The organism is Acinetobacter sp. BMW17, assembly GCF_001592855.1.
GTDB lineage: Bacteria > Pseudomonadota > Gammaproteobacteria > Pseudomonadales > Moraxellaceae > Acinetobacter > Acinetobacter johnsonii.
Genome location: NZ_LSOD01000040.1, coordinates 97,231 through 209,405 on the forward strand (window position 1 = coordinate 97,231; position 112,175 = coordinate 209,405).

Here is a 112,175-nt window from a genome sequence, read left to right on the forward strand (position 1 = left end):
TTCACAGAGTTAGGCCGACCTCACACCCAAGTTGCCACTTAAATTTGAGTAGATATGGGAAATCTTAATTTTTAAATCTTTGTGCAACAAAGCCACGTTGAACTAATATTTCAGTGGCATCAATCACAACAACTTCCCAATCCACTTCATCTCGATTAGGAAGTTGTTTTGGCAAGTTGAATTTTCCAGAACGGATTAAGGTATCTTCAATAACACGTGTGATACGAATTGCACTCGTTTCAGATACACCGTAACTCATACCAAGATGGAAAAATGTTCGATATTCTCTCCAATATTCTATACATAAGAGCAAACGATCTTCCAACGGTAATTTATGCGGTCGTCCTTTACCAATATGACCAGGTAAATGCTTATTTAGCTCGGCCAACATCAGGTTAAATGTAGCCCAACTAACACCGGTAAGCCTACGAAACTTAACGTCTGATAATTTTTGAATATCTTTGAATTTCATCCAAGGATTATCCCTTGAATTAAATAATTTTGCTGATTACTTTAAGATCAAATAAATTGTACGTTTTTTGATTTATGACGGAAGTCTATTGATCCGCATTCTTTAGATTGTTATCACGTGCATATTGATAGCCGTAATACTCTTCTGTGCCTTCCGTGAAGCCCCCAAGCTTGTCTGGTCTCATTTGATACTGGAAAAATATGAATGCAGCAATACCAATGACTGCGAGTATTCCATTGACGATCCTAAATTGTTTTGAAATCATTTTTTATTCTTGGTTGGGTTATTATTTGTGCGATGATCATAAAGAATAAACAGGGATAAGTCTATGTGCGCAAACTTTGAAGCAATCAGAAAGAATCGTGCATTTTTGTTAGACCTCCCTGAGCCTGATCAATTAGAGTTCCCTGAAGACATTTTTCCTAACTATCCTTCACCTTTGATCTTTTCCAATAACGGCAAAATTGAATGGCGATCTGTTAATTTTGGAATGATTCCCAAGTGGGCAAAGGAAAAGAGTTTCGGCAAGTACACATACAATGCCAGGACTGAAACGGTTGCTGAGAAACCAAGTTTTAGGGAGGCTTGGCATAAGTCTCAATTTGGCCTAATCCCTGTCGAGACCATCTTTGAACCCAAATACATTGATGGGAAATCTCACTGGTATGGCATTGCGCGTGAGGATGGTATGCCTTTTACCGTAGCGGCCATATACGAGAATGCCGTCATCGATGGAGAGCAGATCCGATCGATGAGTATGCTCACCATCAATGCCGATAATCATCCCTTCATGAAGCAATTTCATAAGCCTGAAGATGAGAAGCGCTCGATCATCGTTATCCCTGATGAATACCGCGAAGAATGGATGAATTGTAGTTTTAAAGAGGCTCATGAGTTCTTCTTTGAAATGCAGGATGAGTACATCACTTTTCCTAAATCCCGCTTATCTGAAAATGGTGCTCAACCTAATTTAATTTGAAGGTGCATTGATTATCCACAGCTTTTAAATTTGAATTTATTTTGACCGAAATCTACAATCTTGAAATCTGTTACAGAAATCAAGTTTGGCTATGAATGATATCAATAACCATGGTGGCGTGAGACCCGGTGCAGGGCGAAAACGCTCAGAATTGACCACGCTCATCCGTGTGCCAAACTCTTCTGTTTTAGAAATCAAAGCCTTTCTCAAGAAGGCTAAAGCTGATCCTGAAATCGATCATATACGCCAAGTTGATCCAGTCACACATATGGCTATTCCATTGGCCACTGAGCGCGTGCAAGCGGGTTTCCCTTCCCCTGCCCAAGATCACGTCGATAAGACCTTAGATCTTAATGAGCACCTGATAAAGAATCCCGCCGCTACGTTCATCGTGCGTGTTAATTCACTGTCACTCATCAATATTGGTATAGATATTGGAGATGAGTTAATTGTCGATCGTAGTCTTGAAGCAAAGCATTGGGATATCGTGATTGCACTGGTCGACAATGAGTTCACCGTAAAGCGTCTCATGTGTGAAGATGCTGGGGTATGTTGGCTAAAAGCTGAAAACCCTGATTATGACGACATTCATTTTAGTGAAGGACAAGAGTTCATTATTTGGGGTGTTGTCACCCGTGTTCTGAAGAGCTTCAGATGAGAAGCGAAAACAAGATCTATGCCTTAATTGACGTGAACAATTGCTACGTCAGTTGTGAGCGCGTGTTCAACCCAAAGTTGAATAATAGACCAGTCATTGTGCTTTCAAACAATGATGGTTGTGCAGTTGCTCGTTCACAGGAAGCTAAAGATCTTGGTATCAAAATGGGTGTGCCCCTATTCCAAATCAAAGACATTGTTGAGAAGCACAATGTAGAAGTGCTTTCGAGCAACTACAAAGTCTATGCTGAAATGTCCAAGCGCTTTCACAGCATCCTTGCCGACTATGTTGCACCAGGTGAGCATGAGATCTATTCGATCGATGAATGCTTTTTAGATCTCACCGCATATGAGCATAAATTCGATTTAACGGAATACGCTCAAGACATGCGCGAACGTATAGCTAAGTGGATCGGCTTGCCTGTATCGGTCGGAATTGGTCGAAGTAAGACTGAAGCGAAAATTGCTAACCATATGGCCAAGAAAGCCAAACGCTTTTCGGGTGTCTGCAATTTGGTATCAATGGACCCAAAACACAAGGATTACTTTTTTAGTTTGATCGATGTATCTGAGGTTTGGGGAGTTGGTCGACAGCACAGTAAGAAACTGCATGCCATGGGTGTGCACACCGTTCAGGATCTCACCCGAACTGAGCCGCGCAATATGAAAAGCCTCTTTTCCATTGTTATGGCCAAGACGGTTGCTGAGTTGCAAGGTATTTCCTGCATTGAGATTGAACATGCCCCACCCGCTAAAAAACAAATCATCTCATCGAGGTCGTTTGGCCAACGTGTAACGGATAAAGAATCTTTGTCTGAGGCAATGAGTGATTACCTGCAGTCAGCAGTTAAACGTCTACGAGAAGACAAAAGCTTATGTGGTTGTGTGATCGCTTTTGCTGAGTCCAATCCATTTGATAAGAATAAACCATTTTATAAGAAATCAATCAGTGTGGGCTTTGCTGAGCCTACCGACTCTGCCGCTGTTATGAATAAAGCAGTGATGAAGCAAATGGATGAACTGTTTCAAGAAGGTGTTGAGTTTAAAAGGTGTGGTGTGATTTTAACGTGTATTGAGAACAAGGCGGCCTACATTCCTGACTTGCTCACTGATGTTGAATCGATAGAGCGAAATGAGAAGCTGCAGCTTGCAATGGAAGGTGTTAAGGAAAGGTTTGGAGACAAGAAACTTGCGATCGGCCCATGCAAATTACCGAATCGTGGCTGGTCGATGAGTCGCGGAAGTTTGACGAGGGATTATTTTAGTTGGGATGGTATGTTGACTGTGGGTAGCGATGTCTTATAGTTAATCAATGCTAAATAATGAAATAATTAGTTTGATTGAATTATATGCGTGGAACGTGAAGAATCACGAAAATTACGTCCTAACCTACTAAGCACTAGAACGTACGTGACTAAAACTCTGATAATTATATGAAATCTTCAAGAGTTTCGTATAAGCTCTATTATGTTAAATGGGAGTTTTTAATTTTATTAATCCTTTTTATTAAGTTATAAACATAACGAAACTTATGATTTGAAATAGATAAAATATGAAGCACTATCAGGATACTCAGACAGGCCAAATATACGCATTTGAGGAGGATTTTAATCCATTTTTCTCAGATAATCGTAATATTCCTAAAACACTAACAGACGTAATTAAAAATAAACCAACTGAAACTTCTGTTTGGTATGGAGGAGATTGGATTGAAAAATCAGATGCTCTTTTTGATTATGTCGAACCGACTTCTAGTGTGCCGTCATTTAATCCTGCTTGGATGGTTCATTTAAGACCATATTCAGCAATAGTTAGCGATAGAAAAAAACAAATAAGTTTCTCACTGGAACAAATTAATGAAAATTCTTATGCTGGAATGCAATTATCAGAAGTAGTAGGAATACTTCCTTTAAAAATTAATCAAAGATTGGATGCATTGGTAAGCTACGATGGGGCAATAGCAATTCCCCAGTGCAGTGCTTTCCCAACAAGATCTGAAGGAATTGCCAAATTAAATGAAATCCTATGTTCTTTATTATTAGGTGGAATACATGCTGAAGTTTTACATTCGCATGAGTTAGTGATTGGTTCCCTACATAAAAAAACTAATTTGTTCGCTTGTACACCATCGCTTCATACGCGATTAAGAGAAAATTGGGCATCTATAACTGAACTACTTGAACCACTGATGTATCCGAGAGTGTTGAGTGTTGATAATTTAAAAAAAGCTTTCTCTGAAGGTCAGGAAATTATCAGGTCAATTCCTCACTTTTCGCCTTTTTTTCTCATAAATGGTTATACATCCTTAACTAATCAAAATAATAGTGATGCTCTTAATAATTTATGGATTGTTGTCGAACAACTTACAGAGATTTTATGGATAAATCAGTATTCTAGAAATAGTAGTAGTTATTCACCCAAAGTGAAAAAACGGCATGATCAACTCCAATTAAAGATAGATAATAATATAATTAGCGCAAAACATGAGCTTTTAAAACTATCTAAAATTATAAAAAACGAAATTTATCATAAACTTAATCGAGTTAGAAAAGCACGTAACGACTTAGCACATAGAGGCGTTTCACCAAAGCGTGAAGTGATATTTGAATTATGGGATGTATTGTTAGATCTTTTTGAAATTGCCACATCTCGTAGAAATATAGGTATGCGAGTATTAAGGGTAGGACAAGAAATTAATTGGGGAATCCCTCGGAGTACTAATTTTGATGAGTGGCAAGAATTAGCCATTTTAATGAAATAGCACTCATTAATTAAGGATAGAGTTTAGAATAAAAAATAAGTTGATCTGAAATTAACATAATAGAGCTTATACGAAAAAGCCCTCACTTAGAGGGCTTTCTCAATTCACACACTGAACACATACAGTGACATGCACCTTTGTTGAAATCGAATGCGCTGTGCACCCTGAAAGTAGGATGCACAGCTTGTTATTTTATTCTGGCCATACCTCGCTTAATCGCTCGACATCAATTGCGTGTCCATCTGCTTTTTCTGCCATGCTTTGATATTCTGCTGTGCAAGCTTCGAGTAACTCACTGTTGGTAATTGTGTACTCAATAATGGTTTGACGGGGAGCTGAGGACAGACGTTTGTTTGCTTCACTGAGTTGCTTTGACAACCCGCTAGCAGCCAAGTCAGCACTACGAGCGGCAGCATTCGCATCTTGTATTTTTTTAATCGCATTCTGTTCTACCTCAATATATTTATCCGACCAAGCCTTTTCAGTAATAGCCTTCTGTTCTTTGGCCTTTGTTATTGCTTCTTGATAAGGCTTCACGGCCTTATCTACTTCTTGCTGTACCTTAGTTTTACAATCAGCCTTTGCCGTGTTTAGATCACCAGCCAGTGAGTTGGATTGCCATGTCTGAAACACTGCATAAATCAGAAGTACAATGATTAAAGTCCAGCGCTTGTTGTTCCAAATCAGTAAAAGAAATGGCATCAGAATTCCTCCACGTCAGGAAGATCAACTGTTTGTCCAGCCAAACTATGATGACAATCAGACAAGAATTGAATTTTTCCATCCGTGACAAAAGAATGACATTGGTTAGGGTGGCCTTGATTCACCATTAAGCTTGGCCTAAATGTTGGTTTCTCTAAATCGCCATTAAAATCCCAGCGAATTTTATGTTTTGGATCAACATGAAATGGATGCAAAGTTTTACATCCAGGGCATTCAATAAAATAAATACCGTTAGACTCGAGCAACACTTTGCTGACTTTTTTAAATTCACTCATCTACTGCGCTCCTATGCATTTCGAGTGACGCTCAACTTGACGAGTCCAAACGCCATAACAGTTATTGGATCGTACAGAGCAATCACGTTTGGCCACGTACTTCCACTTCAACAATGAATCACAAGCCTGCTTGTACTTCCCGGCTTTTAAATTTCGAAGCATGGAGGATTGATTCCAATTGGCTTGACCAAAGTTATAGGTAAAATCGAGATATACGTCGTACTCGACTTGAGACAACTTCACGCTCTGGAGAGACTTACGGAATGGAATTTCATCTTTGGCCACATGTACCTTAGCCCACTCTTTTGCTGTTTTTCGTGTGATGGGTGGATCGGTCATTTTGATCACTTGGCCACTCGGTTTTACCGTTGAACCGATACCCTGAGTCACAACACCACCAGTATCTTTATAAGGCTTTGCTGAATAGCCTTCGTGTATTTCTAAACCCGTAAAAAAAGCAGCTGAAGCTGCTAATCCCATTGCCCAGTATTTCGTTTTATTCGACATTGCATTCACCCTTCGCTTTACTCAGCGCAATCTGATGTAGTTGTTCGGCACGTTTGTTTTCTTGACGCTTGTAGTACCAGTTAATCAAGAAGCTCATAAAGCTCACTAATAGGCCTGCTATCGCCACCAGCAAACCAATGGCTGTGATTGGATCTAAGCCCAATAACTTCCCCGACAAGCCAGCAATTGATCCCCCTACTGCTGTTTTGGTTGAAATTGATGTAACTGCAGCACTCGCTTCAGCAATTGCTTGCCCTGTTGTTTCAGACATTTCGCCCCCTAATTTTTGGCAATAAAAAAGCACCCAATTGGGTGCCATACACTTTTTTAAAAACTTAAACTTCTATTTGAATCACTTCACCTACTGGTGCGAGTCGTTTGATCTCACCATTAGATACAAATACGGATGCTCCTAAGTTGTAGCGTGTTGAACTGGTGACTAGATTCAGGCCTGATCCACCCACAACCAGTACTTTGTAGTTGGGATGATCCACACTGGTAATCGTTCCTACAAACTCTGCAGCTGTAGGCAGTAAATCAATTAAACGCTGTAATGCATTACTCACGATTCACACGCTCCACTTTCACAGTTTGATTGACCACTGCATGACTGAACGAGACGCTGACACTATCTACAATCCCCCACCATTCTGCATTAAAGGCCAGTACTTCTCCTGGCACACACTCACCTACCTCAGGCGAGATCGGCATACTGTAGGTATGAGTTTCGACCATTCCTGCTTTGGCAAGTTTGGCTTTACCATATGCCCCCATGCTGACATGGTTAAATAAGGGGTTATTTTCTGGCTGTAGTAAGGTGTCCGCACTGGTTCCAGTGCGTTTCACTTGAGCGACCTGTGCTTTACGGTCATTGGTCAGTGTAATGCCGTTGTAATCAGGATAGATCTGATAATCAGTCGATTGACTCACCACCGCAGACTCAGGCAGCATGCAATCATACTCAGCGATCGACAACACATCCCAGAAGGTCTTTTTATACAGCGGTTTAATGGTCAGTGTATTGCTGCCCTTTTCGCTATAAATAAATCCACCGCCACTTTCAACCACCATCTTAATGGCATCTATTGGCGCTAAATTGGAATAGCTCAAACATTCACGCTCAACAATCCAGCCTAAGGCATCAATTAACTGCCAATTCAGTACCGTATCGCTAAACACGCGATCTAGCTCTGCCTGACATAACTGGACGGAGGTTCGATCATTCTCTTGTAAGAATGAACGTAAAGGCGCAGTCGGTGCAGCAAGCAGCGCGGTTTGACTGCGACCAATTAAGGTATAGGTCTCTTGAGCAAACTTACGAGAACGTCGTCGGTTTTCCAGCAACATTTGATGTTCGGTACCATTCACTGTAATTTTTAAAATTACAGGTTGACCATTGATTGGTTCCAGTTTGCCAATCTGGGATGCCGGTACGGTCAAACTATAAGACCAACACCAGCAGCTGCGATCAGTACTGTAATTCCCATCATAAACTTCAATCTCTTCGCCATTGTCGAGGCGCGTCACAGATAAACTATTCAATATGTACCACCAATTGCGATTTGGTATGCCAGGTATGCAATCATCTGCACCGAAGTTGAGTTCAACATTGTGTGCATCTACTTCATGGCATAGGCATATGAAATTAAGATCACCTGTACCCTCATATTCAGGAATCTCTGGCTCTGGCCATGGTTCAATCGGATGCCTGCGATAATGAATGGATTTGGCTTTATCCCAAGGAATCTCATTCTGGGTGACTAGCTCCAGTCCTTTGTCCCAATCAAAGCTAAAACGCTTTTCAAAGACGTGTGCGACTTGATGTGAAAACGAGATATTGCGGCGTTTGCGGATCATCTCTTGATGTATAAATTCACGGTTCAATCGAAGCTTGATCGACTCATCAAAATACAAATCACGTGCAATCCGAATCTTCAGATTTTCTTGCCAGCGCACACATAAATTTCGGCTAAGCTTCACACCCTGATCAAATGCAGCATGGATGGATTCAGATAAAGTCTGGCCACGCTCAAAGGCAACCTTGTTGCCATGACTGATCACTAAACCTTGATCAAAAAAAAGAGCCTCATTTGAGACTCTTAAAATTGGTTTAGCCCACGGTATAACGTTTGCCCTTAGGCTTGCTATGGCTTTTTTATAGCGTACACCCAAACCACAGCTCACACCCACAACATGATGAATATCAAATGTAGAATCAACATCAAACTTCCATGTTGTATCCAGCACTGTATCAATAGTGCACAGGTTTTCAGCAAAAAATGCTTCAACTTCAAAGCTAAAACTGGTGTCTAAAGTGGTATCAATCCACCCAATAACATCAGTGTTTTCAGCAAATACAGCCACCACATCAAACTGCAACACCGTATCTAAAACAGTATCAATGACTGCGGTATTAGTATTGCCATCTGCATAAACAGCAGTAATATCAAATGTAAATGAGGTATCAACTGATGTGTCAACAGCAGCGCTAACATCATCACCAAAATTAAGATTGGTCGAGCCATCGGCCAGATGCTCAAAATTCAGAATGATGTCATGACTGTCGATGTTATCGGGCTTAAGGTTTAAGTTGAGATTATGAGCATCAACGGTGCCAAGTTTTCGCTTAAAATCCACATGAGCACCCTTTGAAATTAAGGTCTAAGCTTAATTGATGTCACTGATAGCGTGCCACCAAGCACAAGATTGGTACTTGCTAAACTAATGTCTGTCCCAACCACAAGATCTGCCGCCACTTCACCAGCACCGTTAAAAATACGTGCCCATGTTGCTGTGCCTGTTTTAATGACTGATCCTGTGTCGGTTGGATGCAGCTCAACATAAGTTGGCGTGGTTTCTTTAATACACGGCTCAGGAAATACCAATGTCACCAAAGCATTGTTTGAATCGACTGCAACGGCGGGGCTAGCAGGCTGTACACCTTCATAAAAAGTAACGGTAGCACTTTGGCTACCGTTATCCATGAAATTTGCAAAGGCTTGAATCATGGCAAACCGAGCATTGACTGAAGTTTTACTCATTTCGGCACCACATTATCTTGAATAACAGCATTGAATTCACCATTTCGATCTATTGCCATGACTAGGTACTCAGTGCGTTTAAGATATTTGAAGACGTAAGTACCATCACTATTGGAAAATGTTCGAAATACCAAGCGCCCAGTTCTTTTTTCAACCAATCGAACATCACATCCACCCAGAATCCCTCCTTTTATAAGGGTCTTTCCAATGATTTGATGTCCACCAGAAAACTCCGACAACATACTGGTTGTCCCAATTGCTTTCTTAAAAATCATTGATCAACCCCTAAGTCAAAAACAACCTCTCCAAAAGAAGAGCTAACCATTAATTTTTTAGCGAGTAGCAGTTTATGACCATTCGATATAGTCTGAAAATCACTAAATGGCTTGTCTCTCAAAACCCATAGTAGGTTAGGTGGATAACCTAAAAATCTAGTATTACCCCCCTCCAACCCTAAAAACACAGGGGGTATTAATGGAAGATTATTGGCATCCCCTGTATTTAGAACATAATTTGATGCGCCAGAATACATTACAGCGGAGCTTGATCTCGTTACCTTAATGCAGGTTAAAAAGCATCTGTCCTCATTTGATTTCCCTGTTGTTTTATAAAGCAGAATGGTTGGGGTGGAATCATATTCAAGCTGATAAGCAAGATTATTAAAATCATAAAGTCTGTAAGCCACTGATGCTTGTAAATAATATAAGTTAGCAGCCAAAAACCATTGGTCCTCATCAGTGTTCAGTGTTTTTTCAATAACACCGCAGCCATATATTAAATACTGATCATTTAATAAGTTGACTGTATTCAACACATAGAAAAAATCGCCATTGCCTATAATGAACCACACTCTTGCGCCATTGACTGGGGGAGATGAGCCTGCTTGTGTTTGAGTTGATCCAGAAGCACTACGAATACTGTTTAATACTGCATAGTTCCACTTTGCCCAACCATTGTAGGCAGCACTCCCACTTCCACTTCCAGTCCAATTCTTGGCTGGGTTGCTAGAATCAAATGGTGTTTGAAAACCAGACATGTCATCAATCCCCGTCATTTCTTCGACGAGTCCTACTTTTGCGTACTTTTCATACGTAGGAGTCCATGCTGGGTCTAATTCATCAACCACACGTAAAAAGGGTCTTGAGGATAATTGGGTGTTTTTAGATCGGTATGCTGCTTTTCCACCACCCGCTTCATTTACACGGCTAAACGGCTTTTCCCAACCCAATGGGGGTAATGATGCTGAGACTGTACCTGTAGCTGTTGTTACGCTGGGCGCGGTTGTCAATTGAAAGGTCACGCTCGTTGCATTTGGCACCGTCAAGATACGATGCTCGCCATTGTATTCAGCTTGATTCGCACCAGTGATTTTAAGTACTTGGCATTGTATTAAGTTGTGAGCATTACTAAATACTGCTGTCACTGTGGTGCCAACTGCAGTCAGTGTAGAAACCAGCCCTAGACTTATCCCATTCACCAAGCATGCATCCAAAATACCAATCATTGAACCATAGGCATTTTGTAGTTGTGGCGCGTTGTTATTGCTATGTACGAAAAACTTAATATCTGTACTTGCGACCATTATGATTACCCATAAAAAAAGACCGCCAAAGCGGTCATATTTGAATTAAAAGTTAAGCAGCTATACTTTAAATAACGCGGTCAATGTCACCGCGCAGCATAATTTGGAATGAGTCAGACAACACTGTAGGTTCCGACTGCTTCACCGTGCGAATTACCCAGATTGGATGATTGGCTGCAATGGTGTTAAAACGCAGTACGTTGCCAGATGCCCACCCATTACCCCAACCCTCCTTTTTGATGATGAAGTAAGGCGCATTGGTCACTGGATTGATTGGTTCGCAGCCTTCAGTCGTGACCCCTGTTCCAATCTGGCCAGAAGTTTCACCAATGATTCGAAATGCAGTTGTACTTGTAAAGACAATCGCCCAACGTTCTTGAATGTTGCCCTTATTGGTGACGGCAATCGGATACAGGATGTCGTTGTAATTGGCTGAAATGGCTGCACCAACTGCTTCATCTTTCCACAAATTGTCCCACGTCGACTGTACAAACTTACGGGTATAACGCGCCTGCATATCACCGATGACCAATGCAGAACCGACGATGGTATGAGCAGGATCATAGTTGTGGGTCAGTGGCTTAGTGAAAGTCACTTGGCCATTAATTTTGACATCACGCACTAAACCCATATCTTGATAGCGATACTTGGCTGTCAGTGGTCCTGTCAGATTACCCAAGGCAAAATCACCGTTTAAAGTCACTTTGCCGTAGTCATAGTCCACTGTGTACAAATCAAATGGAATTTTAATGCCGTCGGCATCTTCAAGTTCACACCAGGAGATCCGTGCATCATTCAATGGATAGGTTTGGCCAGCAATATAATCAGGTAATTCCTGCGACTTACTCGCACTCACTATCCCAATCTCACCTGATCGGAAAATCGGGACTCGACCATCAATCGGCAAACGTACTGCAGACAAGCCCAATAACTCTGCATCAATCGGGATATAGCTATAACCGACTGCACTGTATTTGATAGTTTCAGGCAAGACCATAATGGGCTTATGAATCCACTGCTTGCCATCCTTGCTATATTCCAGCTCAGCTACATACCAATCCTGCGCCATAATTTCAGCACGGTTGGCAGAAGTCACTTCAATCTTTTGCCGAAAAACAAACTGGCCATAGCCTTGGTCAAAGTTAAAGAAACCATCGCACTCTGCTGTATCAATGATACCTGAGCCATCAGGCGTGATATTCAATACCCCGCCTTCCACCTTAGTGGCGGACAAGGTCAAAGACTGAGCCCGGATAGGGATCATCGGTGCACGATACGACACTTGGTTAGTTTTTACACTTTCAAGCTGAGTCACCAAGGTTTCTAACGTTGGATTGTTCGCCCCACCTACATCCCATGCAGATAGCTCTACCGCACCATTTCCATAGTGGATCTGACCCGCTACCGTTCCTGCGCCTGTGGTCACCGATGGATTCCGATAAAGTGATCCGAGTTTATCGACATAGGTTGAATCAGCCAGTGTAAGGCGAACCGAACCTGCAAGAATCTGCTCAGCAAAGCCTTCGGTTAAATCCGTTTTTAGCATAGAACCAATGAGGGTATCCGACCATGATTGAGCTGCTGAACTATCACGATACGAGACACTCACTGTCACAGCAGTCGCTACTTCATTCAGGTTTAAAGTGTGCGTTTCGCTGGTGTTTTGATATTTGATCGTCATACCCAGCATACCTGCCGCAATGGCCTCCTGCGAAGTATTGTGCGTGCCGTAGTAAGGACGCATAATCTTCTCACGCTCGATCGCTTCAAGTGTAGTACTTGGGGTGATACTCATTGTGCGCGACGCATAGTTGATCGTGCCCTGTTGCTGACCTGCACCATTGATTAAACGTCCTGTAGAGGCATCAATCGGCATATCACGCAGCTCAACCTCACCCATGTGGCTCATATACTTGACGGGTACACGTACTTTCACAGACTTAGGGATCAACGCAGCAGATCCATTGTCCAATTCAATTGAGATCGTACCGCTGCTGGGTACTGCAGTCACTTGAACTGAAGACTTAGACCCTTTCTGACCTGAGATATTAAACGTAGTACCGCCATTGGGTAATAAGGTTGGCATCAACTTGGCCACACCATCCGCATAATCAATGGTCCCTGTGGCATCCCCTGTGAATTGTCCCTGACCATTATCGGTTGCTGACTTGGCCACACCATTCAAAAGCCAGCCGACCGTTAAGCTTCCTGCCACAATCGAGTCATTCACTGGAATCTCGACATAGGCTTTATTAATCGTTAATCCTGAACGCTCCTGAGCCGTGATCATGTTGCTCCATGTCAGCAGGATTGCACTACCTACGTCCGCAAGCTCACCTGTTGTAAGTGACATGGTACCCGTATCGTAATCAATACTGCCTGAACCAAAGGATGAATCTAAACCACGTAATTGACCTGCACCATTGTCTCGAAGCGTGTAGACCTGATTCTGAACCAAGTACGACACTTGCAAACTACCTGGTGATGGCAGCGGGACCAAGTTGCGGATCCAGTTAAAACTGATGTTCTCCTGATTCACATAAATCAGATCAGACTCAACAGGGGCTGTCACCGCGGCTGCAGGTATAAAGTTAATCGTTAGATTGGCAGTACCTGTCCCTGCGCTTGCGTTCCAAGCCAGAGAGCCATTTTGATAGTTGATGCTACCGATTGAAGCACCAGCGGCATTCTTAAGTTCTCCACCCACGTCGGTAATTACTGAGCCAAACAAAGTGAACTCTACCGATTTCGGCATGATGGATGAGCCGAGATATAGGCTCGACACAGTGTTGATCGTAACATTGTTAAAAGTCTTGCTCAGCACACCATCTTTAGCTTTCACCAAAGCTACAGAATCACCTGCGGCATTGATATTCACCATCGGGGTTTCAGTCTGCGCTGAAGGCACCAACTGCGTATAGACATCCTCTGCAACCACAGAATAATCACCGACTTGTGCAGCTTCTTTGAGATTGGCGCTGGAGTAATACTTACCTGTATCCGCCACAATGGTGTCTCGAATGATGGTGGTGCTCTTTTCACCGCTATACCATTGCTTCGCAGATAGCCCCACAAAATCAGCTTTTAATGCATCACTGAGGCCATAAGTGGCAATCTTATATTCCACCTGTTTGCCATCGACCATCACATAAGCAGTTCTTGTCGACACCTCAGTGATCCGTAGGAATTGCTCAACCTCTAAAGTTTTACCTTCATTTGAGATCAATACAATCGACTTCCCAATCGATGACTCTGCTTCCTGAGGAAACATGGCCACTTGTAGAGACTTCATTCCTTTCCAATGGGTATCTAAAGGTGTGCCAGCAATCTGTGCACCTTTGGCATTATAGTTTTCAATGCGGTTCTGCGCTTCTTTACGTTCATCCGTCCAACTGTCAGTACTGAATAACACGGCGGACACACTTGGATCTTGCGCATTCTGAGAGATAAATACTGTCGCACCCATCAGGGCATCGGTATCAGCAGTATCCACCGCAGCATAGATCTTTTGGATAGAGGTACGGCCCGTAGTGCGATCCATCTCAGAAATATCATTAAACAGGTTATTACTTTGACCGTCGACAATTTCACGGCCTGAGTATTTACCCCCACCATCTTCAGCATCTGTTCGAATGCGTTCTGACTCAAGGAGCTTTAAATTATTGGTTTCAATTGGCATCGCTTACCTCAATGAATCGCATGGTGACGTTAAAATAAGTATCAAATGATGTTGCTGGGGTGCCTTTGACTGTAGAGCTTTCCAGTGCACCGTCTTTATGATTCCAAATCACATTGAACTCACGCTGGTCATGTGGCCATTCAAACTGAAGCGTAAATTGCTCCTGCAGGTTTTGCCATAAACGAAGCGTGTTCAGATCGCTCAGCTTGATCCAGCCTTTCGATTTATTAGCAGGCTGTAATGTGATTGGCCGACCTGCTTGTTTGCGTCCCTCTTGGATAATCAAGGCACCACTAATGGCATACTCCTGGTTCTGCTCGATCTCGGACCAGTTTTCATCAGACCAAAAAAAACCATCCTCAAGTTGAATGGTTTCTCCTGTGGTTTTACGAATTAACTTCATTACATACTCCGTTTAAGCATTTCAAATTCACGAAGCATCTCTTCAACGCTATCAACGGCTTCAGGCGTACCTTGTAGTTCTGCAGCTTTACCACCTGATTGCAATTCGAGCACTTTCTTTTCAGTTGGTTGCATGTTTTCAATTCCTTGTATATCAAACGAAGTCGCAATAAGTGGGGCATCCGGCACGGCTGAGATTTTCTGAGTTGAATCTCCACCATTCGACAGTAATGAAGCATTACCACCACCTGAACCACGCGCTTGTGATTTGGCATTCAGCTCATCCGTACGCGCTTTCATCTTGGCCTTGAAATCATCCCAATGGTCATTGGTAGCCTTTTGTTCAGCACTGATCTCAGGTTGCTCTCGTGCCGTAGATTGGCTCACTTGACTCACAGTACGTTGAGTCTCAATTGCTGCTTGCTGGATCTCACCCAGTTTAGTAACCGTGGCTTTGCCTGTGGCATCCATTTGGACCTCAAGCCCTAAATAAGCGGCCTTGGCATTCACAGCAGCAATAACTTGGGCATCGCCCGAGGCATAAGCTAAACGAATGGTTTCCTCATATGCTTGTTGCAGACCATCTTGAGTAGCCACACCACTTTTTAAAATGGTAGTGAAGTCATTCAAGGCGAGATCTGCAGCAAGTTTAAGTTGCTCTTTGGTTTTAATCCCTAACCGCTCAAAGGCAGCCTCTACGGGTGTCAGACTATCGGGAATTTCTTGCACGGCGCGTTTTACAGCCTGCATTCCCATCTCAACCTGTGATGTTGATAATTTTCCCTGCTCACCAAACGATTGAAGCTTGGCTTTAGCAGCCTCTATCTCAACTTCAGACTTTGCTGATGCTAACCATTTCTCCCACCCCATATACAGTGCATTAGCAGCTTGCTCACCTTTTAAGCCCAGCTCATCAAGGCCATTAGCGTAATTGGTCAAGTGAATTTGGTTAGCAGCAAATTTTTCAGAAACACGATTGAGGGCAATATCAAGATCAACACCCAAAGCCTCGGCGCCTTTACGTGCTTGTACGAGTGCTTTACCAGTGTTATTCGCACCATCAGTGGCTTGATTGAACGCTTGTACTGAAACTTTTCCAGCTTGATCCATGGTGACCATATAGCCTTTCGCTATTAGATCAGCCTGCATCATGCCATCCATGACACCTTTATTCGCAGCAATAGCAGCTTCAGCATAAGCCGTAACAGCCTTTAATTTTTCATCCTCGGTGATTTTCTTGCCATTCAACTCGGACTGCTGATTAGCAAGCATTTGGTCCAAGGTTGCTTCAGATTGAGCCAGACTTTCTGCATTTTTCTGATCTTGGGTTTTACCGATCTCATCAAGAGCTTGCACGCCTTTGGATTTAAACTCTAAGGCACCATCTGAAGCTTTCTTGTAATACTCCTGAGCTTTGGTTGCCATTGCATCCATATCAGCAATGGCTTGCTGCTTAACATCACCCCATGTGAATTTTGACTTTAAATTTGCCCATGCGGCAGCCACATCATAAATCACGCCTGTGAATAAGTTAGCAACAATTGCAATAGCGCTAAATCCATCACTTACAAAACTCAATGCTACATTGAGTACCTGTAGAAATTTAGTAAATCCATTGGTTTTATCTGTCGCTTCATCTATACCACTATTAAACTGAAAGACACTCCCAAGAATTAAATCAAGTTGATCTATTGTTGCCTCTATGCCATTACCCAAAGTTGTTACTGCATTTTTGAGTGTTTCATATGCGCTAATAAGTGCTGTTTTTAACGCCTCAATTGTGGCTGGATCAACTTTTTTAAGTTGATACCCAACCCAAATAAAGCCTTTCCCAATATCATTTAATAAGGCTTCTACAACATTCATGTTGGATGCAATAGTAACCAGCCAATCAGCAACGGTTGCACTCGCACCATTAGACTGATCCATTTTACCAATCAGAATCTCCCAACTGGTTGAGATACGCTGTAATGCATTCCCGATAGTTGTTGGGAATTGATCAAAGGTTTGTTGAACTGCATCCTTTTGACTCAAAAGGGCCTTATAGACACGCTCTGCGCCAAGCTCCCCATTGTCAGCCATATTCTTAAGTTCACCAGTGGTGACACCCAAGCCCTTGGCTAACGCTTCTGCAACCCCAAAACCATTTTCCATCATGGAATTGTATTCTTCACCTCGAAGCGTGCCTTGCTGCATGCTTTGGATGAACTGCTGCGTAAATGCCTCGCTAGCTTGTGCAGATACACCACTGATTTGAATTGCTTGATTGATGGTCTTGGTTAAATCAAGGGAACTCTGCTGGGTCATTCCCAAGTCTTTGCCAACAGCGTTCAATCTCGTGAATAAGTCACCTGTTGCACTCAAGCTTGAGTTTGTCATCAAAGCAACTTGGTGCACGCCAGCCATTGCAGACTTAAAATCACCACCTTCCTTAGTCGCAATATTGATTCTTGCAGAGAGGTTGGTATAAGCGTCCGCTACTTGGCTTAACTCTTGAACTCCAAGCCCAACACCTAGTGCTGCCATAGCACTAGCTAGTGCATTTGCAGCAAACTTTGCACTGTTTAATCCACTTTGTGCTGCTTGTGCCGCGGTTTCTGTACTATTTAAACTTGAATTTGCCTTACCCACTTCAGTGTGAAAATCAATAAATGCGCTTTCAGCTTGTTGAACTTCATTTTCGAGTTGGTCTACTTGTTTCTGTGCAATCTCAATATCTGCAGGAGTGGCTTTTGTTTTTGAAAAGGCCTCAAGTCTAATCTTTGCTTTTTCTAAATCTGATTTTAAGAATGCCAAAGCTTTTACAGACTTATTACCAAAATCAGTAAAATTACTTGCTGCACTTTTAGCGTTATCTCCAGCATCACGAATAATCTGGGTTGCACCGCTTAAAGATTTGGTTAGGCCATCTGCCAATTCTTTACTTTTCTCTGGAACAATATTCCCAAGAGCAAGAGCAGCAGCAGCACTGGACTGCTTCAATTGATCTGCCTCAGTTTTAATCGATTCAAAAACCTTTTTAGTAACGCTTTCTGACTGCTTGGCAGCAGCAATAAGCCCCTTGCTATCACCATCCATGATGAGTTTAAAAGTTAAGTTTTTTCCAGACATGCAGACCTCGTATTACAGGCGTAAAAAAACCACCTCACGGTGGTTAAAATTTTATATAAAATAAGCCCCTATGTGCTTTATCTTTTTTCAACAATCTCATTTGAAACATCGAAGACATTACCATTTTGACAGCGTACAAATGAAATTATCTTTGATGGATAATTTGATTTTTCAGAATAAGCAGAATAAATAACCCTATCACAATCACTTCTTTCTGCCACTTTGTATGCTGACTCCATGTCATGCTGAAATAGTTTCTTGAATCCATCATCTCCAACAATTTCATAAAGTTTAGGAAAGCCTTCTTTTGTGTATTCACTATAGGCATGCAAATCAATTTTATCAGCAGGGCTAATTGTCTTTTGCTTGGTAATTTGAGCCTTGTCTTCAGTTAAAGATTGGTTAGTTTCCATATGATCTTGGCTACCAACCAATCCAAACTTAATCAAAATTATTAATAAAATGACGAAAGCAATTGCAAGCTTATGTGATCTTTTCATCAGCAACCTCACTTTCCGCTACGAATCGTAGTTACTTTGCCATCTTCAATTACAACAGTAAAAGTTTTGCTGCCATCTACATAGCTTAGTTCGCGTACTGAAACGTCTTTACCACCCACGTTTTTAACGTAGTCATAATGCGATGTTGGCTGGCCTGCAGCTGCAACCACTTCACCATAGCTTTGACCTTTGCGAACTTGTTTACCGTTAATGCTTGCCCCTGCTAAATTCGCATTTGCTAATGTAAAAACAGACATCAAAGCAGCTGTAATTATTAATTTTTTCATGAATTTACCCCTCGTTATAATTGGATAAATCATAACCTGCTAAAATTCACAGCACAATGTGAAAGTTACTGTTCTTTCTCAAGACTCTTGATGAATTCATTGAACTTCTTATTGATTGCGTTCTGCGCCCGAGTTGCAATCGCTAAATTACGCATCTTCATACGCTCAGCTTTTTGAGCCGCTTTAAGATAGTGTCGGAATGAACCGTAGCTCATTTGCATGATGCTTTCATGTGAGTGGCCATTGGATACGAGAAGCTGAAATACATCAAACCAACTACTCTTTTTACGCGGATCTACATCATCCCGGTGTTTAGGTTTCGGCTCGGAAAAAAATGCGTCATTCACTTTAATGACAGTATCCAATAACAAGACATTGAGTGAGCCCTCTTTCTTAAATAGATCGATGACCTGTTCAATGCTGTGTTGCAAACAATGGGCTATCAATTGCGTCGACTCAAATGAATGAGCATCAAAGATCATTTGTGTGGTTCCATCTGGATGATTATTCAAAAAGTCTTTGATGACCTGCGCTGCACCTGACCACTCATCAAAGTTATGCATCTGCAGCTGGTGCACCGATAGCTCACCAACTTTGACAGGTCGATTTGAAGCCATAAAAAAATCATTCATGATGAAATCTCAAAAAGTACAGGCACAAAAAAAGATGCCTATTGCATCCTGCTTAAGTGCCTGTAGTAGGTTTATACAGCTTTTGGGATTTGGGTGTAATAACCGTATAAGCCAAGAGCACCATCTTTATCTTTGGTCAGATCACCCAAGGCATCACCACTGATTTCGTAAGAACCAAACTCTTCATGAATTAGGCCAAAGCTCGAATCGGGCGATTTAATTGTACGGTGCAGAGCTAAGAACACTTTGTCTTTGCTGATCTTATCAATGCCTTCAAAGAACAATGCATATTCTTTGCCAAAGTCAGATGCGATCGTAGTATGTGTCACGGCGCCAGTGGTATAGCCAATCACAACTTTTGGCAAATCATCAAGAAACTCGATCGTGCCGTAAATTGCATCTAGCTTATATTTCGTTGATTCAATAGGAACTGGTGTTGATGCTCCATCAGTCACTGTTGGTAGAGTTAGATTAAAACCATCTAGTTTGATCTTCTGACCTTTAGTGACTGCACCTAAATCGTGGTCAGCTATGGTTTTGGTCGTAACTTCGACATTTTTACCCGACAGGATATATGCCAGGTTATCTGCATCAACTTGCTCAAGTGTGCCACTGAACGAAACCGCAGTGGTGTTGTATAGCACCAAATCGGTCGTATCATCACCTGACATTGACTCGGTATGTTCGATCTTGTCAGCAGTGATTTCGAGCGTAAAGTCTGGGATGTTTCCCAGCTCTCGCATAGCACCTACAACACCTTCAACAATTGGAGCAAGGGAGAACTTACCACGCAATGAAATGTACTTCTTAGCCATTCGCCGGCACCTCTTTAGTTTTTGGTTTAACTTCTGCTTTTACCTCAGGCTTGATTGCTTCAATCACGCCATCCTCTAAAAGCTGTTTAATTTTTTCTTGTGGTAGATCACCCACAATTTGACCTTTCACCCATGGACCAATCGGCTTTAAGGCTTTGTATTGCGTTTTCATAAGATTCCTTAATCAGGTTCGGTTTGAATGAATAGCTCGGACTCTAAAACCACAGTTGAGTAAACACAGCTTTTAGAAATGTCTTCCTCTGTATTCATATAAATCAGTGGTTCTGCACTAGATTCAGGTTCCCAGCCACTCAATTTCTTGATGATCTTAATAGTTAGATCACCAGCCATATCGAATGCTTTAGAACCATCCGTCACCTGTGATGCGGCATGCTTACAACAAGCCGTCACTTCCCAAACCACTTTCAGCTTGAGTGCATCACCTTTGCTCACCACTCCTGCACTTTTGGTACGGCGGAAATTCACTTGAATGTTGGGTGTGGTTTGGGACAGTTCAGTCGTCATACCTAGATTTTTAGGGGTATAGATTTTCTTTACACCCCACTCATCCATGAATTGCTCGAGGCGCGCTACGATCTCATCTCGTACCGCATATAGATTTTCATCACTCATCTAGAACAACATCCTCAACAATGGTTAATAGATCCTGCTCGTCATCTACAGTTAAACCCAACCAAGCACGTGCAGGCATTTTCACGGTATAAGCACCAACGCTTACGTCTTGAGAAAAGTTAGATCGTGTTTGGCGAACAAAACGATTACCGACAACACCAGTCTTTTGGTTCTGCCTGAAGTAAACCGTGCTTTGACGAGCCTCATGTTTAATTTCACCGCCAAAGTGATGGATGGCTCCATACTCAACGTCCGTACCAACCTCAAAACCATTGCTGATTGTATTGTTGGTAATAGAGTTCATTAGACGCGATGTATCGCGAAGCGTGGTACCGCCTTGGCGCATCACCCTGACGGATAATGGCCACTTGCCGTATAAGCCCTCACCACGAGACCAGCGATCGCGGATATTCTCCACCAAGGTGGCACCCATGCGCTCGTAAAGCCTTAACTGACGCTTTTCAACATCTACATACAAACTTAAGGCTTTAGAGATCGCTGAGTCACCATCGGCACGGATTTCAATTAATGTGCCTGGCATGCATCACCTCACTTAATGCTCGGCATTTTTCCAAGGACATCATCACCAAAGACACCACCAGTGTAAGTCGTGCCTATTGGCGCTGTAGATGGTTTGTTTTTAGGTTGGTCATCCACGATCTGGTTGGTTTCCACATTCTGAATTTGCAAATGTGCTTTATTAGTTGCAACGAGCTTTAAAAAGCTAACCGCATCTTCATAACGCTTACGCACTTCTTCAGTGGGTTGCTGGAAATAAAGACGATAGCGTGCAATGTCACACGCCATTCGCTCTAAATTACTGGGCACATTTGGCAGAGGTAAAGGATAGCGACCACCGATGTACCCATTAATTTCTTCTGATGCGTCTTGTAAGGCATCCTGAACAGCAGTTGATGCACTTGCATGCATCAACTTCAATTCATCAATCTCACCACCAAACCGCGCAACTAGATTTGCTTCAGTCGCGTACATGGGTCACCTTACTTATCTGTAGTAGCTTTCTTGGCTTCGGTGGTTGCTTTCTTTAAAGCAGCTTCAGTTGTGGCTAAAGCCTTTTCAAGTTCAGCAACTTTCGTTTCAAGCCCATCTTTTTCCTGATCAGACTTCGCTTTGTCTTCAGTCATGAGCTTGATAGTTCCTGCTTGTTCAGCATTTTCCTTTTCAAGTTCAGCTAAACGTTCAGCAGTACCATCAGCCTTAGGTTGTTCTGGAGCTTTTTCTTCTTCAATAGCTCCAGATGCTAAAAGGGCCTGAAGTTGTTTGTCTTCAAGCCCTTTAACTTCTTGCCCTGGTCGGAAGTGACCGAGGGACTGTTTTGCAATGTACTTTGGCATGCTTTATTCCTTATACAAATCCACGACCACCAACAAGACCGTTCTTGTTGTTAGGGACTGCGAGCGGTGATGATTCAGCTAGCATTTGAATGCTAGATGGGTTCTTTTCCTGCCATTGGCTTAGGTAAAATTCTAAAGCTTGGCCAAACGCTTCTACGTTCTGCAATGCACAATGTGCAATCCAACCATTCGCATCTGAGATTAAGCCAAAGAAGTCTTCAGGAATGAATCGCTCTGATTGACCACCACCAATGCTGTGCTTAACGTCATACGTCCAGAATTCAATATTATCAACAGTGCCACGGAACTGAGGTTTATCAATCTGATCAAATGTTGGTGTGAGTGGTACGTTAATACCAGCATACGGTGCAATAAACTTTTCTTTAAACTCTGGGTCTTTAATCAAGGTGTTGTACACCTTCGATGTCGTCAGAGCCATACTTGGGGATGTGCCTGAATGCTCCACAGACAAATCAATCATAGATTGAATATCTTTGACTGGTGTAGCACCAGCTTGCCCCCACTTGATTAATGGAGCGAAATTACAAGCAGCGTTGCGCTCGTAATCTACTTCATACATTGGAAAGTCTGCAGAAGCGAAAGTTGTCTTGCCATAAAGCAAAACATCACGCGCAATCAGCAATTTACGGTTTTCAATAGACTGACGCAGATATACAGCCTTTTGTGCTTGGTCAATCAAAAGAAGATCAGCGTCACTTAAACGATTTGAACCAGTTGCAATGACACCGAATTTTCGCAATTGACTAATCAAAGCAGTGTTTTGTACTTCACTCGGCATAACCGTCATCATTGGCTTTAAGTATGCAGGTTTAACGAAGTTCACTTTGCCTGATTCCCCAACTTTAATCTGTCGACCTGCAGCCGTCGGGGTCACAAATGGTGCTAATGGAGTAGCTGTATTTAATTCACCAACTGGCACTTCTTGTTTCGTGTACGAAACACGTTGTGGGAAGAAGCGATCCATTAGCCATGTATCAACTTTTTGGGTTGTATCAGTAAGAAGTACCAACTGTGGTACATCCAACAATTCCACAGGTGCATTTTGAAATGTAAATGTCTGACTCATGAATTAATTCCCTGATACTTTACGAAGTTCGATTTTGTTGACCAATGCCTGTGCACGCACAGCATCGTACTGACCAACTGTTAATGGGGTACCGTTTACAGTCACTACAGCAATATCAAATGCACCTTGCACATAGATCGGCATTTCTAGACCATTCGCTGCATGGTAGGTTGCTTGCTCTACAGTCATATCTGTATTTGCAATCGCATTCCAATCACCTACCGATCCTTCAGTGACTGTAGGGTGATCCGCTAAGTTATTTGTTCCAATCTTGAGCAGATCACCGCGCTTATAGGCTGTGGCCGTTTTTACTTTTGCATTTTCTGTGCGAACACCATCCCCAACTACAAGTTGTGTTGTGGTGATTGTTTGAGTAATTGTGCTCATTAATTTTTTGCTCCCTGTTGAGCTGCAGCAAATTGGTTAAATGCCTGATCAAGTGCTGAACCTTGATTACCGCCTTGCCCTTGCCCACCTTGACCACCTGTTGCTTGGTGAGTGAACAAATGCTGAAAGTGTGATGGAATATGTTGCTGCTGCTGACCAGCTGCTGGCTGAGTACCTGCTGAGAATTGACGAAGTTGTTTAGCTGAGAATGCAAATGCAGAGTCATCTAATGCCTTCATCTCGGTAATATCTTCCGGACTAAATTCTTTGCCCAGATCTTTACCTAAAGCAGTAATTTCAGCTTCACGCTTGGCTGCAGCAAACTGCTTGTTTTGGGCTTCAAGCTCAGAGTTTTTAGTCTCAAGCTCTTGGATACGGGCTTGCGCCTTTTCTAATTCGGTCACGTCTGTGTCCTCTGTAGGTTGATTTGCTGTGCCGGGTTTTGCTGAGAAAGCATTTACCGACGTTGTTCGATCCGCACCTGTCGAGCAGATCGTAAATTCACGGATACGGTTATTTCGGAATACCGCGACTGGTCCAGTGAAGGTCTGTCCATTTACAACCACATTCACCCCTTGCCCTACTTCTTCAACAGAACCAGGATCAATGAACATGGACATCTGAAACGGATAACCATCATCTGCGTCATCCACGACTTCACGTGCTTTCGCATTGCGGAGAAAGTCACCAGTCACAGTGATGTTTTGATTGATACCTACTTCTTTCACCACACCAACTCGGCTTGTACTGAAGTGCTCTTCTAGTAAAGGTGTGGGGGTTGGAATCTCAATTCCTTCAAGATCGAAAACAACACCATTTCGACCCCAAAACCAGTGACCATCAACACGACCACCACCGTAAGCCGTGCCTTTAAAGGTTCGCTTCTTATCCCCCTCAACCTGAGGAACAATGTCCACCGCGGATAGTGAGAATAGGTACTTGCCCTGCTCTTCATTAAGTTCAGGCATTTTTCATGCTCCATTAAAAAACCGCCCTTTAGGCGGCTTCAGTTAATTTTTAATCATGGTTTCTTAGGTGGTCGCGATAGAACGCAACACATGGCACGTACTAGATTATTCACTCTTGACGGGCTACCAATCACAACCACTCTTTTCTCGCAGCCACACGGCGAATAACCATTACCATTTCGACCATCCAAACCACGTCGACACGATTCACATTTTTCAGTCATTAATTCACCAATGCTTTAAGTGTGTAAATCATCTTGCCATTCAGTGCCTCAATCGAAACCACTTCAAATGACAAACCCATTGGCATCAATACGCCATGACCAGCATTCAATTCGTTTAGATCAATGCCTAAGCCTTTCGCATTCTCAATCTGCAACACCACATCGGAAGCATTTTCAGCTAACAGTAATGGCGAATTAAATTGAATCGTTTGCCCAACTTCATAAGCGACTACATGCTGCAAGGTCACACCGCCTGTCACGATTGAAGCAGAATTACTCGCCACGGCGCTTAATGCTTGCATGTCCTGTCTGAGCCACTGCTTTAAAACATCGTCCGCTTTCGAGCTTACAGACGCATTTAGGTAGTTCGTGATTGCAGCATCATTGCCCTGCACATAATCCACGAAAGTCTTGATTGCACTTGGTCTAATGGATGGATCTAAAGGAATAACCGTATTGGCCACCGTGTTGAATAGATCTCTCGATTTATCATCCATCGGGGCTAAAAGACTAGTCAGCTTTTTAGATGCAGTCCATTCGGCCTTAATTGCTTCTTTCTGCTCCAGTAGATATTCCTTATCCAGTAATGATTTTGAAATCTTCTGATCCACCAAAGCTTCAAACTCTCCAAATTGCAAAGGATGTGAGCTCCAATCCAAAGCTTCGGCAACTTCGGGCAACTTGTCATCTGGTGTGATGCCGTATTTAAGCGCCTGTTTCTCAGTTAATGCTATACACGTGCATCTACAGCGAAATCCAGTGGGAGGATAATGCGTTAGCCAAAATGGGTGATCAATCGGCAATACAATTCGATTCAATGCCAGATGTGCAGGACGCACACGTGAGTCATTGATAGCTGAATACATTAGATACTGACGTTTCTCTTTATTCCGTTGCTGTTGCTGCCAACGTCCATGGCCATATGCACTTTGGATATTGGTACGGAATACATTGTCTAGGTAATGCTTGGGTAAAACGATTTCAGATTCAGCTACAAGCTTCTGAAAATCATTAAAGGTGCCACCCGATGCTAAGGTTTTGTTAAGTGACTTAATCACTGACTCAGCTTGTTCAAGACTCGACAGAAAGCTAACCGTAGTCGCCATCTGCCGTGTCTTAAGATCCATTGAGTAAAACTCATCAGGCAACACCACTTTCTTACTATGCGCATAATGCAGCGCTTCAAGAAATGTGACTGGTTGCATAGATTACCTTCCATTATTGGCCGTCACATACCCCAATACATCTCCTGCATACAAAGCCTGGTCTAAATTCGCTTTGAACTGAGCCTTGGAAGCCATTGGGATGAGTTGCATTAAGTTGCTGGCTAGATCTTGTGGATCCGTCGAATCAGCCACCAATTGTTTAATCTGATCTTGATTCAATAGCTCAAGATCACCCTGCCCATCTGTCAGTTCATCTACTTCTTGCTGCTCAGGTGATTGTTTTTGAACTGATGCCTTAAAGCTGAATGCTTGATGAGGTAATGCAGAGAATTTGGTGTTAGGGACTGCATCACCAGTATTCATCTTGAAATGCTCAGCCTTAATGCCGTATGTCTCAATCACATACTGATCATTAAACTCAACACCTAATGTTTTAAGCTTAATATCACGATCAACAACAGCAACCTTAAGATCCTGTTCACCACCCAAGACAATTGTGTGCTTTTCAAAGTTGTTCAGCAGGCAGAGTGCGTCTATGAGCTCTTGAATCGTAGGCGTGATCATGCGTAGGTCTGAATTACGCTTATCTAAGCGAACATCGTTATGCACTTCACCCAAAGCTCGACTTCCAACACCATCAGTCCCACTTGTGAGCGTTTGACCTAAGACTACCTTTTGAATACGGCGGGTTAATACATTGTCAAAAGCTTCAAATGCTGTGCTGCCACCATTGGAAGAGCTTCCACCAATAGTTTCTACAGAATCCTCTGCGCCAATAGACATAACTGATTGAGCATGTGCATTGAGCAAAGCCGATGTCATGGCATCAATATCATCCTGTTTACGATCTTTACCACCCACTTTCCCCAATAAGATTGGCGTACCAAAACGTTCTAAGAACTTGACCCAAAACTTTGTTGTATTGGTACGGAAGAACCATAGCCAATAAAGCTTCGACAGTAATGGATCACCATAAGGCTGTTTGAATGTAGGTTTACGGCGTGTCAAAAAGAACTTGAGTGGGTATTTGGCATTCACATCAACTTCGGTAGCATTTTGTCGGTAGATTAGGCGTCCATCATTCTTAGGTTCAAACCATTCTAGAGGCTTAACTACAATCTCATTTAAGGTAAATTTACTGTCACTGGTAAGCGCATAGTTAGCCTCCATAACCGAATAACCGTAAGGGCAAGCTTCCCATGCACCTGAGACGATCTCAGCATGCCAACGAGTGAATAAATCCTTTAGAAAAACCGTTTGCTCCCCATGATCTTCAACAAATCGCCACGGCGCATTGAGAACTGCATCAAGGCGTGTCTCCATGGCCTGTGCAATCTCATCATCTACCATAAGGACTGATAATCGTTGCCGGGTTAGCCCAGCCTGACGAAGTACTTCGTCAATATCAGCTTTGCGACCCAAAGTGAATGCAAGGTTCTCAACAGCAACCTCTGTCATTAAGCCAGCTGATTTAGGCTTTGTTTTCTTACTCTCTGACTTCTTTGCCATCTTAAAAACCTTTTAGAAACTTCGTGAACCTCCCCCTCCTGGTCTTAATCGTGCAGGCGGCTTGATATCACTAAAACAGATCATGACGCTATCAGCCCGGTTAGGTGACAAGGCACCATCGGGTTGCTTATTTACAAGGATTTTGCCAGCACCGTTTTTACTGTAGGTCGGCTGTGATAACTCACGCTTAAGTTGCTCTAGTTCGCGCTTATCCAAATCTTCAGTCGATAGCGAGATAAGTGCATCAGGATCGTATTGCATGCCTTGTAGTGCTCTGTACGTGTTCTGGAAGCGCATGCGCAAACTCCACCACATTTGAGCTTTTAGGTTTGCGAAGAAATCGATATTCTTCCGAGCCTCTACCATCTCAAGCTCTGGGTTATGAACTGCGCCCGAGCCCCTGAACGGATCCGCTTGGATCTCATCAATTCCTTTAGCACTGTTCTGCTCGTTAATGACTCGGGCATCACCGCGAACACCAGCTCCCAAACCATCTGCATCGTAAAAGAACAAATTCAACTTTTGCTCTAAACAAATATCGATCGCCTTCTGGGTTGTTCCAAAGATGTCATCACCGATGCCTGACCACGTATCCAAGTACTGCAGAACAATGCCGTGACGTGAGGCAAAGGAGTTTTTATCCTTACCCTCATCTGCCACATCAAGTGCACCATTACGCTCACCTGATGGCTGAATCTCGAGTTTTATATGCGAATCTATAGCAGCCTCAACCCATGCTGATGGAATCAATACACCTTCAACTGAGGCGGCGTAATCAATATCAACCTCTTGAGCTAAGACAATGTCGTCAAGCGTCGCAATTTGCTTTTCATACCACGGATGAATCTGCTTCCCATGGAGTGAGACAGTCCAGTTTTTATCTGGGTTGTCCCGCCACGCCATCGTAAACACGGCGTAACGTCCGCTGAATCGATCTTGATGAAACTTGTCCCCGATACCGTTTGGAGTTGATCCCTTAATATGAACGTTGGTGTTCTGCGATATAGCTGCATCTACAGCTTCTTGACGCTCTACGAATGCCCATTCATCAAGAAAGTACATTGTGGTACGTCCACCACGGCCAATGTTGTCTCCAGCCTCGCCCGTAACCGTTGCGCCATTATCAGGATTGATAATACGCATATAGTTGTCGTGGACCTTTTCGACGAAACTTTTCGGCTTCATCCAATCAGGTAGCTTTGAGAACATATCTCGGAACTTATGAAGCAGCGTTTTAGGATCGCCCTTCTTATCAACTAGATCCTCTTTGCGACTACCTACACCACCAGCGAAACCCTCGACAAATAACCATCTATGCAGGTAAAAACCCAGCACAACATAGCTCATACCTTCATCACGACTCTTCTCAATTAAGCCATGGGTTTGAGTGCTTTCACGTTCAAGTAACCAGTCGACCAATTCAACTTGACCAGGACGAAGTACAAACGGAATATTTGCCGGTAATCCAAAAGGCATCCCCCTTGGATCGTAGGTCCACACCCAATGGTTGAACCAATGTGCTGGATCATTCTTGCACTTGTAGATCTCAGCCTGAATGCTGAGTTCGCTTTGTTCTATTACTGCTCGGTAATAATAGCGTCTGGTCATCTCAGCAATGACTTCAGGCAAACGTGTGTTAATCGTCCACTCTTTAATGAGGGGCGCTATTTCTTCAATTGCGTAACTCATAATTTGCCATTAATTGCTAAGCGAGATAGCTCTTGTGCTGACATCCCAGCAAGCTGCTCAGGGGTATACATAGCGGGTTGTGTCTGTTCATTCTCAGTTTTTATTGGTCCACCATCAGCTCCAGTTATTTCTTTACGATTGGTATAGAGCCCACCCACTTCTTTTGCAGCTTGCTCTAATAGATCAGGAACAATCACGGCGTTATCTTTGTAGCGATCATGATCGATAAAGTTTTGAAGTCGTCTTAAACGATAAGCAATATTTGCAATTGGAATTGAATTAACGTTCTTATTCATATCCTCTCGGATTCGATAAAATTCCTTTTTGAATTCTTCGCTTAAATCCTGCCCTGTCTTTTTGGTTGGGTCGTATGCTTCACACTGTTGTTTCGTTACTACAATGCCAAATTCTTCTTGGACGCCCTTAGCGGTTTCAGTGGGTGTCTCATAGGTTGCTAATGACCGAACTATATAGAGTTTCACCCGTTTATTAAGTCTTGCCATTTATCTAAATCCGTCCAAGTACGTCCAAGTAAAATGGCAAAAAAATTTAAGCCAATTTTAGAAGACAGGTACCACAAGCATGTGCAATTTTAGCTTTTCCAATTGTTGGTCCATCGTTAGCAAGGTCTACCATCTTCTGCACATCTTCTGATGCACCATAGCGTTGAACCACACCATGAAACTCTTCAACATCATGCGGTCTTAAATAATATTTGTATTCACCTGTTGAGGGACTAATTAGGTAATTCCCATCTTCATCCCGCTTAGCACCCAAGTGATACAACTCGTGCTCAATCAATGCGCAAAATTCTGTATCACTTGCCTGTGAGGCGAACTTTGCATCAATGGTAATAATGAAGTCAGGCACACAGCCAAACCAATCAATCATTTGTTTTTCTTGTCGTAACTTTCGCCAGCCACCCGCCATTGGTGCGAACTTCTCGGTTTGGCCCAATACAACTCTGTCAGCTTTGATGAATGCAGAAGATGCCCATAGAACTTTAAATAAGGTACTAGACCACGGCGATATATGTGCATGATCCGAGTTATAAAGCTTTCCATCACTGGAAATAAAGGTATCGATAATCCACTCTTCAAGCTCTTTTGCAGGCTCAAAATCAACATTATCCAATGGATCAATATTTAGAAGTCGTTCTGGTGGTTGCGGTCTTTTCATAAATTGTGCCCATTAAAAAACCACCCGAAGGTGGTTTGCATAGATTTGATTTTTTATTTCTCGATATTCATGAATAACACATTACTTGAATTTGGTTTATCTTTGCCATCATTATTTTGTGATGTTTCTTGAGGTTTATTAAAATAACTTATAATTCCTGCTACCACTACAACTGTCAAAAATGAAATTACTGAAGCTCTATAGAAGCTTTTTGGACTGCCAACTATTACTTTTTCTTCCCTGTAATTATTTAAGGCGCTGATCCAAGTTGTTAGTGTACGAATTAAGGTTAACAAACATATCATTAAGAAAGAAACAACAAAAACTAAATATGCTAACTTACTATTCCCCTCAAGCAACTTAACTGCCGAACCAATAATATTAATGCCGCCAAATACTGTGATAATAATTGTCGCAAAAATACCAAGAATAGTCACATAGTTAACCATCATGTTTTCAGAGGATTTTTTTGCTTCTTGGATTTGTATGCGAGCATCCCCGGCTAGTTTCAATGCATCACTAGAAACATCTTCAGCTTTTTTGGCCGCTTTTCTTGCATGCACTAATGTTTCTTTAGCACTCCCAGATAAATTTGCAGCTCTAGTTGCCTTTTCTTCAGCTTCATTTGCAGCATTTAAAGCTGCACTAGCCGTCTGCAATGCATCGTTAGCCGCAAGAGATGCATTGCGAGCGGTACTCAACACATCGCTAGCAACTTTTTGAATATAGTATTTTTGAGTTACCGCAAGTAGGATATTGCGTCTAAATTTTCTAAAACACTTTGCAAAAGCTTCGTCAGGAAAATCTTGTAATTTAAGCTCTAGTGCATCCATAACTAGGTTTAAATCATCAATTCTGATTTCTGTTTTATAATTATAAATAAATTGAGTAATATCATGATATGGAGTTGGATGCCCCTCTATGCACTTGTAAAAATGCAAAACCCCTAAAAAAACCTTTAGAAGATCATCAAGATGAGCTCCATCTGCTGGATCCTCAATACAACTTTTTAGAAATCGCCTAAGGAGCTCATCTCCAGTAATCATCAAATTTACAACTCTCGGATTTTTGAAAAGAAACCAATCAACTCTTCATCTGAATAAACTAAACCACGCTCACCTTTAAGAATTTGTGATTCGTATTTCTTCCATGGTTCCTCTCTGTGAGTTTGCTCTACCAAATCAAAAGGGTTTTCATCAATCAACTCAGCAACCTTCTGTCGAATCGTATTTTGAACATCAGAGCATATTTCAACAGAGTCTTGCGTGAAGGGAATTTCCTCGTAATGAAAACCATTTTCATTAAAATCAAATACAAAACTAGGAGTTGGATCTGCAATATGATTAGTTCCGTATGTTTTAAAATTATGATAGACGGAGGCAACCACAGGGCCGAATTTCCATTTTTCAATTGGCGTATCGAAAAGTTTTACTTGGTGCTTTAAAAGACACTCTACATATACATAATAAAGTATTTTTTGTAACTTAATAGGCGTCAGGCTACCTTTTCTATTTGGTAGATCTTTTACATAAGTGATTATTAAATTAGCAAAATCAACTGCAGTATTTTTTTTATTTTCCATACTTCACCTCACTTATCAAAATTTAAATTCAACAAAACTTGTAGCGTTAAAAACGCCAGTGAGCTTAACATTGTCGAAATTCTGTGACGGCTTTCATATTTATCTCAAATTCAATAATTTACATTCTTTCAAAGACAGCAAAAGGTAAGAAATATCTTACCTTTACTCAGCTTATTTAATACCATATAACGCTGATATGCAATACCGTGGAACGTTTTTTTGTTTCACAATAGTTTTGTTTATTTATTTTTTATACATTAGTCAAAAATAGATAAACCCCGCCAATAATGCATATTGAGCGGGGTTCTATGTGCCGTAATACGTTCGGCAAAAGCCACCGAAGTGGCAGGGTCAATCAATCTCTTTCAAGCAATCACGGCACACCTTGATTTCTTCATCATCAATCGTGTAGTCGATCTCAGTCGCACCGTGTAGGCCGAATAAGCACATTAATAATTGGAGCATGCGGATCTCCTTTTGATCTCATAAGCAAAGCAAACCACCGGATGCCTCAGCGCAATATTTCCGGTAATGCGCTATCTATGACAGGTTTGCTTTCTTTTGAAATCTGGCACGCCATGTAGGATTCGAACCCACAACCATTGGTATAGAAAACCCATGCTCTTTCCAATTGAGCTAATGGCGCTTAAAAAAGGATGTGGTGATCTACCACACCCTTGCCTTAGATTACGATATTGACCAGCTCGGCAACTGATCTACCGCTACTCGACACAATAAACTTCTCAAAGTTAGCTATTGATCCGCTTTGCGTCTTTCATCTTGATTAGTCGGGGTGTCACCCACAATTTATGGCTCTAAGGCTAACTCAATATGTGACGAAATCACATTGGATTCAAACCAATTTATACGGCTGGTTTCAGCATCCCACCGTTTGCGCTTTTAGCTGAGCAAATGAATGCATAGCGTCACAAATCCGAATTACCTAATGGCTGACGTTATTTCATAAGATCACCAGTGAGTCAGGTTTATAGAATCTCAGGCATTAAAAAAGCCCAGTCATTAGACCGAGCCTTGAAGTTGGTAAATATCTGGGTGGCGGCATTAAAATTTAAACCACTACGATTAAAGTCAAGCCGCCATAACAAAAGCCCTACATCTCTGTAAGGCTTTTCCCCTTGGTCATTTGCGCTGATACAAGGAACCGTTGTTTTTATTTACAACAAAATAATTAAATCATTAATCGAATAAAAAATGAAGCAAAAAAAACCTGCAACTTGGGGAAGGTGCAGGTGGAAACTGATATTAACTATTCATGGAGAAGCTAATACTGAGCATTCTAGTCAGCTTTATGTGAATTGTCATGTAAGAATTTGTAATTAAAAAAATACCCAGCCTAGAGGAGCCGGGTATATAAACTTGTTTGGTCTCGGATAAACCGTAATACGACCAGTATAGTGAAACTATAGCCTAGTCTTCGCAAAAACGAAATACCTATGCCTTTAATTCTTTGTAAGTATTTTTCTTATACAACTCTATTGATTTTGATGCTTCATTAATTGCTGACTCGATCGCCATGACCATTAGCTTTTCGTATTGCTTCCATGTCATCCGATAATTATCAACATTCATTTGCATGGTATTAATCCCCGCATAATACAAACGTCCTTGAGCAGTGAAGTTATTCTCAAGCTGGGGATCTAAAGAGAAATCTATAACCATGCGTGCAATTAAGTAAGCCAAATGATTCATGGTGATTTGCTCAGGCTCCCGTTTCTTATCAGCCACGGCGTTTTGAAGCATGATATTTACTAGGTGCATACGCACATATTCATAATCACTTTCGCACTTCCCATCAAAGACAATTAATGAAGTAACCGACTTCGCTAACTGCGTATCCATTGTAGCAATGGCACCTAAACGATCTTCGTAATTCAAAGGCTTCTCCCCAGTGCCATGAGCTTGTGGCTCAAAGTTTGGCGACTTTGCAGTAATGCCATGAGTCAACCATTCAAATTGTTCAAATTTATCTGCCATAACTGCATTCATCCCAATCCCCTCAAATCAAACTCAAATCAAAAATTGTCATAGTTCCCCAGTGAACCGCACCTGTATCAATCCAATAACAGTTGTCGCGCTTGCATGGCTTTTGGGTGACCGTGTGACCCATGATGACCGCATCAACTCCTGATACATGGGTGTACTGCTTTTTCTCCTCATCTAGTCGGTCACGCCCCCATATCGCCAAATCGACAGGACTTCTGCCGTCTATTTTTTTTAAAAAGGGATTGGTGAGAACTTGCTTAAATTCATCCCAGTTATTTTGTTCAATATGCCCATGAACAAATCCATATTTCTTGCCTCGATGTGTAACCTCCAAAGCAATAGGTAAAGCAGAAAATGTTTTAGCAATTTGAAATTGATCTTCAACACTCAGCTCGTAAAACCACTCTCCTCCATTGGAAATATGGCAACGCTTAGAAGGAACATCACATCGCCCCCAAATACACAAATCCTCATGATTACCGCGCACCGATGTAAACCACGGCTTAGACAATAGCTCGATGCATTCAACATTCTGGGTACCTCGATCCACTAAATCCCCAACAGCAACAAGCAAGTCATTTTCAAAATCAAAACTGATTTCTTTTAAGCGACTCATAAGCAAGTTGTAGCAGCCATGAATATCACCAACCGCATAAAGCTTGCCTGTTATCTCTTTGTCCCAAACCTTAACCATTGCCATTTCATCAACCTATTAATTTTAAAATTTGCTCAATCGCTTTGCCGCTTTTCACTTGTTCGGTGCTAAACCGTATTACCTGATAACCAATCATTGTTGCTGCGTTGTATTTTTCTAAATCTCCTAAATACCCCTTACCCCGTGTATGTCTGCCATTACTCCAGATCCCTCCTTCCACTTCGACCAATATCTTTTTGCCCTTCAAATGGAAATCAGCTTTCCATTTGCGTGTAGGGTGAAACTTAAACTCCTGCTCAAATTCAATCTTTAAAACTCTCAGTGCAGTGGCCAATATCACCTCACCCTCACTCTGCACCTTTTCACCTTTAACTTTTGGGCGCTTAGATCCTCTTTTGGCCTTATTCGCACCGATCATCTTTTTGTATTCAGCAATGGAGTAGCTGCTACTCACTGGCACCTCGGAGGGCTTTATCCAAGTCATATGCCCACAGAGCTGTAGCATTAGTGGCAGCTGCCATTTTTGATGTAATCTTAAATGCTGAATCAATCCGCTTTTGCAACTCATCAATTCTGGCTTGTTGTTCCACCTGAACCTCCCACGACCATTTCCCAACTTCTTCGAATTCGCTCATACACCACCCGCAACATTTACTTTTTTGAACGCCATATGTAATGAGTAATATCGAACGCCTCGCTCATCCGCTGCCGTTACATTCGTTTCTTTAGACCGTTTACCAATACTTATTAAAATGACTTTCAAATCACCTTGAGGATTCCAATTAGCTAGTTTTTTTGCTTCAGCCTCGTCATAAGGAACAACCAAATCACCAACTTTTAATTTCATCCCTTCACCTCAAACAACTGTTTGGCTTTCGCGGTAGGCCGATATCCGCATGGCGTATTTTTATCGCTGTACAAATATCCATAATCTTCAAGTTGAGCAAAATAACGTTGTGCTGAGCGAATACATACACCCGTTTGCTCACTCACTTCCTTTGACCAAATTCGCCCATTTGTTTTAAGTGCTAGTCCAATGATTTGAGCAAAGCAATCAAAGGCGTGTACAAACTTCAGCTTTTTGCGAATAGGTTTGATCATGCTGTAGCTCCTATAAGCGAGCCTGTAAACCCTACTTGCTTGAGGTATGGTTCCCATTTCTTCGCCTGTGCTGGATTCATGAGTTTAATTTTGATTCGTGATGCCAATTGTTCGTAAGAGTCACCCGGAGCGCTGTGCTTACTTGCGAACTCAGGAAGATGAGCAAGTTTCTGAGCAAACGCTGCAATTTGTTTTTCAGTGAGTTGCTTTGGTTCACGTTTGGTATTCGTAGAGCCACTGGCTGTAGATCCATCCACCACGGTTTTTGCAGCAGCTTGTTTTTCATATTTGAAATACGCACGGATCAACCAATCAGCAAACAGGTAGGTCAAGAATTGTGGATTGTGATTTTTGCCTTCGTTGAAATTTTCAAATGCTGAAAGTTCTCGAGTGAACCAAGTTGCCTCAGTGATTTTCTCAACAGGAATTGAATCATTTGCCAAAGCAATTTCATCTTTCAAAGTTTTTAAAACAAACCAGCTCTCTTTTTTATTTTGATAGTGTTTTTTGATAGTGTTAGTTTGTGGGTTAAAATTCTTTACCACTTGCGGTAAAAATTCTTTACCACCTGTGGTTAAAATATTTGACCACTTGTTGTTTAAGGTGGTTAAAAATATTGACCACATTGGGAATTTATCCACAGCATCAAGGTGGTTAAAATTTTTAACCAGTACAGATTTCTGATTGCCCAAATTTAAGTAAAATTCGACTGCATTTTGTGCTGTATTTTCTCCATATCCGAAGTGGTAAAAATTTTTAACCACCTCTTTTTTGAACAAAATTAAAGTCTTCACCAGTACTTTTTTAGATGGAAATTTAATGATATTGCCGATGTCATAGTTATCGACTGGCGAAAATACATTTCCATATTTGGATTGATGGTGCTTCTTGATCAGCCCAACTTCTTCAAGCTCAGTTAAGCACTTAATGACTGTAGGACGACTTTTCCTAGATAGGCTTTCCAGTTGGCGTAAAGAAAGCGCATCGCTCTCCTTCGTCCAGCCACGTGTTTTACGAATGATCAGGAGATAGATCTTCACAGATGCATCGCTGATCTTATTCATTGCTTCATCCACAAACGCATTAGCGACCATGAATGAGTTTGGTATAAATTTATTACTCACTCTTCACCCGCCTTAATGAAACGTCCAAACATAAAAATCTGACCTGCTCGATGCAGGCTTGAAATGATTTCACCTGCATACCAAGCAGAAACACGATGTTCATTGATCAGCATTTCCATAAACTCGTCTCGCGTTACGGCAGCATTCTTTTCATCACCGTTTACTTTTCGTAGATTTGCCCTACGGATCTCCAGCAATCCATCTAATGTGCGGAGTGCTGGCTCGTACCATGATTGAAGCTCCATCACCTGTTTATGCTCAGGCTTCTTTTGAATGGCCTTGTTGGTAATCATGGAACCTCCGCTAAGGATTGTTCAGCTAGAGTGAGACGGCGTTTTGCATTGAGCTCAATAGTTGAAGCACTACGAACAAGCTTTTTGTTTAGGGTTAAAATGCCAATACCGATATACACATCCACGGTGTTTTCATAGACTTCCACAACGTTATAAATTTCATCGAAGTTACCTATGACTTCATTAAGTACAACTGCATCCCCATTTAAAAGATCTATATTGTCTTCAATGACTTGTTGTGCTAAATTAATGTTATTCATTAAGATTTACCCTCTGAATTGAATATTTGAAAAGCCTGATCCCCAAGATCAGGCTTTTTCTTTTTGTGCATTTGCTGTGTACTTCTGCATTTGCTTAAGTGCTGCCTGATCCACGGCGGTAATCAACTCGATCAAGCCTTGGGTAATTTGGTGGATCTCTTCGTATTCCGCTGGTGTAATTACCCCATCCTCGTAAGCTTCATACACAACTCGGTTTGCTTTTCCGCTCTTAATGTTGTGCTGCATCATTGCTTCAAAGATCGATAGCTCATGATGTTTGCTTGAGTCACAATCCACTGGTACTAATGCGTATCCCATCTGATGCGCCCACACCTTTAAAATTTCAGGGTTCTGCGTATACATCATTATGGTTTCAAGCTTCTTCAAACTCGGTAAGTGATTTGGCATCCCTACGTTGCCGTAGTTGCAAATCGTGTTATGTGAGTCACCAGTGACCTGAGCAATTTCCTTAGGTGAAATCCCCTGCGTCTGGTTAATCATTTTAAAAATTGCCGTTTGAGCTTCACGGCTTAGTGTTATTTCTTGCATTTGTGAAATCCTTTATTTGTTTCACGTTTCTTTCAAGGTTTGACAAAGTGATAATTGGTTATATTGCCAATTGCTTGAAATCATTAAGAGATGGACATAACTCAACCGCTTTGAATTTTCCATCTGTCGCCGCCTGGGCTCTCATCGCAACGATCTCAGACATTCTTTTTGAGCCTCGCACCCAGCCAGACACTGCTGGTTGTTTGACCCCAAGGGCTTTTGCTGTATTTTCCTGCCCACCAAAATGGGTTACGAGCAACTGGAAAATATTATTTGTGGTGTTACTCATAGTTATATCCTCACTAGATATAACCAATATTATAACTATAGTTATTTTTAGTCAATAACTATAACTATTTGAACTCATATAACCAAGGTTATATATTTGTTATTAAGATTTTGAGGTTCTGAAAGATGGAATTAAAAGACAGGCTTAAGCAGTCAAGAAAGCGTGCGGGGAAAACCCAAGCAGAAGTAGCGGAAGCTGTGAAAATGTCTCAGCCTGCATATCAAGCCTTGGAATCTGGTCGAAATCTGAAATCATCTTTCCTTCCACTGATTGCTAATTTTTTAAATGTTGACCCTCTATGGTTAACAACTGGTAGTGAATCAACTCCAGAAAAAAGCAATGCCGATATATCTGCGATGGAGGTTAGTATCTATCAATCTGGCGATCCCGTTCCAGATGGATACGTAGCTATTGATTATTATGATGATGTATTTGTGAGTGCCGGCAATGGCTACTTAAATTTAGAAAAGCCAAGCAACAATAAGATGCTTTTCCCTGTTGATCTAATTAAAGAGTGTAATGTTCAACCATCCGCAACCAAAGTGATTCATGTTCGCGGGGAAAGCATGTTTCCTAAATTAAAAGATGGGCAAGCCATATCAATTGATATGTCCGCCAGAACCATCTATGACGGTGAAATTTATGCTTTTCAGGTTGGGGATGATACAAAAATTAAATACTTGTTTAATTGGAGTGATGAAGGTAAGGGTGGCTTTAAGGCTGTCTCAGCAAACCCTGATAAAAATCAATTTCCTGACGAATACTACTCCCCTAGCAAAATAGAATCAGAAGGTATAACTATATTAGGGCAGTACTGGTGGAAACAAGTTGTAAAGCGAGTTAGACGCTAGGGCTAGGCTAGTGTAAGACCGCTTTCCCAGGCAATGATAATTCTAAAAGAGGAAAGCATAATGATAGCAACACTTAATAAATCCAAAACTGCGCTAACAATTAATCGTCAAGAATTCAAATTGGCATTAGAAAAAATTGGTGCAGGAATTGATAAACAAATAGCCTCGCTCAAAAAAGCCAAACAAAGCTACGACCCTGCGGAAATAGCAAGTGAGGTTATTGGTGAAGTAAATATCTTTGAAGCGATTATTGAGGGCTTTAATGAGGAAGAAGGCACTAACCTGAAGCTGGCCGACATAACCAATATTGAAGTGGCACAGGGGTGGATAGATGACTTTTTAGGAAAATATTCTAAACCCCAAGCATGACTTGAAATTAATAAGATGAACAAATTTGACTACATAAAACTAGGCTTACTCTTTGTTGTAGTTACCATTTGTTGGGTTTCTATGATTTTTTAAACTGCGAACCCGATGCAGTTTTTTAAAATACAAAGCAGAATTGAATTTTTTTATAAAATTAACGATATTGGAAAAATATGATTGCATAAATACAAAACGTAACTAAAATGTAGTTACAGCCATTGTGCTGATAGGGAAATGGGTTAGTATGAGTAAACAACGAAAGCTTGAAGATAGGTTACGTACAAAACCCAAAGATTTTCATTGGAATGAACTTGTTTCCTTGCTTTCTGGAAAAGGTTTTTCATGTGATGAATCCACAAGTGGGTCCGGTACAAAATTCATTCACAGCAAATCCAAAATTGTGATTGATATACATAAGCCACACCCCAATAAAATCCTTAAGATGTACCAAGTTAAAGCTTTGATTGAAAAGCTTGATGAATTGGATATTTGGGATTCAGTAAACAGTGAAAGTGGTGAGGTTTGACTATGGAAACTATGAAATATAAAGACTTTGATGGCTCTATAGAGACGAGCTACGAAGATCGGATAATGTTCGGAAAAATATTATTCATTAATGATTTAATTATGTATGAAGGTAATTCTATAGATGAATTAGAGCAAAGTTTTCATGAGGCAGTTGATAGCTATTTGGAGTTTTGTGAAAAAAACGAAAAAAGCCCAGACAAGCCTATGAATGGGGTTTTTAACGTTCGCACCTCACCTGATCTCCACAAGAAACTTTCTCTTAAAGCATTGCAGATGGGTTGTTCATTGAATGCTTGTGTTAACAAAGCTCTTGAGAATTTCACCGACAATCCACACGATTTAGGTAAATCAATTGATGAGGTGTCTCAGACGCTTGTCTCTATAAATTCTCAGATGAATAGCCTTGTCACAGTTGATCATTTCAATAGTTATAATTCATATAATGATAATAATGGCTATCAAGTGACTACTTCAATAGTAAATACAAAATTAAGGATTGTTTCATGAATGAAGAATCGCAGCCTTCTATCGAGATGCCAACAAGTATTAGTGTTGAAGATATTGTTAAGTTGCTTATTAAGCAATTTGATATAAATGAAGGTCATTATATTTTAAATTTTGAAATGGAAATGGCAGCAGGACAAATGCCTTTACCCTCGAATCATGACATAGGTAAGCCTAGCCTTCATTTTGCTTTTACAAGTTTTAGCTTGCAAAGTGTCCCTAAAGACGTGCCAAATGCCGTAGATGCAAGTGAAGTTAACCCTAAAGTTTCTCAGGATTAATAAGTATGGCTTTTAATTCATATTTAATTGGTTATGATCTTAATAAAAGTGGGCAAGATTACTCTCTACTTATTGAGAAAATAAAAGAAATTGCCAATGGATATTGGCATCACCTAGACTCTACTTGGATTATAAAACATCCAGGTACAGCAACAGATATTCGGGATGTACTTGCTCCATTTATAGATTCAAATGATGAGCTCCTCGTTGTTAAATTAGCCAGAGAAGCTGCATGGAAGGGATTCAACGCACGTGGTTCTGAATGGATTAAGACTAACCTTTAGGTAGGCAACAGCAATTAATACCTTTGAAGTAATCTTCTTGGTCTTTAATAGCTTTATCAATTCACTCCTGATTTACGTCTACGTAAACATCTTCTAAAAGAGTGACACAGCTTTGATATAATTTAAGCTGTGTGCCGGCTGGAATAATTCCACTTTCTATTTTTCAACATTTTTAATCATAACAAACTGCATTTAACCTACCCCAGCGGTGGGTTTTCTTTTTAAAAATCCATATTTCCCCTGATATTATGAAGTTGAGGCTCTGCACCAACATTGTTCTCAATCATTCATAAATATCGGAGAAAATATGAAACCTGAAATTATAGAAGCCCTAGCGTTAGAGCTTACTAAATCAAAACTTGCCAATAAGGACACTACTGCATCTGACTGGGTTAAAACCTATGAAGCTTCACTCTCCGAAGTTAAGGGTGAGTGCGACAAAAGTAGAACCCGATTAAAGCCAGCTACAGCTGGGCGACTCTCGTCTAGTAACTAGCCTTAGCAATTACAAGACAACCATTCTTTTGCGAGAAATCCAGAAGAATGGTGTTTAACTCTTCTACAAATTCAATAGGACATTCAATTGTCGCTGTAACTATACAATCCTTATAAATAAGTGCCTGTGCTGCATCTGTCTGCACCCTCGCATCTTCTGGCTTCACACCATTCAATATTAGTTTTTCAATAAATTGCTTACGCCATTCAAATATTTCATCCGAAAGACTCATTTTCATCACCTTTTTGATGTTGGGTTTTCTTTTGTCTATTAAAACATAAAAATTCTTACAACTATAATTTTATATAACTTTAGATATATTTTATTTGCTTTTCTATTGACTATAAAAATAACTATAGTTATATTTATCCCACAGACATTAAAAAAGCACTCAAGACTTCGAACCCTTTGAGTGCTTTTACAGAAACTGCGAGATCAATTATGAACAAAACCTTATCCCCTTTCAATAGCATCAAGATATCTCTTGGTGTAGCTGCTGTAACAATAGGCGTGCTTAGCTGTGGGTTTAAGAGCTCACCGCAAGCTGCTCAACCTATCGTTGCCAACGTAGCACCTTCTGAATATCAACTCCTTGCATTACGTATGACTGGTGGTAACCACGGCGAAGCTGTTATTCGTTTGGATGGTTTCCGCGTTACTGCACGTTTTGAAGTTGAAGCATTTGAAGACAGCTACGGCGTACCAGGTAGTGAATTCACTGCAGTAGACGTAACCAGCCTTGATGAAGTGACCGTTTCAGATGCCCTGGGCAATCCATACAACGACTTCACAAACCACATCGACCATCAGAACTTCAATGCTCTTATTAAGGGTTATATCGAAAAACATCGTTTAGTGGAGGCAGGCTAATGACTACTTCTACTCAAAAGTTTTCTGAGTTCATCAGCCAAGATGAAGAAGGCAACATCCGTATGCGTCTCGGCCATTCAACCTACTTTGAAAAAGGCCGCCATATCTATGTGGTCAATAAGGATGGTACCGAACAGTTAATCACGCTTGAGGTTCATGCAGCCAAACCTTGGATCCGTGAAAACTTTGAACGTGAACGAGCTTTCCAACAAAGAAAAACTATGGCTATTCGCCTTCAAAAGTCACTTACACGTTCTTATCCAAAATCATTTAAACGAGCTAAAGGCTCACTGTTCTGGGCATAAGGGGAAATACTCATGGCTATACCTATTATTCCAGCAGACCAAGCATTAAACGTAAGTGCGATTATTACTTACATTTATGCAGATCCGGGGCTTGGTAAAACGTCTTTAGGATTCACCGCAGATAAAGCCATTTCATTTGACTTTGACCGTGGTGCACACCGTACTGGTGAACTTCGTCGCGGAGCTGTTGTTCCAGTTCAGCAGTGGTCAGATATTGAAAACATTACTGAACAAGACTTAGCACCTTTCAATACGGTTGTTATTGATACCGTGGGCGCAATGCTTGAATCCATCAAGACACATTTGCTCAAAACTGCGAATAACCGTCAGCAAGATGGTGCACTCAAGTTAAAAGCCCAAGGCTTAGCAAACATGAAATTTAAGCAGTACATCAATACGCTTTTAAGCTTTGGTAAGGATGTCGTCTTTATTGCCCATGCCTCAGAAGACCAAAGCGGTGATCAAATCATCTACCGTCCTGAGCTTGGTGGTAAGAACCGAAATGAACTTTACCGTATTGCAGACATCATGGGTTATTTGACCACTGTAACTACTGGTGAAGGTAAAAATGCGAGAGTCATTAACTTCAAGCCATCCCCAACACACCATGCGAAAAATTCAGGTGCTTTAGGTGGTGAGACTGGTGAGGTTTGGGTACCTGATCTTAAGTTACACCCTACTTTTCTTGCAGACTTAATTGCAGATGCGAAGGCTCATATCAACACGCTTACCCCTGCTCAAATTGCATTAAATAAAGCACTTGAGGATTTGGATAACTGGAAACAAAGCTGCGAAGAAGCAGTTTATGCAAGCGACTTAAATCACCTGACCGAGACCCTAAAGCTAGACAAAGAACACACTTATTATCAAAACATGCGTCAAGCGATGCTTGCTCGAGCGAAAGTACTCGGCTGCACATTCGATATACCGCGCGATACATGGATAGAACCTCCTGAATTTAATGGGATCTCAGAAGCTCTACGGGATGAATTACAGGAATTTATAGACCAGTGTGGATTAGATGTGAAAACAGCTTGTGAGCACTTGGGTATAGATTCTCTTATGGAAATTGATTCAACCCAAATCCAGAAAGTTATGAAAGAACTTGAACAGTTGGCTAAATCAGGAATCAGTCAATGAGCGTATTAATCCTAGACACGGAAACACACGACCTAAATGGTTACCCAATTGAAATTGCTTATGCACCTTGCTCTTTTGAGCAAGGGATGTTGGTGGTTAATCAAGAGCAAGTTTTTGATGAGTACTTTTCGTGCCCTGAGCCTATCGCTTTGGGTGCTTTAGCAACGCACCACATTCTTGAAACTGATATTGCTGAAAAGCCAAGCTTTGACACATTCAAAATGCCTCAAGGTGTTCAATACCTGATTGGCCACAATATTGATTATGACATTAAGGCTGTTCAGAAATGCCAGCCAGACTTCACGGTCAAAGGAATTTGCACATTGGCTTTATGTCGCATGGTATGGCCTGACTTGCCACACACATTAGGCGCTATGTACTACCACGTTATGGATGATTTGGAGCTTGCACGAAAACACCTTCGACATGCCCACAACGCTAAAGCAGACATCTATTTCACTGGTGTAATTCTAAAAACATTAGTAGAGCAGCTGGGCATTAAAGACATGAACTCTCTGTACATCATGTCAGAAACTGCCCGTATACCGAAGTACATAACTTTTGGAAAGCATAAAGGTACTGCCATCCAAGACATTGATCCAAGTTATGTGTCTTGGTTGCTACGTCAAGATGACTTAGATCCTTACCTACGTAAAGCAATTGAGGTGGCGTGATGGAAATTCGCAATACGTGAAAACGAAATTAAATAAAGGTTTAGAGCAATTATTTGCGCAATTTAAACAATTAATCAGGATTTTGCGCAGATGTTTGCTCAGGAGAGTGTGATGGGAATTCAAGAAGTGCGAACGCACCACATCCCTGCTTCAAATGGTGTTGATCAAATTGATGTGTTTATTACTTGGTATGGCAATCAGGCATTCCAAGTAACTATTCGCTGCTGGGATTGCGCTTGGACTGGTTACCGTGGCAGTTGTGGCCATGATGCAATCGAAGATTATTTTATTGATTGCTGGTATGAGCGTGAAATTCAAGAACACTTAGTTCAAGTCTTCACAGCCAATTCAAGACATACAACTCAACGTGAAGAAAAATGGCTTTTCAAAATCATTCGGAATGTTTGTCAACATTTCAAAAGTTTAAAGGTGGCGTGATGGATATTCAAAAAGAGTTTACGGATTTTGCTGTAAATAGTGGCTGGTGTGTTGATGGTGAGTCAACTCAAAACGGATTCCTTTTTTATAACGCTCAGACAAATGATCGTTGGATCGGTTGGCAAGCAGCCCAAATCCCAGTCGCACCTGAAAGTTTTGAACAGGCATACAGCGAAATATTTTCCCCTATCGTCAAACGACCATATCCTCGTTTAGAAAATGGCGATTACAAGTACATCGAAATCGATCAAGGTTGGAAATTATGGCAAGCAGCTACAGCCCAAGCTGCTCCTGAACAAACTCTTACATCCGATTGCATGATCAATAAATTGTGGTTTATGAAAGGAACACCTGTAGCCAATCTGATCAAGCATGCTGAGGAAGTCTATAAGGCTGAGGTAATTGCCCAAAACTCAAAAATTAAATTCGGCACAGATGACAACGAAGTTTGGTGGGCACACGACGTTCCATACTATGGTGAAGTTCAAATGAACTGGATCAAAGAGGATCAGGAGTGGGACATTTTCTTTAATGAGTGCTGGCAAGGACCTTTCGATTCAAAACAAGAATGCATTAAGCATTTAGAAGAATGCATTGCTGAACAACGAGCTGAAGCACAGGAGCCAGCCAATGACTAACCTCCAACACATCGCCCAAGAACTTGCCGAAGAATTTGCACCACTTGTTATAGGTCAATCAGGCACAACCAAAACATTCACGGCGGAGCAAGCCTCTGCCCTTTATCACATCCTTGTAAGTTTTGGATATAAGGATGAATGCAAGGGCTTGGACACCAAATTACCCTTTGAGTTAATTGATATTAAGAAGGAGGTATTATGAATAAGTTTGAAGGAATGACTATTAAAGAGGCGCTTTGTTCACGCCCAGTACTAAAAACTCCTGACTTAGAGGAAATATTTGGTAGGTCATCACGAACTCTAAACCGTTGGCAGAATGGCGAGCTTTATGAAAACCCAATGCCTAAGCCGTTTTCTGAATGCAGAGGCGCAGGAAATAACTATGATTCAGGCAAACTACTGGGTTGGTATGAATCGTGGCCACTACAAAAAAAAGCGCTAGTTATCTAGCGCTTCATTCTTCCAAATTGATTCCAGTCTATCCATCCACTTCTCGTAGGCTTCTTTCTGCTCAGATAGATAATCATGCTTATCGTATGTACCCCATATCTTTGGAAGAGCATGCCCCAACATGATCTCACATACGTGAGGCTGTGCAATCGTTGACATATTGGTACGCATAGTTCTGCGAAGATCATGTACAGACCAGTGCTCCAGATCAACACCTTTATGCCTCTTAAGCCATTGGAAAATGTTGTTTGGCATTGTGAGATGGGATGTCTCACCTAGCGGCCTTGAAGTCCCATCAATTGTAAACAAGTACTCAGAACCTTGGCTGAATTCCATTGCTTCAAGCAAGTAAGGTTTAATGTTTTCCGTAATTGGTCTTAAAATCGGCTTTTTACTTTTCTTCCCTGTTTTGTGATTTTCAGGAGGAACAGTCCATATCATCTCTTTTAAATCAAAATGAGATTTTTTAGCAAGCTTAAGCTCACCCACGCGGCAGCCGTAGATAATCAAGAGTGTGAGAAACAGCTTATTTTTATAAGTCATCTTGGTTCGCTTTAGGGCATACCAAGTTAAATAGATTTCCTTGTCACTCAGCGCTCGTTCTTTTACACCTTTTTCAATACGCAGGTCATGCTTGGCTGAAACATTCATTAGGTGATTGGCTGAGATTAAGCCGCGCTTCTGCCCCCACTTGAGGCACTGATTTGCATTAATCAAAAGACGAGCAGAAATTGAAGGTGATTTCTTTGCTACATCCTCCAGTAATGAAAGCCACTGATATGCGCTTATATCATCACTATTCTGTTTGCCAATATTTGGAAGCACGTATATCTCAAAAGAGCGCTTTATCTCATTATGACTAGATTTATTGGGTACACAGAATTTCTCATACCATTCATAAAACAAAGTCTCTAGTGTGTATGCATCTCTAATGCTCACCTTCTCTTTCAATCTTACCTGTTTGGGATCAAGCCCTTTTTCAAGTTCTGCTCTAAGACGATCTGATTCTACGCGTGCATTTTTCAATGTTAAATTTGGATATGAGCCAAGATCTAGTCGATGCTGCTTGCCGTTATACCTGTAGCGTAGCTGAAAGACGATTTTACCTTTCGGAGTAATACGAACACTCATAGCATCGCGATCGGCGAACTCTTCTATTTTTTCTCTGTCTTTACCAAGTTGAGCTTTTAGCCAAGCCTCTGAAATCGCCATATATCACCATGTACACACTAGATCCGCCAAACTTGTGCCATATTGCTAAATATGTACACGGTTGTGTACATATTTAGGTTGGCTCGTAGTTTCTATTAGTGTTTCATTGTGTCTTATAGTGACGCATAAAAAAAGCCTAATTAAAGGCTTTTATTGTGTTTCATGGCTTAATGCGTCTAGTTGTGTCTTATAGCTTCTTAATGTCAGTCATAAATGTGAGCAATAATACTGAAATTACGGATATTTTTAATATCAACAGATTTTTTAGCTTGCGCCATGGGCTACCTTGAACAAAATGAAGCGTTATGCAGACAAATTTCGATGCACAACAAAAGCCGAATAGAAATTGCGAAGGATTATAACAGATGGTTTTTTTAAAGTATCCATATTAATACGCTTCCTTTTCACAACTCTGACGCTTTTTTACGTGTTTTCGCTTTTCACTGGGCTTTTTGAATAATCCATTGAAAAATCTAGGGCATTCACATCTTTTGCAAGCGGTTGGTAAGCTTGAGTAAAACTGGGTGACATACGTTTCGCACGTCCTGTTTCAATCTCTACGCAAGCCCACTTGGTTTGAGCAACAAATAAAATGCTATTGTCTTTGGGTCTATAAAACACATATTGGCGTGATGAATATAATGCGTTTATATCGTCAAACCATGTGCGTAAGATTATTTCATCCTCTTTAAATGCAGCTTTTCGGTACTGCACATGATGCTCAACCGCGACCATGGCATGTTTTAACTCGATATATTCTTTTAAGCCTAAACCCAATGCATCAATATGTGCTGTTGCGACATCCTGCATCCAATGCATATAAACCACATTATTCACATGGCCTAACTGGTCGATATGTTCTGCTTGTACCTGAAGTCTTAAGTCAAAAATACTACTCATAAACACTCTATTTAATCTAAATATCCTTATGAAGATGGCAGTGTACGCAAATAACAGACATCATCAAATTGCAAAAAATAAAAAACCACTCCGAAGAGTGGCTTTTTTTCGCTTATTGGATGCGCATCCCTAAAATGGCCGGTGTGCCTTGTCGGATGATTCCAACGCGGGCAACCTGACCTTTTTTCAACTCAGATGCCGCTTGGACAAAATCATTCGTGTCTTTTACGACTTTATTATTAATGTGAGTGACCACATCACCAGCCGCCATGCCTGACTGTGCTGCTGCGCCACCACGTTTCACTTCTTGAATTAACACACCACCTTTCACATTGAGCTGTGACAATTCAGCAGGTGCTAAATTTCGGATAGCAATACCTAACACAGGCCCTTTACTTTGTGTGACTGTATCTGATTTTGGAGGTGTATCATCAGGTGCTGTGGTTAATGTTGCCGATATATTACGCTTTTTATCATCACGCAGTACTTCAAGCTGTACCGTTTGATTTGGCATAGTACGATTTAAATAGTTCAATAACTCAGAGGTCCGTGAAATCGGCGTTCCATTGAATTTTAAAATAATATCGCCTGCTTTTAGCCCAGCTTTCTGTGCAGGTGAATTTGGCTGAACATTGGTAATCAATGAACCTTCAGGTTTTGGCAAATTATAAGACTCTGCCAAATTGCGGTCTAGATCTTGTAGATTGAAGCCTAAATAAGAGCGCGTAACTTTACCTGTTTTCTTAAGTTGGTCAGCAATATCCATTGCGACATCAATTGGAATCGAGAAAGACAGCCCCATATAGCCACCCGTACCACTGAAGATACGCGAGTTCACCCCAACCACTTCACCCTGCTGATTGAATAGCGGGCCACCTGAATTTCCTGGGTTGAGAGCCACATCGGTTTGAATAAAGGGTACTGATGTCTCCCCCATCATATTACGCATTTTCGCACTCACGATTCCCGCTGAAGCCGAGTAATCGAAACCAAACGGTGAACCGATCGCAAGCACAGGTTCGCCTACACGTAGTTGATCAACATTGCCTGCACGGAGTGATGGAAAATTTGTACCATTTACTTTAAGCAAGGCCACATCAGTTCGTTCATCACTCCCCACCACGGTCGCATCCAGTTCACGACGGTCATTAAACATAATCGTGACTTTAGATGCATCTTCTACGACGTGGTGGTTTGTCAGTAAATACCCATCTTTACTAATAAAAAATGCGCTGCCATAAGCCGTTTTTTCTTGCGGCACTTGCTGCTGCGGAATAATGACTTGATTACCAAAAAAACGCTTCAAAATCTCAGGTATTTGCTGCTGCAGTAACTCTTCTTGAGTCATCTTTTTAACCACATTTACACTAACTACAGCAGGGCTGACTTGCTCAACTAAGTTTGAGAAATCAACAGGTGCTGCTTGTGTTTGCACCGCAACCATTGTGCATGCAACAGCAAAAAAACCAGTTTGTATCGAGCGACTTTTCATATCAAGTATTGACCTATATGTTTGTTATCAATTTATGTATTAGCGTTTTTAGCATAATCTTTGTCTATCTTGGGTAATAATATGTTCTATTATGTTTGTATAAACAAGAGCTTAAAATTTGCTTAAAAAATACGTTCTTTATTTATATTTTCCATCAATTGTAGAGATTTTACCCTTGCCTTTTCGTGAAAAAAGCGCTGTCATTAGCGAACTTTTTCCAAATTAGCTGATGGACATGTCTAATTTAAACACAACACATCATTTTGATGTGATTATTGTGGGAAGTGGCGGTGCAGGCCTGAGCTTAGCCTTATCGTTGCCTCAACATTTCAATATTGCTGTTCTTGCAAAATCAAATCTGACCGATGCCAGTACCTTCTATGCGCAAGGTGGCGTTGCCGCTGTTTTAGATGAAACGGATTCCATCGAACAGCACATTGATGACACAATGATTGCTGGCGCTCACTTGTGTGAGACCGAAGCGGTAAAGCAAACCGTTGAAGGCGGTAAACCTTCTGTTGATTTTCTACTAAAACACGGCGTGCAGTTTACCCTTGATGATCAAGAACAATTGCATCTAACACGTGAAGGTGGACATTCTCAACGCCGTATTATTCATGCCGCAGATGCTACAGGTCGTGCCATTTCAACCACCTTAGTTGAACGTGCGATTGAAAAAGACAACATCACCATTTTTGAAAATTACATCGCTATCGATTTAATTACCTCTCAAAAACTGGGCTTAGAAGAACAAAATCGTGCATTAGGACTCTATGCACTCGATGAAAAGACTGAAAAGGTACATACCTTTTTAGCGCCCTTCACCGCGCTGGCGTGTGGCGGTGCCATGAAAGCCTATCTGTATACCTCAAACCCAGACATTGCAACAGGCGATGGTATTGCCATGGCGTTTCGTGCGGGTTGCCGCGTGGCCAATATGGAATTTAACCAATTTCACCCAACCTGTTTATACCACCCACAAGCGCGCTCTTTCCTCATTACTGAAGCAATGCGTGGTGAAGGTGCTTATTTACGTTTACCCGATGGCGAACGCTTTATGTTGCGCTTTGATGAACGTGCAGAACTTGCTCCACGTGACATTGTAGCGCGAGCGATTGACTATGAAATTAAACGTTTAGGTATTCGTCACGTTTGGCTCGACATTAGCCATAAGCCCGAAAGTTTTATTAAAGAACATTTCCCAACCTTGTACGCACGCTTACTCGAACTCGGCATCGACATTACCAAGGAAATGATTCCTGTTGTTCCTGCTGCGCACTATACCTGTGGCGGTGTGGTGGTTGATGAACATAGTCAAACTGACATTGCAGGTCTCTATGCGATTGGGGAAACCTCATACACAGGTTTGCATGGCGCCAACCGTATGGCCAGTAACTCACTGTTAGAGTGTTTTGTGTATGGCATGAGTGCAGCAGTGCACATCGAAAAAAGTTTTGATACAAATTACCAATCCCCAACTGCTCCGTCTTGGGATGACTCACAAGTGACCAATCCAGATGAAGATGTCGTGATTTTGCAAAACTGGGATGAACTACGTCAAACCATGTGGAACTACGTCGGTATTGTACGTACCACGAAACGTCTTGAACGTGCGCTACACCGCATTGAAATGTTGAAGCGGGAAATTACCGAGTATTATCAAGATTACCAAGTCAGCAAAAATCTGATTGAACTACGTAATTTAGTTTTAGTCTCCGAAATGATCGTGCGCTGTGCCATGGAACGTAAAGAATCACGCGGCCTACATTACACTTTAGACTATCCTGAACTATCGAATGAACTGCGTAAAACCGTACTCACCCCTTTCAATTTTAAAGTTGAAACCCCTTTAGTGAATAACTAATTTAAAAAAAGCCTGATTCGTCAGGCTTTTTTTATTCAATCATTATTTTAAGATTTGGGTGGAATAGAATAAGTTCCCACCACATGTGCAATGGGTTCATCCTTACCAACTGAATACAACCACACATCCCCAACCACCAATGCTTTGCCAACTTTCATTAACTTACATTCACCGCGGATATTTGTAGAAGCTGCGGGTTTACTTAGAAAATTAACCGATAAATTGGTGGTCACGGTTAAACCGACCAGCCCAATCTCCCCTAAAATAGCGATATACAATGCATAGTCTGCAAGGGTCATCATGGTTGGGCCTGAAACCGTTCCACCTGGTCTCAAATCGCGCTCATCGACCTGATACACAACTGTTGCTGCGCGCTTAGTGACAGATTCGATACGACATTTTTCTAAACTTTGCGGAAATTCCTTTTCTAAAAAAGCCACAATCTCAGTTAAGTTACTTTTCATTTTTCCTTCAACATACAGTCCTTTGTCACTGACTATAAAAGAAAAATGCATTTCACTACAGTCTGAAATAACATTTCAGGCTTATTTTTAGTTTAAATATTGCAACGCTTGTGCAAAAACCTGCTCTGGTGACTGCGTTGCATCCAAACGTTTTACTCGCTCAGGATATTGTTCCCATAACTGCTGATAACCTGCTCTAACTTTTTCAAAGAAAGTGACTTTTTCTTGTTCAAAACGATCCAAAGCCCCCCGTTCCCGCGCACGAGACATGCCTGTCTCAATCGGGGCATCGAGCCAAAATGTAATATTTGGCATATGGCTGACAAAGTTCTCATTCAGCAGTTGCAGCTTCGACTGGCTCAAACCACGTCCTGCACATTGATAAGCAAAGCTGGCATCGGTAAAACGGTCACACAATACGGTTTTATATTCCGTTAAAGCAGGCACGATCACTTGTTGTAAATGCTGTGCGCGAGCCGCGTACATCAGTAGCAGTTCAGTATCATTCGACATCGACTCTTCATGATTGACTGACAATAATAGCGAGCGAATTTGCTCAGCCATCGGTGTACCACCTGGCTCACGCGTTAAAACAACATTCCGACCTTGTTGCTCTAGATGCTCATAAATTTTGCGAATCAGTGTGGTTTTACCGACACCTTCTGTGCCCTCAAAACTAATAAACATCTATTCATCCTTCTTGGTTTTTAAAACGCTGAGATATTCTTTTACAGCTTGGTTGTGCTGCTCTAAAGTCTCACTAAATGTGTGTCCACCATTGCCCGTTGCAACAAAGTAGATGTTTTTGCTGTTGTCTGGATGCATGGTGGCTTCAATGACTTTTTTACTTGGTAAAGCAATTGGCGTAGGGGGTAAGCCATTGATGGTATAAGTATTATAGGCTGTTGGGGTACGCAAGTCTTGGCGGGTAATGTTGCCTGTGTATTTATCGCCCATGCCATAGATCACCGTTGGGTCCGTTTGCAAACGCATGCCGAGTTGAAGACGACGCGCAAACACACCCGAAACTTGCTCCAGTTCACGGTCAACATTGGTTTCTTTTTCAATGATAGAGGCCATGATCAAGGCTTCATATTTGTCTTTATATGGTAAATTTGCCGCACGGTTTGTCCACGCTTCATCTAAAGCTTTCATTTGGCGTTTGTATAAATCCGTTAAGATTTTTTTGTCTGACTCCCCTTTGGCGAAGAAGTAAGTATCGGGGGCAAAAAGTCCTTCAGCATGCGTATACGGAATATCTAATGCTTTTAAAAGCTGATCCATGGGTAAATTGGAGACTTCCTTTTTAACCAATGCATCATTTTTCAACGCCTCGATCAGCTGTTTAAAGGTCGTCCCCTCAATCACCAATATACGATTCATCTCGGCATTATCGACATTGGAAATCATATCCAAAACTTGGCGAATACTCATGCCTTCACGCACTTCATAAACGCCGGCTTTCAAGGTGTCATGAATAAATATTTTTTGATAAAGCTTTAAAATAATGGGAAAACTAGCCATGTCTTCTTTGGCTAAGCGGTCAATAAAACCGGAATAGGTATCGCCAGAGTTAATTGCTAATAACTGTTTTTTACCCTCAATAGGATAGGACTTAAATAAACTCGACCACAATACAATCATCAATAAAACAATGATGCTCACAGCAATCAATAACAACCCTTTCATTTTTCGTTGGGGTGGTTGCGTTTTCTTTTTCGATTTGGTTTTGGCTGCGGACATACTACTGCATCTGATTAAGTTGAAGACGATGGAACAAATCTATACACGGCTGAACATCTAAATGCTGATGATTCAAACTTTTGGCTATTTTCATAGGACTCAAGGCATTGCAGAAAAATAAACTTTGAAAGCGTGGAATCTCTTCCATATCAATCATTCTCAGCTCACAGCTAATCCCTTGTTGCTGCATCCGTGCCAATATTTCGGCACGCATGACACCATGTACGCCATTATAACGAAGTTCAGGACTAATCCATCGATCATTTAGCAGAATGAAACAATTACTGCTCACACCTTCAACGACAGAACCTTGCACATCTGTGACCAAAGCTTCCAACCAACCGTGTTGTTCTGCTTCATGCTTGAGTAAGACTTGCTCTAAACGGTTTAAGCTTTTCACACCCACCATTTGCGGCATATTCAGCCCAATCGCATGTTGCAGTACCCCTGAACCAATTTCACTGTATGTGAAAGCCTCTGGTGCTTGCGGATAGAAAAAAACCCAAACGTCAGCAGGATGTGCTGGCAAACTATAACCGCGCTGCCCTTCACCCCGACTAATAATAATTTTCAGCGTTCCGTTTAAGTGTGCATAGGTTTGTTTTAATTGTACGATGCTGCGCTGAATAAAGGCTAAATCTGCTGACAACAACAGTCTTTCACAGGCCAATTTCAAGCGTGCTATGTGTAGAGGCTCTAGTTCGATCACACCGTCACGGATACGCGCTGTACTAAAACAACCATCTCCATAGTGAAATGCACGATCTAATAATTCTATTTGTTTGATTTCTTGTGCATTTTTATAGCAATGCATGCCAATCTACCCTAAAACAATTTTCTGCTTTAGTTTAATGAATTCTAAGCAGAACTCTTTTTCTTTTTTATTCATATAAAATTCATTTTTTATTATTTTTTTAGCAATAAGACTCGCAGTATTCTTGCCTCATGTTTAGAAACATTTAAAAAATTGAGGTCTCACATGAGCGTATCGAAGTTAAAAATTGGGGTATTGGCAGCACTGGTTTCAGTCACTTCTTTTGGTGTTGCAGCAAAAGATTTTCTGAACGTGTCTTATGATCCAACACGTGAACTCTATGAAGACGTCAACAAACAGTTTGGCGCTTATTGGAAGCAACGCACTGGACAAGAGATCAACTTCAAACAGTCTCACGGCGGCTCGGGTAAACAAGCCCGTTCAGTCATTGATGGTTTAGGTGCGGATGTGGTGACACTTGCACTTGCAGCAGATATCGATGTGATTGCTGAAAAAGCAAAACTTTTACCGACCAACTGGCAAAAGAAACTACCTAATAACTCGACACCATATACTTCAACTATCGTGTTCCTCGTCCGTAAAGGTAACCCACAAGGCATCAAAGACTGGGGCGACCTCGTGAAGCCGGGTGTTGGCATTATTACACCAAATCCAAAAACATCAGGTGGTGCACGCTGGAACTACTTAGCAGCTTGGGCTTGGGCAAAGCATCAACCTGCAGGTAACGATGCAAAAGCACAAGAATTCGTGCGTAAAATTTATAAAAATACTAAAGTGCTGGATTCAGGTGCACGTGGTGCAACCACAACCTTTGCTGAACGCGGTATCGGTGATGTTCTCTTAGCATGGGAAAACGAAGCACATTTAGCAATTCGTGAACAACCAGGTAAGTTTGAAATCGTGACGCCTTCGCTGTCTATTTTGGCGGAACCACCTGTTGCCATCGTGGAAAAGAATGCGGAAAAAGACGGCAATCTGAATTTGGCTAAAGCGTATCTCAACTATTTGTATTCACCTGCTGGACAGGAAATTGCGGCAAAAAACTTCTATCGCCCACGTAATGCAAGCGTCTTGAAAAAATATGCAACCACATTCAAACCGTTGAAGTTAGTGACCATTGATAAAGAATTTGGCGGTTGGACCAAGGTACAAAAGCAGCACTTTGAAAATGGTGGTGTATTTGACCAAATTGTGAAAGCCAATACGACGAAATAAAACCGAGTCCAGTAAATAGCTATAAGGGAGCACCGACATGATTCATACTGTAATTGTACCGGGCGTGGGTGGGAGTGAACATGACCACTGGCAATCGTGGTTACAACGTCAGCTCAAATCATGCTCTCGTGTACAGCAGCAGGATTGGAATAAACCCGTACTCCATGAGTGGATTGAACAATTTGTCAAAACAGTTCAATCCATTCAGGAACCGATTCAAATTGTGGCGCATAGCTTTGGTTGTTTAACGACAGTCGCTGCTTTAGCACAGCATCCTGAACTAAATCAAAAAATCAAAAATTTAGTTCTGGTTGCGCCAGCTAACCCTGCTCGCTTTGGTGATGCTGGTTTTGCTCGTGATAGCCAAAATGACTATCAACAATATTTCCACCAACTCAAGCTACAAGTTCCTACCCAAATGATCATCAGTGAAAATGATCCTTGGCTCAATTTTCAAGATGCGCTGCAACTGGCAAAAGCATGGAAAATTAAGCCTAAGAACTTGGGGCAAGTCGGGCATATCAATGTTGCGTCAGGTTTTGGGCCATTCCCTGAAATTTATGATTTTTTGATTTCAGAAAATGTGCTAAAAAACATTAGTTTTTACAATGAAAGCAAGTATTTATTTAAATTTGCAATTTAAACACTGTAAATGATACTTGTGCCGAAATTCAGTTTTATTTGAGCTGACTCTTTTTAGGTCAGCTTTCTCTCTTTGAGGAGTAATCATGTCGCAGCGATCCCGAGTGCTGCCAGGATTTGGTCTTTCTCTAGGCTTTACCCTAGCATATTTGTCATTAATCGTTCTCATTCCGTTGTCTGCTGTTTTTATTAAATCTTTAGGCATTGGTTGGGATGGTTTATGGGAAATTTTAAGTTCAGAACGTATTTTAAAATCTTTGCAGCTCAGTTTTAGTACAGCCCTGATCGCCGCGTTTATTAATGTGGTTTTTGGTCTACTTCTAGCATGGTGTTTAGTTCGTTACCGTTTTCCGGGTAAACGCATTGTAGATGCCTTGGTCGACTTGCCGTTTGCCTTACCCACGGCGGTTGCAGGTATTGCACTCACCTCGCTTTATGCGCCTACAGGTTGGATCGGTCAGTATCTTGAGCCTTTAGGGATTCAAGTGGCCTATACCCCAATTGGTATTACCTTAGCACTGATTTTTATTGGTATTCCTTTTGTAGTGCGGACTGTGCAACCTGTCCTGAGTGACTTGGAAACAGAGTTAGAAGAAGCAGCAGCAGCATTAGGTGCCAACCGTCTACAGATTGTGACCAAAGTGATTTTGCCGATTTTATTTCCAGCACTCATTACTGGTTTTGCACTTGCCTTTGCACGTGGCGTCGGTGAATACGGTTCAGTGATCTTTATTGCTGGGAACCAACCGTTTAAAACAGAAATTGCACCACTCATGATTATTTCGCGCTTAGAAGAATATGACTATGCAGGTGCAACCACGATTGCAGTCGTCATGTTGGTGCTGTCTTTTGCCATTTTATTCCTGATTAACTTGTTACAAGCATGGGCAAGCCGTCGTACAGGGAGAACAGCACGATGAATATCAACAGTAATGCGCTTGCTGAAAAGCTACAATCGCGTGATGCAACACGTGAACCAACTTGGGTTCGCTACACCCTAATTACTATTGCCCTACTGTTCTTTTTGAGCTGTTTGATCTTACCGCTGATTTTGGTGTTCGTTGAGGCCTTTAAACAAGGGGTCGGTGTCTATGCACAAGCCTTGGTTCATCCAGACACGATATCCGCAGTCAAACTCACTTTATTAACCGCGGTGATTGCAGTCCCTCTGAATGTCGTATTTGGTGTTGCAGCAGCTTGGTGTGTAGCCAAATTTAACTTTCGTGGTAAATCCATCTTAACCACGATTATTGATATGCCATTTTCAGTATCCCCTGTTATCGCGGGCTTAATGTTGGTACTGATTTTTGGTACGCAAGGTTGGTTCGGTAGTTGGCTCATGGATAATGACATCAAAATTCTGTATGCCGTTCCTGCCATTGTATTAGCAACAATCTTTATCACCGTTCCTTTTGTTGCACGTGAACTTATTCCTCTCATGGAAGCCCAAGGAACTGAAGAAGAAGAAGCTGCGATTGTACTCGGTGCATCAGGCTGGCAAACCTTCTGGAAAGTAACCCTACCCAATATCAAATGGGGTTTAATTTACGGAGTCATTCTGTGTAATGCACGTGCCATGGGTGAGTTTGGTGCAGTATCGGTCGTTTCAGGCCATATTCGTGGTGAAACCAATACATTACCTCTGCATGTTGAGATTCTCTATAACGAATATACCTTCAGTGCGGCTTTTGCTGTGTCTTCACTCTTGGCGCTTTTAGCGATTGTGACCCTTGTGTTAAAAACATGGGTTGAGATTCGCCAAGAAAAGCAAAACAAACATAATGATTCAACAGTTTAAAGGAATGACCTCATGAGTATTCAAGTTAAAAATATTGAAAAACACTTTGGTGCCTTCCATGCGCTGAATAACATTTCTCTCGATTTTCCTGATGGTCAATTGGTTGCATTACTTGGGCCATCAGGTTGTGGTAAAACCACCCTGCTTCGTATTATTGCAGGGCTTGAGTCCGCGGATGGCGGTCAAGTCATCTTAGAAGGTGAAGATGCAACCAATGTACATGTACGTGAACGTGAAGTTGGTTTTGTATTTCAGCACTATGCCTTGTTTCGCCATATGACTGTATTTGACAATATCGCCTTTGGTCTCCGCGTTCGCCCACGTGCAACACGCCCATCTGAAGCTGAAATTAAAAAACGTGTCACACGTTTGCTGGACTTAGTCCAATTGGGGTTCTTGGCAGATCGTTACCCAGCACAACTTTCTGGCGGTCAACGTCAACGTATTGCACTGGCACGTGCTTTGGCAGTTGAACCACGCGTACTGTTACTGGATGAGCCTTTTGGTGCTTTGGATGCAAAAGTACGTAAAGAGCTCCGTCGTTGGTTACGTACTTTGCATGATGAACTTCATATCACCTCAATCTTTGTAACGCATGACCAAGAAGAAGCTTTAGAAGTCGCGGATCAAATCATTGTGATGAATAAAGGGAATGTCGAGCAAATTGGATCACCCCGCGAGGTTTATGAAAAGCCAGCAACGCCGTTTGTGTTTGACTTCTTAGGTCAAGCAAACCGTTTCGAAGGTCAAAATAACGCAGGGACGATCCAAATTGGTGAAGACCGTATTCAATTAGACTCTTTACGCAATGCACCTTCGGGCGACGTGATTGCCTTTGCCCGTCCAGATGAATTACGTATTCATGCACAGCCGCAAGACAATGCCATCCAAGCAACGTTCGTTCGAGAATTATGGATCGCGGGCAAAGTGGTTGCAGAGCTCCATGATCGCCAAGGCAAACTGATTGAAATATCCCTGACTTCTGAAGAAGCAAAATTACACCAATTTAGACCTAATCAAACGGTATGGTTAAGCCCATCAAACTTGCATTTATTTGCAAAACCTGCGGCTTAAGACCAATTGAATGGGGCATGTTGAATGCTTCATTCATCATAAAAGAGATCCAAAACTATGAACTTTCAACAACTCAGAATTATTCGAGAAACGGTGAGACAAAACTTCAACCTCACCGAAGCCTCTGCTGCACTGTATACCTCTCAATCAGGCGTCAGTAAACACATTAAAGACCTAGAAGATGAATTAGGCGTACAACTTTTTATTCGTAAAGGTAAGCGCTTACTAGGTTTAACTGAACCTGGCCAAGCACTACTAGGTATTGTTGAACGCATGTTGGTCGACGCAGACAATATTAAGCGTCTTGCAGATGATTTTAACCGTGTCGATGAAGGCACCTTGACGATTGCGACTACACATACACAAGCGCGTTATGTGCTACCACCAATTGTCAATCAATTCAAAAAAGAGTTTCCAAAAGTTCATCTTATTTTGCAACAAGCCAGCCCTGTTGAAATTACCGAAATGCTTCTACAAGGTGAAGCTGATATTGGTATCGCAACTGAGTCACTGACCACTGAAGACAATCTGGCTAGCGTGCCGTTCTATAATTGGCAGCATAGTATTATTACCCCGCAAAGCCACCCACTGGCGAGCAAGCAAAATATTAGCATTGCAGACTTGGCGGAATATCCACTGATTACCTATCACGGTGGTTTCACAGGCCGTTCAAAAATTGACAAAGCTTTTGAAGATGCTGGTGTGGATGTCGACATCGTAATGTCTGCTTTAGATGCCGATGTAATTAAAACCTATGTCGAACTGAATATGGGTGTTGGTATTGTCAACAATGTGGCATATGACGTTGAGCGTGACTACCGTTTAAAACAAATTCCAACCGATATTTTTGGTCTCAATACCACATGGATTGCAGTGCGTAAAGGTCACCTCCTGCGTGGCTATGGCTATGAATTTATCTCACTCTGCTCGCCAGATGCAGACATTAAAGCACTGAAAAGAGTGGCTTATCCAGAAGACTAAACCATTCTTATTTTCAAAAAGAGGCCTCCAAGCCTCTTTTTTTATTTTTAAAACCATATACTTTAAATGGGTATAGTGTATTATTTGATCAATTGATAAAAATATTGATGAGCAATGACAGTGAATATAAATCTGTTGGGCTCTCCATTACTTTGTTTATGTTTATATTCGTCGGGATCATGCTTTGCTGCTGCTTTTGAACGTTCAGGCCAAACGATACAACCCTTTTTTGAACATGGAAATTATGCAGAAATTTCTCTGGCTTATATTGACCCAGATGTTTCTGGCCAAGTTCAACAGATCGAGACACTGCAACAGTTTGGCATCACTGACTTTTCAACAGGCAATTTAAGCAATGAACAAGTAATGCTGGGAGCTGCACTAAAACTACAACTAAATCCTCAATTCAAATTTGCTGTCATTTATGACCAGCCTTTTGCTGTAGACATCGATTATCACTATCGCCCAAAGATTTATGGTGAAAGTTATGAGGTTGAATCTGCCGATATCGACTTTGAAAGTCATAATTTGAGTTCGCTTTTAGGCTACCAATTCAACCCACAATGGGAAATCTATGGTGGTTTAAGCTATCAAAGTTTTGCAGGCTCTTTAAAAGCGAAAGGTCAGGCCTATTCTGTGTTTGATGGCTATGATGCCGAGTTTAAACAAGATGAAAGCTTGGGCTGGTTAGCAGGTATTAGTTATCAAATCCCTGAATATTATTTTAGAACATCTTTGACTTATCGCTCAGCGATTAAACATGAAATCACTACAACAGAATCTATCGAGATCGGCGTAGACACACCCAATGTAATGGAGGTGAAAACACCACAATCGGTAAATCTTGATTTCATGACAGGACTTCCCTATCAAAATATCTTGTATGGGACGTTACGCTGGGTGAATTGGCAAGACTTTGTCATTCAACCACCCAAATTTAAAGCCGTGATCGATTATGCAGCGATGTTGTACCCAGAAGCCAAAGATATCAAACTCATTCAATACAATGAAGATCAATGGTCTGCAAAACTTGGCCTGGCACACGTATGGAATAAAAAGTGGCTGAGTTCTATGGAGCTACTCTGGGACTCTGGGATTAATAATCCTGCATCTACGCTTAATCCAAGTGATGGTTATCAAGGCATTGGTCTAGGCAGCATGTACACATATAACACTCAGTTTGATATTGCAGCTGGTCTATATTATTTGCGTTTTAAGAAGTCCAAAACATCTTCCGACTCAAACCCACTGGCAAACATTACAGGTCTTTCAGCGCTGAATGATAATGATGCATGGATCTTTGGACTCAAGTTAGCCCATCATTTTTAAAGACTTTAGCTAAAATCAGACATAAAAAAACGAGCCGAAGCTCGTTTTTTTATGTGTTGATTACCAGTGGTAACTTACACCCAATTTTGCAACTGGCATCCACTCATGCTTATCATCTGTACGGATTTTTTCTTCATCAGTAGCAATGTTATCTACAAGTGAACCACGTGTAGCATTATCTGGAGCTCCACCACTTACTAACGTTAAGTTAGCTTCTGGATTACCTGTGTAGTATGCACCCACTTCACCAAACACACCCCAGTTTTTATTGATTTTCGGCGCTAAACCTAAGCCAACGTATGGAGCGAAGTCGTTTTTATATTTCATCTTACCATTAATATGTGCACCGTTCGCGCCAGCAACGAAGTCTGTATGGTTCACAGAGAAACCTTCACCTGCTTTTACACGACGATCAAGCTCATATTCATTATCAATATAACCAACACCAGCAGCGACATAAAGACCTTGCGCCCATGGATTTGTACTTGCACCCCAAGGACGGATCTCAGCATTTAAATAACCAACGCTGTTGTCCATATCCATATCGTACTTTGAACCGTTGATAGACAAGTCATCAGACCATGAAATGTCACCACCGTTGTAACCTAAAGCTAAACCCACATATGGGTTAGCTGTCCACAACAAAGCGCCACCATAACCTGTTGTACCGACTTCAGCACGAACACCAGTAGGAATTAATTTATTTTGGTCAAAAGCATAACCATCTTTTACGACTGCATCATCAGCAAAAGCTGTACCTGCGACCGCCGACATTGCTGCTGCGATTGCAACTAAACGTAATGATTTCATGTTTTTTCTCCTCCAAGCAAAGATATTTTTACATCAATTACCATTTTTTGATGAGGTCATCTTAGAACAGTCTCGGACTATTTTTTATTCAAGATTTAGGCTATTTTTGTTATTTTTTGATACATTTTAGATTTTATTGTTGTTGTAAATCGCAATTCTTTACTTAACTGCTCTACTCGAACAGCCCTAAAAGTCGTATTTCCAATCATTCATTATTATTTCCGATCCTATGCTGTTTTTTCATCTATTCTCTGCACAATTTAGTGTAAAATCAGGAAAATTTTTTTTCTGGAAGGAAGATCATGTCTCAGCTTTCAACAATTATTGAACAAGCGTTTGAAGACCGTGCGAATTTTACAGCAGCGGACTGTCCTGCTGAAGTTCGTGCAGCAGTTGAAGAAGTCATTGCTGGTTTAGATAACGGGACATTACGTGTTGCTGAAAAAATTGATGGTGAGTGGGTTGTTCATCAATGGGTGAAAAAAGCTGTACTTTTATCATTCAAACTAAATGACAACAAACCAATTGAGTCATGTGACCTTCAATTCTACGACAAAGTAGATACCAAATTTACAGGTTGGACTGAAGAACAGTTTAAAGCGGCTGGCGTACGTGTTGTTCCTCCTGCGGTTGCACGTAAAGGTTCTTTCCAAGCGAAAAATGTGGTGTTAATGCCTTCTTATGTGAACATTGGTGCATATGTTGACGAAGGCACCATGGTTGACACATGGGCAACTGTGGGTTCATGTGCTCAAATTGGTAAAAACGTCCACTTATCTGGTGGTGTAGGAATTGGTGGTGTTCTCGAGCCACTTCAAGCAAACCCAACGATTATTGAAGACAACTGCTTCATCGGTGCACGTTCTGAAATCGTAGAAGGCGTGATCGTAGAAGAAGGTTCTGTGATTTCTATGGGTGTGTTCATTGGTCAATCGACTAAGATTTTTGACCGTGCAACTGGCGAAATTCACTACGGCCGTGTACCAGCAGGTTCTGTTGTAGTTGCAGGTAGCTTACCTTCTAAATGCGGTACTTACAGCCTGTATGCTGCAATCATCGTGAAAAAAGTAGATGCACAAACACGTTCTAAAACGAGCTTGAACGATTTACTACGCGACGAATAATTTTTAGTTGTCGTGCGGAACTCAAGTTCCTCATCTCTACGGTTAAGACTAGCCGTAGAGATTTTTGTTTTTCTAACCTGTGGTTTAATTTTGCTATGAATACGCTTCGATCTTCTGCTATCCCTGTTTCTGATCCTTCTGCGGGTCTACGTATCACGGAGATCTTTTATTCTTTGCAAGGGGAAGCCAACACCTCAGGGCTGCCAACAGTTTTTATTCGTTTAACGGGTTGTCCACTACGTTGTACTTACTGCGATACAACCTACTCCTTTGAAGGTGGCGAACGCCAATCTTTAGATCAGATTATTCAAACCACACTTGATTTTAAAACCCCTTATGTCTGCGTGACAGGTGGTGAACCTCTTGCACAGCCCAATGCGTTGCCTTTAATGCAACGTCTTGCTGACCTTGGCTGTGAAGTCTCTTTGGAAACCAGTGGTGCTTTAGATGTGTCTAAGGTTGATCCACGTGTTTCAAAAGTATTAGATTTGAAAACTCCAACTTCAGGTGAAGTTGCACGAAATTTGCTTTCGAATCTGGACCATTTAACCCAACACGACCAAATCAAGTTTGTAATTTGTAACCGTGAAGATTATGAATGGTCAAAACAGCAAGTTGAAGACTATAAACTCAATGAAAAAGTCAGCACAGTATGGTTCTCTCCTGCTTTTGCCGTTGAGAAAGGTGCTGCTCGTTTACCTCAACTTGCGCGTGACTTAGCGCAATGGATATTAGAAGACCATCTCCCTGTTTGCTTCCAACTCCAACTCCACAAGTTGCTTTGGAATGACGAAACTGGTCGTTAATACATTGCCTATTCATCTTTAATTTATATTTGGAGAAATTTGTATGCGCCCTCGTGCCATAGTTTTGTTATCTGGCGGTTTAGACTCAACAACTTGTTTAGCATGGGCGCAAGCACAGTATGACTGTACAGCGCTCAGCTTTATGTATGGTCAACGCTCAACCACTGAGCTCGATGCCGCACGCGAACTGACAAAAAAAGCAGGCGTAGAACATCGTGTCATTAATATCGACTTAGGTAATTTGGGCGGTTCTGCGTTAACAGACCATAGCATTGATGTTCCAGATCATGAACAAGTCGGTATTCCTGTAACTTATGTTCCAGCACGTAACACGATTTTCTTATCTTATGCCCTAGCAGCAGCAGAAGTTTTAGATGCCGAAGCCATTGTGATTGGTATTAATGCTGTTGATTATTCAGGGTATCCTGACTGTCGACCTGAATTTATTGAGGCATTTGCCAACATGGCTCGCCTTGCAACCAAGGTTGGCGTTGAAGGAAAACCTCTTAAATTTGAAACACCTCTGTTACATTTATCCAAAGCAAATATTATTCGCTTAGGTATAGAACATGGCGTAGACTATAGTCAAACGGTGTCTTGCTACCAAGCAGATGACCAAGGACGTGCTTGTGGGAAATGCGACAGCTGCCGCCTTCGTAAAGAAGGTTTTGCAGATGCTGGCGTAACAGACCCAACGCGTTATATACCGTAACGACAAGGTACAGTTTATGAAAAATTTAAAATCAAACATTTTGCTTTCTACATTGGTGTCTGCAGCTGCATTGTTCGCTACAGCTTCAAATGCTGCTGAATCGAACAAATTACAAGAAGCGTATAAAAGCAGCAATGTAAAATCGGCATTAATTAATGTTTGTAAAGAAGAAACTGCAAAAAGCAAAAAGCTTAGCGCAGCAGAAGTAAGCAAATACTGTACTTGTGCAGTTGAAGCTGATGGTAAGTTGACCAATGCACAAAAATGGGAAATCCAAAGTGCGATCAACCAAAAGAAAAGCCCGTCTACTTTAGCTTTTGTACAAAAGCAAAATAACGACCTACAAGCATGTTTCGGTCCACAGTTAACAGGTAAATTAAAATCTTTAACTGAAGAAGCAATGAAAGCTGCTCCGAAAAAATAATTCACTGAATGTGAATGAAGCCTGCTCTATGCAGGCTTTTTTATATGTTCAAAATAGATAGAACCTGAAAATATGTTCACCGAATGGAATACACGCGCCCAAAATCGCAAATTTGTTGCGTCATATAGTGGTGGAAAAGACAGCAGCCTTGCTTTATACCAAGCGATGCAAATGGGGGAACCTGTTGCATTAATTGTCATGTTAGAAGACCAAGGTCTGAAATCACGCTCACATGGAATGTCTCTCGATATTATTCATGCACAGGCAAAAGCAATTGGGCTTCCCATCTACAGTGCCTCCGCAACATGGCAAGACTATGAAAGCCAGTTCATTCAACTGTTGCAAAAAACTCAAGCTCTTGGGGCAGAAAGCTTAGTCACAGGTGATATTGATTTAATGGCACATGCCGAATGGAATCAATCTGTGTGTGACAAAAGTAAGCTCAGCTTATGTATGCCATTGTGGCAACGTCCACGTTCAGACATTGTGCATGAGTTTATTCAGCTTGGTTTTCAAAGCATCATCGTTACGGTCAACTTAAACTTAGGCATGACAGTTGAAGACTTAGGTCAAGTGCTTAGCCTTGAATATGTCAATGAACTGGTTGCAAGAGGCATTGATCCATGCGGCGAAGCGGGTGAATTCCACACTACGGTGATTGATGGCCCGATTTTCAAACATCCACTTTCGGTCGTTAAAGGTGATATTCTGTATCACGAAAATTATGCCTTTTTACCACTTGAATTAGAACACCGTGACATTTAAGGATAGAACATGACTGATACCATCCAACTTCCAAATCAGAACTTTCCAGCCACAACGGGTGAAGTGAACTTAACTGAAGTGCCGACTGAGTGGCTGATTGTGTATTTTTACCCGAAAGATTCAACGCCTGGTTGCACAACTCAAGCCGTTGGTTTTTCATGTTTAAAAGATCAGTTCGATGCCCTACAAACCACAATCATTGGTGTTTCACGTGACTCGGTTAAAGCACACCAGAATTTTACGGAAAAGCAGGCCCTAACCATTAATTTAATCAGCGACAAAGAAGAAGTGCTGTGTAAACACTTTGATGTGATTAAAGAAAAAAATATGTATGGTAAAAAAGTGATGGGCATTGAGCGCTCAACTTTTATTTTCCATAACGGTAAGCTGGTTAAAGAGTATCGTAAAGTAAAAGCTGCGGGACATGCTGAACAAGTTTTAGAAGACTTAAAAGGATTACAAGCTTAATGCATATAAGCCCGCAGATGCGGGCTTTGTTTTTTGTGATTTTTTAATTTATAGTTTTTTGCACACGCTTTTATTTCACAAGCAGTGAAATGGCGATCCCCCACATCACCAGAGCAATGATCGCATCCAGTACATTCCACGCTTTCGGATTTGCAAAAATGGGGATAAGCACACGAGCACCATAGCCCAAAGCAAAGAAAAACAACCAAGATGCACACACAGCCCCTAAAGCAAAGTACGCAGGTTGCTCAAACTGAGTTGAAATAGAACCCAGTAAAATAACCGTATCTAAATAAACATGCGGATTAAGCCAAGTCAGCGCCAAACACAGCAAAACAATATTCATTAGATGATGCTTTTCGATGGAACTTGCCTCCAAGCCCTGCTGTGATTTGAATGCCCGCAGTGCATGTTGGAATCCGTAACAAAACAGGAAAAGTGCCCCTGCCCATTTGGAAAACTGAATAATTTCAGGATAGTTCTGAAGCACTTTTGAAAAACCCGAAACACCTAAGACAATTAAAATCGAATCCGACAGTGCACAGACAAAACATACCCAAAAAACAAACTGCTTTTTGAGCCCCTGTTTTAGCACGAATGCATTTTGCGCCCCAATGGCAATAATCAGGCTCATCCCAACTGCAAGCCCTTGTACATATGTACTTAACATTTTGACTTTTCAACTTAATTGATGATGTCAGGATTATCTTTCATTTTTAGTTAAATTAAGTATTATTTAGAAAATATCAATATAACTAAAATATTTTTAGTTTAAAGCGAGCCTTGATATGCTGAATCACAAACAGTGCGACGCATTTTTAGCAGTGGCAGAAACGGGAAGTTTTGACCTTGCTGCCGAACAGCTATGCATTACTGCTTCTGCCGTCACTTTACGCGTACAGAGCCTAGAAAAAAGTTTGGGGCATTTATTAATTGTGCGGGAAAGACCTTGCCGCCCGACACAAGCAGGTCAATCGCTGCTACATTATTTGCAACATAGCCGACTGTTAGAGCAAAGTTTCATTCAGAACCTCACGGGTCATATGAACACCTCTGCTTTTTATCAAATCAACATTGCAACCAATGCCGACTCCTTAGCGACATGGCTGTTGCCATTGCTACAGTCAACATTAATTGAACAAAAGATCGTGGTGCATTTTCAGGTCGATGATCAATCGCAAACCCATCACTTACTTGAAGCCGGTTTGGTGAATGCCTGCGTGACAGATGAATCACAAGCCATGAAAGGCTGCGTAGCGAAATACATTGGCGATATGAACTATCGTTTTGTCGCCACGCCAACTTTTGCGCAGCAATGGTTTAAACAAGGTGTCAACCGAGAGTCTCTACGTGCAGCCCCTGCACTGATCTTTAATGCAAAAGATCAACTCCATACAGCGTATATCCAACAAAAGTTTGGACTCAATCCAACTCAATATCCACATCACTTTATTCCATCTTCCAGTGCATTTTTTGATGCGGTTACGATGGGACTCGGCTATGGTTGGTTGCCCTATTACCAAGCCAAACCGCGTTTGCAGGATGGCTCATTGGTTGAGGTAGATCCTCAACTCAATATCGATTTGCCTTTGTATTGGCATCATTGGAAACAGCAGTCGATGCAGTTAAATCAGCTAACAGATCTCTTGATTGAACAGGCTCACGCAGCGATGAATTAAACAAGACCTGAATGTAGGTCTTTAAGATATGAAGCCTCTATTGCACTTTCCACTGCCCTGACAGTTGAATATTCACTTTTTCGCCTACACCCCCAATGGCTTTTTTCATGCCAAAGTCACTTCGGTTAATCACGGCGGAGGACTGGACATCCAGTAGATTGGCATTATTGGCACTCGGTTTTAGTGTGGTGCTAAAGCTAACTGGCTTGGTAATGCCGCGAAGTGTTAAGTTTCCGACAATATTATATTGACCACCACCCAAGTCTTTAAAACTGGTGCTTTTAAAATTAGCGGTTTTGTACTTGGATGCATAAAACAAATCTTCACCCAAAATGATATTTTTCAGTGAAGGTTTACTCAAGCTTAGGCTATTTACATCCATGACAAAATTCGTTGAAGCATGCTGTGGTGCTTTAGCATCAAACTGCATGCTGGATTGCACCCGATTAAACTTAGCTCTTACAACGGTCACGCCCAAGGATTTAATTTCAAAGCCTACATTACTCTGAGGTGTCAATGTCCATGACTGGGCCTGCACTTGAGTGCTGAATGCAAATGTAACACCTGCAATCAGCAAAGCATTTTTAATGACCGCATAACGTGCAATCTGTTTCGTCTGTTGTTTTCTATCCATTGAACTCGATCCTCGTCGAAATATTTTTATTCGACTGAGAACCTTAGTCTAAATTGGATGGGTCCTGAGTTAAAAATTTGTGTTGTAACTGTTTATATATTTCACTTTGTTGGAATTTATGTAAAAACTCACTGGTTCCCAATGGAAACGCCTGCTCTAAAATATCACCTCGATAATAAGCTTCACGAACGGGGGTTGCAGACATCGCGTCTTGTAGACTATCGAGCTCAACCATTTGCCACTCAGGAAAAAGCTGTAAATAATACGAGGAATCATCTTTAAAATGGCCAATGAGTCCAACTTTAGAATCAGGTGTGACTACATGATTCACTAATTTTTTTACCAATTGCACCCATTTAACATCATTATAAACATCAATTACATGTACAAAGTGAATCCGTTTTTGATGCGCTTCTGAAAAGTTCGATAAAATCATTTCTTCACGTTCAGATGCTAAAAATGGATTTTTCGTATTTCGTTCATTTTGCGCAGAGCCTAAAGCCAAAATGACATTTTCACTTTGCTCTAAAGCAATCTTAATGGTTTGCATATGCGCCAAGTGAAATGGCTGGAAGCGACCAATGAATACGAGATAATCAAATGTATATGGCATAAATCTTTTACTTTTTTATGAACTGGTCAGTTGTGTCGATCATAAAATTATGCGACATAATGAGCCCATAAAATTAAACCAAACTTTCTAGCAAGGATAGTACGATGACACTGAGCTGTATTCAACAACCTCATCAACATTTGAATGCAAAATTAGACAATGGCGTACTGACATTAGCCATTCACCGTCCTGAAGCAAAGAATGCGTTATATGGCGAGCTTTATTTGTGGATCGCAAAAGCTTTAGATGAAGCAGATCTAGACAATAGCGTTCGTGCTGTCATTCTACGTGGAGAAGACGCGGACTTTACCGCAGGCAACGACATGCAAGATTTTATGAAATCTGCAGCGCAAAAAGGTCAAGCACCTGCGGCTGAAGGCCCTCCATTTATTTTACTTAAATCTGCGGCAAAATTTTCTAAACCGTTGATTGCGGCTGTACGTGGTGTGGCGATTGGTATTGGGGTAACGATCCTGTTACATTGTGACTTGGTTTATAGCGACAACACTGCCCTATTCCAAATTCCATTTGTCAGCCTTGGTTTATCTCCAGAAGGCGCTTCAAGCAAATTATTGGTAGAACAAGCAGGTTATCACAAAGCTGCTGAATTACTGCTGACCGCTCAGAAGTTTGACAGTGCAACTGCAGTTGCTGCAAACCTTGTGAATAGTATTGAAGATGATGTCTATGCAGCAGCAGCTAAAAAAGCGGCACAATTGTCTGCTTTACCTTTAGCCTCTTTAGTGCAGTCTAAAGCTTTGATGAAACACAATGTAAATGAAATTGTGGCTTGGATTGATCATGAAGCTGAAATTTTCATGGATCGTGTCGGCTCTCCAGAAATGATGGAAGCCGTATCAGCATTTATGCAAAAGCGTAAACCTGATTTCACCCAGTTCAACTAATCCTTCATCGTTGAATGACTAAAAACCACTGTGTTGCATATTACACAGTGGTTTTTTTATTTTCCGTCCCAACATATTTAAGAACCCATTCGGAAAAACTACTTATGTCGAACACTACAGAAAAAAAGCGTTACTTTGAGCCTGCACCACAAGGTATCGATGTTGAAAATTTTAAGAAAGTCATCCAAAGCCGCCGTTCGGTTCGCAAATTTACCAAGAAAGAAATTCCAACTGAAGTACTTGATGACTGTTTAGATTTGGCCCTACTTGCACCAAACTCATCTAACTTACAGCCTTGGACTTTTTATGTGGTGCAGAATCCCACTAAGAAAAAACAGCTGGTCAAAGCTTGTCTAAATCAGCTTGCGGCAAAAACTGCGTCAGAACTGATCGTGTGTGTCGCGCGTACAGACCGTAATGATGAAATGGCAAAACGCAACATTACAGAGTTCCCTTTTCCTGAAGCGCCTGCGACTGTACAGAAATATTATAAGTTCATTCCTTATAACTATAAGACAGGTTACTTAAATGCACTGGGTAACTTTAAGAAAGTGGCTTTCAAAATTGCACGTAGCTTAGACAAACAACTGCCTGTAACTGCATTTAATCAAGCCGATGCTAAGCTTTGGGCAAGTAAAACCACAGCTTTAGCTTGTGAGAACCTAGTGCTAGCTTTACGGGCTTATGGTTTCGATAGTTGTATGATGGAAGGTTTTGATGAGCCTTTGGTGCGTAAACTGTTAAATCTGAATGATCAGCAATACCCTGTGATGGTGATTGGTGCAGGTGAGCGTGCAGAAGACGGTGTGTTTTTCCCGCAGTATCGTTTTGATCGTGAGTTATTTATTCAGAAGGTTTAGCTGCTGTCTTAATTACAGTGATTGCAAAAGTTTGATACGCGTTAAGGTCATCAGCAACTGTTCGAGCTAACCTAAATACCTATCATAGAGTTTCTGCGACTTATTTAATCAAATGATGAAAGCAGTCGAGTTTTGCTGATGACAATGGTTTTGCCTACTTTTCCCGAAAGAAAAGTAGGTCGAACCGAAGGTTAAAGTCTCAATTAAATATTAAACCTTAAGACTCCGCCACAAACTTCTTTTAAGATTAAATATCCACGATTTGAATAAACTCAAAAGCTGGTTCTTCATAGGGATGACTTAATTTTAAAGCCTTTGTCACAGCAGAAGCTTTTTCCTCTGGAACAATGGTTTCCACCCGCCACTCTGGAATTTGCTCCAAAGCATCTAACTGACCTATAAACGGATTTGCGTCTTTTACAGGTTTAAACTGCCCTGTGCCCAAAACTTGCCATGCACAGTGTTCATAATTCCCTATACCACCTGCTCCTGCTTCAAAAATCGCAAGTTTGGTGGATTCAAGATGAGATTCGGGGACATAGTAGATGAGTTTGAGCATAGCGCTTTAATGTAGATTTTATTAATATCACATCAATCATATTGATCGACTGTACCTATGTCTAATAAAAATATTGCCCGTGAACTTGCTTTAACAACAACTGAAAATTTAGCAGATGAAATTATCTTTAAAACAGCCAATACTCTGCTAGAAGACACAATTAAATCTATCCCTTTTGCATCTTTAATTACAGGTTCAATTGAAAGCTATACTAAATTTCGTACTTTGAAAGAACAAAAACAATTATTAGCTTTTATTGAAGAAGCAGAAAATATAAATGTTGGGTTTATCGAAAAGTTTTTTAAAGACAAGGACAATTTAGAATTAAGCATTGAAATTTTAGGAATACTTGATCAAACCTACCTAGAAAAACAAGCAAAAATGATAGGCCGTGCTTCTGTACTGTTTAAAAACCTTAGTATTTCAAAGCAAATTTTTGATAAATATACATATATTATTACTAGATTAAATAGCCATTTAATTTACCTAATAGAGGAAATTTACACCATAGAAACCAATCGTGATGATCCTGAATTCGAATATGATATTAAAAATCCCAATATGGAATTAGTAAACTTTGGTTTTTTAATTGAGGTACCGTCACAACTTTATCCTGGTTCAACACAAATTTCTCAATTTAAAAAGACCAGTGACTTTTACTACTTTTATGAAAACATTTTCAAAGGCTAAATTCAATCACATGACTTGTGACATAGATGTCGCCCGTCAAACTGTGAACAAGGATGCCCCATCAGACGAACAAAGGGCTTTTGTTACTTTTCGCCCATGAAAAGTAAAGTCATATAGATATAAATTTTGTTTAAAATTACGCCAACTAAAAATGCAGTCTATTTTATATAAATAGTACATTCAATAAAAAACCGCCTCTCGGCGGTTTTTTTTTATTCTCAAAATCACATCTGCAACATATACCCCAAAATCAAAAAGATCAATTGCAAGCTCAAAATCACAGCAAACAACTTCCATCCTTTTTTACGTAACGCAGACTTATCGACTGCTTCGTATGTAACTGTTTTAATCATGTCATCACCTCATACATAAGTGTTGATACTGAAATTGTTTAGTAATCCATCTTTCTTCTATTTTGCATGATATTTGTGCACTTATTACACAATATCACTTTCACATAAATATAAAAGCAAAATCTAAACCAACTTCAACGGGAGAAATAAAAATTCAAAAAACAAAAAAATTAATTCAATAAAAAAGCCACCCGAAGGTGGCTTTTCAAAACACAGACTTCAAATTAACCAATGAACTTACGTGCATTACGGAACATACGTAACCATGCACCATCTTCCGTCCACTCTTCAGGCTTCCAAGAATGCTGTACCGCACGGAAGTTACGTTCAGGGTGCGGCATCATAATCGTTGCACGACCATCTTTCGATGTGACACCTGAAATCGCTTCTGGTGAACCATTCGGGTTCATTGGATAGTGTTGAGTCGGGTTCCCTTGGCTATCGACATAACGCAAGATCACTTGATTGCCTGCATTTAATGCAGCCAAGTTATCCGCGCTTGTTACCACACGACCTTCACCATGTGCAACTGCGATCGGCAGGATTGAACCTTCCATACCTTCTAACAATACAGAGTTCGATTTTTCAACACGAACGTTTACTGCACGCGCTTCAAACATCTCAGAAGTGTTGCGGTGGAAACGCGGCCAAGCTTCAGCACCCGGAATCAGTGGCGCCAATTGCGACAACATTTGACAGCCATTACAAATACCAAGAGAGAACGTTTCGTCACGATTGAAGAATTTTTCAAATTGGTCACGAAGTTTTGGGTTGAACAAAACTGATTTCGCCCAACCACCACCAGCACCCATTACGTCACCGTAAGAGAAACCACCACATGCCACAAGACCTTCAAAGTCATCTAGGCTGATACGACCTGCAAGCAAGTCGCTCATGTGCACGTCTACAGTATTGAAACCAACTTTGTCGAATGCCGCAGCCATTTCAACATGACCGTTTACGCCTTGTTCACGTAAGATCACCATGTTTGGACGGCGTTCGTTGATGTACGGCGCTTCGATTGGCTCGTTCAAATCAAATGTAGGTTTTGCAATAATACCTGCATGTGATTTGTCCGTGATCAATGCAAATTCTTGATCCGCTGTTTCCACGTTATCACGTAGACGTTGAATCTGATGTGACACTTCAGTCCACGCCACTTGCAAGTCTGCACGTTCAAGCACTAAGCCATTTACAGTCAATTGATCTGTATTATTTACAGTACCAATAACCGCAATTGCATCGCGTAATGTAGATGCCGCAACTTCTTCTGCAAGTGTTGCCCAATCAGACGCGCTGATTTGAAGCACTGCACCAATTTCTTCTGCAAATAAACTTTCAGTTGATTGATCTTCTAAAGCCACACCGAGACGTGCTGCAAACATCATTTCCGCAACAGTTGCAAGCAAACCACCATCACCGATGTCGTGGTAAGCCTTAATTAAGCCGCGGTTATTCCAGTCTTGAACCAAGGCAAAGAATGCTTTGAAGTCATCAAAACTATCTACATCTGGTGTTACTGAACCAATCGCTTTATAAACCTGAGCTAAGATCGAACCGCCTAAACGGAACTGACCTTTAGAAAGATCAATACGGACAAGTACTGATTCTTCATTTTTCAATTCAGGCGTTAAGGTTTTACGTACATCAGTCACAGGAGCAAAAGCTGTGATTACACCTGACATCGGTGAGGTCACAGATTTATCTTCGCCTTCGTCATTCCACGTTGTACGCATAGACAATGAGTCTTTACCTACAGGAATTGCGATACCTAATGCAGGACACATTTCCATACCGATGGCTTTTACACCTTCGAATAAAGCTTGGTCTTCACCTTTTTGCCCTGCCGCCGCCATCCAGTTTGCAGACAATTTAATGTCACTGATCTGGTCGATTTTTGCAGACATAATATTTGAAATCGACTCTGCAACCGATAAACGCGCAGATGCCGCAGGATTTAACAAGGCAACAGGCGGACGTTCACCCATCGCCATTGCTTCACCTGTATAACCTTGTAAGCTTGTTGTCGTTACTGCTGCATCGGCAACAGGAACCTGCCAACGACCTACAAACTGATCACGTGCAACCATACCTGTAATTGAACGGTCACCAATGGTGATCAAAAATGATTTCGATGCAACCGTTGGATTTTTAAGCACACGGTAAATCGCATCTTTCAAATCTGTAACTTTAGATGCATCAAAGTCGTCGCCTTGACGTTCAATCGTTTCATACGAACGGCTCATACGAGGTGTGCCACCCAGCATGACTTGCATTGGCATATCCACGGCTTTGTTATCAAACAATGGATCGTTCACCGTCAATTGACGCGCTTCAGTTGCTTCACCTAAAACGGCAAACGGACAACGTTCACGTGCACATAATGATTCAAATAATTCTAAAGAACTTGGACGAATCGCCAATACATAACGCTCTTGCGCTTCATTTGACCAGATCTCCATTGGAGACATGCCTGGCTCAAGCGAAGGAATCTTACGTAAATCAAGAATCGCACCCAGTTCGTGGTCATTCACCAATTCAGGCATTGCGTTAGAAACACCACCTGCACCCACGTCATGCACAGACACGATTGGGTTGAAGTCTTCCATACGCCAGCATGCATCAATCACTTCTTGGCAACGACGTTCCATTTCAGGGTTTTCACGTTGTACAGAAGCAAAATCTAGGTTTTCACCCAGTTTACCGCTGTCCACAGAAGATGCAGCACCGCCACCAAGGCCGATCAGCATTGCAGGCCCACCAAGAACAATCAGTAAGTCACCCGGTTGAATCGCATCTTTTTCCACGTGGTCTGGACGGATGTTACCGTAACCACCAGCAATCATGATTGGCTTATGGAAACCTTTCACATCGCCATTAACGTTTTGCTCAAAAGTTCGGAAGTAACCATTTAACGCAGGACGACCAAATTCGTTGTTAAACGCAGCACCACCCAATGGGCCTTCAATCATAATTTGAAGCGGAGATGCCATACGAGATGGTTTACCGTAGTTTTCTTCCCAAGGCTGTTCAAACCCCGGAATGTTCAAGTTAGACACGGTAAAGCCTGTTAAGCCTGCTTTTGGTTTACCACCACGACCTGTTGCACCTTCATCACGAATTTCACCGCCCGAACCAGTCGCAGCGCCCGCAAATGGCGCAATCGCTGTTGGGTGGTTATGCGTTTCCACTTTCATCAGGATGTGAGCGGCTTGGCTCTTGTATTTATAAACGTGGTGACCAGTCGCTTCATCTTTCTTTGGATAGAAACGCTGAGTATCAAAACCAACAATCACCGAAGCATTGTCTTTATATGCTGACAATACATCTGTCGGTGATTCTTTATAAGTATTTTTAATCATTTGGAACAATGACAATCGCTGTTTTTCACCATCAATTGTCCATTCAGAACCAAAGATTTTATGACGACAGTGCTCTGAGTTTGCCTGAGCAAACATCATCAGTTCGATATCGTGTGGGTTACGACCGAGTTTGTTAAAAGCAGCAACTAAATAATCAATTTCTTCATCAGAGAGTGCAAAACCAAACTCAGAGTTTGCTTTCACTAAAGCGTCTTTACCCTGACCTAATATGTCAATTGCGTTTAAAGGTTTTGGAGCCGTTTCAGAGAACAATGCAGCCGCATCTTCAATTTGATTGAACACACTTTCAGTCATACGGTCATGTAAAACTTGTTTTACTGCATCCGATACTTCAGAAATACCTTTTAAAGTAAACAAAACACCGCGTTCTAAGCGGTGTATCGGGGTATTACAGTTAGCAAAAATATCCGTTGCCTTTGATGACCACGGCGAGATTGTACCTACACGTGGCGTCACAAGGACTTGAACTTCATCACTTGTCGCTTCGCGAACTTGGAAGGTTGCACCATCATTTAATAGCTGCAAAGCAGATTGCTGTTGTTGCTCGTCGAGCGCTTGGTCGAAAAGGTAAACCCATTGGCTTTCTATTGATTGAACAGAACTGATAGACGATAGACGTGTTAAAAGTTGTGTTTGCTTAAAAGAAGAGTGTGCAGGTGCACCGGCAACGATAAACATGCTGTTTTTGGCTCCACGGGCAGGTCTAGGCAACCTACCTCAATGTGACTTGAAGAGAGCGCATATTCTACTGTGTATTGCCAAAATCAGCTAGTCGTCTACGACTTAAAAAAGTGAGATTTCTTTGTTTTAAAAGATCAATTTACTTTGACTTTAAAAATCAAACATGATTAGTAACAAATGTTTTAAGGGATACATTTCAAAGATGCCCGTCTTTTGGGCTTTTGTTGGGTTCTAAAAATCATTTTCAATTGATTTTTAAGCTGCAAATAACGAAGTCGATAGCCTCCTTGAGAACAAACATGACTGCTTTAAGATGTTCTATTTCTGAAAACTTAATACTGCATAAATTAAAAGACAACTTATGTCGCAGCCCTCTAGAGCTCGTCACACTTTTTTGGCATGATGAAGCCAATGACTTACTGAATAACGATAAATGATGCAAATGCGTTGGTTGGAACTGCTCTCAACAGTTCGTATTGGAAGTAAAAAACAAAATACCGAATTGGCACGTAGCCCATTTCACAAAGATTATGACCGAATTATTTTTTCTCAAAGTTTTCGCCAACTGAACCGAAAAACCCAAGTCCATCCTCTGACTCAACACGATGGCATTCATACTCGTTTAACGCATTCGCTTGAAGTCTCCTGTATTGGCCGCTCTCTTGGCATGCTGGCAGCGGAAAAGATTAAAGATGAACTACCAATGTGGATTTCCCCTGCCGATGTTGGAGCCATTATTCAAGCTGCTTGTTTAGCACATGATATTGGGAACCCCCCGTTTGGTCATGCTGGTGAATATGCTATTCGTGAATGGTTTGACGATGCATCACATGGCAACTTTTTAGAGAAACTTTCCCCAGAAGAACAAGCCGATGTGCGTCAATTTGAAGGTAATGCCCAAGGTCTACGCTTACTGACTAAAATTGACTATCACCCTAATGATGGAGGCATGCGTCTGACATATGCAACACTTGGGGCTTATTTAAAATATCCGTGGCTATCGAAAACCATCGAATCACAAGGCAATACCCCTGCCAGTAAACGTGCCAAATTTGGCTGCTATCAGGCAGAAAAAGAAATCCTGCAACAAATCGCAGAGCAACTCGGACTGATTCAACTAGGTGAATATCATTATTGTCGTCATCCACTGACTTATTTACTTGAAGCAGCAGATGATATTTGCTACGCCCTGATTGACCTTGAAGATGGCATTATTTTAAACATGTTGTCTTATGAAGAAGTTGAACCGATTTTTTTAAGCTTGCTGGGTGAATACAGCGCACCAACTGAACTGTCGATGCCAGATACTACATGGCAGCAAAAAATTGCAGCGTTGCGCGGACGGGTGATGAAACGTCTGGTTGAAGAAGTCACATCGGCTTTTGCTAAGCATCATTTTGAAATTTTAAGCGGACAACTGGCGGGTAGCTTACTGCAATACTGCGCTGCCGATATTGAGTTAGGCATTAACCGTGCAAAGGATTTAGCCCGCGATAAAATATTTGAACACCCGCAAAAAGCGGGTTTGGAAATTATTGCCCATCAAAGTTTGCAAAATATTTTAGATGCCTTTATTCCGCTCACTACACCGCATAAAACATTGAGCTTTAAAGAACAACGCTTAATGGCTATTTTATGTCGTTCTGGTGCGCACTTTGGTAGCAACCACTATGAAAATATTATGCAGGTCTTAGATATTATTTCTAAATTTTCAGACCACCAAGCGTACAACTTGTCTCAAGAGTTACAAGGCAATAAGGCAGGATTGATTTAAATAAGTCATCAACATCCAGTTTGATGATAAAGCCATCAATCCGAACTCAATTTTCCATGAGTCTTTTGCCTTTCTGCGCAATGCTCACTACTATGCAACCATTGATAAAAAAGTGAATCACACAACATGATCGGATGTCTTATTGGTGAAGTCTTCGCACTAGAAGCACCCACTGTACTTTTAAATGTAAATGGTGTTGGTTATGAAATTGATACACCACTGACAACCTTCTGCCAACTACAAAAAGGCCAGAAAATTACCTTATGGACGCACCTTGCAGTCCGTGAGGATGCTCAACTGCTTTACGGCTTCCTGCATCAACAAGAAAAAATCATTTTTCGCACACTGTTAAAGGTCAACGGTGTCGGCCCTAAAATGGCTTTAGGTATTTTATCCACACTCAGTGTCGATATGCTCATTCATACTGTTGAACATGAAGATATCAACACACTGGTCAAAGTACCAGGCGTGGGTAAAAAAACAGCTGAACGTTTGATGATTGAGCTACGTGATCGCTTTAAAGCGATGTCTTCAGGCACAGTGCCAAGCAACTCAACTGTTGAACAAATCCAGTTCACAGGCAACTCTGCCGTGGCAGAAGCTGAAGCGGCCTTACAATCTTTAGGGTACAAACCTTTAGAAGCACAGAAATTGGTCAATGCTGCAAAAAGTGATTTTACTGAAGCAAGTGACATCATCCGTGCTGCACTCAAATCGATGAATAAATAAAGCATCTCAATCAAGACGACATTTGATACACGTAAGTGTCATTCGCAACTGTTCGAGTCAGGAGACATTTGCACATCAATGTTTCTGCGATATAGTCGATACGAACTTTCATTCGATGAGTTTTGCGAATGACGGTGGTTTTGCTTACTTTTGCCAAAACAAAAGTAAGGCGAACCGCAGGTTATCCCTGAGTTTCGCTTGAAAATGGAAAGACTCCGCCAAGGTATATACTTTCTTTTCTGACATTTTGCTACAAAGCATATTAACCTAAAGTTTAAATAATATATGCAAGACCGTCTCATCGGTGGTTCCGAAAAACCCGAAGATCATATCGACCGCGCTATCCGCCCGACCTCACTCGATGACTACATCGGTCAGCCCGTGGTTCGTGAACAAATGGAAATCTTTATTGGCGCAGCACGTGGTCGTGGTGAAGCCCTCGATCACACCTTAATTTTTGGTCCACCGGGACTGGGTAAAACCACACTTGCCAATATTATTGCCCGTGAAATGGGTGGAAACCTCAAGTCGACTTCAGGCCCCGTACTAGAACGGGCTGGGGATTTGGCAGCCATGCTGACCAACCTTGAAGAAGGTGATGTGCTATTCATCGACGAAATTCACCGTCTTTCCCCCGTGATTGAAGAAATTCTTTATCCTGCCATGGAAGACTACCAACTCGACATTATGATTGGTGAAGGTCCTGCGGCGCGTTCAATTAAGCTCGACTTACCCCCTTTTACTCTAGTTGCCGCAACCACACGTGCTGGCCTGCTCACTTCGCCTTTACGTGACCGTTTTGGTATTGTGCAACGCCTTGAATTCTATTCCGTCGCTGACTTGACGCATATTGTGACTCGTTCTGCCAATTTGATGGATGTACCTATTACGCGTGAAGGATCAGGAGAAATTGCTCGTCGTTCGCGCGGCACACCACGTATTGCCAACCGTTTATTGCGTCGAGTCCGTGACTATGCGCAAGTCAAAGGTACTGGTGAAGTGACACAAGATATGGCTCAGCGTGCACTCGATATGCTCAATGTCGATAAAGATGGTTTAGACACTTTAGACCGTCGTTATTTGAGTATGTTACTTGAACGTTTTGATGGCGGCCCTGGTGGTGTAGAAGCTCTGGCAGCAGCGATGGCTGAAGACTCAGGTACTTTAGAAGATGTGATTGAACCATATTTGATTCAACAAGGTTATGTCATGCGGACAGCCCGTGGCCGTATTGCCACCAATATGGCATATTTGCAGTTTGGTATGACACCGCCCGAACCGAAGGATAAACCCTAAAATACCTGTTTAATGCAAAAGAAGGAGGCTTAATGCCACCTTCTTTTGCATTCACTATTTATTCTTTGTTTCTTTAAACTCATTAAAGTCTGCTTTACGGATCATGGCATGAATACCTTTGGTACGATCAACCACTTGGGATACCTCAAAGTCTGTAGCGGCACTTAAATAAGCATATGCAATTTCTTCTGAAATACCATATTCATCAACCAAAAAGCGAATCGCTTCACGTGTTGATTTACGCATTGCTTCGTCCAAATCTTCGTCTAAACCAGGCGTAATCCAAAACTCCGCATTCTCTGCTAGAGGTTGTCTAATGGTTTTACCAGGCACTTTATCCTTGCCCGCCTTTAACAGCGTAATTTTAAACGTTGCCCTCGCTGACCCCTCTAGAGCAGTCAAGGAAACTTCACCATCTCCTTGAACAAAATGACTATCACCTGTATAGAACAGTGCACCTGGCACTTGTACAGGGTAGTATACCGTTGCCCCAGCACTTAACTCATTAATATCAATGTTTCCTCCATAAAATGATGGGGGTACTGAATGCACAGGTTCGCTTGTATTTGCAGCCACCCCCATAGTCCCCATAAATGGGTTTAAAGGAAAGCGGATTGATGGGCCTGTATCAGTTTTTAAAACACCTTCCCAAACTCCATTTTTATTTTTTTCAATTGGCGTAAAGATAGAAACATTACCGTATGCATCTGGATTATTTGCTGAAGCCCCATCTATCTTTTTACGCTTTGGAAACTCAGGTAATGTACCCTTTCCATGTCTATTTGAAATCACACCATAAGGAACTCGTGGTTCAACTTTTAAGATTTCAACTTTTAAGATATCCCCAGGCATTGCACCATCAATTGCAATTGGACCTGTGATGATGTGTGGACCATCTTTATGAAAATCATGCTTTAAATTGGAGCGCGTAATTAATTTTGCTTCATCTAGAACATTTTCAGATTCAACCCCATGCGATGAAAAATACTTTTCAGCATCTCTCCCCTGATCTTCAAGCAATCCTTCATGTGAAACAGTATCAAAGGTCACTGTACTTTCCGATGGAACTGTTAATACTGGTTTAGCATTCTTATTTGGTAAATAGCCCCATGTAATTGTTTTTAATGTACTTGGAACATAATAATTCCCTTGATATTCACCTTGTTTTAATAACATTGGCTTATTTTCTAGTTGTTTTAAAACCTGAAAGTCATCAGCAAAAGTGAAAGATGAAAGTGCTAAAAGACCAGATGTGACAGCTATAGATAATGCTAAACGCGTTGGCATATGTAAATTTCCCTAATTTAATTACATAACGCTAAAAGCAAATTTAATGCCATTTTAAGTTAATATTCACGTTTTAATAAAGTTATACCTAGTCGCTCTATTAGTCAGCTTCTTAATACAATACTAGGTATGCATTTATAAAATATTTAAATAACATTATCTTTTTTTAAAACGAGAATCCATCACAAGCCTTGGCTATGCATTCCCTCTCAACAATTTATAAAGAAGAAATTTCCCTCACCTCTTCGACCAGCATTAACTCACACGCCCCATTTCCTGTGTCTGTCCGACTCAGTGAACTGCGCCACGTCCAACCATCAGCCGACTTAACTTCAACCAGTTGCCCTTTTAAATAAACCATGTCGTCTGCATCAATATCTGCAAGCTTTTGTGCAACAACTTTATTGGCTGGGATCAAATGCGTATTGGCACTACTCGACGCAATCTCATTTACTGGAATGGGTGGATTGTTCTCATAACGCCAATAATACCAACGATTACTTTGTGTAATGGATAATTGCTTGTAGACTTCAGGTTTCGCCATCTCGTTCCAACCCAAAGCAAAATCCACAGGACTTAGATCTGCTTCACGGCCCATCCTATAGTTTTCACGCGCCAACACACGAAACTCTCCCGCATATGGTTCTAAGGAAGTAATCGTGTAGCCTTCAACTTGCTGTACATTTTCAGTCGGTGAATATAACTCTAAACTTCTGCTTCCTTGCTCAGGTTTAAGCCAATATGTCCACAGCGCAAATGCCACAGCCAAAATAAGCAGCAGCTTAAAATAACCATTCATTCCCTTATCCTTATATTTTTATAGCCATACAGCGCTTAACTCCCCCAACAGTCATGAATCACAATATTTGACATCTTGTGCCATTGGAGTGAAATCTCATAATGCTAAACTGCGACGCATTAGTACTTTGACGTGCATCAATTTTAAGACCCTGTCCTTAAATATAAAAGCGCCAAGTCAATCTAAATCGACTCGTACAACTGGAAAAACGGAATACTCTCATGGCGAATAAATTTGAATTCAACATTCGTGTCTATATTGAAGATACTGATGCAGGTGGCATTGTTTACCACGCCAATCATATTCGCTTTATGGAGCGTACCCGTACAGAGTGGTTACGAGCTTCTGGTGTAGATCATTACTGGCATCAAAAAGACTATAACTTCGTTGTACACAAAATTAATGTGAAATATTCACGTCCAATTTTAATGGATGATTTAATTACTGTTACAGCAAGTGTTGTTTCGTGTAAGGCTACGTCATTTGTGTTGCAACAAAATATTTATCGTGGTGAAATCATGCTTGCATCAGGTGAGGTCGAATTGGCATGTATCAGTTCAGAAATGAAACCACGTCGACTTCCCGATGAAATCCGCGAACTGATTCTAAAAGAATTAGGACAAGACTAAAAAAATTATTGGCACATGTAGTAACTATGGCAACTCAACTCGAATCATCTCTTCAAGTTTCAGATCTAATATTACAAGCAAGCCCAGTCGTACAACTGGTAATGCTGGCTTTACTTTTGGCCTCGCTGTTTAGCTGGTATCTGATTGCCAAGTTACACATGAGTTATAAAAAAGCACAGGCAGACGATGACCATTTCCAAAAAATTTTTTGGTCAGGTGCTGAACTGAATACGCTGTATAACAATGCGCAACTTAACTCCAAACGTGTCGGCCTTGAGGATATTTTTTATCAAGGTTTAGGCGAGTTTTTAAAACTCAAAAAACGCAATGCTGCTCCAGCACAAACTATTGAAGGCACAGAACGTATTTTACGCGTCGGTCTAAGTCGTGACCAAAGCCAACTTGAACAAGGCTTAGGTGCTTTAGCCAGCATTGGTTCTGTTGCCCCGTATGTTGGCTTATTTGGTACTGTTTGGGGCATCATGAATGCATTCATCGGTTTAGCAGACGTAGATCAAGTCACCCTTGCAACGGTTGCACCCGGTATTGCTGAAGCCCTCATTGCTACAGCGATTGGTTTATTTGCAGCGATTCCGGCAGTATTGGCATTTAACCATTACACCGGAAAAGGCGAAACGGTTTACTCCGATCGTGCTTTATTTGCAGAAGAAATGGTTGCGTTATTACAACGTCAGTCTTTGGGTGAAACTAAGGAACATGACTAATGGCAATTCAACGTTCAGGACGCTTCGAGCGCATTAAAAAACCACTAAAAAGTGAGATGAACGTCGTCCCATATATTGACGTCATGCTCGTATTATTAGTGATTTTTATGGTCACCGCACCCATGATTACGAGCGGTATCAATGTCGATTTACCGCAGGCCAATGGCAACCCCATTGAATCAAAAGATGCACCTGCAATGGTCAGCTTAGATAAAGAAGGCCGCTATTTCCTTAAATATAAAACACACAGTTCAGCTGAACCTTTGGCGTTATCTGAATTGACGTCTATTTTAAGTGAAGCACAGCAACAAGCTCAGGCTGAAAATAAAACTTTAACGGTTGTTGTGGAAGGTGAACAGTCACGCTCTTATGGCGAAGTCATGTCGCTCATGAACAGCCTACAAGAAGCGGGTCTCAGCCAAGTTGGATTACTCACAGAGCCATTAAAGTAATTTATGAAAGATTTTAAAAAGCCACCTTTTAAACAAAAAGCCATCGCGCTTGGATTTACCTTTGGTGTCCATGTGATTGCTGTTGTTGGCTTACTTTATCTTGGTATGAGTAAACCACCAGAGCCACCGAAGCAAATTAGAACTGTGCTCATCAAACCTGAGGACTTAAAGCCTGTTACGCTTGAAGAAACAGAGTTTACGGAAACAGCACATGAAAATGTCGCCAAAGAAATCACACAAACTACTCCGCCCGCTGTAGAGCCTGCACCTGTTATCCCAACCGCGCCACCAATAACACCCGTTGTGCCAAAGGTCGACGCTCAAAAAGCAGCTGCGGATACCAAAGCTGCTGAAGCGGCAGCGCGTAAAGCTGAATTACAGCAGCAGATTCAGGCACGTGCAAAGGCTGAAGCTGAAAAATTACAAGCTCAGCAAAAACGTGCTGCAGCCCGTGCAGCGGAGCAAGCTAAAAATGTTGAGAAAACCAAAGCAGATGCAGCGGCGAAAGCCGAAGCAGATGCCAAACGCCGAGCAAACTTAGAAGCATTGAAAAAAGCAGAGGCAGTACAAAAAGCGAAGCTAGAGGCACAAAAGAAAGCGGATCTCGCTAAAAAGCAGAAGCAAGACGCTGATACAAAGGCCAAAGCAGATGCAGATAAAGCCAAGGCTGCCGCTGATGCAAAACGTAAAGCCGATGCGGACAAAGCGAAAGCCGCCGCTGATGCGAAAGCTAAAGCAGATGCCGATAAAGCCAAGGCAAATGCCGATGCTAAAGCTAAAGCAGATGCTGCGAAGATCAAAGCTGACGCTGATGCCAAACGTAAAGCTGATGCTGATAAAGCTAAGGCAAATGCTGATGCAAAAGCCAAAGCTGATTCCGAAAAAGCCAAGGCTGCCGCTGATGCAAAACGTAAAGCCGATGCTGAAGCGAAAGAGCGTCCGGCTGAAGAAGCACGTGCTTCATCTGCAAAACAAGCTGCCGAAGAAGCCGCTCAAAAAAAAGCTGAAGCAAAGCAAATTGCTTCAACGGCTAAGCGCGACTTTGAAAATAAAATTAAGCGTGCTTGGGATACCCCAGCAGGTTCAACGGGTAAAACCGCGACTGCACGTGTCACGCTTTCGGATAGTGGCGCTGTACGCTCTGTGATCGTGAGCTCCAGTGACCCTGACATGAAAGCCAGCGTCGAAGCAGCTGTTCGTTCTGCTGCACCCTATCCAATGCCTTCAGAACCAGAAGCGCGCCGGCAAGCACAAAGCTTTACCTCATCCTTTACTGCGAAATAACCCAAATCCCTCTGAACAATCAGGGGGATTTTTTCAGCCCTATTCACAGTATTTTTACGTACTCAAATAACTTATTTTATATACGTTTAATCTGTTTTAGCTTTCAATAACAATCAGTGCAATATCTTTAAGTTCAGTCGAGATTTCACTCCATATAAGCAAACCGCCACTCTCCCTTATCACACATATCTACTTATGCGTTTTTGCATTTACGCTTAAACGACTTAATTCTTACTCATTTTTCACAGTGTTATAACAGATCAGTCATAATTTCATGCTTTTAATATTAGAAAATCATGCCATTATGTAGAACAATTAAACCCACAATAAAAGCCGTTTGTTTGAGTAAATAACGAATGATGGAAATGACGCGTAAACACCTTCTTAGCCTAGCCATTTTAACTGCTTTCAGTCCAGTCTTAGTGACTCAAGCGCATGCTCAGCTTCATTTAGAAATTGCAAAAGCACCTGAAGAAGCGCCTAAAATTGCAATCGTACCTTTTAGCAATGACAGCAGTCTCTATCCCATTATTGAAACGGATTTAAACCGCTCAGGGAAATTTACCAGCGCTTCAAAAAATTTACCTGCAACGGCTAGCATAAATAATCCGAACGCAGCCAATTGGCAGGCAGCAGGTGTTCCGTATGTTGTTACAGGAACAGTAAAAACCACTGAAAATGGTAGCTACGAGGTTCATTACCAACTGTATGATGTCCAAAAACAACAATATCTTTTAAATGAATTATTAACTGTTCCAGCATCACGCGTTCGTTCTGCTGCACACATGATTAGTGATGCTATTTATCAAGCATTAACTGGTATTCCAGGGGACTTCAGCGGTCGTATTGCTTATGTGCTACGGAATCCTGCTACACCAGAGCAACGCTATACACTACAAATCGCGGATACTGATGGTGAGCAGCCACGTACAATTTTAACGTCACGCGACCCCATTCTATCGCCTGCTTGGACTCCAGATGCCAAGAAAATCGCTTATGTGTCGTTTGAAACCAAACGCCCTGCAATTTATGTCCAAGACCTTTCCACAGGTGCGCGTGAAAAGCTTGCTAGCTTCCGTGGTCTAAATGGCGCACCAAGCTTCTCTCCAGATGGGAAAAGTATGTTGTTCACCGCTTCTATGCATGGCAACCCAGAAATCTATCAAATGAACTTGGAAACTCGTCAATTGCAGCGTATGACCAACGACAGTGCCATTGATACTGAAGCGCGTTATGCACCAGATGGTAAGTCATTTATCTTTACTTCTGACCGTGGTGGTTCTGCACAAATTTACCGTTATGACTTGGCAAATAGCAGTTATAACCGCCTGACCTTCCGTGGCGCATTCAATGCACGCGGTACGCTCAGTGCCGATGGCAAAAAGCTGGCACTGGTTCACCGTCCAAGCGGTAGTAACTATAAAGTCGCTATTCAAGATTTAAACTCAAGCGTCACCAATATTTTAACGCCAACCAGTTTGGATGAATCACCAAGTTTCTCACCAAATGGGCAGATGGTGGTCTATGCAACTCGTGAAGGTTCACGTGGTTTGTTGTCGATCATGTCACTGGATGGCCGTTTCCGTATGAATTTACCAAGTGAACAAGGTGAAGTCCGTGAACCTGCTTGGGCACCCAAATAACTTTTTAATGACTAGTCATTTAATAATCATCAATTTTCATGGAGATGAAGAATGAAATCGATCAAACTTTTAGCCCTTCCAATCTTAGCGACTGCTCTTGTAGTTACAGGATGTGCGAGCCGCAAACCTGCTGCAACAATTGAAGCAGGCCAAAACCCAAATGGCTCAACCACAGTCAATACTCAAGGTCTAAGTGAAGATGCTGCTTTAAATGCACAAAATCTTGCAGGTGCATCAGCAAAAGGCGTGACTGAAGCAAACAAAGCATTTTTAGCAAAACGCGTTGTGCATTTTGACTATGACAGCAGCGACCTCAGCAATGATGATTACCAAACGCTACAAGCTCATGCGCAGTTCTTAATGGCAAATGCAAATTCGCGTGTGGCGTTAACAGGTCATACTGATGAGCGCGGTACACGTGAATACAATATGGCATTGGGTGAACGTCGTGCCAAAGCGGTTGAAAGTTTCTTAATCACCACAGGTGTGAGTCCGAACCAGCTTGAAGCAGTTAGTTACGGTAAAGAAATGCCAATCAATGCAGGCCATGACGAAAATGCATGGAAAGAAAACCGTCGCGTAGAAATTAACTACGAAGCAGTACCACCACTTCTAAAATAATGCTGGTATCACAACTGAAATAAAAAAGCGCTCCTTTCGATGAGCGCTTTTTTATAATTTAAACTTGTTCAGGCTTAGGATTTTCATCAGATTCTTCAGCATGTTGCATAGATTCAATCATGTCATGTTTATTGAACTTTTTATACTCAGCTTTTGCTTCGTAGTCTTGCCACGCTTTTTTCACGCTATCGTCTGAAATATCATCTAAGTTAATCCCTTCGCTCGGCGTTGGAGTCGCATCAAATTTTTGCGTTGTCATTGTTGTGCTCCTATTTTTACCTGATATTCCTTCCATCAACATAGCACTTTCCACAAGACTTGCAAGGGTAAAATCGCAGCAAATAGTCGAGTTTAATTGTTCTTTTGTCTCGTTCTCGACTAAAATATAGCGCAATGTTGATTTTGTTACGTATTCAAGTTTTAGTGGAGTCCTCCCCCTTATGTCATATCTCAATCTGTCCCAATTTTTAGAACAACAAACGGGAAATCTTACGCCTGAATTGGCACAAGTGATTAGCACCATTGCTGCTACTTGCCAAACCATCGATCAAGCTTTACAAAAAGGTGCTTTAGCTGGTGTCTTAGGTAGCGCGCAGCATGAAAACGTGCAAGGTGAAGAACAGAAAAAACTGGATGTGATTTCAAATGATTATTTGATTGATGCTCTAAAAGTCCACCCACAAGTTGGTGGCTTAGCGTCTGAAGAATTGGATGAATTCACGCCAGCTCAAGAAAATGGCAAATATTTAGTTTTATTTGACCCTCTTGATGGTTCAAGCAACATCGACATCAATATGTGTGTGGGTACTATTTTCTCAATCTTGCCTGCAAAAAATGCAGTGACACAAGCTGAAGACTTTATGCAAGCAGGCAACCAGCAAGTTGCTGCAGGTTATGTGCTTTATGGCCCATCAACCATGTTGGCATTAACAGTCGGTGCAGGTACGGTGTTCTTTACCTTTGACCCAGAAACTCAACAATTCTTGCTCACCTCTGAAAATATTCAAGTGGCAGCAGATACCAAAGAATATGCCATTAACTCATCAAACCAACGCCACTGGGAAAACCCAGTAAAACGTTATATTGAAGAACTTCTCGCAGGTAAAACAGGTCCACGTGAGAAAGACTTCAATATGCGTTGGGTAGCTTGTATGGTGGGCGACATTCACCGTATTCTTTGCCGTAGCGGGATTTTCATGTATCCATACGACCTCAAAGATCCGAAAAAAGCAGGTCGCCTGCGTTTAATGTATGAAGCAAACCCTATGAGTATGCTAATTGAACAAGCTGGTGGTGCATCAACAACGGGGCGCGTTCGTATTTTAGACATCGAACCAACTGACCTACACCAACGTGTCCCTGTGATTATTGGCTCTAAAAACGAAGTCGATTTAGTGACCGGCTACCACAACTAATTTTTTTAAATGCGCATAGCCATCTGAAGCGTTATGCGCATGAGTCTCTCCCATGTCAATCGTTTTTCTTGAATCAAAAGACAACCCAAAGATTAAACATCTGCGCGGTTTAATAGAACAAAGTAGCTACCGTAAAAAGCAAGGTCAAACTGTGCTTGAAGGGACACACTTAGGCTTAGCTTGGGTTGAAAAAAAGAAGAAACTCAATTCTATTTTCACCACTGAAAATGCACTCGAACACCCTGATATTTGCGATATTCTAGATGAATATGAGGGTGCTGTTTTTGTCATTGCTGAAAGCCTATATCGTGACCTAAGCACACTAGGAACCACTTTGCCCTTCTTGGCAGTTGTAGACTTACCAAGTTCAAGCCTAAGTGTAGACTTTAGCTTGGATACCTTGATTTTGGAAAACATTCAAGATCCAGGCAATGTAGGTACACTACTCCGCTCTGCTGCTGCGGCGGGTATTAAGCAAGTTATTTGTACCAAAGGTTCTGCTGCACTCTGGTCACCACGTGTATTACGCGCAGGCATGGGTGCACACTTCTCACTCAACACCTATGAAAACGTTGCCATCGAAGATGTACTCGAACGCTTTGAAATTCCAGTGTATGTGACCAGCTCACATCAGGCTGAAAGTTTATATCAAAAAGATTTAACACAAGCTTGTGTCTGGATCTTAGGCAATGAAGGCCAAGGCGTTTCTGACTTTGCTTTGGCACATGCTCAAGCACTGAGCATCCCACAGCCCGGTGGCCAAGAATCTCTCAATGTCGCTATTGCGGGTTCAATCTGCTTTTTTGAAATGGTGCGTCAACGACTTTAAAATCGTTAAGTTATATTAACTAAAGTCGGCTCAGTAGAAAAAATAGATTACACTAGAAAAAATAATTACTTGTGTTGTCAACCAAACCATTATTTCCAACGTTATAGGCACATGATTGAGGAAATAATGGTGGGTATCCGATGACAGGATTTTCCATCTCTATGGATTTAGCACCCAAACAGTCTAAAACGCAGGATTCTAGTACTCTTAAGAGTACCGCCGAGTCTCGCCTAAAAAACTTCATGCAAGAAGTGACTGGTCGTGCGTTAGTAATGATGGAAAGTGCCACCCAAAACCAGCAGGGTATCGCCATGGATTTGGTGCAAGAAGCCTTTATTTCATTACACAAATCTTATTCCGATCGATCTACGGAAGAATGGTATCCCCTGTTCTATACCATTCTAACCAACAAATTACAGGATTGGCGTCGTAAAGAAGCACGTCGAGCACAACCGTTTTCTTTCTTCAAAAAAGTCAGTCTTGATGATGACGATTTTGAAGTCAATGAGGTGGTCGATGAAAGAGCGCTGAATCCTTCAGACTTTTTAAGTCAAGCTGTCACTGCGGATGAAATTCAAGAAGCCATTGCTGGTCTTCCTGTTCGTCAGCAGCAAGCATTTATGTTACGTGCATGGGAAGGTTTTGATACTGCAACCACTGCGCAAATCATGAATTGTTCTGAAGGCAGCGTTAAAACTCATTACCACCGTGCGATTCAAGGCTTACGCAATGCTCTCGCACATTTGAATCCACATCTAGGAGGATCATCCGAATGAAAGATGATTTCTTAAAGCAAGTAACCTCCAAACTTGATGGGCTCGCGCAACACCACAAAAACAAACCCGTGGTGATGCAACATGTTCTTGATGACATTCAAGATCAAAAGTCCTCACGTTATGGCCTTTGGAAAATGTCTGGTTTTGCTTTAGCTGCGGCTATTGCTGGCTTTGTCGTACTTCCAAACTCTGTAACCCTTGATGAAAAACCACATAACCAAGTGGTTTCGACTCCTAAACTTTCACCTCAAATGGTTGAAGATTTAGAAATGTTATTGGTTTTAGGTGAGGACACTGTTCCACATGGCAGCTAAACGTGTCGCTTTCGCACTTTGCACGCTAGGTTTTTTACAAACCAGTTTTGCAGGTTTTGATCGTTTTTGGATTTTTTCTAAAGATGCAGATACCCAAGTGTCTGAAACATGGGAATCGTTGTCTGAAGAAGAACAGCGTGCGTTGATTCAACGTTACCAGTCACTAAAAGAACTGCCCGATGCGCAAAGTGCAGCCCTGCAACAACGTATGGACTGGTTTACTCAGTTACCTGAACAAGAAAAGCAAAAAATGCGTGACACTTGGCAACAGATGAGCACCCAAGAACGACGTGATTTACGTGTACGTATGCAAAAAGCAGATGCAGATGAACGTGTGAATATTCGAAATGAATATATCAATAAATACATCCATAGCAACACTGCTACACATTAAGATGCCTAGTTGAATATAAATACTTTAGAAACAGCCATAAAAAATGCCCCATGTGAGGCATTTTTTATGGCTACATTTATATTTTTCGTCGTTGTCTAAACCACGCTAATGACAACAATCCAAGCACCCCAACACTACCCATTGAGCCACCACCACCGCCACTCGCTTCCGTATTGGTATTTTTAGCGGTGTTCGTAAAATACATCATCGCAGATTTAGACTCTTCAGCCTCTGCATCATAGATCACATATTCAATTTCATAAGGGAATGGACTGAAATTATTGCGGACTTCAACTTCAATATTGCCGCCATAACATACATATTTTTCATATTCTCCCGGACAAGAACCTGTACGTTCTGGCTTAATATTAATGCCTGCATCCTGACGTACAATACGAATAGCTAGATCCTTTCCATTCGCATCACGGTGAAATGCTGGACGCTGATGTTCTGCCGCGACTGTACTCATCGGCCCATCACCATCATCACTATCATTTGCAAGTGGATTTACATTGAGTTTTAAAGTGCCACCATAATTCAGGGTGTATTCATCCGTTTTGGCAATCGGTTGTATATTGCTAAACTCCGCTTTTAAAATCCCCGAAGATGTTGCCTGCGTAGCCTTACTCTTCACGCTATATTGGCAATAGACATATTCCGTGCTGGTTGTAGGCTTACCATCAGTGCGATAAATCATGATTTGTTTTAAATCATCCTTCCACTCACAGCGTAAAGTTGGGTCCGCTCTGAGTTTTGAGGTATCAAGCACACCATCTTTGGCGCTGAGTACACCTACACCTAATACCAGAGTTTCTGTAATGGTATAATTCTCAGTGTTCATTTCTTTTAAAGCCGACGTTCCATCAGCAGTGTTGACCACAGCCTCATCTTGCAAAACAAACTGGAAGGGATCGACATAAATCGCGCGATATTTTTGATATAACTTTGTCGCAGTTAGAAGTTCCTTATAACGCTTTAACTCTTCATTAAACTCGACCAAAAAGTCTGGATTGGTGTTTTTATTGGCGATTAATTCTTCTAATTCCTTAATGGTATTTTCATACACTTGCAAACGCTCTGCCTGCGAGCTATTTTTCAAATCAGCAATATCGGCTGCAGCTAAACGACGTAACTCAACCGATCCAATATCACAGCTGTTAGCTTCCGCAGGTGCCAACATCAATGTTCCATCGACGATACGGTCTAGACCACGCTGGTCACTATCATTACAGCTCAATTTACTGTTGGTATCGAGTAAATCAACTCCTCCACTATTCACTTTCGGGAAATACATTGGGCGGAATAAATTATATTTTGATGGCGAAGTTAATGAACTGAGTAGACTTCCTATAGCCACATTTTTCACATCAATATTAGTATCTGTCGTACCATCGAGTATTCGTGCACTTGCTGCCAGTTCACACTGACTGGTTGCAGTATCAAACGCATTGTAACCTGCCGTCACACCGGCATCATATTTATCAGATAGTGTCTGAGAACCTACATAGCGGCATGATGTGTTCCCATTATATGCAAGCACATTGTAATACAACGACTTCATACCAAAATCATCATAATCCAAAACGCTCGCTGCACTGTTTTCTACAATGGTGTTATTTGAAAATAAGAAACTACTTTCAAGACTCAGATTATGCTCTCGGGTATTAACGGCATACAAAATGCTCCCATTTACCGTATTCACAGTATTTTTTGCAATGGTATTATTCGCCATAGCAACTTTTGGGTTACCACAAAAATCGAATGTATTTAGATTCGATATCTGACCATTTGAAATAATACTATTCGCTCTAAACTCTATATTGGTTTTTACATCCAACAGCCCTGCATAGCATTGCATTGCAAGAACACTACCCACAGTCGCTTGGTTGCCTTGTAATACACTATTATTTACAGTCACCTGATGCTCACCAGGACCAACGAGATAGAGTGCTCCACCTTTTTTATCGGACTTTGAGTTTAGAATTTGTGCATTATTTAAGGTTAATGCTCCACCGACCAATAAAGCACCACCTTCATCTGCCGAATAACCATTTTCTAAAATCACATTCTCTAGCGTCAAACTGGTCTTGGTAATGGTATTAAATAAACGTGACTTTCCACCCGCATCAATCCGTGAAGTCAACTCACCTAGTGCAGGATACTTAAAAGTGATGGGATTTTTTTCACGATCTAAATATGGGCTTTTCCCAAAAACCACCACTTTAGACTCGGGAACAATTTCCTTATTCAGTTTATACGTCCCAGCTTCTAACTGAATATAATCGGTTTGACCTGAACCCGTATTCCCAGCACTACAGCCACCATAAGCCTTGTTTAAGCTAGCTGTTTTGATTGCCTCACGGAGTGAACATTGATTCATGTTTACATTATCTTCATCTTCAAATATGTTGACATAAATTGTTCTATCTTCTGCAGCCATTAATGTCATAGCAGCTACCACCATGACACCCAATAGTCCTTTTTTAAAGTGTTTCATGTTTGCCCTTTTCTTTTTATTTTCGACGCAGCAAAATTAAAGCAAATAACCCCAGTAAGCTCAGAATACCAGTGCTTCCGCCAGAGGTTTTAATTTTGTCACTTTCCATATGATTTTGCGGTTCCTGTACAATTTGTACATTCACTTCAACGAACGGAATATGTTCATCAAAACGTGTCGTGGTTGTGACCAGCTGTAACCTGAAAATATCAGCACCATGCCATGCTCCATTTGGCGTGTAAGTAATATTTCCTAGTTCATCAATCACCACTTTACCTTTCGATACCGTTTGAGTCTGCTGCACCCGCATACAACCCGGTTGCCACTCTTCACCATTTGGCGCTTTAGCCGATTTGAACAAGCTTGCACATTCGGTTTTGGACAGTAGATCACTATCTCCAAGCAGATCTGCAACAGAAAGTTTAGCTACTTGCCCCGCAATCAGATCTTCACCAATTAAGCTAATGGTCGTTGGGACCTCAATCTCGATTGCACCACGGTCACAAAAGGTATTGTTCGTATTTCGATTCACACCACGTTGATCTGAATTTTCACAGCCAATTAAAGAATCCGTTGTATTTACAACCACTTTACCCTTGTTCACAATTGGAGAATCTAACCAATGCGTCTGACTCATTAAAATGCGTGGACGGATATAGCCTAAAAATTTTTGGTTGGGAACAATATAAGGACACAATAAACTGTCAGCATCTGCAGACATGGTTTTACACTCACCCACCACATCACTGCCTGCAATCAAAGCGCCAGACCAAAACTCATTCGGATAATAACTCGCACCACTGCCACAGTCACTTTGCGTGACCAAGTTGTTCTGAAGAACTGCTTTACTTAAATCCCCAGCACAGTTTTGTGTGATGGTATTTTCAGCATTCCCTAAAACGATACTATTGGCCAGATAAGCCAAGTTTGTAGATGGATTGAAATAAATCCCTTTACTGTTTCCCACCACCGTTAAGTTATTCAAAGCCATGCCATCTCGAACATTAACGACATAACCTGTATTTTTCACAAAGGTACTACTGACCAGACGTGATGCTAAACTGGATAAGGTTGTATCTTCTTTAACCGCTGCATTATTGACAGAGTAAATATTGGCACTGCTTGCATCTGTTGTTTTATTTTCTTTGAAAACTGAATTATAAATCCGAAAAGAAGGCGCGTCCCCATACAAAATAGCACCTTGTGCCGCTTGGTTTTGCTCAACCAGAGTAGAGCGAATTTCAACTAGACTACGACTGGTACCATCTTCGAGCAAGGTTGCGACATTGTAAATCGCCCCCCCTTGCACTGCAAAACCACCTGTTAATTTGACGTACTCAAGACCTAAATATTCATTGTTATAAATTAAACCACCTTGATTCACACCGCAGTCTTTCGCACAGCCCTGTAAAGTAACCTCTTTTACTAACACACGAATTAAAGCATTCTCAGCATTATCAACCCTTAATAAGTTGTCAGAACCATTCATTTTTAAGATGGCATTACTTAAACCCTGAACAGTTTCTTCCCCCACAGAACTGTCATAACTTGTTCTGAGTGTTAAATCTTTTTTGATTGCAAGATGGGTATTTAGCACATAAGTTTTATTTTTCTCAAGCATGACGGTGGAAATCGCATCTTTGCCCCCGCAGCCATAATAACCCGCCTCAGGCATACCTTGATTAATATAGTCGATAGCTTCGCGAAGTGAACATTCCGTGTCATTTTTGACAATATCGTCAGTGATGGTCACTTTAATATTGTCCGAATAGGCATGACTCGCCACCAATAGCGTAGCTACACCTATGCTCTTCTTGAGCATAACGATCTCCTTGCTTTTATTTTATCTTTTCTTTTTATTCTTAGATTGCAAAATCCCTGCAATATCTAACAATTTTTCGTACTCTGTCACAGCTCGGATAAATTCTCAAGTAATATTATGATTTACCGATATTCGTCAATTAGCGCATAAATTTGTCTGAGGTTTGCATTACTCAGTTTGGTTTTCTCACCTTTTAGCAGTTGAATCAGTTGTTCCAAACTTTGCAATAATACTGAGGTTTGATGTGGCCCATGCGCGAGCAAATAATCAATAATCTGTTGATCAATATGAATCCCACGACGCGATAAAACCGACATTACCAATGTAGAACGATCAGCATATAAACTTCCGTTTGGTACTTTTACACTCACTGCTTGTGTTAAACGAGATTGTAAATCGGGTAGTTCAAGTTTTAATTCAATCGGCGCAACACGAGAAGAGAACACCAACTGCCCGCCTTCTTCATTGTTGTAGTTGATTAGGTGAAAAACCGCTTTCTGCCAATGCGGCACACCGCTTATGGCTTCAATGTCATCTAAAGCGACAAGGTCAAAACGCTCTAAAGAGGTGATGGCTTCTGTTGGAGCATCCAGCAACTCAAGTAGTGAAACCTGAATCGCTGTTTTACCTACATCTAAATAAGAATCACAAATTGCTGAAAGTAAATGGCTTTTTCCAGAACCCGCACCACCATACACATAAAAACGATTCATTAAACCTGCATGTAACTGACGAATCGCATCGATAACAGGCCCCCATCCCGGCCCAGAAAAATCACTGATTCGAGCATCGAGTTGGGGTTCAATATCTAGTTGCAATTGACGCATGCTGGTTTGTGTATCCTAAAGTTCTTTATGGTCTATCTGATCAATCTTACTTGAATTTTCAGATGCTTGCTGAGCTTTTACCGCTTGATTTTTCACTTCAATATCGACATCGACCTGATCGGTTTCAATCGTAATTGAGCCCGCGGATGAATCTTGCACAACAAAAGTAGGTGTGCTGTACATTGGGCTATTTTCATAGAACTCACGTGCATGCCTTAATAAGACCACAATCACGGCAGCCACAGGCAACGCAATCAACATCCCTAAAATACCACCCAATTGCGCACCAGCCAGTACTGCAAATACCACTGCAACTGGAGACAAGCCAATTTTATCGCCCAACAAGAACGGTTGTAGGATATAGCCTTCCACTGCCTGACCAATCATAAAGACCACGCCAACCAAAAGTAATTGCATCCAATCAATCCCAAACTGGAACAAACTTGCAATCACTGCGGCAATAATCCCGACAGCAAAACCTAAGTACGGAATGATACTGCACAGCCCAGCCACCATCCCAATAATCAAACCTACTTCAAGTCCAATTAACTGTAAGCCCATTGCATAGACCACGCCCAAGAGCACCATGACCAAGAACTGACCTTTGACAAAAGCACCAAGTACACTATGACATTCTTTAACAATGACTAAGGTCTGTTCTTCATATCTCCGAGGAATAAGACGACGAAAACTGTCCAGCATGCGATCCCAATCTAATAAAAAATAGAATGCAATAATCGGGATCAGTACAACCGTACCACCAATCTGAATAAAGTTCAGTCCAGATTGAGCCAATTTGGCAATCATAGCCTGAATACTGTCAGCACTATAATTGGTCTGTACATATTCCATAATCGCAGCTGAAATCTGGTCAACATCTAATTCCATTGGGACCAAATTAAAACTGTCAGATAACCAAGGCAGGAATTTATAATTCGCCCAATGTATGCCTGAAGGAATGCTGTTCTTTGCATACATCAGCTGTTCCCACACCAGTGGAACCAAATACCAAAATGCCAATGTAATGACAACGCCAATACCGATAAAAACAGCACTAATAGATAACCAACGTGGTAAGCCAATTTTATGCAGTTTATCGACCAGTGGACTAAACAGATAAGCGACTAAAAATGCACCAATAAAAGGTAAAACAACAGGCTTGAGTAGATACAACACCCAGAGTATGAGCGCGATTCCTGCCAAAATAAAAATACGTTTAAGTGTACGATCTTGCATGCAATCTCGCCTTTGTCAGATTTAATCGTTATTGAGAAAAATATTTTAGTAAAGATAACATTTTAGCGCAGAAATAACATATGTGTTTCGTATATTCAGGTATAATCGCCCCGCGAATGCGGAGACTTCATTATGAGCAACTCAACTTCTACCCCAAACACTGGTTTAAGCTACAAAGATGCAGGTGTCGACATTGAAGCGGGCGACGCGTTAGTCGATCGTATCAAATCTGTCGCGAAGCGTACTACTCGCCCTGAAGTAATGGGCGGATTAGGTGGCTTCGGTGCACTTTGTAAAATCCCCAAAGGTTATGAAGAACCTGTTCTCGTATCTGGCACAGACGGTGTTGGTACAAAATTACGTTTAGCATTGAATTTGAACCGTCATGACACGATTGGTCAAGACTTGGTTGCAATGTGTGTAAACGATCTTCTTGTATGTGGCGCTGAGCCATTATTCTTCCTTGACTACTATGCAACTGGCCATCTTAATGTAGATGTAGCCGCAAACGTAGTTACTGGTATTGGTACAGGCTGTGAACTTGCTGGTTGTGCATTAGTTGGTGGTGAAACTGCCGAAATGCCTGGCATGTATGAAGGCGAAGATTACGACTTGGCAGGTTTCTGTGTAGGCGTAGTTGAGCAAAGCAAAATTATTGATGGCTCTAAAGTCAAAGCGGGTGACGTTTTAATTGGTGTTGCATCAAGTGGTGCTCACTCAAACGGTTACTCTCTACTTCGTAAAATTTTAGACGTGAAAAACGTTGACTTGACGCAAATCGTTGATGGTCGTCCACTTGCTGATGTTGCAATGGAACCAACACGTATTTACGTGAAGCCTATTCTTCAGCTTTTAAAAGAAGTTGATGTACACGCAATGGCGCACATTACTGGTGGTGGTTTACCAGGTAACTTACCACGTGTATTGCCGAATGGTGCTCAAGCTGTTGTGAATGAAGCATCTTGGGAATGGCCAGAATTGTTTAAACTTCTTCAGCGCGAAGGCGGTGTTGAACAGTTCGAAATGTATCGCACATTCAACTGTGGCGTAGGCATGGTCTTAGTTGTTGATGCAGCTGATGCTGACAAAACAGTTGAACGACTCAATAGCCTTGGTGAAAAAGCGTTCACTATGGGGCATATCGTAGACAATGCTGAGTCAGTTGAAGGCGCAGACGAAAAAATCCGTGTAGTATTCGCTTAATTCGTATGATTAAAATTGCTGTTCTGGTTTCAGGAAGTGGATCAAACCTTCAAGCCTTGATTGATGCCAATCTGTCAGGCGAAATTGTGGGTGTGATTTCCAACAAACCTGAAGCCTATGCGCTACAGCGTGCTGAAAATGCAGGTATTGCGACAGCGGTCATTGAGCACAAACAGTATCCTCATCGTGAAGCTTTTGATGATGTCATGCATCAACAATTGCGCGATTGGGATGTGGACTTGGTGGTTCTTGCGGGCTTTATGCGTATTTTAAGTGAGAAATTTGTCAGTGCTTGGGAAGGGAAAATGATCAACATTCACCCTTCTCTTCTACCGCATTACAAAGGTATGCATACTCATCAGCGCGTCCTGAATACTGGCGATCAACTGCATGGCTGTACCGTGCACTATGTGACGGCTGAGCTTGATGCAGGTCAAGCTTTGGCACAAGGTGTACTGAAAGTTGGTTCACATGATGGTGTGAATAGTTTGGCCCAGCGTGTCCATACACTTGAGCATATCATCTACCCACAAGTGGTAGAGTGGATTTGTACACAAACGATTCAGCATACAGACCAAGGTGTTCTCTACCGCAATACACTGATGCACGAGCCAATTCAGTTTTGCAAATTTTAAAAATAAAAAATGCCTCCAAGGGGGCGTTTTTTTATGGCTACTGAAAAGTACTATTAAACATTTTATTGAATCAGCGTCTTAATCAGAGTAACCGTTTCTTCTGGTCGCTCTAAAGGAAACATATGGCTTCCCTCAACGATTTGATAAGGAATGCCAAATTTCTTTTTCACTATTTGTGGAAACCCTGGACCAATAAAAGGACCTTTTTCAGCAATCATTAAATGCATCGGCACTTGTGGTTTACCCTGAGGTAGCCACCATAAAGAAGGATTGGTCCTGAAGATATGAACTTCATCCATTTTTGCAATCGTAAGTTCAACACCGCCACGGACACGATCTTCCGTTAAAGCATAGTCAATATAAGCTTGAAAGCAGTCTGGATCAAAGTCTTTATAAAAGCCTTTTGGACGTAAAAGTTCAGCTGCTTGCTCACGGCTTTCCCAATGGTCACGACGCCGTAAAGATAGCGCTGCTGGTGACATGGTATCAACCATTTTTAACTTCAACATCTTAGCAAAGTGTAATGCCAACGAGGCTTTGCCCATGATCAAAGGCGGGTCCATCATGATGACTTGTTGAAATAGCTCAGGACGCTGTAATGCCGCCTGAAACGTCAACACTGATCCTAATGAATGTCCCAAACCAATCACTTTACGACCCTGTGCCTGACGAACAATACTGTCAATCACTTGCTGAGTTAAGCTTTTCCAATGGTTATCAATCGGGTAGTTTTTATCTGGTCCTAGTAAAGGGACATAGATCACATCATACTGATCTGACAATAAATCAAATAATTTCTGATAGACCTTAGAAGGCACGCCATTGGCGTGCGCAAAATGAATTAAAGGTTTCATTGGAGTTTCGTGGTCTGTTCAGATTGCATTTGATTTGAAAGTGAAGATGCAAAACCAGCTCCCATAGATGCACCTAAACGGCCTAATACAGCATCTAGTGGGCTATGTACCACCGTATAATCCATCACTTTATCGGTATTTAGTTCACGTTTTAAAGTATGTAAATTACCAATACGATCAGCAATACCCAGTTTGACCGCTTGATCCCCTGTCCAGAAAAGACCTGAGAAAAGTGCAGGATCGTTCGACTTTAACTTTTTGCCACGACCTTGTTTCACAGCATTAATAAAATGCTCATGTACATTATCAAGTACACCTTGAACATGTGCACGCTGCGCAGGGTTAACGGGTTGTGTCATTGACAATAAAGCTTTGTTTTGACCAGAGGTCATGGTGCGGTCTTCAACACCCAGTTTTTGCATGAGACCATTCACCCCATAGTTCGGCATAATCACACCGATTGAACCCACTAAACTCGAAGGATTCACCAAGATTTCGTCCGCAGCAGATGCGATATAGTAAGCACCTGATGCACCTGTATCACCAATCACCGCATACAATTTTTTATCGCTATGCGCTTTTTTCAAATATTGAATTTCTTGCCAGATTTCATCCGACTGAACCGGAGAACCGCCCGGTGAATTAATATTGAGCACCACCGCTTGGCTTTGTTTATTTTCAAAAGCTTTCTTTAATGACTTAATCGTGTCATCACTGTTTACGCTTTGCTCATCAGCGGCAATAGTACCAACAATATCAACTACAGCTATATGTTTAGATGCGGTTGCATCAGTACCACTGGTCGAACAGCTCTTGGTCATTGCAATCAGAATAAACAAAAGGTAGGCAAAAGTTAGACATTTGAAAAAGATGCCCCAGCGACGTGCACGACGTTGTTCCTCAACGGAAGCTAAAACTGCTTTCTCTAAAAGTTTCCATTCGTTTCCTGTCGGTTGTTCATGTACAGGCTGTTGTTTCGGCGTTTCATTTTCTGGTTTTGGTGGCCAATCGGACATATAACAATCCAAACTTGAATAAAATTGCCCTCATTATATACACTGATTTATACAAAACTGTCGAAACCGTTCATTTTGGCCTATAATATTTTATGTTTTTATCCACATATATCATTAACGTTAGAGAATGACTAAAGCACAAGAGCAAAACTCAACCTATCGTTTACTTCGTTTTGTAAGCAAACAACCCATTAAATTTGCGCGTTTTTTTGCTAAGGCTTTGGCGAGTTTAGTTCATCTTCTAAAAATCAGTAAAAACAATGATGCCCTCAAACTCAACTTGAAAATTGCGCTGCCTGAGCTGAGCGATGAACAACGTGATGTAATTGCGAAACAAGCAGCACGAAATGAACTGACCACCTATTTTGAGTTTTTTAGTATTTGGGGTTCAAGCAATCAGAAAAATATTGAACGCGTCCAAAAAGTACATGGCGAACATTTGCTACATGAGGCGCTTGCTGCTAAAAAAGGTTTAGTCTTAATCGTACCTCATTTTGGGACTTGGGAAATTATGAATAGTTATGTCGCCCAATTTACTGAAATGACCATTATGTACAAGCCAGTTAAGGATCCTGGCGCTGACTTATTTGTTCGTGAGGCACGCAGCCGTGAAGGCGCTCAGCTTGTACCGACCGATGAATCAGGGGTGCGCCAAATTTTTAAGGCACTCAAACTGGGGGGGACGACTGTAATTCTACCCGATCATACCCCAAAACAAGGCGGGGAAATGATTCCTTATTTTGGCTTTCCTTTGGCTTCAAGTAACCTGAGCGCCAAACTGATTCAAAAAACCAAAGCCAAGGCTTTACTGCTCTATGCTATTCGTAATGACGATGGCTTTGATATGTACATTGAAGAAATCAGCGAAAGTATTTATCAAGGTACAGCCAATGATGGCACCTTCGTCATTCACCAAGCCATTGAGGACTTGGTCCATCGTTATCCTGAGCATTATCATTGGACCTATAAGCGCTTTAAAGCCAACCCCAAACTTCGAGCACTGTATAACCTTCCCTTTAATGAAGCTGTGACGCGTTTAGAGCAACTGCGTATGGAACAACAGATTCAGTCGACTGCAACCACTGTCGAGTCTGACGTTGTGTCGTCAGTTCAATAATCCCTGTAGGCTGCACAATAAAACTGATACTGCCTTGCTCTACTGTTGTTAAGAGTGGGATATTTAAAGCTTTCAAACGAGTTTGCGTTACTGTACTTGGATGTCCATAACGGTTATTAAACCCTGCTGAGGCAATTGCTAATTTCGGTTGATAATGTTTTAAAAACGCATAGGCTGAACTATGTCGACTGCCATGATGCCCCAAGACCAATACATCAACTTTTAAGTCCGGATAATCCCGTAATAATTGAAACTCGGTTTGCCAGCCAGCATCGCCCATAATCAGAAAATACTGATAAGGCTGTACATCCTTCACCTGTATATAGACCACACAAGATAGCTCATTTTGCTGATACGGTACTTGTGCCAATTGATTGGCTTTCGGCGACAAAATTTTGATTTCCACTTGTTCTGACCAGTGCCAGATCTGACCTTGTTGACAATAGTTAAAGTTTGACGTAGTTGCCACATCCAATTGCTGATTAGAGTAAACTTGATTGATCGACAACTCATTTTTTAATGTGGCATAGCTTCCACTATGATCTTGATCCAAATGTGTAAGTATCAGCTGATCTAATTGGCTCACGCCTTGCTTCGATAAAAATGGCTGAATAATCTGCTTAGCAACGCTAAACTTCGATTCATCATAGGAGCCACCAACATCAATCATGGCATGCTGTTGCCCATGTTGCATATACACCGCTTGTCCCTGACCGACATCCAAGACGATCAACTCAAAAGGACTGCTTTGGCTACTGAACCCCAACAAAGGAATCAAACCTAGCACGAGCCATGATTTTGGTAGACTCGGTTTGGGCATAAAAACAATGATTAAGAGCACAATTAGTAAAATGACTTGCCAAGTATTGAGAGCAATCGGGTACAACTTAATCGGTAGTAGCACATCCAGCACATTGAGTATGCCCAATAAAAATACCAGCACCCAATCTGCCAACTGAAACAAAAGGCTGCTCAGCGGTTCAAAAAGATAAAAAGTAAATGCTGCCAAAACCTCCAGTGGTACAACCAGTAAACTGATCAGTGGAATAGCGACAAGGTTACTGATTGGGCTCACCCATGAGACTTGCTTGAAGAAAATAATCACCAAAGGCATCAAAGCCACAAATATTTTCCACTGCGACTCAACCAAAAGTTTTAGGCTAAAACCGAGTTTTTTCTGCCAAGACTGCGGGCGAGTCAAATCGAGCCGAATAGTGGTTTGATAAATGCGTAAAAGCACAAAGCACGCACCATAGGACAACCAAAAGGCAGCTGATAGAATTGAAAAAGGATCAAACAGTAAAAGGAGGGATGCACTCAATAAGAGTAACGTCAAAGCTGAAATTTTCTGCCTGAGCCAAATCAACACACTTAAACAGAAACAACTGAGTAAAGTACGAAGTGCAGGAATCTCAAAACCGACAAAGGCACAATACAGCAATACGCAGCAACAAAATGGCAGTAACAATGCATAAGGTCGTGGGATTTTTAGAAAAATCTGTGGCCAATAACGATTCAGCACCTTTTGTAACAGCCAACACAGCATCACGGCAAAGATCAGCACATGTGGCCCAGAAATCGCTAATAAATGGCTAATACCAAAGCGTTGAAAAAAGGCTGTCGTCTCCTTATCTAAGAAACTTTCGTCCCCAGTCAGGAGCGCCAGAATTAGACCCTTATGGCTTAAAGGCTGGTTATAAATAAAATGACGAATGTTTAAGCGTTGTTGTTCTATACCCAGTTGGATCTTATTGAGTACGCCCTGCTGTTTTCTTAAATAATGGGTATAGCCTAATGCAGAAATTTCTGACTCAGACAAGGGGTGTATGTGCTTGAGTTTGAAACCAGACATAAGATTACGTTGCAGATACCACTGCTCAACATCAAATACACCTTGCACCGCATAACTATGCGCAGGACGTATTTCCCCTGTCAGTCGGTAGTATTTCCCAAGTTTCAAGACCGCTTGCTCATCCGATATTCGTTTTTGAAAACCCAACCACTGCACTGGTTGCACATGTCGGTTCAAAACCTGTATTTCTTGCTGAATGGTCTCAGTACCCAGTTGGTTAATTTTTGCGATATAAACAACAATTTCAGCATCTTCAACTTTTGTTTCTTTATAGGCTAGACGCTGTTGCAATGCCGATTGTGCATAATGATATCCCGCAGTTAAAAACAGCATGGAATAAATCAGTCCACATATAAACTGCAAAATAAGGGCATGTTTGTGCTTGAAGAGAAAAAGCTGTAAAGGCAAAAGTAGGATGACTAAAATCAGCGCTGGATAAAAAAGGTGATTTAGAATGGGGACGGTCTGCCCCATCAATGCAATTCCTACAATCCAAGCAGCAGCATATAAAAACTTCATTCTTTTATTCAGTTATTTTTTTTATTGGCGCCATAATAAAGCCCACCGAAGTGGGCTTCAATAGATAGTGGCTTTATCTCATATTTTTATCAGCACTCAGCCTAGTCATTGACCCAAAGACCATCCTGCATATGCAAAATAGAATCGGCGGACTGAGCCAGTTGTTCATCATGTGTCACGATCAACATTGCCATATTGAACTCCTGACGTAAATCCATCAGCAGTTCAAAAATTTTGCTTGCTGTTTTCCGATCCAAGTTGCCTGTTGGTTCATCTGCCATCATCAACGCAGGCTTGGCCACCAATGCACGCGCTAATGCAACCCGTTGCCGTTCCCCGCCCGAAAGCTCACCTGGTTTATGGGTTAAACGATGCGTCAATCCTACACGCTCGAGTAAATATTCGGCTTGCTTTTGTACATCCTTAAAGTTGGTGCCTTGACGTAACATCAATGGCATTGCCACATTTTCCAAAGCAGTAAATTCAGGCAACAGATGATGAAACTGGTAAACAAAACCTAAGTGTTCGTTACGTAAATAACCACGCTCAGCTTCATTTAAACTGTCAAAACGACTGCCCTGCAAAAACACTTGGCCCGAACTCGGACGGTCTAAACCACCCAAGACATGTAACAAAGTACTTTTACCCGAACCACTCGACCCCACAATCGAGACAAATTCACCTGCTTTGACTTGTAAAGATAGACCTTTAATCACCTCAACAGTCGACTTACCATCAGTAAAATGCTTTTCAATATTTTGCGCTTCTAAAACAATTTTACTCATAGCGTAATGCCTCCGCTGGTTGGATTTTTGCAGCACGCATTGCAGGATAAATTGTTGCAAGGAAACTTAAAATTAAAGACAGGGACACAATGGTTAATACATCTTGCCATCTTAAATACGATGGTAAGTAATTGATAAAGTAGGCATCAAACAGATGAAGTCCCATCACATTGTTTAACCAACCTACAAAACCACTAATTCCAGAGGCGAAAACAATGCCGAGAATCGCACCTGATACCGTACCAATCACACCAATAATCGTGCCCTGAACCATAAAAATACGGGTAATAGTTGCGGGTGAGGCACCAAGCGTACGTAAAATGGCAATATCCGATTTTTTATCGGTCACAACCATCACCAAGGATGACACAATATTAAATGCAGCCACCAAGACAATCAGGAAGAGTAATAAGCTCACCATGGCCTTTTCCATTTGGATCGCACTAAACAAATTGCCGTGAGTATAGGTCCAATTCGAAGCATAAAAACCGCTTGGTAGATCCATGACAATTTCATCAGCCACTTTAGGTGCTGCAAAAATATCATCCAATTTCAAGCGTATGCCTTGCGCGCCATCAGGTAGGCGTAACAACGTTGATGCATCATTCAAGGCAATGTAGCCCATCATCGAATCGACCTCAGCACCAATGCTGAAAATGCCCACAATTTTGAAACGTTTAAAACGCGGTACCACACCCGCTGGTGATGGTGTTGCCTCCGGTAAAACCAAAGTCACACTATCATTTAAACCTAAACCTAAGGCATCGGTCATTTGTTTGCCTAAAACAATACCAAACTCACCTTTTTTTAAGTTATCAATACCACCTTCAACCATGTGGTCTTGGATAATCGAAACCTTTTTTTCATATTGAGGTTCGATCCCCGTGACCATAATTCCAGCCACTTGGCCTTGTGCCGTAAGCATCCCCTGCAATTGAGTAAACGGTGCTACGCCTGTGACGTGTTCCTTTGTCTCAATTTTTTTTGCAAGTTCAGGCCAATCTGTTAAAATTTGTGTTGAAGAAACAGTGGCTTGAGGTATCATTCCAAGTACACGTGTTTTCAACTCTCGGTCGAAACCATTCATTACAGATAAGACTGTAATAAGTACAGCCACACCCAGTGTTAGACCGATCATCGAAACCAGTGCAATAAAAGAAATAAAGTGGTTGCTACGCCGTGCGCGAGTATATCTCAACCCTATATACAGCGAGATTGGTTTAAACATACCATCTAGTCCGAGGTCATAATTATGGAAAATTTACAGCATCAAAACGTTCAACCAGAACGTCGTGTGATGTCACGAATCGATGCGGCCTTGAGAATTAACTATCAGATCATTTCTGATGATGTTGCCCTGAATGACCCTTACGATCCTAATTTTGTTTTACCGCGCTATTTTCTACTACTCGCAGAATTAGATCAATTTGATCATGCACTAAACTACGAATTAGAACAATTATCTGAAAAAGATCAACAAATTGCTCGAATCTTATCCCTATTTAACCAGAAATTAAACCTGATCACGGGGTCTTTGTACGACACAATTGTACAAACCATGTTACCTACGCCTGAACATGTGAACTTTTCAGAAAGTGGCTTGAGCTTCTATAGCGAAAAACAAATTCAAGATGGTACATATATCCACTTAACCTTGAGCCACCCTGAAAACTTCTTCCATATTGCAGCGATTGCACAAGTGGTGTACAGCAATGAAGAGGAAAATGGCAAGTGCCGTACGGGAGCATACTTTATTACCTTGCACCCGCAAGATCGTGTCAAATTGGCCGACTGTATTTCTTTGACGGTCGAAGATCATTAAAACCAGAACCTTGGACTAGTTTTGGCTTTTTAACTTTTGGGCAAGTTTCCGACTTGCCTGAAGATCTTTATAAAAGTAAACGAATAAACCTGACAGTAAAACCACTACACCCAAAATCACCATCATCGAGAGTTTTTCCTGATTCAGTACAGCACCTATAAATAGAGCAATCATCGGCGTCATGACAGTAGTCAGCGATAAAGTCGTGGGTTGAATTTTCTGCACCAATTTAAAATAACAGAACATCGCAATCAATGACGCCATGATGACCGTATATAGCAGCGCCAAACAAGTTTTCAAATCGGGAATTTGCTGCGGTGCATGCTGCCAAATAAACGGCACAATACATATAGCAGCCAATGTCGACACCAAAATTGAACCTGTCGCTTGTGCAACGGGTTCAATATTCGCATTGACTTTTTTCACCCAGAAAATAGAGGCTGCATAAGAAAATACACTCAGTAACATCAACCCAATTCCAAATGGATGGACATGCTGTGCTGTACCTGCAAGGCAAATTATCGTAAGTCCTAGCAGTGCAATACACATTCCAAACCACTGCATTGCACTCAAATAGCTCTTAAAGTAAAAACGTCCGATCAGCCCTGCCATAATCGGTGCTAAGCCAAACATCAATGCAATCATGCCTGAACTAATATAATTGGTGGCAACATAGGTAAAAAACTGCGAACCAATCAAGCTAAAAGAACCAGCCAAATAACTATGCCAAGCGACTTTATCGGTGGGGAACTGTCGTTTTAAAACCAATAACAAACAAATCGCCAAAGGCAAAGCAATGAAAAAACGTAATACCAATGCCCACAGCATATGTAAATCGGTCACACTCCACACAATCGCTAAAGGCGTTGTGGACCAAATAAAAACCAATAATCCATAGGTTGCCATCAGATTGGCTTTAGAAGACATAATCAGCTCGATGCTAAATGGCAGTTTTGCGTTTTTGCTTTTGAATGGTTTGGTCTAAAGAACTAGAAAATTCGCGTTTATCACGCTCAGAAATAGGTGGTGGCCCACCCGTGTTTACACCTGCTCCACGTAATGAATCCATAAAATCACGTAAATGTAGGCGGGCTTTGACATTAGCGGTAGTATAGATTTCACCACGTGGGTGAATTGCGATTCCACCCTTTTCAATCACCTGTGCTGCCAGCGGAATGTCTTGTGTCATCACAATATCATTCTCTTTCATGCGTTCGATGATTTCTTTATCCGCGGCATCCGCCCCACTCATCACTTGAATCGAATTAATACGAACGGAAGGCGTAATCCCGACATTTTGATTGGCCACAAAGGTCACTTCAAGTTGATAACGATCTGAAGCACGTAAAATCACTTCACGTAAAATTTTAGGCAATGCATCTGCATCGACCCAGAGCTTAAATGGCAGCACTGCACATCCATAAACAAAAGAAACTGCCTTAGTCTAACAAACTCAGTGCTTGAGCATAATAGATAAAACCGCTCAAAATCACCTATACAAAGCTCGCTTCATACTTTTTAAGTATCAGATGAAAATACTTTGTTCTTTTGTCTATCAAATAAAGTAAGGCTTTACTCTTTTTTGATGATTTTCTAGTAAAAATAAAATATAGGACTTGAAATATAGAAATAACCCTCGATTTAATAGGGATATATAACCTCATTCAATCGTGCATATGAACAATCAAAATAGTCCAGAAATAATCACCATTGATGACCAAAACTTTGGTAGCCACGTCGAGCATTGGAATTTACTCACAGATAACCCTGCACAAGATGTCCCTAAATGGTTAGGTTTAGCTTTAAATGCACCAATCATGCCGATGGGTTTATGCCAGACTGAACAAGATATGGATACGGGTTGTTGGCTCATTCAAGGTCCAAGTCAAGCGGCTGTTCAACTGACTCAAGTCATCGCGGTTGAAAACAATAAACCCAAGGCTGTTAAAACTGCATTTCCAAGTTTTAATAGCCCCTATAAAGTGTCTGCTGTAGTTGAACGCATTATTCGCGGTCAATCCAACACACAAGCCGTTTTACGTTTAAACTTAGGCAATAACAGCATCGTCTACGCTTATGACAGCTTATATAGCGTCAATCATGCTCAATACGAAAAAGACCAAACCTATATTGCACATCTCAATGCATGGGCATATGAACTAGAAGCGGTCGCAGAACACGAGCAACTGGTGGTTGATGATCCTGCATCGATTAAACATCATCGTGCATTGAACGATATTTTGGCAGCAAACAATGGCATGGCTCCTACAAACCTTCAAGAACAGATTGATGCATGGGAACCAAAGTCGGATGATGACAAAGAACCTGTGACTGTCGATTTTTCAAAAATGGTCGCTTATTTGTATGGCGAAAAGATCGGTCAGGAAGATGAAGCATGGTTCCAAGGGAATATTGTTGGCAAAACCAACATGCAATTTATGGAACAAGACTACACTCTGCTTGATGTTGCCTTGATTCATGAAGACAACCAACCTGCAACACTGATTCGTATTGCCACTAAAAATCCCGAGTATGCCAACTTTAATATCGGACAATACATTCGCGGCAATATTTGGATTCAAGCCAATATTTATGCATTAAATCAATAATTTATAAAAATAAGCCAACTCAGCCTATGCCAGATCGATGTATAAGGTTGCGTTGGCTTTTTTATTTATATCAGTACGATTTATTTTAATTTGAATTCATTTGTATAAAACTTATCCACATATTTTATTATCTTTTGGTATTTTAAATTCATTTAAAAGAACTTTTATCCACAGTTTTAAATTCAATTATATTATTTTAACGATGAATAATAAAATCCTAAGTTCTATGACTTTCAGATAGTTAGTTATTGGTAGCTACTGGCTTCTGGATTAACAGAGCATAAACTTGAATATTTAAGTGATTATGTATAGTGGAGATCTGATTATTTTTAATTAGTACTTTATTTAAGCAATTTTTTATGTTAAAAATACAAACATGCAATAGGATTTTAACGATAATTAAATCGGAATAAAAACTTCCATGAAAATTATGCAAGAAGAAAATATACAGCATGTTGAACATCAATTAGAAAAGCGTTATCAGCTTGACGCTTATTCGTGCATGTTTTTTGTGTTAGGCATGATGATTTCTGCCTACTTCTTACATCAGTTCATCCTGTAACTGATTTCACGTCGCAGCCTAATTCAAAAAAGCCAACTTTGTTGGTTTTTTTATGTCTAAAAATATCTGCTACGCCGTATCACTGGATCATTCTTTCCATGTTCTACGCTAAGAAACATGGCACCCACAAAATTACTTGCCTCTCATAAGCAAAGTTGCTCCCTCCCCCCTTACTTGTCACACTCACCTACCACCGCACAAATCGTTAAAAAGTTTTAGGCATTTAGATATGCCTACACTTACAAAATAGCAATTTTAGGTATAAAAAAACCTGCAAGTCTAAACTTACAGGCCTCTGAAAATACTATAAAAATTAGAATAAACGATTCATACCATTTAAGGTCGCTACACGATATGCTTCAGCCATCGTCGGATAGTTAAACGTCGTTTCTACGAAATAATTGATGGTATTGTTTGGACTATTCATCACCGCCTGACCAATGTGAATAATTTCCGATGCGTTATTACCGAAGCAATGAACACCCAGCACTTCCAAAGTTTCACGGTGGAATAAAATTTTCAATTCACCCACTGTGTCACCTGTAATTTGCGCACGCGCCAAATGACGGAAAGAAGCCTGACCCACTTCATACGG

General features: G+C 41.4%; 129 protein-coding genes and 1 tRNA gene (1 of these 130 running past the window's edge). 56 read left to right on the forward strand and 74 right to left on the reverse strand.

Annotated elements, in window-relative coordinates:
• Positions 1–64: 64 nt before the first annotated feature.
• Positions 65–472 carry a transposase family protein gene (locus tag AXW61_RS12815; protein WP_062034596.1) on the reverse strand — a complete coding sequence of 136 codons (408 nt, stop codon included), beginning with the start codon at positions 470–472 and terminating at the stop codon, positions 65–67.
• Between the two features lie 328 nt (positions 473–800).
• Here AXW61_RS12815 and AXW61_RS12825 point away from each other — a divergent pair, with 328 nt between their 5' ends.
• The 4 genes from AXW61_RS12825 to AXW61_RS12840 all read left to right on the forward strand — a co-directional run bounded on the left by AXW61_RS12825 (position 801) and on the right by AXW61_RS12840 (position 4,869).
• Complete coding sequence (locus tag AXW61_RS12825; RefSeq protein WP_062034598.1) at positions 801–1,451, forward strand: SOS response-associated peptidase family protein; 651 nt, start codon at positions 801–803, stop codon at positions 1,449–1,451.
• 91 nt (positions 1,452–1,542) lie between these two features.
• A complete protein-coding gene (umuD, locus tag AXW61_RS12830; protein WP_062034599.1) occupies positions 1,543–2,109 on the forward strand; it encodes a translesion error-prone DNA polymerase V autoproteolytic subunit in 567 nt (188 codons plus the stop codon).
• A complete protein-coding gene (locus AXW61_RS12835; protein ID WP_062034600.1) occupies positions 2,106–3,413 on the forward strand; it encodes a Y-family DNA polymerase in 1,308 nt (435 codons plus the stop codon). The genes umuD and AXW61_RS12835 overlap by 4 nt, the downstream gene beginning before the upstream one ends.
• 247 nt (positions 3,414–3,660) lie before the next feature.
• A complete protein-coding gene (locus AXW61_RS12840; RefSeq protein ID WP_062034601.1) occupies positions 3,661–4,869 on the forward strand; it encodes a hypothetical protein in 1,209 nt (402 codons plus the stop codon).
• Positions 4,870–5,061: 192 nt separating this feature from the next.
• Here the strand turns inward: AXW61_RS12840 and AXW61_RS12845 are convergent, their stop codons facing one another.
• From AXW61_RS12845 to AXW61_RS13055, 43 genes are all read right to left on the reverse strand, one after another.
• Positions 5,062–5,571, reverse strand: a complete 510-nt coding sequence (locus tag AXW61_RS12845; RefSeq protein ID WP_062034602.1) for a hypothetical protein — start codon at positions 5,569–5,571, stop codon at positions 5,062–5,064.
• A complete protein-coding gene (locus AXW61_RS12850) occupies positions 5,571–5,867 on the reverse strand; it encodes a DUF6527 family protein (RefSeq protein WP_062034603.1) in 297 nt (98 codons plus the stop codon). The genes AXW61_RS12845 and AXW61_RS12850 overlap by 1 nt, the downstream gene beginning before the upstream one ends.
• The gene (locus AXW61_RS12855) at positions 5,868–6,374 is read right to left on the reverse strand and encodes a lysozyme (protein WP_062034604.1); all 507 of its coding nucleotides are present in this window, start codon (positions 6,372–6,374) and stop codon (positions 5,868–5,870) included.
• Positions 6,364–6,645: a holin gene (locus tag AXW61_RS12860; protein ID WP_058869409.1), complete on the reverse strand. Its 282-nt coding sequence runs from the start codon at positions 6,643–6,645 to the stop codon at positions 6,364–6,366. Before AXW61_RS12860 ends, AXW61_RS12855 begins: the two co-directional genes overlap by 11 nt.
• Before the next feature lie 64 nt (positions 6,646–6,709).
• Positions 6,710–6,940 (reverse strand): hypothetical protein, encoded by a 231-nt coding sequence (locus tag AXW61_RS12865; protein WP_062034605.1) that lies wholly within the window; start codon positions 6,938–6,940, stop codon positions 6,710–6,712.
• Entirely contained in the window at positions 6,933–9,011 is a 2,079-nt protein-coding gene (locus AXW61_RS12870; protein WP_062034606.1) for a hypothetical protein, read from the reverse strand. Before AXW61_RS12870 ends, AXW61_RS12865 begins: the two co-directional genes overlap by 8 nt.
• A 17-nt stretch (positions 9,012–9,028) precedes the next feature.
• On the reverse strand, positions 9,029–9,415 hold the full coding sequence (locus tag AXW61_RS12875) for a hypothetical protein (RefSeq protein ID WP_062034607.1): 387 nt from the start codon (positions 9,413–9,415) through the stop codon (positions 9,029–9,031).
• Positions 9,412–9,690, reverse strand: a complete 279-nt coding sequence (locus AXW61_RS12880; protein ID WP_062034608.1) for a hypothetical protein — start codon at positions 9,688–9,690, stop codon at positions 9,412–9,414. Before AXW61_RS12880 ends, AXW61_RS12875 begins: the two co-directional genes overlap by 4 nt.
• Positions 9,687–10,997, reverse strand: coding sequence for a hypothetical protein (locus AXW61_RS12885; protein WP_062034609.1), 1,311 nt, complete (start codon positions 10,995–10,997; stop codon positions 9,687–9,689). Before AXW61_RS12885 ends, AXW61_RS12880 begins: the two co-directional genes overlap by 4 nt.
• Before the next feature lie 67 nt (positions 10,998–11,064).
• Positions 11,065–14,676 carry a hypothetical protein gene (locus tag AXW61_RS12890; RefSeq protein ID WP_062034610.1) on the reverse strand — a complete coding sequence of 1,204 codons (3,612 nt, stop codon included), beginning with the start codon at positions 14,674–14,676 and terminating at the stop codon, positions 11,065–11,067.
• Positions 14,666–15,079: a hypothetical protein gene (locus tag AXW61_RS12895; RefSeq protein ID WP_062034611.1), complete on the reverse strand. Its 414-nt coding sequence runs from the start codon at positions 15,077–15,079 to the stop codon at positions 14,666–14,668. Before AXW61_RS12895 ends, AXW61_RS12890 begins: the two co-directional genes overlap by 11 nt.
• Positions 15,079–18,189, reverse strand: coding sequence for a tape measure protein (locus AXW61_RS12900; protein ID WP_062034612.1), 3,111 nt, complete (start codon positions 18,187–18,189; stop codon positions 15,079–15,081). Before AXW61_RS12900 ends, AXW61_RS12895 begins: the two co-directional genes overlap by 1 nt.
• 77 nt (positions 18,190–18,266) lie before the next feature.
• A complete protein-coding gene (locus tag AXW61_RS12905) occupies positions 18,267–18,689 on the reverse strand; it encodes a hypothetical protein (protein ID WP_062034613.1) in 423 nt (140 codons plus the stop codon).
• Positions 18,690–18,697: 8 nt separating this feature from the next.
• Complete coding sequence (locus AXW61_RS12910; protein WP_062034614.1) at positions 18,698–18,976, reverse strand: DUF2845 domain-containing protein; 279 nt, start codon at positions 18,974–18,976, stop codon at positions 18,698–18,700.
• A 65-nt stretch (positions 18,977–19,041) separates the two neighbouring features.
• Positions 19,042–19,608: a hypothetical protein gene (locus tag AXW61_RS12915; protein ID WP_062034615.1), complete on the reverse strand. Its 567-nt coding sequence runs from the start codon at positions 19,606–19,608 to the stop codon at positions 19,042–19,044.
• Between the two features lie 71 nt (positions 19,609–19,679).
• Positions 19,680–20,423, reverse strand: coding sequence for a hypothetical protein (locus AXW61_RS12920; protein WP_062034616.1), 744 nt, complete (start codon positions 20,421–20,423; stop codon positions 19,680–19,682).
• Positions 20,416–20,595, reverse strand: coding sequence for a hypothetical protein (locus AXW61_RS12925; RefSeq protein ID WP_062034617.1), 180 nt, complete (start codon positions 20,593–20,595; stop codon positions 20,416–20,418). The genes AXW61_RS12920 and AXW61_RS12925 overlap by 8 nt, the downstream gene beginning before the upstream one ends.
• 8 nt (positions 20,596–20,603) lie before the next feature.
• A complete protein-coding gene (locus AXW61_RS12930; protein ID WP_062034618.1) occupies positions 20,604–21,056 on the reverse strand; it encodes a hypothetical protein in 453 nt (150 codons plus the stop codon).
• A complete protein-coding gene (locus AXW61_RS12935; RefSeq protein WP_062034619.1) occupies positions 21,049–21,597 on the reverse strand; it encodes a phage virion morphogenesis protein in 549 nt (182 codons plus the stop codon). Before AXW61_RS12935 ends, AXW61_RS12930 begins: the two co-directional genes overlap by 8 nt.
• 8 nt (positions 21,598–21,605) lie before the next feature.
• Positions 21,606–22,049: a DUF1320 domain-containing protein gene (locus AXW61_RS12940; protein WP_062034620.1), complete on the reverse strand. Its 444-nt coding sequence runs from the start codon at positions 22,047–22,049 to the stop codon at positions 21,606–21,608.
• 8 nt (positions 22,050–22,057) lie between these two features.
• Positions 22,058–22,411 (reverse strand): hypothetical protein, encoded by a 354-nt coding sequence (locus AXW61_RS12945; RefSeq protein ID WP_062034621.1) that lies wholly within the window; start codon positions 22,409–22,411, stop codon positions 22,058–22,060.
• 10 nt (positions 22,412–22,421) lie between these two features.
• Positions 22,422–23,498, reverse strand: a complete 1,077-nt coding sequence (locus AXW61_RS12950) for a major capsid protein (protein WP_062034622.1) — start codon at positions 23,496–23,498, stop codon at positions 22,422–22,424.
• Positions 23,499–23,501: 3 nt separating this feature from the next.
• Positions 23,502–23,885: a hypothetical protein gene (locus AXW61_RS12955; RefSeq protein WP_062034623.1), complete on the reverse strand. Its 384-nt coding sequence runs from the start codon at positions 23,883–23,885 to the stop codon at positions 23,502–23,504.
• Positions 23,885–24,853, reverse strand: a complete 969-nt coding sequence (locus AXW61_RS12960) for a hypothetical protein (protein ID WP_062034624.1) — start codon at positions 24,851–24,853, stop codon at positions 23,885–23,887. Before AXW61_RS12960 ends, AXW61_RS12955 begins: the two co-directional genes overlap by 1 nt.
• Before the next feature lie 223 nt (positions 24,854–25,076).
• On the reverse strand, positions 25,077–26,282 hold the full coding sequence (locus AXW61_RS12965) for a phage minor head protein (RefSeq protein ID WP_062034625.1): 1,206 nt from the start codon (positions 26,280–26,282) through the stop codon (positions 25,077–25,079).
• Between the two features lie 3 nt (positions 26,283–26,285).
• Positions 26,286–27,752: a DUF935 family protein gene (locus AXW61_RS12970; protein ID WP_062034626.1), complete on the reverse strand. Its 1,467-nt coding sequence runs from the start codon at positions 27,750–27,752 to the stop codon at positions 26,286–26,288.
• Positions 27,753–27,764: 12 nt separating this feature from the next.
• Positions 27,765–29,441 (reverse strand): terminase, encoded by a 1,677-nt coding sequence (locus AXW61_RS12975; protein WP_062034627.1) that lies wholly within the window; start codon positions 29,439–29,441, stop codon positions 27,765–27,767.
• Entirely contained in the window at positions 29,438–29,944 is a 507-nt protein-coding gene (locus AXW61_RS12980) for a DUF2280 domain-containing protein (protein WP_062034628.1), read from the reverse strand. Before AXW61_RS12980 ends, AXW61_RS12975 begins: the two co-directional genes overlap by 4 nt.
• A 46-nt stretch (positions 29,945–29,990) precedes the next feature.
• Positions 29,991–30,620 (reverse strand): putative metallopeptidase, encoded by a 630-nt coding sequence (locus tag AXW61_RS12985; RefSeq protein WP_062034629.1) that lies wholly within the window; start codon positions 30,618–30,620, stop codon positions 29,991–29,993.
• 53 nt (positions 30,621–30,673) lie between these two features.
• The gene (locus tag AXW61_RS12990; protein ID WP_062034630.1) at positions 30,674–31,666 is read right to left on the reverse strand and encodes a hypothetical protein; all 993 of its coding nucleotides are present in this window, start codon (positions 31,664–31,666) and stop codon (positions 30,674–30,676) included.
• 5 nt (positions 31,667–31,671) lie between these two features.
• The gene (locus AXW61_RS12995) at positions 31,672–32,202 is read right to left on the reverse strand and encodes a type II toxin-antitoxin system antitoxin SocA domain-containing protein (RefSeq protein WP_062034631.1); all 531 of its coding nucleotides are present in this window, start codon (positions 32,200–32,202) and stop codon (positions 31,672–31,674) included.
• Positions 32,203–32,771: 569 nt separating this feature from the next.
• A tRNA-Arg gene (locus AXW61_RS13000) sits at positions 32,772–32,848 on the reverse strand.
• 806 nt (positions 32,849–33,654) lie between these two features.
• Positions 33,655–34,209, reverse strand: a complete 555-nt coding sequence (locus AXW61_RS13005) for a hypothetical protein (protein ID WP_062034632.1) — start codon at positions 34,207–34,209, stop codon at positions 33,655–33,657.
• Between the two features lie 10 nt (positions 34,210–34,219).
• Complete coding sequence (locus AXW61_RS13010) at positions 34,220–34,906, reverse strand: metallophosphoesterase (RefSeq protein WP_062034633.1); 687 nt, start codon at positions 34,904–34,906, stop codon at positions 34,220–34,222.
• 4 nt (positions 34,907–34,910) lie between these two features.
• On the reverse strand, positions 34,911–35,345 hold the full coding sequence (locus AXW61_RS13015; protein WP_062034634.1) for a DUF559 domain-containing protein: 435 nt from the start codon (positions 35,343–35,345) through the stop codon (positions 34,911–34,913).
• Complete coding sequence (locus tag AXW61_RS13020) at positions 35,308–35,496, reverse strand: hypothetical protein (RefSeq protein ID WP_062034635.1); 189 nt, start codon at positions 35,494–35,496, stop codon at positions 35,308–35,310. The genes AXW61_RS13015 and AXW61_RS13020 overlap by 38 nt, the downstream gene beginning before the upstream one ends.
• Complete coding sequence (locus tag AXW61_RS13025) at positions 35,493–35,708, reverse strand: hypothetical protein (RefSeq protein ID WP_062034636.1); 216 nt, start codon at positions 35,706–35,708, stop codon at positions 35,493–35,495. Before AXW61_RS13025 ends, AXW61_RS13020 begins: the two co-directional genes overlap by 4 nt.
• On the reverse strand, positions 35,705–35,962 hold the full coding sequence (locus tag AXW61_RS13030) for a hypothetical protein (RefSeq protein ID WP_062034637.1): 258 nt from the start codon (positions 35,960–35,962) through the stop codon (positions 35,705–35,707). The genes AXW61_RS13025 and AXW61_RS13030 overlap by 4 nt, the downstream gene beginning before the upstream one ends.
• Positions 35,959–37,056, reverse strand: a complete 1,098-nt coding sequence (locus tag AXW61_RS13035; RefSeq protein ID WP_062034638.1) for a replication protein — start codon at positions 37,054–37,056, stop codon at positions 35,959–35,961. The genes AXW61_RS13030 and AXW61_RS13035 overlap by 4 nt, the downstream gene beginning before the upstream one ends.
• 26 nt (positions 37,057–37,082) lie before the next feature.
• Positions 37,083–37,379, reverse strand: coding sequence for a hypothetical protein (locus AXW61_RS13040; protein ID WP_062034639.1), 297 nt, complete (start codon positions 37,377–37,379; stop codon positions 37,083–37,085).
• Positions 37,376–37,639 (reverse strand): hypothetical protein, encoded by a 264-nt coding sequence (locus tag AXW61_RS13045; RefSeq protein WP_062034640.1) that lies wholly within the window; start codon positions 37,637–37,639, stop codon positions 37,376–37,378. Before AXW61_RS13045 ends, AXW61_RS13040 begins: the two co-directional genes overlap by 4 nt.
• 48 nt (positions 37,640–37,687) lie before the next feature.
• Positions 37,688–38,188, reverse strand: coding sequence for a phage regulatory CII family protein (locus AXW61_RS13050; RefSeq protein ID WP_062034641.1), 501 nt, complete (start codon positions 38,186–38,188; stop codon positions 37,688–37,690).
• A 58-nt stretch (positions 38,189–38,246) separates the two neighbouring features.
• Positions 38,247–38,477 (reverse strand): Cro/CI family transcriptional regulator, encoded by a 231-nt coding sequence (locus AXW61_RS13055; protein WP_058952049.1) that lies wholly within the window; start codon positions 38,475–38,477, stop codon positions 38,247–38,249.
• 125 nt (positions 38,478–38,602) lie between these two features.
• Between AXW61_RS13055 and AXW61_RS13060 the strand changes: the two genes are divergently transcribed.
• The 6 genes from AXW61_RS13060 (at position 38,603) to AXW61_RS13085 (ending at position 41,291) form a co-directional block, all read left to right on the forward strand.
• On the forward strand, positions 38,603–39,328 hold the full coding sequence (locus tag AXW61_RS13060) for a S24 family peptidase (protein ID WP_004980515.1): 726 nt from the start codon (positions 38,603–38,605) through the stop codon (positions 39,326–39,328).
• A 60-nt stretch (positions 39,329–39,388) separates the two neighbouring features.
• Positions 39,389–39,697 (forward strand): hypothetical protein, encoded by a 309-nt coding sequence (locus AXW61_RS13065; protein ID WP_062034642.1) that lies wholly within the window; start codon positions 39,389–39,391, stop codon positions 39,695–39,697.
• Positions 39,698–39,938: 241 nt separating this feature from the next.
• Positions 39,939–40,220, forward strand: a complete 282-nt coding sequence (locus tag AXW61_RS13070; protein WP_062034643.1) for a type II toxin-antitoxin system HicA family toxin — start codon at positions 39,939–39,941, stop codon at positions 40,218–40,220.
• A gap of 2 nt (positions 40,221–40,222) precedes the next feature.
• The gene (locus AXW61_RS17320) at positions 40,223–40,729 is read left to right on the forward strand and encodes a type II toxin-antitoxin system HicB family antitoxin (protein WP_205630089.1); all 507 of its coding nucleotides are present in this window, start codon (positions 40,223–40,225) and stop codon (positions 40,727–40,729) included.
• On the forward strand, positions 40,726–41,007 hold the full coding sequence (locus AXW61_RS13080) for a hypothetical protein (protein ID WP_062034644.1): 282 nt from the start codon (positions 40,726–40,728) through the stop codon (positions 41,005–41,007). The genes AXW61_RS17320 and AXW61_RS13080 overlap by 4 nt, the downstream gene beginning before the upstream one ends.
• Positions 41,008–41,012: 5 nt before the next feature.
• The gene (locus AXW61_RS13085) at positions 41,013–41,291 is read left to right on the forward strand and encodes a hypothetical protein (RefSeq protein ID WP_062034645.1); all 279 of its coding nucleotides are present in this window, start codon (positions 41,013–41,015) and stop codon (positions 41,289–41,291) included.
• 485 nt (positions 41,292–41,776) lie between these two features.
• Here the strand turns inward: AXW61_RS13085 and AXW61_RS13095 are convergent, their stop codons facing one another.
• Entirely contained in the window at positions 41,777–42,019 is a 243-nt protein-coding gene (locus AXW61_RS13095) for a hypothetical protein (protein ID WP_062034647.1), read from the reverse strand.
• Positions 42,020–42,297: 278 nt separating this feature from the next.
• On the opposite strand from AXW61_RS13095, the gene AXW61_RS13100 reads away from it, so the two are divergent.
• From AXW61_RS13100 to AXW61_RS13135, 8 genes are all read left to right on the forward strand, one after another.
• Positions 42,298–42,657, forward strand: a complete 360-nt coding sequence (locus AXW61_RS13100; RefSeq protein WP_240487469.1) for a hypothetical protein — start codon at positions 42,298–42,300, stop codon at positions 42,655–42,657.
• On the forward strand, positions 42,657–42,962 hold the full coding sequence (locus tag AXW61_RS13105; RefSeq protein ID WP_062034649.1) for a hypothetical protein: 306 nt from the start codon (positions 42,657–42,659) through the stop codon (positions 42,960–42,962). Before AXW61_RS13100 ends, AXW61_RS13105 begins: the two co-directional genes overlap by 1 nt.
• 12 nt (positions 42,963–42,974) lie before the next feature.
• Positions 42,975–44,102 carry an ATP-binding protein gene (locus AXW61_RS13110; protein ID WP_062034650.1) on the forward strand — a complete coding sequence of 376 codons (1,128 nt, stop codon included), beginning with the start codon at positions 42,975–42,977 and terminating at the stop codon, positions 44,100–44,102.
• A complete protein-coding gene (locus AXW61_RS13115; RefSeq protein ID WP_062034651.1) occupies positions 44,099–44,776 on the forward strand; it encodes a DNA polymerase III subunit epsilon in 678 nt (225 codons plus the stop codon). Before AXW61_RS13110 ends, AXW61_RS13115 begins: the two co-directional genes overlap by 4 nt.
• Positions 44,777–44,887: 111 nt before the next feature.
• Entirely contained in the window at positions 44,888–45,214 is a 327-nt protein-coding gene (locus tag AXW61_RS13120) for a hypothetical protein (RefSeq protein WP_062034652.1), read from the forward strand.
• Entirely contained in the window at positions 45,214–45,852 is a 639-nt protein-coding gene (locus tag AXW61_RS17840; protein ID WP_240487470.1) for a hypothetical protein, read from the forward strand. Before AXW61_RS13120 ends, AXW61_RS17840 begins: the two co-directional genes overlap by 1 nt.
• Positions 45,845–46,054 (forward strand): hypothetical protein, encoded by a 210-nt coding sequence (locus AXW61_RS13130; RefSeq protein ID WP_062034653.1) that lies wholly within the window; start codon positions 45,845–45,847, stop codon positions 46,052–46,054. Before AXW61_RS17840 ends, AXW61_RS13130 begins: the two co-directional genes overlap by 8 nt.
• Positions 46,051–46,302, forward strand: a complete 252-nt coding sequence (locus tag AXW61_RS13135; RefSeq protein WP_004693796.1) for a hypothetical protein — start codon at positions 46,051–46,053, stop codon at positions 46,300–46,302. The genes AXW61_RS13130 and AXW61_RS13135 overlap by 4 nt, the downstream gene beginning before the upstream one ends.
• Here the strand turns inward: AXW61_RS13135 and AXW61_RS13140 are convergent.
• The 3 genes from AXW61_RS13140 to AXW61_RS13150 form a co-directional block, all read right to left on the reverse strand.
• A complete protein-coding gene (locus AXW61_RS13140) occupies positions 46,291–47,514 on the reverse strand; it encodes a site-specific integrase (protein WP_062034654.1) in 1,224 nt (407 codons plus the stop codon). The genes AXW61_RS13135 and AXW61_RS13140 overlap by 12 nt on opposite strands.
• A 423-nt stretch (positions 47,515–47,937) precedes the next feature.
• Positions 47,938–48,414, reverse strand: a complete 477-nt coding sequence (locus AXW61_RS13145) for a thioesterase family protein (RefSeq protein ID WP_010326440.1) — start codon at positions 48,412–48,414, stop codon at positions 47,938–47,940.
• A gap of 112 nt (positions 48,415–48,526) precedes the next feature.
• Entirely contained in the window at positions 48,527–49,906 is a 1,380-nt protein-coding gene (locus AXW61_RS13150; RefSeq protein WP_062034655.1) for a Do family serine endopeptidase, read from the reverse strand.
• Between the two features lie 229 nt (positions 49,907–50,135).
• On the opposite strand from AXW61_RS13150, the gene nadB reads away from it, so the two are divergent.
• Positions 50,136–51,770 (forward strand): L-aspartate oxidase, encoded by a 1,635-nt coding sequence (nadB, locus tag AXW61_RS13155; protein WP_081408307.1) that lies wholly within the window; start codon positions 50,136–50,138, stop codon positions 51,768–51,770.
• A gap of 47 nt (positions 51,771–51,817) precedes the next feature.
• Here the strand turns inward: nadB and AXW61_RS13160 are convergent, their stop codons facing one another.
• The 4 genes from AXW61_RS13160 to pabC form a co-directional block, all read right to left on the reverse strand.
• Positions 51,818–52,234: a PaaI family thioesterase gene (locus AXW61_RS13160; protein ID WP_062034657.1), complete on the reverse strand. Its 417-nt coding sequence runs from the start codon at positions 52,232–52,234 to the stop codon at positions 51,818–51,820.
• A gap of 87 nt (positions 52,235–52,321) precedes the next feature.
• A complete protein-coding gene (gene tmk, locus AXW61_RS13165; RefSeq protein WP_062034658.1) occupies positions 52,322–52,921 on the reverse strand; it encodes a dTMP kinase in 600 nt (199 codons plus the stop codon).
• Entirely contained in the window at positions 52,922–53,977 is a 1,056-nt protein-coding gene (mltG, locus tag AXW61_RS13170; RefSeq protein ID WP_062034659.1) for an endolytic transglycosylase MltG, read from the reverse strand.
• A gap of 1 nt (position 53,978) precedes the next feature.
• Positions 53,979–54,791 (reverse strand): aminodeoxychorismate lyase, encoded by an 813-nt coding sequence (gene pabC / locus AXW61_RS13175; RefSeq protein WP_062034660.1) that lies wholly within the window; start codon positions 54,789–54,791, stop codon positions 53,979–53,981.
• Positions 54,792–54,956: 165 nt separating this feature from the next.
• On the opposite strand from pabC, the gene AXW61_RS13180 reads away from it, so the two are divergent.
• The 7 genes from AXW61_RS13180 to AXW61_RS13210 all read left to right on the forward strand — a co-directional run bounded on the left by AXW61_RS13180 (position 54,957) and on the right by AXW61_RS13210 (position 61,791).
• Complete coding sequence (locus AXW61_RS13180; protein WP_062034661.1) at positions 54,957–55,967, forward strand: sulfate ABC transporter substrate-binding protein; 1,011 nt, start codon at positions 54,957–54,959, stop codon at positions 55,965–55,967.
• 37 nt (positions 55,968–56,004) lie between these two features.
• Complete coding sequence (locus AXW61_RS13185) at positions 56,005–56,610, forward strand: alpha/beta hydrolase (RefSeq protein ID WP_062034662.1); 606 nt, start codon at positions 56,005–56,007, stop codon at positions 56,608–56,610.
• Positions 56,611–56,695: 85 nt separating this feature from the next.
• Positions 56,696–57,529: a sulfate ABC transporter permease subunit CysT gene (cysT, locus tag AXW61_RS13190; protein WP_062034663.1), complete on the forward strand. Its 834-nt coding sequence runs from the start codon at positions 56,696–56,698 to the stop codon at positions 57,527–57,529.
• Complete coding sequence (gene cysW / locus AXW61_RS13195; protein WP_062034664.1) at positions 57,526–58,407, forward strand: sulfate ABC transporter permease subunit CysW; 882 nt, start codon at positions 57,526–57,528, stop codon at positions 58,405–58,407. The genes cysT and cysW overlap by 4 nt, the downstream gene beginning before the upstream one ends.
• Before the next feature lie 12 nt (positions 58,408–58,419).
• The gene (locus AXW61_RS13200; RefSeq protein WP_004693820.1) at positions 58,420–59,481 is read left to right on the forward strand and encodes a sulfate ABC transporter ATP-binding protein; all 1,062 of its coding nucleotides are present in this window, start codon (positions 58,420–58,422) and stop codon (positions 59,479–59,481) included.
• A gap of 57 nt (positions 59,482–59,538) precedes the next feature.
• On the forward strand, positions 59,539–60,462 hold the full coding sequence (locus AXW61_RS13205; protein WP_062034665.1) for a CysB family HTH-type transcriptional regulator: 924 nt from the start codon (positions 59,539–59,541) through the stop codon (positions 60,460–60,462).
• 114 nt (positions 60,463–60,576) lie between these two features.
• The gene (locus AXW61_RS13210; protein ID WP_062034666.1) at positions 60,577–61,791 is read left to right on the forward strand and encodes an outer membrane protein transport protein; all 1,215 of its coding nucleotides are present in this window, start codon (positions 60,577–60,579) and stop codon (positions 61,789–61,791) included.
• Between the two features lie 60 nt (positions 61,792–61,851).
• Here the strand turns inward: AXW61_RS13210 and carO are convergent, their stop codons facing one another.
• Complete coding sequence (carO, locus tag AXW61_RS13215) at positions 61,852–62,601, reverse strand: ornithine uptake porin CarO (protein WP_062034667.1); 750 nt, start codon at positions 62,599–62,601, stop codon at positions 61,852–61,854.
• A gap of 302 nt (positions 62,602–62,903) precedes the next feature.
• Here carO and dapD point away from each other — a divergent pair, with 302 nt between their 5' ends.
• The 6 genes from dapD (at position 62,904) to AXW61_RS13245 (ending at position 66,900) form a co-directional block, all read left to right on the forward strand.
• Positions 62,904–63,725 (forward strand): 2,3,4,5-tetrahydropyridine-2,6-dicarboxylate N-succinyltransferase, encoded by an 822-nt coding sequence (gene dapD / locus AXW61_RS13220; protein ID WP_004693827.1) that lies wholly within the window; start codon positions 62,904–62,906, stop codon positions 63,723–63,725.
• Between the two features lie 95 nt (positions 63,726–63,820).
• Positions 63,821–64,531 carry a 7-carboxy-7-deazaguanine synthase QueE gene (gene queE / locus AXW61_RS13225; RefSeq protein WP_005399705.1) on the forward strand — a complete coding sequence of 237 codons (711 nt, stop codon included), beginning with the start codon at positions 63,821–63,823 and terminating at the stop codon, positions 64,529–64,531.
• A gap of 43 nt (positions 64,532–64,574) precedes the next feature.
• Complete coding sequence (queC, locus tag AXW61_RS13230) at positions 64,575–65,243, forward strand: 7-cyano-7-deazaguanine synthase QueC (RefSeq protein WP_004693831.1); 669 nt, start codon at positions 64,575–64,577, stop codon at positions 65,241–65,243.
• A 16-nt stretch (positions 65,244–65,259) separates the two neighbouring features.
• Complete coding sequence (locus AXW61_RS13235; RefSeq protein WP_062034668.1) at positions 65,260–65,667, forward strand: hypothetical protein; 408 nt, start codon at positions 65,260–65,262, stop codon at positions 65,665–65,667.
• A gap of 72 nt (positions 65,668–65,739) precedes the next feature.
• The gene (locus AXW61_RS13240) at positions 65,740–66,432 is read left to right on the forward strand and encodes a diphthine--ammonia ligase (RefSeq protein ID WP_062034669.1); all 693 of its coding nucleotides are present in this window, start codon (positions 65,740–65,742) and stop codon (positions 66,430–66,432) included.
• Between the two features lie 9 nt (positions 66,433–66,441).
• The gene (locus AXW61_RS13245) at positions 66,442–66,900 is read left to right on the forward strand and encodes a peroxiredoxin (RefSeq protein ID WP_062034670.1); all 459 of its coding nucleotides are present in this window, start codon (positions 66,442–66,444) and stop codon (positions 66,898–66,900) included.
• Positions 66,901–66,970: 70 nt separating this feature from the next.
• Here AXW61_RS13245 and AXW61_RS13250 read toward each other — a convergent pair whose 3' ends face one another.
• A complete protein-coding gene (locus AXW61_RS13250) occupies positions 66,971–67,570 on the reverse strand; it encodes a LysE/ArgO family amino acid transporter (protein WP_062034671.1) in 600 nt (199 codons plus the stop codon).
• A 118-nt stretch (positions 67,571–67,688) separates the two neighbouring features.
• Between AXW61_RS13250 and AXW61_RS13255 the strand changes: the two genes are divergently transcribed.
• Positions 67,689–68,579 carry a LysR family transcriptional regulator ArgP gene (locus AXW61_RS13255; RefSeq protein ID WP_010326423.1) on the forward strand — a complete coding sequence of 297 codons (891 nt, stop codon included), beginning with the start codon at positions 67,689–67,691 and terminating at the stop codon, positions 68,577–68,579.
• Between the two features lie 37 nt (positions 68,580–68,616).
• Here AXW61_RS13255 and AXW61_RS13260 read toward each other — a convergent pair whose 3' ends face one another.
• Both AXW61_RS13260 and AXW61_RS13265 read right to left on the reverse strand, forming a co-directional pair.
• A complete protein-coding gene (locus AXW61_RS13260) occupies positions 68,617–69,213 on the reverse strand; it encodes a YceI family protein (protein ID WP_062034672.1) in 597 nt (198 codons plus the stop codon).
• A gap of 43 nt (positions 69,214–69,256) precedes the next feature.
• Positions 69,257–69,826, reverse strand: a complete 570-nt coding sequence (locus tag AXW61_RS13265; protein WP_062034673.1) for a nicotinate-nicotinamide nucleotide adenylyltransferase — start codon at positions 69,824–69,826, stop codon at positions 69,257–69,259.
• 104 nt (positions 69,827–69,930) lie between these two features.
• On the opposite strand from AXW61_RS13265, the gene AXW61_RS13270 reads away from it, so the two are divergent.
• Together AXW61_RS13270 and AXW61_RS13275 are read left to right on the forward strand one after the other, a co-directional pair.
• On the forward strand, positions 69,931–70,731 hold the full coding sequence (locus AXW61_RS13270) for an enoyl-CoA hydratase-related protein (protein ID WP_004693847.1): 801 nt from the start codon (positions 69,931–69,933) through the stop codon (positions 70,729–70,731).
• A gap of 104 nt (positions 70,732–70,835) precedes the next feature.
• Positions 70,836–71,591, forward strand: a complete 756-nt coding sequence (locus AXW61_RS13275) for a nitroreductase family protein (protein WP_062034674.1) — start codon at positions 70,836–70,838, stop codon at positions 71,589–71,591.
• A 247-nt stretch (positions 71,592–71,838) separates the two neighbouring features.
• Here the strand turns inward: AXW61_RS13275 and AXW61_RS13280 are convergent, their stop codons facing one another.
• Complete coding sequence (locus AXW61_RS13280; protein ID WP_010326419.1) at positions 71,839–72,150, reverse strand: NIF3 1; 312 nt, start codon at positions 72,148–72,150, stop codon at positions 71,839–71,841.
• Between the two features lie 57 nt (positions 72,151–72,207).
• On the opposite strand from AXW61_RS13280, the gene AXW61_RS13285 reads away from it, so the two are divergent.
• Entirely contained in the window at positions 72,208–72,840 is a 633-nt protein-coding gene (locus AXW61_RS13285) for a hypothetical protein (RefSeq protein ID WP_010326418.1), read from the forward strand.
• A gap of 224 nt (positions 72,841–73,064) precedes the next feature.
• On the opposite strand, the gene AXW61_RS17890 is transcribed toward AXW61_RS13285, so the two are convergent.
• Complete coding sequence (locus AXW61_RS17890) at positions 73,065–73,193, reverse strand: KGW motif small protein (protein WP_252716368.1); 129 nt, start codon at positions 73,191–73,193, stop codon at positions 73,065–73,067.
• A gap of 224 nt (positions 73,194–73,417) precedes the next feature.
• Positions 73,418–77,254: a phosphoribosylformylglycinamidine synthase gene (purL, locus tag AXW61_RS13290; RefSeq protein ID WP_062034675.1), complete on the reverse strand. Its 3,837-nt coding sequence runs from the start codon at positions 77,252–77,254 to the stop codon at positions 73,418–73,420.
• A 436-nt stretch (positions 77,255–77,690) separates the two neighbouring features.
• On the opposite strand from purL, the gene AXW61_RS13295 reads away from it, so the two are divergent.
• The 3 genes from AXW61_RS13295 to ruvB all read left to right on the forward strand — a co-directional run bounded on the left by AXW61_RS13295 (position 77,691) and on the right by ruvB (position 81,056).
• Entirely contained in the window at positions 77,691–79,031 is a 1,341-nt protein-coding gene (locus AXW61_RS13295) for a deoxyguanosinetriphosphate triphosphohydrolase (protein ID WP_062034676.1), read from the forward strand.
• 126 nt (positions 79,032–79,157) lie between these two features.
• Positions 79,158–79,760, forward strand: coding sequence for a Holliday junction branch migration protein RuvA (gene ruvA / locus AXW61_RS13300; RefSeq protein ID WP_062034677.1), 603 nt, complete (start codon positions 79,158–79,160; stop codon positions 79,758–79,760).
• 285 nt (positions 79,761–80,045) lie between these two features.
• Positions 80,046–81,056 carry a Holliday junction branch migration DNA helicase RuvB gene (gene ruvB, locus AXW61_RS13305; RefSeq protein ID WP_062034678.1) on the forward strand — a complete coding sequence of 337 codons (1,011 nt, stop codon included), beginning with the start codon at positions 80,046–80,048 and terminating at the stop codon, positions 81,054–81,056.
• Between the two features lie 54 nt (positions 81,057–81,110).
• On the opposite strand, the gene AXW61_RS13310 is transcribed toward ruvB, so the two are convergent.
• Complete coding sequence (locus tag AXW61_RS13310) at positions 81,111–82,343, reverse strand: acetamidase/formamidase family protein (RefSeq protein WP_062034679.1); 1,233 nt, start codon at positions 82,341–82,343, stop codon at positions 81,111–81,113.
• A 217-nt stretch (positions 82,344–82,560) separates the two neighbouring features.
• Positions 82,561–83,142 (reverse strand): hypothetical protein, encoded by a 582-nt coding sequence (locus AXW61_RS13315; protein WP_062034680.1) that lies wholly within the window; start codon positions 83,140–83,142, stop codon positions 82,561–82,563.
• Between the two features lie 221 nt (positions 83,143–83,363).
• On the opposite strand from AXW61_RS13315, the gene ybgC reads away from it, so the two are divergent.
• The 6 genes from ybgC to pal all read left to right on the forward strand — a co-directional run bounded on the left by ybgC (position 83,364) and on the right by pal (position 88,496).
• Positions 83,364–83,771 (forward strand): tol-pal system-associated acyl-CoA thioesterase, encoded by a 408-nt coding sequence (gene ybgC, locus AXW61_RS13320; RefSeq protein WP_004693869.1) that lies wholly within the window; start codon positions 83,364–83,366, stop codon positions 83,769–83,771.
• Positions 83,772–83,797: 26 nt separating this feature from the next.
• Positions 83,798–84,496 carry a protein TolQ gene (gene tolQ / locus AXW61_RS13325; protein ID WP_004693871.1) on the forward strand — a complete coding sequence of 233 codons (699 nt, stop codon included), beginning with the start codon at positions 83,798–83,800 and terminating at the stop codon, positions 84,494–84,496.
• Positions 84,496–84,948, forward strand: coding sequence for a protein TolR (gene tolR / locus AXW61_RS13330; protein WP_004693872.1), 453 nt, complete (start codon positions 84,496–84,498; stop codon positions 84,946–84,948). The genes tolQ and tolR overlap by 1 nt, the downstream gene beginning before the upstream one ends.
• A gap of 3 nt (positions 84,949–84,951) precedes the next feature.
• Positions 84,952–86,232, forward strand: a complete 1,281-nt coding sequence (gene tolA / locus AXW61_RS13335) for a cell envelope integrity protein TolA (RefSeq protein ID WP_062034681.1) — start codon at positions 84,952–84,954, stop codon at positions 86,230–86,232.
• Between the two features lie 359 nt (positions 86,233–86,591).
• Positions 86,592–87,875 carry a Tol-Pal system beta propeller repeat protein TolB gene (tolB, locus tag AXW61_RS13340; protein WP_171254085.1) on the forward strand — a complete coding sequence of 428 codons (1,284 nt, stop codon included), beginning with the start codon at positions 86,592–86,594 and terminating at the stop codon, positions 87,873–87,875.
• A 51-nt stretch (positions 87,876–87,926) separates the two neighbouring features.
• A complete protein-coding gene (gene pal / locus AXW61_RS13345) occupies positions 87,927–88,496 on the forward strand; it encodes a peptidoglycan-associated lipoprotein Pal (RefSeq protein WP_004693879.1) in 570 nt (189 codons plus the stop codon).
• Positions 88,497–88,554: 58 nt separating this feature from the next.
• On the opposite strand, the gene AXW61_RS13350 is transcribed toward pal, so the two are convergent.
• Complete coding sequence (locus tag AXW61_RS13350; protein WP_004980614.1) at positions 88,555–88,755, reverse strand: NF038105 family protein; 201 nt, start codon at positions 88,753–88,755, stop codon at positions 88,555–88,557.
• Between the two features lie 181 nt (positions 88,756–88,936).
• Between AXW61_RS13350 and AXW61_RS13355 the strand changes: the two genes are divergently transcribed.
• The 5 genes from AXW61_RS13355 to AXW61_RS13375 all read left to right on the forward strand — a co-directional run bounded on the left by AXW61_RS13355 (position 88,937) and on the right by AXW61_RS13375 (position 92,224).
• Entirely contained in the window at positions 88,937–89,911 is a 975-nt protein-coding gene (locus tag AXW61_RS13355) for a class 1 fructose-bisphosphatase (protein ID WP_062034683.1), read from the forward strand.
• A 52-nt stretch (positions 89,912–89,963) separates the two neighbouring features.
• Positions 89,964–90,740 carry an RNA methyltransferase gene (locus AXW61_RS13360; RefSeq protein WP_062034684.1) on the forward strand — a complete coding sequence of 259 codons (777 nt, stop codon included), beginning with the start codon at positions 89,964–89,966 and terminating at the stop codon, positions 90,738–90,740.
• A gap of 161 nt (positions 90,741–90,901) precedes the next feature.
• The gene (locus AXW61_RS13365) at positions 90,902–91,516 is read left to right on the forward strand and encodes an RNA polymerase sigma factor (protein WP_004693886.1); all 615 of its coding nucleotides are present in this window, start codon (positions 90,902–90,904) and stop codon (positions 91,514–91,516) included.
• A complete protein-coding gene (locus AXW61_RS13370; RefSeq protein WP_004693889.1) occupies positions 91,513–91,830 on the forward strand; it encodes a hypothetical protein in 318 nt (105 codons plus the stop codon). Before AXW61_RS13365 ends, AXW61_RS13370 begins: the two co-directional genes overlap by 4 nt.
• Complete coding sequence (locus AXW61_RS13375; RefSeq protein WP_010326404.1) at positions 91,820–92,224, forward strand: DUF3106 domain-containing protein; 405 nt, start codon at positions 91,820–91,822, stop codon at positions 92,222–92,224. Before AXW61_RS13370 ends, AXW61_RS13375 begins: the two co-directional genes overlap by 11 nt.
• A 76-nt stretch (positions 92,225–92,300) precedes the next feature.
• Here AXW61_RS13375 and AXW61_RS13380 read toward each other — a convergent pair whose 3' ends face one another.
• From AXW61_RS13380 to cxpE, 4 genes are all read right to left on the reverse strand, one after another.
• Positions 92,301–94,721, reverse strand: a complete 2,421-nt coding sequence (locus AXW61_RS13380; protein ID WP_062034685.1) for a CSLREA domain-containing protein — start codon at positions 94,719–94,721, stop codon at positions 92,301–92,303.
• Between the two features lie 16 nt (positions 94,722–94,737).
• Entirely contained in the window at positions 94,738–96,543 is a 1,806-nt protein-coding gene (gene rbtA, locus AXW61_RS13385) for a rhombotarget A (RefSeq protein WP_062034686.1), read from the reverse strand.
• 122 nt (positions 96,544–96,665) lie between these two features.
• A complete protein-coding gene (gene hda / locus AXW61_RS13390) occupies positions 96,666–97,370 on the reverse strand; it encodes a DnaA regulatory inactivator Hda (RefSeq protein ID WP_004980630.1) in 705 nt (234 codons plus the stop codon).
• Between the two features lie 15 nt (positions 97,371–97,385).
• Positions 97,386–98,606: a chloramphenicol efflux transporter CxpE gene (gene cxpE, locus AXW61_RS13395; protein ID WP_062034687.1), complete on the reverse strand. Its 1,221-nt coding sequence runs from the start codon at positions 98,604–98,606 to the stop codon at positions 97,386–97,388.
• Positions 98,607–98,738: 132 nt separating this feature from the next.
• Between cxpE and purM the strand changes: the two genes are divergently transcribed.
• Together purM and purN are read left to right on the forward strand one after the other, a co-directional pair.
• Positions 98,739–99,809: a phosphoribosylformylglycinamidine cyclo-ligase gene (purM, locus tag AXW61_RS13400; protein ID WP_062034688.1), complete on the forward strand. Its 1,071-nt coding sequence runs from the start codon at positions 98,739–98,741 to the stop codon at positions 99,807–99,809.
• 5 nt (positions 99,810–99,814) lie between these two features.
• Positions 99,815–100,444 carry a phosphoribosylglycinamide formyltransferase gene (gene purN, locus AXW61_RS13405; protein ID WP_062034689.1) on the forward strand — a complete coding sequence of 210 codons (630 nt, stop codon included), beginning with the start codon at positions 99,815–99,817 and terminating at the stop codon, positions 100,442–100,444.
• 62 nt (positions 100,445–100,506) lie between these two features.
• Here purN and AXW61_RS13410 read toward each other — a convergent pair whose 3' ends face one another.
• Positions 100,507–101,298 carry an alpha/beta hydrolase gene (locus AXW61_RS13410; RefSeq protein WP_062034690.1) on the reverse strand — a complete coding sequence of 264 codons (792 nt, stop codon included), beginning with the start codon at positions 101,296–101,298 and terminating at the stop codon, positions 100,507–100,509.
• Positions 101,295–102,314 carry a signal peptide peptidase SppA gene (sppA, locus tag AXW61_RS13415; protein ID WP_062034691.1) on the reverse strand — a complete coding sequence of 340 codons (1,020 nt, stop codon included), beginning with the start codon at positions 102,312–102,314 and terminating at the stop codon, positions 101,295–101,297. Before sppA ends, AXW61_RS13410 begins: the two co-directional genes overlap by 4 nt.
• A 127-nt stretch (positions 102,315–102,441) precedes the next feature.
• Here sppA and AXW61_RS13420 point away from each other — a divergent pair, with 127 nt between their 5' ends.
• A complete protein-coding gene (locus tag AXW61_RS13420) occupies positions 102,442–103,431 on the forward strand; it encodes a lysophospholipid acyltransferase family protein (protein WP_062034692.1) in 990 nt (329 codons plus the stop codon).
• Here the strand turns inward: AXW61_RS13420 and AXW61_RS13425 are convergent.
• The 3 genes from AXW61_RS13425 to AXW61_RS13435 all read right to left on the reverse strand — a co-directional run bounded on the left by AXW61_RS13425 (position 103,331) and on the right by AXW61_RS13435 (position 107,815).
• Positions 103,331–105,802 carry a DNA internalization-related competence protein ComEC/Rec2 gene (locus AXW61_RS13425; protein ID WP_062034693.1) on the reverse strand — a complete coding sequence of 824 codons (2,472 nt, stop codon included), beginning with the start codon at positions 105,800–105,802 and terminating at the stop codon, positions 103,331–103,333. The two genes, AXW61_RS13420 and AXW61_RS13425, sit on opposite strands and share 101 nt — an antisense overlap.
• A gap of 101 nt (positions 105,803–105,903) precedes the next feature.
• Positions 105,904–106,587 (reverse strand): lipoprotein-releasing ABC transporter ATP-binding protein LolD, encoded by a 684-nt coding sequence (gene lolD, locus AXW61_RS13430; RefSeq protein WP_062034694.1) that lies wholly within the window; start codon positions 106,585–106,587, stop codon positions 105,904–105,906.
• Positions 106,580–107,815 (reverse strand): lipoprotein-releasing ABC transporter permease subunit, encoded by a 1,236-nt coding sequence (locus AXW61_RS13435; protein ID WP_004693914.1) that lies wholly within the window; start codon positions 107,813–107,815, stop codon positions 106,580–106,582. The genes lolD and AXW61_RS13435 overlap by 8 nt, the downstream gene beginning before the upstream one ends.
• Positions 107,816–107,839: 24 nt before the next feature.
• Here AXW61_RS13435 and AXW61_RS13440 point away from each other — a divergent pair, with 24 nt between their 5' ends.
• On the forward strand, positions 107,840–108,409 hold the full coding sequence (locus AXW61_RS13440) for a PilZ domain-containing protein (protein ID WP_010326393.1): 570 nt from the start codon (positions 107,840–107,842) through the stop codon (positions 108,407–108,409).
• A 15-nt stretch (positions 108,410–108,424) separates the two neighbouring features.
• Here AXW61_RS13440 and AXW61_RS13445 read toward each other — a convergent pair whose 3' ends face one another.
• Both AXW61_RS13445 and AXW61_RS13450 read right to left on the reverse strand, forming a co-directional pair.
• Positions 108,425–109,336, reverse strand: a complete 912-nt coding sequence (locus AXW61_RS13445; RefSeq protein ID WP_062034695.1) for an EamA family transporter — start codon at positions 109,334–109,336, stop codon at positions 108,425–108,427.
• A 13-nt stretch (positions 109,337–109,349) separates the two neighbouring features.
• The gene (locus AXW61_RS13450; protein WP_004693920.1) at positions 109,350–109,820 is read right to left on the reverse strand and encodes a YaiI/YqxD family protein; all 471 of its coding nucleotides are present in this window, start codon (positions 109,818–109,820) and stop codon (positions 109,350–109,352) included.
• A gap of 265 nt (positions 109,821–110,085) precedes the next feature.
• Between AXW61_RS13450 and AXW61_RS13455 the strand changes: the two genes are divergently transcribed.
• Positions 110,086–111,018, forward strand: a complete 933-nt coding sequence (locus AXW61_RS13455; RefSeq protein ID WP_062034696.1) for a hypothetical protein — start codon at positions 110,086–110,088, stop codon at positions 111,016–111,018.
• A 421-nt stretch (positions 111,019–111,439) separates the two neighbouring features.
• A complete protein-coding gene (locus AXW61_RS17630; protein ID WP_004693924.1) occupies positions 111,440–111,580 on the forward strand; it encodes a hypothetical protein in 141 nt (46 codons plus the stop codon).
• 313 nt (positions 111,581–111,893) lie between these two features.
• Here the strand turns inward: AXW61_RS17630 and sthA are convergent, their stop codons facing one another.
• Positions 111,894–112,175, reverse strand: partial view of a Si-specific NAD(P)(+) transhydrogenase gene (gene sthA / locus AXW61_RS13460; RefSeq protein WP_004693926.1) — the final stretch only. The gene runs 1,134 nt beyond the window's last position; only the last 282 of its 1,416 coding nucleotides appear in the window; its start codon lies beyond the right edge, outside the window — the gene reads right to left on this strand; its stop codon occupies positions 111,894–111,896.

What these genes read in the sequence shown, in the direction of transcription:
- AXW61_RS12815 (WP_062034596.1), bottom strand. Translation starts at nt 472, where the DNA reads ATGAAATTCAAAGATATTCAAAAATTATCAGACGTTAAGTTTCGTAGG.
- AXW61_RS12825 (WP_062034598.1), top strand. Translation starts at nt 801, where the DNA reads ATGTGCGCAAACTTTGAAGCAATCAGAAAGAATCGTGCATTTTTGTTA.
- umuD (WP_062034599.1), top strand. Translation starts at nt 1,543, where the DNA reads ATGAATGATATCAATAACCATGGTGGCGTGAGACCCGGTGCAGGGCGA.
- AXW61_RS12835 (WP_062034600.1), top strand. Translation starts at nt 2,106, where the DNA reads ATGAGAAGCGAAAACAAGATCTATGCCTTAATTGACGTGAACAATTGC.
- AXW61_RS12840 (WP_062034601.1), top strand. Translation starts at nt 3,661, where the DNA reads ATGAAGCACTATCAGGATACTCAGACAGGCCAAATATACGCATTTGAG.
- AXW61_RS12845 (WP_062034602.1), bottom strand. Translation starts at nt 5,571, where the DNA reads ATGCCATTTCTTTTACTGATTTGGAACAACAAGCGCTGGACTTTAATC.
- AXW61_RS12850 (WP_062034603.1), bottom strand. Translation starts at nt 5,867, where the DNA reads ATGAGTGAATTTAAAAAAGTCAGCAAAGTGTTGCTCGAGTCTAACGGT.
- AXW61_RS12855 (WP_062034604.1), bottom strand. Translation starts at nt 6,374, where the DNA reads ATGTCGAATAAAACGAAATACTGGGCAATGGGATTAGCAGCTTCAGCT.
- AXW61_RS12860 (WP_058869409.1), bottom strand. Translation starts at nt 6,645, where the DNA reads ATGTCTGAAACAACAGGGCAAGCAATTGCTGAAGCGAGTGCTGCAGTT.
- AXW61_RS12875 (WP_062034607.1), bottom strand. Translation starts at nt 9,415, where the DNA reads ATGAGTAAAACTTCAGTCAATGCTCGGTTTGCCATGATTCAAGCCTTT.
- AXW61_RS12880 (WP_062034608.1), bottom strand. Translation starts at nt 9,690, where the DNA reads ATGATTTTTAAGAAAGCAATTGGGACAACCAGTATGTTGTCGGAGTTT.
- AXW61_RS12885 (WP_062034609.1), bottom strand. Translation starts at nt 10,997, where the DNA reads ATGGTCGCAAGTACAGATATTAAGTTTTTCGTACATAGCAATAACAAC.
- AXW61_RS12890 (WP_062034610.1), bottom strand. Translation starts at nt 14,676, where the DNA reads ATGCCAATTGAAACCAATAATTTAAAGCTCCTTGAGTCAGAACGCATT.
- AXW61_RS12895 (WP_062034611.1), bottom strand. Translation starts at nt 15,079, where the DNA reads ATGAAGTTAATTCGTAAAACCACAGGAGAAACCATTCAACTTGAGGAT.
- AXW61_RS12900 (WP_062034612.1), bottom strand. Translation starts at nt 18,189, where the DNA reads ATGTCTGGAAAAAACTTAACTTTTAAACTCATCATGGATGGTGATAGC.
- AXW61_RS12905 (WP_062034613.1), bottom strand. Translation starts at nt 18,689, where the DNA reads ATGAAAAGATCACATAAGCTTGCAATTGCTTTCGTCATTTTATTAATA.
- AXW61_RS12910 (WP_062034614.1), bottom strand. Translation starts at nt 18,976, where the DNA reads ATGAAAAAATTAATAATTACAGCTGCTTTGATGTCTGTTTTTACATTA.
- AXW61_RS12915 (WP_062034615.1), bottom strand. Translation starts at nt 19,608, where the DNA reads ATGAATGATTTTTTTATGGCTTCAAATCGACCTGTCAAAGTTGGTGAG.
- AXW61_RS12920 (WP_062034616.1), bottom strand. Translation starts at nt 20,423, where the DNA reads ATGGCTAAGAAGTACATTTCATTGCGTGGTAAGTTCTCCCTTGCTCCA.
- AXW61_RS12925 (WP_062034617.1), bottom strand. Translation starts at nt 20,595, where the DNA reads ATGAAAACGCAATACAAAGCCTTAAAGCCGATTGGTCCATGGGTGAAA.
- AXW61_RS12930 (WP_062034618.1), bottom strand. Translation starts at nt 21,056, where the DNA reads ATGAGTGATGAAAATCTATATGCGGTACGAGATGAGATCGTAGCGCGC.
- AXW61_RS12935 (WP_062034619.1), bottom strand. Translation starts at nt 21,597, where the DNA reads ATGCCAGGCACATTAATTGAAATCCGTGCCGATGGTGACTCAGCGATC.
- AXW61_RS12940 (WP_062034620.1), bottom strand. Translation starts at nt 22,049, where the DNA reads ATGTACGCGACTGAAGCAAATCTAGTTGCGCGGTTTGGTGGTGAGATT.
- AXW61_RS12945 (WP_062034621.1), bottom strand. Translation starts at nt 22,411, where the DNA reads ATGCCAAAGTACATTGCAAAACAGTCCCTCGGTCACTTCCGACCAGGG.
- AXW61_RS12950 (WP_062034622.1), bottom strand. Translation starts at nt 23,498, where the DNA reads ATGAGTCAGACATTTACATTTCAAAATGCACCTGTGGAATTGTTGGAT.
- AXW61_RS12955 (WP_062034623.1), bottom strand. Translation starts at nt 23,885, where the DNA reads ATGAGCACAATTACTCAAACAATCACCACAACACAACTTGTAGTTGGG.
- AXW61_RS12960 (WP_062034624.1), bottom strand. Translation starts at nt 24,853, where the DNA reads ATGCCTGAACTTAATGAAGAGCAGGGCAAGTACCTATTCTCACTATCC.
- AXW61_RS12965 (WP_062034625.1), bottom strand. Translation starts at nt 26,282, where the DNA reads ATGCAACCAGTCACATTTCTTGAAGCGCTGCATTATGCGCATAGTAAG.
- AXW61_RS12970 (WP_062034626.1), bottom strand. Translation starts at nt 27,752, where the DNA reads ATGGCAAAGAAGTCAGAGAGTAAGAAAACAAAGCCTAAATCAGCTGGC.
- AXW61_RS12975 (WP_062034627.1), bottom strand. Translation starts at nt 29,441, where the DNA reads ATGAGTTACGCAATTGAAGAAATAGCGCCCCTCATTAAAGAGTGGACG.
- AXW61_RS12980 (WP_062034628.1), bottom strand. Translation starts at nt 29,944, where the DNA reads ATGGCAAGACTTAATAAACGGGTGAAACTCTATATAGTTCGGTCATTA.
- AXW61_RS12985 (WP_062034629.1), bottom strand. Translation starts at nt 30,620, where the DNA reads ATGAAAAGACCGCAACCACCAGAACGACTTCTAAATATTGATCCATTG.
- AXW61_RS12990 (WP_062034630.1), bottom strand. Translation starts at nt 31,666, where the DNA reads ATGATTACTGGAGATGAGCTCCTTAGGCGATTTCTAAAAAGTTGTATT.
- AXW61_RS12995 (WP_062034631.1), bottom strand. Translation starts at nt 32,202, where the DNA reads ATGGAAAATAAAAAAAATACTGCAGTTGATTTTGCTAATTTAATAATC.
- AXW61_RS13005 (WP_062034632.1), bottom strand. Translation starts at nt 34,209, where the DNA reads ATGAATGCAGTTATGGCAGATAAATTTGAACAATTTGAATGGTTGACT.
- AXW61_RS13010 (WP_062034633.1), bottom strand. Translation starts at nt 34,906, where the DNA reads ATGGCAATGGTTAAGGTTTGGGACAAAGAGATAACAGGCAAGCTTTAT.
- AXW61_RS13015 (WP_062034634.1), bottom strand. Translation starts at nt 35,345, where the DNA reads ATGACTTGGATAAAGCCCTCCGAGGTGCCAGTGAGTAGCAGCTACTCC.
- AXW61_RS13020 (WP_062034635.1), bottom strand. Translation starts at nt 35,496, where the DNA reads ATGAGCGAATTCGAAGAAGTTGGGAAATGGTCGTGGGAGGTTCAGGTG.
- AXW61_RS13025 (WP_062034636.1), bottom strand. Translation starts at nt 35,708, where the DNA reads ATGAAATTAAAAGTTGGTGATTTGGTTGTTCCTTATGACGAGGCTGAA.
- AXW61_RS13030 (WP_062034637.1), bottom strand. Translation starts at nt 35,962, where the DNA reads ATGATCAAACCTATTCGCAAAAAGCTGAAGTTTGTACACGCCTTTGAT.
- AXW61_RS13035 (WP_062034638.1), bottom strand. Translation starts at nt 37,056, where the DNA reads ATGGTCGCTAATGCGTTTGTGGATGAAGCAATGAATAAGATCAGCGAT.
- AXW61_RS13040 (WP_062034639.1), bottom strand. Translation starts at nt 37,379, where the DNA reads ATGATTACCAACAAGGCCATTCAAAAGAAGCCTGAGCATAAACAGGTG.
- AXW61_RS13045 (WP_062034640.1), bottom strand. Translation starts at nt 37,639, where the DNA reads ATGAATAACATTAATTTAGCACAACAAGTCATTGAAGACAATATAGAT.
- AXW61_RS13050 (WP_062034641.1), bottom strand. Translation starts at nt 38,188, where the DNA reads ATGCAAGAAATAACACTAAGCCGTGAAGCTCAAACGGCAATTTTTAAA.
- AXW61_RS13055 (WP_058952049.1), bottom strand. Translation starts at nt 38,477, where the DNA reads ATGAGTAACACCACAAATAATATTTTCCAGTTGCTCGTAACCCATTTT.
- AXW61_RS13060 (WP_004980515.1), top strand. Translation starts at nt 38,603, where the DNA reads ATGGAATTAAAAGACAGGCTTAAGCAGTCAAGAAAGCGTGCGGGGAAA.
- AXW61_RS13065 (WP_062034642.1), top strand. Translation starts at nt 39,389, where the DNA reads ATGATAGCAACACTTAATAAATCCAAAACTGCGCTAACAATTAATCGT.
- AXW61_RS13070 (WP_062034643.1), top strand. Translation starts at nt 39,939, where the DNA reads ATGAGTAAACAACGAAAGCTTGAAGATAGGTTACGTACAAAACCCAAA.
- AXW61_RS17320 (WP_205630089.1), top strand. Translation starts at nt 40,223, where the DNA reads ATGGAAACTATGAAATATAAAGACTTTGATGGCTCTATAGAGACGAGC.
- AXW61_RS13080 (WP_062034644.1), top strand. Translation starts at nt 40,726, where the DNA reads ATGAATGAAGAATCGCAGCCTTCTATCGAGATGCCAACAAGTATTAGT.
- AXW61_RS13085 (WP_062034645.1), top strand. Translation starts at nt 41,013, where the DNA reads ATGGCTTTTAATTCATATTTAATTGGTTATGATCTTAATAAAAGTGGG.
- AXW61_RS13095 (WP_062034647.1), bottom strand. Translation starts at nt 42,019, where the DNA reads ATGAGTCTTTCGGATGAAATATTTGAATGGCGTAAGCAATTTATTGAA.
- AXW61_RS13105 (WP_062034649.1), top strand. Translation starts at nt 42,657, where the DNA reads ATGACTACTTCTACTCAAAAGTTTTCTGAGTTCATCAGCCAAGATGAA.
- AXW61_RS13110 (WP_062034650.1), top strand. Translation starts at nt 42,975, where the DNA reads ATGGCTATACCTATTATTCCAGCAGACCAAGCATTAAACGTAAGTGCG.
- AXW61_RS13115 (WP_062034651.1), top strand. Translation starts at nt 44,099, where the DNA reads ATGAGCGTATTAATCCTAGACACGGAAACACACGACCTAAATGGTTAC.
- AXW61_RS13120 (WP_062034652.1), top strand. Translation starts at nt 44,888, where the DNA reads ATGGGAATTCAAGAAGTGCGAACGCACCACATCCCTGCTTCAAATGGT.
- AXW61_RS17840 (WP_240487470.1), top strand. Translation starts at nt 45,214, where the DNA reads ATGGATATTCAAAAAGAGTTTACGGATTTTGCTGTAAATAGTGGCTGG.
- AXW61_RS13130 (WP_062034653.1), top strand. Translation starts at nt 45,845, where the DNA reads ATGACTAACCTCCAACACATCGCCCAAGAACTTGCCGAAGAATTTGCA.
- AXW61_RS13135 (WP_004693796.1), top strand. Translation starts at nt 46,051, where the DNA reads ATGAATAAGTTTGAAGGAATGACTATTAAAGAGGCGCTTTGTTCACGC.
- AXW61_RS13140 (WP_062034654.1), bottom strand. Translation starts at nt 47,514, where the DNA reads ATGGCGATTTCAGAGGCTTGGCTAAAAGCTCAACTTGGTAAAGACAGA.
- AXW61_RS13145 (WP_010326440.1), bottom strand. Translation starts at nt 48,414, where the DNA reads ATGAGTAGTATTTTTGACTTAAGACTTCAGGTACAAGCAGAACATATC.
- AXW61_RS13150 (WP_062034655.1), bottom strand. Translation starts at nt 49,906, where the DNA reads ATGAAAAGTCGCTCGATACAAACTGGTTTTTTTGCTGTTGCATGCACA.
- nadB (WP_081408307.1), top strand. Translation starts at nt 50,136, where the DNA reads ATGGACATGTCTAATTTAAACACAACACATCATTTTGATGTGATTATT.
- AXW61_RS13160 (WP_062034657.1), bottom strand. Translation starts at nt 52,234, where the DNA reads ATGAAAAGTAACTTAACTGAGATTGTGGCTTTTTTAGAAAAGGAATTT.
- tmk (WP_062034658.1), bottom strand. Translation starts at nt 52,921, where the DNA reads ATGTTTATTAGTTTTGAGGGCACAGAAGGTGTCGGTAAAACCACACTG.
- mltG (WP_062034659.1), bottom strand. Translation starts at nt 53,977, where the DNA reads ATGTCCGCAGCCAAAACCAAATCGAAAAAGAAAACGCAACCACCCCAA.
- pabC (WP_062034660.1), bottom strand. Translation starts at nt 54,791, where the DNA reads ATGCATTGCTATAAAAATGCACAAGAAATCAAACAAATAGAATTATTA.
- AXW61_RS13180 (WP_062034661.1), top strand. Translation starts at nt 54,957, where the DNA reads ATGAGCGTATCGAAGTTAAAAATTGGGGTATTGGCAGCACTGGTTTCA.
- AXW61_RS13185 (WP_062034662.1), top strand. Translation starts at nt 56,005, where the DNA reads ATGATTCATACTGTAATTGTACCGGGCGTGGGTGGGAGTGAACATGAC.
- cysT (WP_062034663.1), top strand. Translation starts at nt 56,696, where the DNA reads ATGTCGCAGCGATCCCGAGTGCTGCCAGGATTTGGTCTTTCTCTAGGC.
- cysW (WP_062034664.1), top strand. Translation starts at nt 57,526, where the DNA reads ATGAATATCAACAGTAATGCGCTTGCTGAAAAGCTACAATCGCGTGAT.
- AXW61_RS13200 (WP_004693820.1), top strand. Translation starts at nt 58,420, where the DNA reads ATGAGTATTCAAGTTAAAAATATTGAAAAACACTTTGGTGCCTTCCAT.
- AXW61_RS13205 (WP_062034665.1), top strand. Translation starts at nt 59,539, where the DNA reads ATGAACTTTCAACAACTCAGAATTATTCGAGAAACGGTGAGACAAAAC.
- AXW61_RS13210 (WP_062034666.1), top strand. Translation starts at nt 60,577, where the DNA reads ATGACAGTGAATATAAATCTGTTGGGCTCTCCATTACTTTGTTTATGT.
- carO (WP_062034667.1), bottom strand. Translation starts at nt 62,601, where the DNA reads ATGAAATCATTACGTTTAGTTGCAATCGCAGCAGCAATGTCGGCGGTC.
- dapD (WP_004693827.1), top strand. Translation starts at nt 62,904, where the DNA reads ATGTCTCAGCTTTCAACAATTATTGAACAAGCGTTTGAAGACCGTGCG.
- queE (WP_005399705.1), top strand. Translation starts at nt 63,821, where the DNA reads ATGAATACGCTTCGATCTTCTGCTATCCCTGTTTCTGATCCTTCTGCG.
- queC (WP_004693831.1), top strand. Translation starts at nt 64,575, where the DNA reads ATGCGCCCTCGTGCCATAGTTTTGTTATCTGGCGGTTTAGACTCAACA.
- AXW61_RS13235 (WP_062034668.1), top strand. Translation starts at nt 65,260, where the DNA reads ATGAAAAATTTAAAATCAAACATTTTGCTTTCTACATTGGTGTCTGCA.
- AXW61_RS13240 (WP_062034669.1), top strand. Translation starts at nt 65,740, where the DNA reads ATGTTCACCGAATGGAATACACGCGCCCAAAATCGCAAATTTGTTGCG.
- AXW61_RS13245 (WP_062034670.1), top strand. Translation starts at nt 66,442, where the DNA reads ATGACTGATACCATCCAACTTCCAAATCAGAACTTTCCAGCCACAACG.
- AXW61_RS13250 (WP_062034671.1), bottom strand. Translation starts at nt 67,570, where the DNA reads ATGTTAAGTACATATGTACAAGGGCTTGCAGTTGGGATGAGCCTGATT.
- AXW61_RS13255 (WP_010326423.1), top strand. Translation starts at nt 67,689, where the DNA reads ATGCTGAATCACAAACAGTGCGACGCATTTTTAGCAGTGGCAGAAACG.
- AXW61_RS13260 (WP_062034672.1), bottom strand. Translation starts at nt 69,213, where the DNA reads ATGGATAGAAAACAACAGACGAAACAGATTGCACGTTATGCGGTCATT.
- AXW61_RS13265 (WP_062034673.1), bottom strand. Translation starts at nt 69,826, where the DNA reads ATGCCATATACATTTGATTATCTCGTATTCATTGGTCGCTTCCAGCCA.
- AXW61_RS13270 (WP_004693847.1), top strand. Translation starts at nt 69,931, where the DNA reads ATGACACTGAGCTGTATTCAACAACCTCATCAACATTTGAATGCAAAA.
- AXW61_RS13275 (WP_062034674.1), top strand. Translation starts at nt 70,836, where the DNA reads ATGTCGAACACTACAGAAAAAAAGCGTTACTTTGAGCCTGCACCACAA.
- AXW61_RS13280 (WP_010326419.1), bottom strand. Translation starts at nt 72,150, where the DNA reads ATGCTCAAACTCATCTACTATGTCCCCGAATCTCATCTTGAATCCACC.
- AXW61_RS13285 (WP_010326418.1), top strand. Translation starts at nt 72,208, where the DNA reads ATGTCTAATAAAAATATTGCCCGTGAACTTGCTTTAACAACAACTGAA.
- AXW61_RS17890 (WP_252716368.1), bottom strand. Translation starts at nt 73,193, where the DNA reads ATGATTAAAACAGTTACATACGAAGCAGTCGATAAGTCTGCGTTACGT.
- purL (WP_062034675.1), bottom strand. Translation starts at nt 77,254, where the DNA reads ATGTTTATCGTTGCCGGTGCACCTGCACACTCTTCTTTTAAGCAAACA.
- AXW61_RS13295 (WP_062034676.1), top strand. Translation starts at nt 77,691, where the DNA reads ATGATGCAAATGCGTTGGTTGGAACTGCTCTCAACAGTTCGTATTGGA.
- ruvA (WP_062034677.1), top strand. Translation starts at nt 79,158, where the DNA reads ATGATCGGATGTCTTATTGGTGAAGTCTTCGCACTAGAAGCACCCACT.
- ruvB (WP_062034678.1), top strand. Translation starts at nt 80,046, where the DNA reads ATGCAAGACCGTCTCATCGGTGGTTCCGAAAAACCCGAAGATCATATC.
- AXW61_RS13310 (WP_062034679.1), bottom strand. Translation starts at nt 82,343, where the DNA reads ATGCCAACGCGTTTAGCATTATCTATAGCTGTCACATCTGGTCTTTTA.
- AXW61_RS13315 (WP_062034680.1), bottom strand. Translation starts at nt 83,142, where the DNA reads ATGAATGGTTATTTTAAGCTGCTGCTTATTTTGGCTGTGGCATTTGCG.
- ybgC (WP_004693869.1), top strand. Translation starts at nt 83,364, where the DNA reads ATGGCGAATAAATTTGAATTCAACATTCGTGTCTATATTGAAGATACT.
- tolQ (WP_004693871.1), top strand. Translation starts at nt 83,798, where the DNA reads ATGGCAACTCAACTCGAATCATCTCTTCAAGTTTCAGATCTAATATTA.
- tolR (WP_004693872.1), top strand. Translation starts at nt 84,496, where the DNA reads ATGGCAATTCAACGTTCAGGACGCTTCGAGCGCATTAAAAAACCACTA.
- tolA (WP_062034681.1), top strand. Translation starts at nt 84,952, where the DNA reads ATGAAAGATTTTAAAAAGCCACCTTTTAAACAAAAAGCCATCGCGCTT.
- tolB (WP_171254085.1), top strand. Translation starts at nt 86,592, where the DNA reads ATGGAAATGACGCGTAAACACCTTCTTAGCCTAGCCATTTTAACTGCT.
- pal (WP_004693879.1), top strand. Translation starts at nt 87,927, where the DNA reads ATGAAATCGATCAAACTTTTAGCCCTTCCAATCTTAGCGACTGCTCTT.
- AXW61_RS13350 (WP_004980614.1), bottom strand. Translation starts at nt 88,755, where the DNA reads ATGACAACGCAAAAATTTGATGCGACTCCAACGCCGAGCGAAGGGATT.
- AXW61_RS13355 (WP_062034683.1), top strand. Translation starts at nt 88,937, where the DNA reads ATGTCATATCTCAATCTGTCCCAATTTTTAGAACAACAAACGGGAAAT.
- AXW61_RS13360 (WP_062034684.1), top strand. Translation starts at nt 89,964, where the DNA reads ATGTCAATCGTTTTTCTTGAATCAAAAGACAACCCAAAGATTAAACAT.
- AXW61_RS13365 (WP_004693886.1), top strand. Translation starts at nt 90,902, where the DNA reads ATGGATTTAGCACCCAAACAGTCTAAAACGCAGGATTCTAGTACTCTT.
- AXW61_RS13370 (WP_004693889.1), top strand. Translation starts at nt 91,513, where the DNA reads ATGAAAGATGATTTCTTAAAGCAAGTAACCTCCAAACTTGATGGGCTC.
- AXW61_RS13375 (WP_010326404.1), top strand. Translation starts at nt 91,820, where the DNA reads ATGGCAGCTAAACGTGTCGCTTTCGCACTTTGCACGCTAGGTTTTTTA.
- AXW61_RS13380 (WP_062034685.1), bottom strand. Translation starts at nt 94,721, where the DNA reads ATGAAACACTTTAAAAAAGGACTATTGGGTGTCATGGTGGTAGCTGCT.
- rbtA (WP_062034686.1), bottom strand. Translation starts at nt 96,543, where the DNA reads ATGCTCAAGAAGAGCATAGGTGTAGCTACGCTATTGGTGGCGAGTCAT.
- hda (WP_004980630.1), bottom strand. Translation starts at nt 97,370, where the DNA reads ATGCGTCAATTGCAACTAGATATTGAACCCCAACTCGATGCTCGAATC.
- cxpE (WP_062034687.1), bottom strand. Translation starts at nt 98,606, where the DNA reads ATGCAAGATCGTACACTTAAACGTATTTTTATTTTGGCAGGAATCGCG.
- purM (WP_062034688.1), top strand. Translation starts at nt 98,739, where the DNA reads ATGAGCAACTCAACTTCTACCCCAAACACTGGTTTAAGCTACAAAGAT.
- purN (WP_062034689.1), top strand. Translation starts at nt 99,815, where the DNA reads ATGATTAAAATTGCTGTTCTGGTTTCAGGAAGTGGATCAAACCTTCAA.
- AXW61_RS13410 (WP_062034690.1), bottom strand. Translation starts at nt 101,298, where the DNA reads ATGAAACCTTTAATTCATTTTGCGCACGCCAATGGCGTGCCTTCTAAG.
- sppA (WP_062034691.1), bottom strand. Translation starts at nt 102,314, where the DNA reads ATGTCCGATTGGCCACCAAAACCAGAAAATGAAACGCCGAAACAACAG.
- AXW61_RS13420 (WP_062034692.1), top strand. Translation starts at nt 102,442, where the DNA reads ATGACTAAAGCACAAGAGCAAAACTCAACCTATCGTTTACTTCGTTTT.
- AXW61_RS13425 (WP_062034693.1), bottom strand. Translation starts at nt 105,802, where the DNA reads ATGAAGTTTTTATATGCTGCTGCTTGGATTGTAGGAATTGCATTGATG.
- lolD (WP_062034694.1), bottom strand. Translation starts at nt 106,587, where the DNA reads ATGAGTAAAATTGTTTTAGAAGCGCAAAATATTGAAAAGCATTTTACT.
- AXW61_RS13435 (WP_004693914.1), bottom strand. Translation starts at nt 107,815, where the DNA reads ATGTTTAAACCAATCTCGCTGTATATAGGGTTGAGATATACTCGCGCA.
- AXW61_RS13440 (WP_010326393.1), top strand. Translation starts at nt 107,840, where the DNA reads ATGGAAAATTTACAGCATCAAAACGTTCAACCAGAACGTCGTGTGATG.
- AXW61_RS13445 (WP_062034695.1), bottom strand. Translation starts at nt 109,336, where the DNA reads ATGTCTTCTAAAGCCAATCTGATGGCAACCTATGGATTATTGGTTTTT.
- AXW61_RS13455 (WP_062034696.1), top strand. Translation starts at nt 110,086, where the DNA reads ATGAACAATCAAAATAGTCCAGAAATAATCACCATTGATGACCAAAAC.
- AXW61_RS17630 (WP_004693924.1), top strand. Translation starts at nt 111,440, where the DNA reads ATGAAAATTATGCAAGAAGAAAATATACAGCATGTTGAACATCAATTA.